Origin of the sequence: Vibrio tetraodonis, assembly GCF_003350295.1 — a bacterium.
GTDB lineage: Bacteria > Pseudomonadota > Gammaproteobacteria > Enterobacterales > Vibrionaceae > Vibrio > Vibrio tetraodonis.
Genome location: NZ_QLYY01000008.1, coordinates 57672 through 173014 on the forward strand (window position 1 = coordinate 57672; position 115343 = coordinate 173014).

Here is a 115343-nt window from a genome sequence, read left to right on the forward strand (position 1 = left end):
TATGAAGCTTACTTTTCTGTCGATGGTACTACTGGTGGTGCTCAATATGGTGTACTTGCCATACAGTCAGTTATGGTAGAGGCGCTGAGTGAACGCAGTTTGTAGTCTGCTTTGGTTTTTATAAACCTTCTATTATCGTTCTTTACCGGTTTTATGTTTTGAGACAGTTAACGTTTTTATAACAAAAAAACTCTTTTCCTCACTTTATATGGGATCATTTGGTGTGTCGCCTTAGCCTGATGAGGAAATATTATAAATGAATCGAAACGATAACGTCCCTTTGCCTACCAATACCAGTGAGTGGCTGTTTAATCGTAACAGCCTTATTGTTCTTGCTAATGTTGCCTTATTTATCACTTTATACTTCACTTTACCTTTTGAGCCTCAAGTCGTATTAGGCCTGAGTATGCTCACGTTTATTGGTATTCTTTGGCTAACTGAAGCGCTACATGTCACTGTTACCGCAATTCTTGTTCCTATTTTGGCTGTCTTATTTGGTATTTTTGATACCCAGACCGCACTCAATAACTTCTCAAATTCGATAATCTTTCTGTTTCTAGGAGGCTTTGCACTTGCAGCGGCAATGCATCGTCAGGGATTAGATAAGGTCATTGCAGATAAAGTGTTAGTTATCGCTAGAGGTAAGATGAGCACAGCTGTTTTTATGCTTTTTGGGGTTACGGCAGGGCTGTCTATGTGGATCAGTAACACAGCGACAACGGCCATGATGCTGCCGCTAGTTTTAGGCGTGCTGAGTAAGGTGAATTCTCAAAGTGGTCATAAAACCTATGTGTTTGTTTTGTTGGGTACGGCGTATAGCGCGAGTATTGGCGGAATTGCGACTGTTGTGGGTAGCCCACCAAATGCCATAGCAGCGGCAGAAGTCGGTCTGAGTTTTACCGATTGGATGAGTTTTGGTTTACCAACTTCGTTGTTACTTTTACCGATTGCTATCGCAGTGCTGTTTTATGTATTAAAACCTAATTTGTCAGGTGAGTTTGAATTGGACCATGCGCCCATTGAGTGGGATAAAGGAAAAGTGGTCACCTTGGCAATTTTCGCATTGACAGTGTGTCTATGGATTTTTAGTAAGCCTATTAATGCCGTGATCGGAGGTTATGCTAAGTTCGACACTATTGTTGCTTTATGTGCGGTTATTGCGGTTAACTTTGCTCGTGTTGTTCATTGGAAAGATATCGAGAAAACAGCGGATTGGGGGGTATTACTACTGTTTGGTGGTGGTATTTGCTTGAGTAACGTGCTCAAAGCTACCGGAACCAGTGTTTTTCTTGCCAATGAACTGAGCGAGCTGATTTCACACATGGGTATTGTTGTCGTTGTCGCTATCATTGCAGCTTTCGTCGTGTTTCTTACTGAATTTGCGAGTAATACTGCCAGTGCCGCTTTGCTTATCCCAATTTTTGCCAGTGTCGCTGAAGCGTTCGGATTATCACCGATTGTGCTATCCGTATTGATAGCGGTTGCGGCTTCTTGTGCCTTTATGCTTCCAGTGGCGACACCACCTAATGCAATTGTGTTTGGCTCTGGTCATATCAAACAGAGTGAGATGATGCGGGTTGGTTTCATTCTTAACCTGGTTTGTGTACTTCTACTTACACTGATAGCAACCATTTTATGGATCTGATCCACCGAATCACTTTTCCATCCTGATCGGATTTCTTAGTGTCATAGTATGAAGTTTATCTGCTTTTGATTTGAATCAAGGTTTGAGATGGCGAAAGCAGCAGATGCTATGCATACTAAACTGGTGAGATAAGGAGATGTCAGGATGAAAAATGAACTGGATCTAACAAAAGTTCTGCACGCTTATGAAACGGTCGTAGCAAAAGGAACACCGACTGAACACGGTAAAATGTATGAGGGGATAGAAGCCTTCTCAGACTACGATGGCTATAGCATTTATTTGCGTGGTAATGGAGTAGAGCTTAAAGTGGGTTTTCATAACACATACCATCTTGATTACGATCAAGAGCATCTGCGCGACAGCTTTCTTAAGAAAGTCTCCATGTTGGCCAAGTAGTCGAAAGCCCCTTATGTAAAGGGGCTTTTAATATCCACTTAATCTTCTTCTACTAAGGTCCCGTCATTTGAGTAATCTTCCACAGTTTCAGGTTTGCTCCGGCCATTCAATGTGTGGAAACGTTTCCTACCTCGAGCAAGCTGAACGTATTTTAGCCATACACGTTCTAGTTTAGACTTGGCTTTTGAGGGGGTTTCTAACACTTTGATAAAGTGCTTCTCCTCTAGATTATCAGGCTCTATTGTTCCTGTTTCTAGCCCCTGCATGGTATCGCCGTACAGGGTTAGGATTTCTTCTTCAGCCAGTGTAAAGTCACCAGATTTGGCAAAGCCGCGGGGAAACTTTTCATTGTCAAAAAAACGTTTTTTGCCATGACGAAAGAGAGTGTCAGACATATCAGGTCGCCTCTGTTACCATATTTAGTTGAACTAAAACGAAAAGTAGGCCTAAATTTCATAAAAGAAAAACAAAACCTTTTTATCGTATCCATTAAACACTTTTATTAAAGGTGTGAATCGGTTTATCTTGTAGAAATTATGTTGAACCCGTAAAGATGGTTGATTCCAATCGAGGTCTTTCATGGATGTTAAAGTTTTTAAGACATTTTTAGAATTGGCTAATGTGCGTCACTTTGGGCGTGCTGCAGAGAATTTGTACATTACTCAGGCAGCTGTTAGTGCACGTATCAAGCAACTTGAAAATTACTTTGATACACAGCTTTTCATTCGAAACAGAAACAATATCAAGTTAACGTCCTCTGGTGAACGTTTGGTAAGTTATGCTGAGGTTATGGTTGCGACGCTTCAGCAGGCTAAATTGGAGCTGTCTCTTGAAAGCGGCAAAGCGCTTCAGTTAACTATGGGCGGGACGCCCAATGTGTGGGATGCATACTTGCAAAACTGTTTGAGTGTAGTGACTGATTCATTCGGTGGTTATGGATTTATGGCTGAAGTGATGGGGCGAGAGTCTCTTAATCGTAGTTTGCAAGAGCGAACCTTGGACATGGCCTTTGCATTCGATCAAATTAAGGCCGATGAACTTTACTGTAAGCGAGTGGCAGACATAGTTTTGGTGCTGGTGTCTACCGATGAGCATCACATTGGTAGTGTTTTTGAAGACAAATACGTGTACGTCGATTGGGGAACCAAATTTGCCTCAGAACATGCGGGAAGACACCCTAAGATCCCAGCGCCGTACCTAAGAACATCAACGGCTCGTATTGCGCTTGATTTTATATTGGAAAAAGGGGGGAGTGCTTACTTACCCACTTCCCTCGTCGAGCCTTTTATTACCAGCGGACAGCTTTTTAAAGTTACTGGCGTTGATGATTGGAACCGACCCATTTATCTGAGTTATCGCAAAGCGAGCTCGTCGATTGAAGCTATTGAGCAGGTCGAAGAACTGGTGAGAGATATAGACCCCACGACGGCTTATTCACTGCAACAAATGGCAGATTTGCCTATGGATGAGTAAGCTTGCTCATATAACTTATTTTTAGGGAGAGTTTGCTTTAAAACAGACTCTCCCTACTTCATTGAGATAGACTTTTAAAAACTCAATAGCCCATTAGCTGCAATAAGCTTTCGGCAGTAGTAATGGCTTCTTTACGGTTAGCAATGGCAAGCTTTTGATAAAGGTTACGGATATGAGTTTTGATCGTTGTTCCTGCAACATCGAGCTCTTGAGCGATTTGCTCATTGCTAAATCCCGAATAGATTAACCCAAGCACCTGCCATTCGCGCTGAGTCAGTGGGCTGGTGCGTACTAGTTCAGGTACACTAGGATGATGGATTAATTTATCAACAAAATCTTCATCGAAATGCACAGAACGACTTCGCTGACTACTTGCTATCTCCTTGAGTAACTGTTTAGCACGGTGACGCTCAAGATCGCTGAGCTCATTATTATTGACCAAATCATCTAAAACCGATCCAACTTGGGTCCCTTCAATAAGGAAGTTACCAAGAATTCCTGTCTGGTTAGTCAGCTCCAAGGCTTGTTTTAGCAATAATTTTGCCCTTGTCTCATCGTTTTGAGCGGTTGCAAGGACAGTTTCAATAATTAAGTTACGATTGTTATCTGTCACCAAATGATAGGCATTTGCTTCATGTTGCAAAAAGTTTAGGGTTTCTGAAGCTTGATCGAGCATACCTAAGTTTATTTGGGCTCGGGCAATGTTTCTCCATTGAAGCTGAGTGAAATGATTGCAAGCCTGTCCAGGCTGTGAGGTAGTATCCAGCCAGTGCTGCATAGATGGCATATCATCTCTCGCTTGCCAAAATAGAATCAGTGATAACGAGGCGTTAGCCATCCAGTCGACATGATAAGTAGATTGTTGGAGTAAATGTAGGATGTTATCGATGAACTTGTTGGCTTTATCGAGCTCGCCTCTAGCTATTGAGATGCGGGCAAGCATTGAATAGCAATGCAGATGCTTACTTGGACTTGCATCGCCAAGAACCTTAAGACCTTTGTAGGAGCACTCTTCGGCTTCATCGAGTCGATTCCAGCACCAGAATACTTGTGCTCGAAGGCGTAGGAGAAATTCGTGCATTGGTACCTGTTGTAATTGGTGTTCTTCTACCAATCTAAAAGCACTCTCTTGTACTTCGAATGCGGCTTGCACATACCCCTGAGCAATGAGTATTTCGCTTTGTTGAAGCATTGCCCAAAGTGCTTGATGGTAAACTTGATACTGCCGAGCCAGTTTCTCTGTTTGTTGCATCATAGGCAGTGCTCTGCTTAGATGTCCTAAAACATGGTTAACTTCACCTATTACAGAAGTAGCGACAATTCGGCTGCGATATTCATTGTTATCGAGTTGTCCAAGAGACAGCTCAGCGAGTTTTAACGCTTTCTCAGGTTCATTTTGATTAATGGCTACTTGGGCACGTAAGGCATTCAACTCTCCCATTTGTTGAGTATTCAGAGATACATTAAGCGCTTTCATTTGTTCATCAGCTAGGGATAACAAATGACCGACATCATTATATCTGTGTTGGCTTTGGGCGAGCCAAGCTTGAAGCATACATAACTTAGGTTGGCTGTATAGCTGTGTTTGGGACAGAGTATTCATTGCTTCTTCTAGTGTTTGAAGCTCTCCAGAATTAAACATTTCCCAGCCATATTTGCACAGGATCTCTGCAGTGAGGTCTAGATTACCTGCCTTTTGAATGTGGTAGAGCGCTTGATGAGGTGATGACAGTTTTAACCATGCCTGTGCTGCGGTTTGATGCAGATCTTCAACTTGGTGAGGTATACGTGCTGCGCGCTCATGGGCAAGAAATTCAGCGAATAAATTGTGAAAGCGAAACCAGTTTTGCTCCCCTTCTAGTGGATGTATAAACAAACCATAGCGATTGAGAGACTCGATAATATGTAAGGCATCTTTTCTTTGCGTAAGCTCGCTTGCTAAGACATCATTAAAATGATCAAGAACCGAGCATTGCAACAAAAATTGGCGTGTGTCTGTATCAAGTTGCTCGAAGACTTCCTCAACCAAATAATCCCACAGATGGCTATGATTAAATTGTGAGTAGGATTCAAGTGACTGAGCTAGACTCTTGTGTTGACTCTGTGTTTGAAGAGCGATGAGTTGTATAGCTGATGGCCAACCTTCTACGTAGTCACGTATGTTACTCACGACAACATTATCGACATTCCCTGATATTCGAGCACTGAAAAAGCGGTTGGTTTCCTCATAGTCAAAAGCGAGAAACTCATGACCAATTTCTATCATTAAATCACGAACCCTCAGATTTGCCGTGCCAATAGGTGGCGTCGATCGGCTGGTAACAACCAAAGTAAGGTTGTCGGGCATGTGTTTGAGCAAAAATCGCAATGCTGCGTGGATTTCAGTGTTAGAAATGAGATGAAAATCATCAAGAACGAGATAACACTCTTGGTTACAATGCACAAGTTCAGAACAGACTTGGCTAAATAGCGAATCAAGAGAAGAGAACTGCCTCTTCTCGGCGAGTTTTTGTGAAACAGAGCAAGTGTTATGAGTTGCTTTATTTAACGCTTTTAGTAAATAGTTGACGAAGCGAAAGGCGTCGTTGTCGCTTTCATCAATGTTATACCAGCCGACATGTGACTTATCGATTAACCACTGCGAGGCCATTGTCGTCTTTCCGTATCCTGCGGGAGAGCGGAAAAGTATCAACTTGTAGCAGTGTGCGTTATGCAGCAAATCGAGAACTCGCGGTCGAGTTATCGCATGGTGTAAACGACCTGGGCGAGTTAGCTTAGAAGGAATCCACATCTTTTTTCCCCTGTGCTCTGATAATCATAACAAGGATGTATCTTTGGAGCTCGTCTGATAATGACATCGATGTTACTTGAGAACTTCGGAAGCCGTTATTGATCACCAACCATACTTTTGCACATTTCACATTTTGAATTCATCTACGCCCTAAAAGTGGGAGATGAGTCACTTATAAGAGGCCTTATAGTTGTACCCAATACCATAGATTGCACCTATCTTGATGAAAGTTGCGCGGTCAAAGGAGATGTTTTGTGATCAGATATGCATATTAATTAATTTATTAAAATTTTGTCTCTTGCCTGCATCAAACAAAGATTATGGTTAAACACGTTGTGCGATGTGATCTTTATCACCGCCAGTGACTGTGGGCCTAATGTATTTGGGAGTTAGATCACTGAGGTTAAGCGTAGTAAGACTCTACGCCCTACCTCCTCCTCCTAAAAGGCTTTGAAGTTAGGAGGATGTTGCCGTTATTGCGTCATTGCACGATATCGCTGAAATGGATTAACCCCGATAGATGAGAACTCTCCAATGAAACCTACTCAACAGAAAAGTTTTGATACGGCAGCATTTAAGCAAAGCGTTAAGAAACATTTAACGTCAACTTATGCTACGACAGAAGAAAGGGCCAGTAGCCGTTCTTGGTATTTAGCTATGGGAAGTGCGCTGGCTGAACTGACAACGTTTGATATGCTTCAAACCGAGCAAGATAACAAGATTAACAACGCGAAAAGTGTTAATTATTTATCGCTTGAGTTTCTAATTGGCCGTTTGACGGGTAATAACTTAATTAGCCTTGGACTGTATGAGCAGGTTAGTCAGGCAATGACAGATCTGGGACAAAGCTTGACCGATCTTCTGGAAGAAGAGCGAGATCCATCATTGGGAAATGGAGGATTGGGCCGGTTGGCAGCTTGCTTTATGGATTCTTTGGCAGCGCAAGAATTTCCAACTGTTGGGTATGGCCTCCATTATGAATATGGCTTATTTAAGCAATCTTTTGTTGAGGGGCATCAGCAGGAATCGCCTGATGCTTGGCGATGTGTTGAAGGTTACCCATGGGAGATTGCTCGTCCTGATCTTGCCCAAGAAATCGGTTTTTACGGTCACGTTGAGGTTTATCAAGAAGAGGGCAAAGAAAAGCGGCGCTGGGTGCCTGGCATGTCTGTAAAAGCTATGCCCTGGGACTTGCCAATTGTCGGTTACCAATCGGATACCGTTTATCCTTTGCGATTGTGGGAATGTCGAGCAATTGCGCCTTTCTCACTGGCGAGCTTTAACAATGGTGATTATTTTGAAGCTCAGCATGCCCTGATTGATGCTGGGAATATTACCAAAGTCTTATACCCAAATGATAACCACGAGAAGGGAAAGACCTTACGCTTAATGCAGCAGTACTTCCACTCTGCGGCATCTGTGAGAGATATTTTACGTCGTCATGAAGAGGCAGGGCATACGCTAGCTTCTTTGCCCAAGTACGAAACCATTCAATTAAACGATACACACCCAACTATTGCTATTCCAGAGTTGATGCGTATTCTCATTGACGAGAAAGGCCTAGGCTGGGATGAGGCTTGGGCTATTAGCTCTGAGACATTTGCTTATACTAACCATACCTTGCTGCCAGAAGCTTTGGAAACTTGGAGTGAGTCATTAATTGAGCGACTGCTTCCACGCCATATGGAAATTATTTACCACATTAACCATCTATTTTTACAAGAGGTACGCCGAAAATGGCCTGGTGATGTAGCGAAGCAACAAAAGCTATCCATCATTGAAGAAGGCTTTCATCGTATGGTGAGAATGGCTAACTTAAGTGTTATTGGTTCTTATGCCGTAAATGGAGTAGCTGCCCTTCATTCTCAGTTGGTTAAGCGCGATTTGTTTCCTGAATTTGATGACTTGTACCCATCTAAGCTACAGAATGTGACTAATGGTATTACTCCACGTCGCTGGTTGAAGTTTTGTAACCCAGACTTGTCTGAACTTATCTCAAGTAGAATTGGCAATGAATGGCCAGCACACTTAGAGCAGCTTGAGCAAATCGCTCAGTATGCCGATGATGCTGAGTTCCAGCAGCAATTTATGGCGGTTAAGAAGCGCAATAAGCAGCGTCTTGCTGATTGGGTTAAAGAGCACCTAGATGTTGAACTCGACACTAAGGCTATTTTTGATGTGCAGATAAAGCGTTTACATGAGTACAAGCGTCAGCATTTAAACATGCTGCATATTTTGTCGCTATATCATAGATTACTCAATGATCCTGAGTTTGATATGGTCCCTCGTGTTGTCTTCTTTGCGGCCAAAGCGGCGCCTGGATATCATCTGGCCAAGGACATCATATTCGCTATTAATAAGATTGCCGCTAAGATAAATCATGATCCGAGAATTGGTAACAAGCTAAAGGTTGTATTTATTCCTGACTATCGAGTAAGTATTGCTGAGATCATCATCCCAGCAGCTGACGTATCGGAACAAATATCAACAGCAGGCAAGGAAGCGTCCGGTACTGGTAATATGAAGATGGCGCTTAACGGTGCATTGACTATTGGCACTATGGATGGCGCGAACGTCGAGATTCGTGAAGAAGTAGGCGATGGCAATATCTATATTTTTGGTCTCGATGTGAATGAAGTCGCCTCATTGAGAAGCGATGGATATAACCCATTCGATTATTACCATGCTGACCCCTTACTCAAAGCATCGTTGGATCTTCTACTAGGAGACGAGTTTACACCAGGTGAGCCGGACAGATTGCGCGCGACTTACGATAGTTTACTGGATGGCGGTGATCCGTACTTGTGTCTTGCTGATTTTGCGTCTTATGTGCAGGCGCATCAGGATATGGATAGGCAGTACAGAGACCAAAGCAGTTGGGCGAAAAAAGCGATACTCAATACTGCATTAGTCGGTAAGTTCAGCTCAGATCGCTCAATTCGAGATTACGTTAATAATATCTGGAAATTGGAAGCTATTAAGCGCTAGTAATACTCATCAAGCCAAGTCATTTATGGACTTGGCTTTTACTTATCAACACTCGATACATGGAAGGTAGAGAGTTTTTCGGAGTTAGCGATGACACAAAAAAACACATTAGAACAAGTCGCTGAAATGGCTAATATTGCCACTAGCTACGTCAGTGCATGGGGTCAAGAGACACAAGTTGAAGATCAGACTATTCGCGATTTATTGACCTCTTTAGGTTACGACATAACCTCAGAGGAAAAGTTAATTAATTCGGCGGATAAAAAGCACAAACAAGAGGTTTTAAATCCAGTATTAGTTGTTCGTGATGGCGATCCTGTATATGTAAGCATGAATTTGGGAACGAGTGCTCGTGAAAGTGAGTTTAGCTGGCGCCTTGAGACCGAGCAAGGCGCTGTATTAGAGGGGTATCTACAATCACAGATTGTGCGTGATGAGCGAAGTTCAGGAGGCCCTCTGGTCTTTGCATTACCCGGTGACCTTGAGTGGGGCTATCACAAACTCACTATGACTCGCAAACGCCGTAAATCACCTTATACCATGACCTTGATTATTGCGCCTAGATCTTGTTACAAGCAAGAAGCTCTCAACAGCGGCAAAAAAATGTGGGGGCCAAGCGTACAGCTTTACACGCTTCGCTCTCAGCATAACTGGGGTATAGGTGACTTCGGGGACTTAAAACAGTTGGTATCTGATATCGGATCAAGGGGAGGAGATTTTGTTGGCTTGAACCCTATTCATGCTTTGTTTCCAGCCAACCCAGAAGCCGCGAGTCCGTACAGTCCATCTTCACGCCGCTGGCTAAACATTATGTATATAGACGTCAGTTCAGTGGCTGAGTTTTCGCTCTGTGTTGAGGCTCAGCAAAAAGTCGGTAGCGCAGACTTTCAACAGCGTTTGCATAAAGTACGAGATACGCATTGGGTAAACTACACAGAAGTTGCGAATCTAAAACTGAGTGTGCTTCCTTTACTATATCGAGAGTTTAAAAAACGCCATCTAAATAAATGTACCAATAGAGCGGAGGCCTTTTTAGCATTTGTAGAGCAGGGTGGGGAAAGCTTGTTACACCAAGCTGCTTTTGATGCATTACATGCTGCTCTGCAAAATGAAAATCAACAAATTTGGGGCTGGCCAGCCTTTTCGCAAGATCTTCAACATTTTGATAGCAAAGTGGTTGAAAATTTTATTGCTGAAAATATCGACCAAGTACATATGTATATGTATTTACAGTGGGTTGCTGACATCCAAATTCAAGAAGCTCAGGCATTAGCCGAAGAAAAAGGGATGTCGATTGGTTTATATCGAGACTTGGCTGTTGGTATTGCGGGGGCGGGGGCTGAAACTTGGGCTGACAATGGCAACTTGGTTATGGATGTCAGTATCGGTGCTCCGCCAGATGTATTAGGGCCTTTGGGACAAAACTGGGGGTTGCCTCCCCTTAACCCACAGACTCTCCAAGCCACTGGCTATGATGCTTACATTAAGCTTTTACAAGCTAACATGAAGCATTGCGGCGCATTACGTATTGACCATGTGCTTGGGTTGCTGCGTTTGTGGTGGATCCCAACTGGGAAAAATGCCACCCAAGGTGCCTATATGTATTATCCCGTTGAGGATATGTTATCTATTCTAGCTCTGGAATCGCACCGTCATCAATGTAGTGTTATTGGTGAGGACTTAGGAACCGTTCCGGATGAGATTGTTGAACTCTTAAGTGAAGCTGGTGTTCATTCTTACAAAGTCTTTTTCTTTGAAACATCAAAGGAAGATGGTGGATATGTTTCACCCAAACACTATACGCAGCAGTCAATGGCTACATTGTGTACCCATGATATGCCAACCCTGCGGGGCTTCTGGCATTGTGATGATCTTAAAATGGGTCAAGAGCTGGGTTTATATCCCGATAAAAATCAGTTGGATGATTTATTTACTAATCGCCTTAAAAGCAAGCAAGGAATTCTTGATTCAGTGGCATGGCATGGTTATTTACCAGATGGGGTGGGCCGTGATGCTCAATATGTTCCTATGGATTCTTATCTCGCTGAAGGGCTTCAGCAACATGTTGCGGCGGGGTCTTCAGCACTGCTTAGCATCCAACTTGAAGACTGGTTAGAGATGGATAAGCCAGTCAATATTCCAGGGACTACTGATGAGTACCCTAACTGGCGGCGCAAGCTCTCTATGAATCTTGATGAAATATTTGCCAAAGAAGCGGTGAATCGTATAGCCAGTAAGTTAACTAAAGAGCGCGGTAAAGTAGGTTAGTTAATCTAGGATCAAGTTTTATATAACAAGCTATTGGTGATAAAAGAGCCCGCATTTTAGAGCGGGCTTACGTGCATCTAATAAGGTATACAGCCGGTTAAGCGCGTATTGTTAATCGATATGTTTAACGGGTCAATTGCTGACTAATTTAGGCTAGGGAGAGAATCGTTTGAAAACGATAATACAAGACAAAAACAGTGTAATGCATGATCAGCTATCGAGTGCATCTTGCGCCGATCCATTTTCATTTTTGGGACCCTATCAAGCATCAAAACGTTGTGCGCTGAGAGTTTGGATGCCAGGTGCAGATAAAGTTGATTTAATCATTGAGGGCAAAAAACGTTTGGCCCTAGAACGTGAAGGTGACTCAGGATTTGTGCTGTGTGAGCGCTGCGATTTAAGTCAAACTCATTATAAACTTGCTGTGACCTGGCAAGATGATGAACACATCCTTGATGACCCTTACCAATATAATGAAATATACGCTGACTATGAGGACTTACATACGCCCAAACTTATGTATCATCACATGGGGGCTCAATTCGTTACTTTACAACGTGCTGGCAGGCGTATCCAAGGTGTACGGTTTCTTGTTTATGCACCTCATGCATCAGCGTGTAGTTTAGTCGGAGAGTTTAATCAATGGGATGGTCGCCGCACTCCAATGCAAAGGTTAGACTATGGTATGTGGGGCATTTTTATTCCTGGCTTAGAAGAAAACGAAAAATACAAATTTGAACTTAAAGGTCCAGATGGTAGAGGTTTACCGCACAAAGCTGACCCTTGGGGGGCTTATGCGGAGCAATACCCATCCTTTGCCTCATTAACCTACGATCACAGCCGATATAATTGGCAAGATTCACAGTGGCAGAGCCGCCCCGTTACTGAAAAAACCAAACAAGCTCTTTCTTTTTATGAGCTTCATTTGGGATCTTGGCGTCGAAAAGAAAACGGTGATTTTCTTACCTATCGTGAACTCGCCGAGCAGCTTGTTCCCTACGTAAAAGATATGGGGTATAGCCATGTAGAGTTAATGCCAGTATCTGAGCATCCATTTTATGGTTCTTGGGGATACCAACCTGTGGGTTTGTTTGCTCCCACTAGCCGATTTGGTTCGCCAGATGACTTTAAGTATTTTGTCGATCAGTGTCACCTAGCGGGAATTGGTGTTGTGATTGATTGGGTTCCCGCGCATTTCCCCTCTGATGACCATGGTTTGGCGAACTTTGATGGCACTCCTCTTTTTCATGATCCAGATCCTCGACGTGGTTGGCACCAAGACTGGAATTCTTACATTTATGATTTAGGTCGTGAACATGTGCGACGTTTTCTTGTTTCTAATGCTTTGTATTGGTTTGAGCAATTTCATATTGATGGAGTTAGAGTCGATGCCGTAGCATCAATGTTGTATTTGGATTACTCCCGCAGCCACGATGAGTGGATTCCGAACGTTGATGGAGGAAATGAAAACTATGACGCTATTGCAACGTTAAAGTGGATGAATGAAGAAGTTTATCTTCATTTCCCTAATGCAATGACGATCGCTGAAGAGTCAACCGCGTTCCCTGGTGTATCGGCCCCAACGTTTCTTGGTGGTCTGGGTTTTGGATTTAAGTGGAATATGGGTTGGATGCATGATTCACTATCCTATATCAAAGAGGACCCTGTCCATCGTAAATATCACCATGACACTATTACTTTTCCTATGGTGTATGCACACAGTGAGAACTATGTACTGTCTTTATCTCATGATGAAGTTGTGTACGGTAAAGGGGCAATTCATAGCAAAATGCCGGGAGATGAATGGCAGCAGACGGCAAATATGAGAGCTTATTTAGGTTATATGTACGCGCAGCCGGGTAAAAAGCTTAATTTTATGGGGACAGAAATTGGCCAGACAGCGGAGTGGAACCATGAAGATCAATTGCAGTGGTTTTTACTTAAGTTTGAGCGTCATCAAGGTGCGCAATCCTTAGTCCGCGACTTAAATAAACTCTACTCCTCTCAGCCCGCTCTGTATGAGCTTGATTGTGAACCTAGTGGCTTTGAATGGCGTTTACAAGATGCAGCACAAGCTTCTATTTTGGCGCATGAAAGGTTGAGCTCTCATGGAGAGCGTATTTTAGTGGTCACCAACTTTACGCCAGTGCCACATGATAACTTCCGGCTTGGTGTCCCATTAGGTGGTGAATATCAGTTGTTACTCAGTACAGACGACACTCGTTATGCGGGGAGTGGCTACTCAGTCCCTCACTCTATATCGACAGAGCCAGTTGAAAGCGAGGGCCATTCTCAGTCACTAAGAATGAAAATTCCGCCACTGGCAAGTGTGTTTTATAAGCTAACCTAGATGGTTTTGTCTAAGAAAAGTAAACGCCCACTAACTTCTGAGTCGTTGGGCGTTTTAGATTGGGTTTAATCAAGCTTTAGTTTGTCACTTGGCTGTGTTTGGGAGTTTCTGCTGAATGCTTTTGACTCCAGCGATCAACGACCATAGAGCCGATTAAATCACCTTGTACGTTAACGGCAGTTCTAAAGGTATCAAGCGGTCTTTCAATGATAAGGAGAATCGCGATTGCCTCAAGAGGAATTCCTGCGGCCAATAGGACTAACTGCATGCCAGACATCGACCCAGAGGGCATTCCCGGTGCCCCAACTGATGAAACCATCGCCATAAGGAAAATCATAACGATAGCACTTGTTGAAAGATCAATACCAAAGAGCTGTGCTAGGAAAACGGCAGCAACACCTTCAAATAGGGCGGTGCCATCCATATTCATTACTGCTCCCATAGGCAAGACTAGGCTGCTTGTGGAGTCAGATACTCCAAGCTTTTCTTTTGCGGTTTGTAAGCTAAGAGGTAAAGTTGCTGAACTTGAAGAGGTAGCGAGAGCCATGGACATGGGCGCTGAAATCGCTTTGAACAGTGGAATTGGCGATGTGCCTGTGGCCAGTTTTGCAATCACAGGTAGTACGATCAAACTGTGAATCATGGTCAGTCCAAAGACGAGCAAGCCAAACTCGAATAATTGGCTAAACAAGGTACTGTTAGACTCAATTGTTAGCTCGAAAACGATAGCAAAGACTGCAAATGGCGCTAGGCGAATAATACCTCTAACTAAGGTAGAAATGCTCTGATTGACACCTTTGACAACCTCAAAAACAGGATGAGAATTATCTAAAGTTGCCAACAGTGCTATCGCAATAAGAATGGAAAAAGTGACGATGGCAAGTAGGTTACCACCTGACAAGGCGGCAATTGGGTTCATGAGTGCCATAGAAAGCAGCTTGTTTAAAATACTTACCCCTTGAGCAGACGAATCATCAATCAGGGTTAAACTATCAGCGGCAGGAGGCGCAGAAGTCAGGGGAGTCCATTCAGGCATCATCAGCGCAGCGCCTAGGCCTATACATATTGCAATGGTTGTCGTGATCAAGTAGTAGACAACAGCAACGGAGCCAACTTGTTTCAGCCTCACAAGGCTTCCGATATTGCTAATACCTTCGATTAAGCTGAACATCACCATGATGCCGACAATGGCCTTTAGAAGACCCAAATAAACTAGCTTGATGAGGGATAGAGGTTCACTTAGTGCCAGCAAAGTTTGTTTTTCAAAGGGTAGTAACTGAGTTGTAGCCCATGCAACGAGTGCAGCAATAACAATTTGGGTAGTTAATGATTGTTTTAAAAAGGCTCCCATGCCTTGTTCCTTGTATCTATTTTAAAGAACGCCTTATGAAGAGACGAAGTCGAATAAGAGACGAAGGGTAAAATAAAATCCCTAGATTGGATAGTATACTTTGGTTACATAACCAAAGATAAAGTTATAAGAAGTCGATAGATATTGTTTTGAAAAGACTCTTTAAGAGAATTGCTTTTCATCTCGACATTTTTCCTTATGGTTCACCATGAATTTTCTCAATTTCCCATCCTTATCCCTAATGCTAATTTCACATAGTAGGCTTAAAAGAAGAGGTGGCTTTACCCTTGTAACCTAGGGTTTTTTTAAGCACTTATCATTGTGTTCAAACTTATAGATTTTAACAAAAACAACATTATTAACGATAAAAATAAAGCTGATTTATTAATTGTGAATTGTTGTTGATTGGTTGATATTTTGCCGATTAACAATGTTTTTATAAAATTTCATTATGCCTATGGCCCATGTCTTGTTAGTTTTATGGATGTTATTTTGCTATGTGAAATAACTTATTTTTATATGTGATTGTATGGACATAAAACATAGATAGGTTATATATGAAATTCAATAAATTGAGTGTATTAGTCGGGGTCGCTTTGCTTCCATCATGGAACGTACTAGCGGATACAATAGAACAAACATTAACTTTTGCTCCTGATAACTGTGTACCAGGCTGGTATTGCCAGTATAAGGCCAGCCCTAGTGATCAAGGTGGTTTAGATACAAGTCAACTCAGCAGTTATGCAATGGAATTTAAGTCTCTTCCACAAGTACCAGGCGTTAACGTCGGTGAATCTATATGGAGTAATGGGACTTTCGTTGTATCTGGTGGGAATGCTGCTAGCCAAGAAATGCAGCAATGGCCAGAGTTTTCCGCCGATGTGGTTTTTGATGGAACGCCCAGCGGTGGAAGCGGCGGTGGAACTGAGGGTGGCACTGGTGCATTGCCCACTGAAAATGCCATTATCCATCACGTCACTTTCCCTTATGATGATGCACAGACGACAATTGATGTTTTCCACTTAAATACACCTTATGCGACAGATGTGGTCATTTCTAACTTGATTGCCGGTACTTTGTATTCTTACCTTGTTGAGAAAAAATATCCTGAAGTTAATTTCAATAAGGAATACCTAGTCGGTTCAATTTTGTCACAATTATTACAAGAAGCGGGTCTATCGGATTCTAGAATCAATCCTGATTATTCTGCGGAGGCTAAAAAACAACCTATTCATGAGCCAAACTATGCGAGCTCTCTATTGGCCGTAGGTCAAGGCGGTCCATACCAAATTAATGACTACAATAAGCGTCTACCAGATACGACAACCGCGGGCTCTTTAGGGCTAATAAACTATGATGCGCTGTATCAAGGTTTGGGCTATACCATTGATGATCAGGACAGTGGTGTGCAAGGTGAGAGAGTTGGCCCTGATTCCCTAGAAGATATTTACTTTGGCCCAATTGCAGCGACGTATTTCCAATTTAACGATATTAACCGCTTAGAAGTTTTGGCTGGCCAAAGTTGGTACCAGAACCAAGAAGCATGGAACACTTGTTTTAATACAGCACTTAAGGATGAGAGATTTACTAGCGATCCTAATGCCCTTCGTTTGACCGATTTCTTAATAAATGTCATTTACAATGCTGGCAGCTATAGTGTTGCATTTGGTGATTACCTTGATGTTTGTGTCGAAGCTTACGGAGACGGCACTAATTTCGATTTTACTTCAGAGCTACCGTATTTAAACAGCTATGATTTAGGCCCAGAAGAGTACAAACAAAAGATTTCTGCTTCCGGAGAAGAATGGTGGTACCGTTATCCTCGTCAAGTATCCTTCTATGCAGATCAGTTGTTTGGAGAGGACTTAGTTGCATCTGGTCTCAATATGACGAATAACCAGCAGCTGACAGTGGCTGATATCGAGCCTGTGTTTGTCAAAGTGTTTGCTCAACTATCCTATAAAACCCAGCAAGATCAGTTACCAACTCTAATTGATGAAGGTACCGCACAGCAAGCATTTGCTCAAGCGGTAGCAACTGCTGGTGTAACACTTGAAACTAGATACTCTTTGTCGGAAGAACCTCAGCGCAGTGCTTTATTTGATTTCCTCTATCAAGCATTTGGACAGCTAGAGTCTCGTACAGCAGATCTCGGTGCGGTTAGTGGAGAGATCACAGGTGACGATAATGGCGGTGACAATGGTAATGGTGGAATCACACCTCCTCCTGTTGATGGCGCAGAATGGAATGCATCAACAGAATACGGTGTTGAATGTACCACGATTACATACCAAGGTCAGGAATATCAGAACCAATGGTGGACGCAAGGAGATACACCGGATCCTGCTGAAGGTAATACGTATAATAAAGTGTGGCGTTTTCCTGGCGCGGCCAGCAACATGTGTCCGTAAATGATACTTTTGCATCGCTTCTAAGCGAATCAAGATCGAACAAAAACGCCATGATTTCCTATTCATGGCGTTTTTTTTCAACTAATTTGTATTTAGGTGAAATTTTATTAGATGTATTTCTATCTAGTTAACTAAGACGCTCACTGAAGGCTTGGCTTTAGTCAGGATGTAGCGTAGTGGTTTTTGTAAGAAAGTCGAGGTTGAAATGGAGCTAGCAAATCAGGTACAGGCGTGGTTATACGCTGGAAACTCGTCTATTCTCGCACTATTTATTGGCATCATTATACTTTCTTATCTCCTTGAAGATTTGGCTATTGTTACGGCGGCGACACTTGCAGTGCAGGATGTAATGCCAATGGGCACAGCATTGTTTGCGATTTTTGTCGGGATCGCGACCGGCGACCTAGGTCTGTACTTCATGGGCAAAAGCGCTCAGCGAGTTCGGTGGCTGCGATATCGTATGTTTCAGTATCAGCGAGTTCGGCTGATCAATAGGAAGTTGCACCAGAATGCATTCTTAACTTTGTTTATCGTTCGATTTATTCCAGGGCTTCGCACCGTCGCCTTTACCTTGAGCGGTTTTATCGATATTCCTATTTTGCGCTTTTTAATTGCGGTTATCAGTGCAACCTCACTTTGGACGATTTTGATTTTTGGCTCATTTTATCAGCTGGGGAATGTGGCTTGGCTCAAAGATAGCCACATTATCTGGGCTCTGATACCAGTGGGGCTATGCTTAATGTGGATGCTAAACAAAATTATTACAACGACCTTATTAAGAGGCATGTATGACAACGTTCGATAATATTCAAATAATTCCACACGGCAAAGTGAATGGTGGTATGCCAATACTTCCTGCCCCTAAACGGACTATTTCGCCGTTTGAGTTTCTGCCAGCGTGGTTTGTCTACGCACCCGTTGTGGCACAAAGTGCCATCTTAAGTCTGTATTACAGAGACTGGGCGCTCCCTCTGATTGCCAATCCAGCCATCAAACTGAGTGGTATGGTTGGAGAGTCGAAACATGACATTTTTGGTGCCGCTGGAGAACGAACACGCCAATGGATTTTGCCCTTTATTACGATAGAGAAAACACAAGCTGATCCTGCGAAACAATTTATTACTATCAAAGATAATATGCAGCAGCATGCATTGTGCTATCCACTGGTTGCTAAGCCCGATCTTGGTTGTCGAGGGGTAGGAGTGAAGTTAGTTAAAAATGACCAACAGCTGCGAGACTACATTGATCTTTTCCCCCAACAAGGGCGCTTTTTACTCCAAGAAAAATCTGGCTATCGGGCGGAAGCGGGTATTTTCTACGTACGTCAGCCTGAAGAAAAGTGCGGAAAAGTTATTTCGATTACTTTGAAATATTCTCCTTCTGTTGTGGGAGATGGTCAATCGACGCTCAAACAGTTGATTGAAAGCTGTCCAAGGGCAGGACAATTAAAGCATTTGTACCTCCCACGTCATGAGGAACATCTGGGGCTTGTTATACCAAAAGGAGACGAATTTCAGTTGGCATTTGCTGGTAGTCACTCAAGAGGATGTATTTTCCGTAATGGCAATCAATTTATTACGCCAGAGCTTGAGCAGAAATTGGATCAGGTATTGGGAGATTTCACTGGCTTCAACTATGGTCGATTGGATGTGAAATTTAGAGATATTCATAAGCTAATGTCTGGAGAAGATTTCGATATCTTAGAAATTAACGGAGCCAGTAGTGAAGCAGCCCACATTTGGGATAGCGACACCTCCTTATCACATATTTTTGGCACTTTGCTTCAGCAGTATCGTTTGTTGTACCAAATTGGTTCGAAGCACAAAAAACAAGGTCATAAGACCCCTACCCTAGGCGCATTGTTACAGGCCTGGCGAGAGGAAAAACTGCTAACCCAGCTCTACCCAATGACAGATTAATTGCACTGCTTGTAGGACATATTATGAAAAATATACCGACTGGCTCAGAAGAATTGAGTCAATCTATGCCTTCTCAAACCGTTATTGGGTGCCTTGAAACTCTCAATCAAGGGCTAGAGTTTTTAGAGAGACTTTCTCCAGAAGACTACACGTTTGTCGTTGCCCCACATGTGACCAGCTCTATTGGAGAGCATTATCGCCATTGGCTCGACCTTTTCCATGCGATCCGACTTGACTGCGATAAGATTGATTACAACGTCAGGCGACGTGGTCATCACGTTGAAAGAGAAATCAATACAGCTAAGCAGGAAATAAAACAGCTAATCGAATGGTTATTTGAGTTGCCTGCCAATCGCCTAAAACAAATCGTTATTGTCGAGACTGAAGTACTGTTATCTCAAACTTGTGCGCAAGAAGTTCAGTCTTCTCTGGCCCGCGAATTGACCTTTGCTGCGCTCCATGCGACTCATCATTTTGCGATGATTAAAGTCATGGCCTCTTTAAAAGGCATCGCATCCGAGACTGATTTTGGGCTTGCCCCAGCGACAGTAACCTATCAGAGGGCACAGTAGATTATGTGTACACTATCTTGGACCTATCACAACCGTGATCATTATGAAGTGTATTTTAATCGCGATGAGCAGCGGACTCGTCTTGCCGCAATTGAACCTCAGGGTTTAATTATTGATGATACTAATTGTTTGATGCCCATTGATTCTGTTGGCGGTGGAAGCTGGATATCCACCAATCAATATGGAGTGACTATTTGTTTACTCAATTACTATCAAGGGCAGTCACCGCAGGGGATCCTTACAAGTAGAGGCTTGGTCGTCAGAGCTCTGGCAGGCAGTGACTCCAGTTTAGCAGTTAATGCACGACTATCAGAGATGGACTTATCTTCTTGTGCTCCTTTTACATTAGTTTCGTTTGACCTCAGCGGATCTAAGCAAGCGAATGCGTGGACATGGGACGGTAAAGAGTTGCAACAATCTGTTGTGAATACTCCAGTGATATCTGCGTCTAAGCATTTCCAGGCTGCTCACCGTTACAGAATCGAGTTATATGAAAGATTACGCCAGTCCAATGATAAACAACATCACGGGGTTCTTTTTCACCTTAATCGCGATAAAGATTGCCCGCATCTCTCACCTTTGATGTCGCGAGATGATGCCAGAACGGTCAGTTTTACTTCAGTATTGGTTTGTGCTGACAAACAGGAAATGCACTACCAATCGATTGATGATACTGGCTGTATAGATTTTGAAATAGTAAAGAAATGTTTAATGATTAATATGACAGAGCAAGGAGTTTTTAAATGAAGAAGTTATTGGCCGTTTTAATGTTATTGATCAGTTGGCCTTCTTGGTCTGCGGACAAAATATCCACCGGTATCTTTAGTAATAAAGCGGTAAGTGGATACGACACCGTAGCCTATTTTACGGAAGGAAAACCGGTTGAAGGAGACAGTAAATGGAAATTCGAATATCAAGGTGCTGATTGGTACTTTTCTTCTCAGGAGAATTTAGACAAATTCAAAGCAGACCCTGAAGCTTACGCACCACAATATGGTGGTTACTGCGCTTGGGCGGTTTCGGCTAAGAATGATTTTGCTTCTTCAGACCCTGAGCAATGGGCGATCGTTGATGGCAAACTGTATCTTAATTACAACGAAGATGTAAAAAAACTTTGGGATAATGATCGCGCTGGTCATATTAAAAAAGCTGATGTTAATTGGCCAAATCTGATCAAATAAAAAAAGGACTTTGATGATGAAAATTTCTCCGGTAAAACATATTCCTTCTGCCTTTATCGCGTTTGTATTTATTCAATCGCTGTTCTTTAAATTCTCAGGCTCTTATGAGACTGATCATATCTTTGGTACTTTAGGTGAATGGTCAGGTATTGAGTGGTTTGGCGTCTATGGGGGGTATCTAATTGGTTTTGCTGAATTGATTGCTTCAGTGCTACTTTTTACCCGATTTCATGGTGTGGGAGCCGCAATGAGTGCAGGAATTATGACCGGAGCAATTTTCTTCCATCTCTTTACCCCTCTTGGGGTGGTAATGCCTGAATTTAATGCCATGGGTGAGATTGTCGGAGACGATGGTGGTTTGCTGTTTGGTATGGCCTGTATTGTATGGGCATGTGGTGTTTTCTTGTTTATCCGAGATGTTAAGACGGAAGGTTCGTTCACTCGAAGTCTTCTAGTTAAAGGAGAGTAGTATGCAGAAAAGTCCTTTTCGATTGCCTCGTAAAACGCCTTTTGGCATTGGAGAAAGCGTGGTGGAGTGGGCGACTGGTTTGTCGACTTTAGATGCTTTGTATATGCAAGATGAGCTGCCTGAAGATAGTTTTGATTTCATGCATGAAGCACTCAATCGTATTGGAACGCAATATCGAGTGGATTACGGTAGCTTGGACAGCATCCCTGAAGAGGGGCCGTTGCTGATTGTTGCTAATCATCCATTTGGGGGAATTGAAGGGATTATTCTTGCGTCACTGATTTCAAAAGTACGTAAGGACGTTAAAGTACTGGCCAACGAGCTTCTAAAGCGAATTCCAGAATTGGATGACCTATTTATTGGCGTGGATGTGTTTGGTGGTAAACAAGCACGGCTCACGAATAGCAAAGCGATTAAATCTGCGCATAAGCATTTGCAGAAAGGTGGAGTGCTCATTCTATTCCCCGCTGGTGAAGTGTCAGCTTGGCAGGCTCATGATAATAAGGTGACAGATAAAGCTTGGAACAAATCGGTGGCCAAGTTTGTTAAGCATGCTCAAGCCACCACAGTTCCTATTTTTATTAACGGGAGAAACAGTAAGCTATTTTATCAAGCGGGACGGATTCATCCACTATTGAGAACGGCTTTGCTAGGGCGTGAGCTGCTAAATAAAGCGGGTCAAACCATTTCTGTGTCAGTGGGTAATCCTATTCCATTTTCAGAAATAAAGGGATTTGAAAAAGAGAGTGATATTACCCAATATCTGCGCCTCAATACCTACTTAATGGGTAGCATGGGCGGTAAATCAAACGCTATTGATTCGACATTGGAGAGTGGTTTACCCATTGTTGACCCAGTTGAATCGGATGACTTACAAACTGAATTGAGTCAGATTGAGGAATACAAGCTTTTAGAGCAAGGTGACTTTGAAGTTTATTGCGCCCCGACACCTTCTATTCCACATATGATGAAAGAGATAGGACGAGTGAGAGAGCTGAGCTTTCGTGAAGTAGGCGAGGGTAGTGGCTTGGCGTGTGATATCGACAATTACGATCCTAATTATCACCAGCTGTTTGTTTGGCATAGAAAAAATAAGGATTTGGTGGGGGCTTATCGACTTGGGTTCGTTGATGAGTTAATGGAAAATGGTGGATTAGAACAGCTCTACTCAACGAGCTTATTTAACTATGATCTCGCTTTTTTACAAACATTGGGTCAATCGATTGAAGTTGGTCGCTCTGTTGTGGCGAAGCAATATCAGCGCAATATACATTCTCTACTGTTATTGTGGAAAGGCATTGCGAAGTTTGTTCAGCGTCACCCTAAATATACCCACTTGTTCGGCCCTGTGAGTATTAGTAATGATTATAGCCCGGTGGCTCGTCAGCTTATTGCTTCTGTGATGTCAGTGCATTATTACGATGAAGAAAAAGCCAAGTTAGTTTCTCCCACCACACCGCTTAGAGAAAGCGGGCAAGAATTCTGGCGTCCAGATATGTTGACTTCGTTAGCAGATTTACCTTTGCTCTCCAAAGTATTAGAGCGCTTGGATCAAGGAATGGGAGTCCCCGTATTACTGAGACAATATCTTGGTTTACACGGTAAGTTAGTGTGCTTTAATGTTGATCCAGCCTTTAACTATGCGTTAGATGGCTTGATTGTTGTAGATCTCACTGCGGTACCTACCAACACATTAGGAAAATATATGGGGAGAGAAGAGGCAAAAGCCTATCATGCTCAGCATCTCGATACTGCATAGTGAGCTATTGCCATTCTCTCTATATCAACTGTTTGAGCACCTTGATAACGCCATCTTCATGGTTACTGGGTGCTCTGAATTTGGCGGTCTTTTTGATGGTTTCATGCGCATTATCCATCGCATAAGAGTAATAGCTTTCTTCCAGCATTTCTAAATCATTTAAATAGTCACCGAAACTCATCGTTTGTTGATGATTGAAACCTAATGTCTTTTGAAGGTGCTTGATGGCTGCGCCTTTTGATGCATCAATATTCATCACATCAAGCCATATCTTGGCGCTAACGACCACCTGATGAGAGTGTCCGAATTGTGTGTTCATTTTCGGGAAAACGTGTTCCTGCGTTCCGTTGAAATGACATATCGCGACTTTAATAAACTCATCTTCGACACTCAGTAGGTCATTAACGGTTTGGCAGCGGTGATAATAATGAGAAATTTCCTCAAGTGCTTGTGGATCTTGAGTTTCAATATAGGCTGAGCGCTTACCACATAACACAATGTGTGCGTCTGCGATTTCTCGTGTCTGCGATATAATCGCTTTAATGGATTCGTTAGCAATAGTGCAGCAGTATAATTCCTTATCTTGATGCATCACCAGAGTGCCATTTTCTGCGATAAATATCATGCGATCTTTAATCGGTTCAAATGTATCTCTTAAGCTGTAGTATTGACGGCCGGAAGCAGCGGCAAATCTAATGTTTTTCTGCTCCAGTTGCTCAAAAACAGCAAAAAATTCTGGGTTAAGCTGACCGTTTTCGTCTAAGAGAGTCCCATCCATGTCGGAGGCAATAAATTTAATATCCGTGAGCGACATACAGTATTTACCTAAAGTTTAAAAATGACCAAGCCTAAAGGGGAATCGGCTAAAGGTAGCAAACAAACTACAGTAACCAGAGATAATCGCAAGTCTATTAATAAAAGCGGGGCGTTTTTAGAGATATTTAAATACGAAAGCGGATAAAATGCATTTCTAGATCAACATCAATCGCAAATTCTGACAGGTAATCTGTTTTCACAATACTTTCAATTGTGGCTAACCAGAATCTCATTGCCACTTTATTTTCTTTTAGTATTCTAACTTGCCATTGTCCTGGGTACTTTTCAGTCAGTTGCTGAAAAGCGCGTTTCCCTACTCCCTGACCTTTGAACTTCTTCAGTACAAAATACTGTTCAATGTCCCAGATACTTTTACATTCAGGGTATCTTCTTAAAAGCACAAATCCGGCAATTTCATTCTCTACATAAATAAAATATGGCTTGTGATCATTCTGGTGCCAATATGGAGTAAGGCTGTTTTTATCAAAGGTAAACAGGCCATTATCAGTGATGTTTAACCCAAGAAATTCAGACATATCATAAACATAATAAGAAAAGATATTTTCCAATACACCTTTTTGGTTATAGATAATCTGTCTGAGGTTTATATTTCTCATACAATAGCCTCTGCTACTAGGGGATGAAACTTTCCGGCTATGCCTGATTGATCAAGAGAGCATAATAAGGCACCGGAACGCTTGTTGTTAGATCCTGCCACTTGCTCACCATTTGAGGACCAGACACTGTTGTTGCCACATGTTTCCCACCCTCCAGTACGAGAAATATGGTTACATAATAAGGTGGGTAATTGGTGGTGATACGCTATCTTGGATAAGATTTCTGCATCATGTCGATAACCTGACGTATAGGTTAGCTTTATTTTCTATCGCACTTTGGGCGTGTTCAGGGTTGGAAAAATCAGCACACACAGCCAGTGCGATGTTATGCTCTCCAATGGTAAATTGGTAATTTTTTCCCCTGCTGAGCAATATTGTTCTTCACCATGGTGTAAGTATTGTTTCGAATAAAAATCAACCTTACCGCAGGGTGAGCAAATCACTGACCCTATGTGAGGCTTAGTGCCTTTAGAAGCTAAAAAGCATCCTGCAATAACCATTATATTATTGTTTTTGCTGATTTTTGACAGTTCATCAAATAGGCGAACAGATGATTCTAGCGCTAGCTCATTAGCTAGATCGAGCTCATAGCCAGTTAATGATAGCTCCGGAAAAACGACCAATTGTGCGCCTAACGAAGCGGCGTGCTTTATATGAATAAGATGTTGATTCAGATTAGTGTTAAGGTCACCCCGTATAACGGGACATTGAGCTAGGGCGATAGTGAGATTAGACTGCATGTTTTTCTCGAGTATGTTGTTGGTGAAACATGATTATTTACAGCCACTCTAAGCCTTCATAAGGCTCAAGCTGTAAACTGCTTAAGCGTGTGTTTAGATTTCCACAATGGATCTCCAACTTATGATCATCGGGGTCTAGTAAGTAGACTGACTGTCCTTCGCTGTGATTGGTTTTCCATTCCCTGACATTGTGTTGTTCAAGTTTGTGACAAAGTGTTGAAAAATTCTCCTCCTCGACGCTAAATGCGATGTGGCTGTAATCTTGGCTTGGGCAGGGTGTATCACAAGACAAGCATAACCATAAGTCGCCAGCACAAAGGTACGCACCCTTTGTCCACTTTACCCGACCTTGTAAACCAAGGACTTCAATATAAAACGCGAGAGATGTTTCTAAGTTGCTCACAGCGAGCGTGATATGATTAAGGCCTGAAATCATAGCCCTTTCCTTAATATTAAGTTTGCTTTAGCTTTTCACAGCGAAAGAAAATAAAGTTTGGATGGCTAGTTAACCGTCGATAAGTGGACTCACATTTGGTTTGGATTTTCTCGTCAGCACACCCCTCTGTGATTCTTGAAATGATCAATCCAGAGCGACTAATCGCTTCAGTTATTTCCATTAACGGGCGACGATAAAACTTCACTTTTACTGGCGTACCTATGGTGTCCCAAGTCTCTTCAATCAATTCGCGCCTAAAGTAATTAGAAGAAGGGCTGGCCGAAAAGTCATTGAAAGGATGATGAGTAGAGAACACCATATAGCCACCAGGCTTTAACACTCGGTACACTTCTGAAAAAAGAGGTACTAGGTCCTCAACATAGTGAAGCACGAGAGGGCTTATGATGACATCAGCACTGCTGGAGACTTCATTGGGCAAGCCTTGATTCAGATTTTGTACATAGGCGTTAACTTGAGGTCCAAATTTGCTCTCAACCAAATTGATCATATCTGAAGATGCATCAACACAGGTTAATGTTTTAATTGACTGGCTGAGTATCCAGTTTGCATAAACACCTGAGCCGCAGCCCATGTCTAAAACGTCGGCTCCTTGTAAGTTGCTCAGTAATTCAATGGTGGAGGGACGCTCAAACATTGCATTGTAAATATTGTTTTGAATTGCTGCGTCGTACTGGTGAACATGTTTGGTGTACATGTCGGACATGAACAAACTCCTAATCCATCAAGAAGGGATTGATAATAAATGAAAAATAGGAGTTTCACTAGAGGCGCAGATTATGAAATGTAACCCTGCGCCCAATTGATAGTTATATTATTTATTGAGCGAGCTAGCCTTTCTCAACAATACCTTCACCAGTGCGCCCGATAACGGCAGAGCCGATACCCATGATAGCGTTAACGCCTTGGACTGTTGCCGCCTGCATAGTAATCTGTCCTTGCTGCTGAGCTGTGGTAGCGTTATGTGCTGCATTAGATAAAGCGTGTGAGGTAGACATCAGCAAGTTACCCATGGCCATTGCTGGGGTTTCTCCAACAACTTTTGTATTCACTTGGGTAACTGAATCAGTGATCTGTGGGTTTACGATTGTTGCTGTTTCTGACATCGGTTAGTTCCTCTTAAATTAATAAATGACAGTTTGGATTTGGGTCAACTTTAGTAGAGTGTTGACCCTATGCTTTGACATGTTAGTGATTAGCCTTTTTCAATGATCTCTTCGCTCGTGCGGCCTATAACTGCAGAGCCGACACTCATAAGAGAGTTTATGCCTTGAACCGTTGCCGCTTGCATGGTTATTTGGCCCTGCTGCTGGGCTGTGGTTGCGTTGTGAGCTGAATTAGACAGAGCGTGTGACGTAGACATCAGCAAGTTACCCATAGCCATTGCCGGGGTTTCCCCAACCACTTTAGTGTTTACTTGCGTGACGGAATCTGTGATTTGTGCGTTTACTGTTGTTGCTGCTTCTGACATAAGATGTTTCCTTTATACAAATTTTGGGTTGTTGTGTTTGAAAGATTAAATGTACTGAATAGGCAATTAGCTTTGTTGTACTGACAACTAACCCTTTTCAATAATGCCTTCGCTGGTGCGGCCAACAACTGCTGAGCCTACACTGATCATTGAATTTACGGCCTTGACCGTGGCAGCTTGCATCGTAACTTGTCCTTGCTGAAGTGCCGCTGTTGAGTTATACCCTGCATTACCGAGTGAATGAGATGAAGACATGAGAAGATTTCCCATCGCCATTGCTGGAGTATCTCCGACCACTTTAGTATTCACTTGAGTAACTGAATCGGTAATTTGTGCATTCACTTTGGTTGCTTCAGTTTCTGACATGATTTTGCTCCATTAACAAAATAAACAAGTTGAGATAAATGTGAGATCTAGTTGATATTTTCTTTTGCTCTCGTACCTAACTCTGAGAAGTTGCTAATCGCTTGGGTCACTACTTCTCCAGCTTTATCAATACCTTCTAGATATTTTGGGTCTCCTGTCTCTATAAACTGTCCTAGTGCAACACCTATAGCTGTTGTGCCAATAGATGATAAATTTCTTAGGTTGTCAGTTGCATCAGATAGAGCCATTGCAGATGACTGTGCGATTGATTGTGTCGCTGTATTCTTTGCGCTTTCAATAGGCTTCGGTGGTTCATTCATGGTTACGGACCTTTAAAGTTAGGAAGTTACTTTTCTAAAATGGCTTCTGCTGCTTTTGAAATCGACGCTGACCCAATCGCATTAATGGCGTTAATGCCCTGTGTTGTGGCTGCTTGCATTAGCATTTGGCCTTGTTGTTGGGCTGCTGTGGCATTTTGATTGCTGTTACTCACTGCAGTGTTGGTTGCCATGATGAAGTTGCTCATGGCCATTGCCGGTGTCTCAGCAACTGTTTTTGTATTCGTTTGGGTAACAGAGTCGGTAATTTGTTCACATACTGAATCTGGCATAATCTTGCTCCACTTATTGATGAAAAATTAAAATATTTGAGTTAATTCTTTTTTGAGTAGATAGAAATCTTTCCACTCGTTATTTACAATCGCATAGTCTTCAAATAAGCCTATTCTTTGAAAGTTAAGTGAATTCAAAAGCTTCAATGACTTATTATTATTGGTCATACAATATGCAGTAACATATTTAATCTTTTGATACTTAGCCATCCATTGTAAAATAATATTTATCGATGACTTTATTATTCCTCTACCTTGGTATACCAAATCACTGGAATAGCTTATGTTGCAAGAATAATGTGGTTTTTTCTTTACATCACTGATATTAATTATTCCAACTATTTTACTGTCGACTTTTATTACGAATGAAAAGAACCTTGCTAAGTTATACTCTCTTATGATAGACGAAATATACTTTTGCCAGTTTGATTGCATTTCAAGGTTATCATTACTCCTTGGTTCCCATTGAGTAAGGTACTTATTGTTTCTTTTGTAATAATCAGTGATGGGCTTGCTATCCGATACCGATAGTAGCGATATCGAATAGCTTTCGTCGTCAATGTTAAAAAAATCTTTAAACATAGTCCTAGCCTAACTTTGCTTTCGGATGGAATCTCTGAAATCACCTATGTTTGAACCTTCATACTTACGGTATATTTTCCCAAAATGACTTAAATCATAAAACCCAACTTGAATAGCAACATTTGTTAGTGTAACCCTTGGGTTGTGAGTAATGATCTCTCTTGCCTTGTTGAGTCTAAGAATAAATAAAACTTTCTTAAACTTAGTGTTTAACTTAGTCCTAAATAGATAAGACAAATGAGAAGGGCTAACATATGCGGATTTTGCAACTTCTTCTAACGTAATATCATTTGATAAATTCTTGTATATATATGAGACTGCTAAATACAATGAAGTATGATATTTTTTAAGATGTTCAATATCTTCCTCGCTACTCAATATATTTTTAAGCTGTTGTTCATCATCACAAGTCTCATCATACCCAATTGAATGATTACTTTGTTCGATAGGAATATAAATATTGAAGAAGTCATCACTTAAGAATATATCAACTAAACCTTTCTTCACAGAGGTGTCATTGAAAGGAAAAATAAACTTTATCGACTTATCTTCTTTAATATTTCTAATAAATTTTAGTAGCTTGCCATAGTCCTCTTCTTCAAAGAGATCCAGACCATTGATGAATACAGTAATGTTTTCTTTTGTCTTTAGAAGCAGTCTAATTTTATCAATAGTAGTCTTAACATTAGGATCTCCATCTATTACGGAAAACTTACCATAATCGTTATCACTATTAAGATGGAAATTTTTAACATGAAGCTTGATCAGATGCGCATTTCTACAATAGATACTTATCAACTTGTTTTTAGATTGTTGAGCCATATGAATATGTTTATTCAATATAGAGTTAGGGCAATTTTTCATTTCATTTATGATTCCGTTGTTTATCATGATCAACTCCGATGAAGTAACTTTGATAAAATTTTCACATTAATATTCACTAACTTATTGTCATTTTAGACTAACTTTAGGTAAATATTAGCTAATTATCCGTTTATTTGTTTTTTACTTATTAAAATAGATTGAAATAAATCCTTGGTCCTGGCCCACAAAACGTTGCATTTAATAAATGCCTATATCAAGGAAATAAATGAAGTCGTAGTTACTTAATTTTTGGGTTAAGACCACATTATTTGATAACTATTTGGCTAATGAATAATAAGGTTTTGATTTATATATATTTTTAAAGCTTGTTTGATGGATGTAAAATAGGATCTAATAATAGGTTTAATGGGGATTTAACGTACTTTATGTGGTAATTATCTATAAATATTTACCTTGTTTTAATAGTCAAAGTCATCATGATAGACACATCCACTATCATCGAATAGAGTATCAATGTTTTCGTAGATATTTAGGTAGTCATTGTCTATCGTCCAGTCTAGATCCTCTTTATCGTTAAATATTTTATTTTCCTCATTATTGAAATTATCATTATCATATTTATTTACTTCACACTGAGTATTTTCAGTATTTTCAGTATTTTTATCTAAAAAATCATTCATTATAAATTACTCCAAATAGTTCTTATTTTATTCTACATTGAATTTTTTTTATTTATAGTAAAAATAATTCAACTTTATATTAAATATCAATAATATCGTAATTACAAATCAGTAGTTAATTACAAGATTGATTTTTCTAGCTGTGATTTAATTATCAAAACATCTATAAAGGAGTTTACTTCGTGAATAATAATATAAAGTTAACACAAATCGAGCTGTTGGGAGTTCCAGACCAAACGCAAGGAGTGGATGAAGGCTTAACTTTATCCATCCTTACTCAATGTGAGAGGTTTGAAGCGGAAACATTATGTAGAAACCTGCGAACAAATGGATACCCTAAAGCTGAAGTTATTTATGACATCAAGAGAACAGGTTTTGAGTCAATGAATGCAGAGAGTTATGATAGTGATTACAAACCCCATAAGATAAAAACTTGTATTGATAACTTAACTCGTGGCGTTGAGATTTTTGTTGTTGATCGAAATCTCGGTTTTGATCAGGACCTACCTGTTTTCGATAGTGAAGATGATAGTAAGCTAAACTTTACCAAACTCGGTAAAGAAACTAGCTGGATTTTATCGTCCGACGAGCTTGTAATTGGAGAGGGCTACAGAACTTGTCCTGAAACTATTACGTATAAAAAAATGTGTCCAAATGATCATCGTGTAAGGACATTGAGTTACTGTAAGAATGACAACAACGCTATCATTACTTCTATTCTAACAGCTGCATATATTACTAGGTTCAATCCTCCAGCCTTAAGAGATGCAATGTATGAGGAACCTCTTCCTGAAGAACACGCGAAAACAGAGCTCGCAAACCTAGTTCTTCATTTCAAAGCTAAATCTCAAAGTTCGATCAATCGTGATATACAAGATTTTGACTTTCGCTGATAGCTTCCTTGAAGCCTGAATGGCTATACACCATGAGTCAGACAGGCTTCTCTCAACAAACTAATCTCATCTCCTAAACCTAGGTTTCCACGAGTTTATGCTCTATGAACATTTGATGGGTACCTTGGTTATAAACCACATCTGTTTATATATTAGAACTTAAGCATATTATTTTAGTTCCATAAACAACTAATACTATCGCTATCATATGTAATAAATGTATTTAAACTTGCTAATATTTTTACCTAATGATTATAAAAAATACATCTTTAAACTTAGGACTTTAATTTTATTGTTTTGTATATGTTTTTAATTGATTTTGACTATCGGGACTGAACTAAAAAGAATTAATATTACTGCAACAAGGAGAGAGGAAGAATATAGTTTGATTCACGATGGAAAATGATAAAGGTATTTATATAGGAAAAAATATACTACTTTTAATTTCTTTATCTTTGAACTTTTTTATCATGGCTATGATTTATCTAATCGATGATGAAAAAAATATGAATAACTTAGATTGGTTTAATTTTTCAATTTTAGATAGAGATGAAAGTATTTCTAATGTTGAAGATATGAGCAGAGGGATAAGAAATAATAATCCTTTAAATATAAGATACTCACCAAGCAACAAATGGTTGGGTGAAGTTGAAAAGAAGCATGACTATGATTTTGAGGAGTTTGTTAGTGTTGAATATGGCTTTAGAGCAGCCTATAAAACACTTATGACTTATAGGTATAAACATAATATAAAAACTATAGAAAAAATAATATTTAGGTTCTCACCGCCTAACGAAAATGATACCGAGAATATAATTAAAAAAATATCAATCATGAGTGGGATACCTAGGGATAAAATTATTGAAAACGATGAATATCCAATAATTATTAAGAACATGGCAATTATAGAGTCTGGGAATTCTTTTCCCATGAAGATAATTAAAAAAGGTATTTCAATTGAATAATTTTAATTTCTACCAAGATTAATTGTTAATTAAATAATCTCCACTACGGTGGTAGCCAAATGAGGGTATGACAATGTCAGGCAATGTTTCAGCTGTAAATGCTCAAACTACAGACTCTGTTACACAAGTAAATACGAAAGTAGTTGGTGAGACACCAGCTATGGCCATGAGTAACTTACTAATGTCAACGTCCCACGCGTTGAGTAATACGGCGCATAACGCGACTTCTTCTCAGCATCAAGGTCGAATAGTGATGCAAGGTACGACAGTCCAAGGGGTAAATACCTTGGCAAACGTTGGATCACTACTTTTAGGTCGAGTTAGAGAGGCGAGTATTAGAAAGAGATAAAGCATTGAGCAAGCGAATAATCATCTTAATCAAAGGAGGTAGCACATTATGTCTGAGGCAATAGCAGCCGTTAATGCTCAGATGACGGACTCTGTCACACAGGTAAATACACAAGTGATTGGAGATGCGCCAGCTATGGCTATGGGAAACCTTTTAGTATCAACGTCACATGCGTTAAGTACTGGATCTCATAACGTCACCGCGTCGCAACAGCAGGGTCAAATAACAATGCATGCGGCAACAGTTCAGGGAGTGAATGCTCTGATAAGTGTTGGCTCTTCTGTAATCGGAAGAACTGGCGAAGAAATTATCGAAAAGTAATTAATAACCTTATCGAAATAACACAACACCATTAAATTAAATAGGAAACAGACTATGTCAGAAGTAGCAACTACTGTAAATCCACAAATCACTGATTCAGTTACTCAGGTAAATACTAAAGTCGTTGGCGAAACACCAGCGATGGCAATGGGCAACTTGCTCATTTCTACTTCTCACGCTCTAAGCACAGGGGCGCATAATGCGACTTCTGCTCAGCAGCAAGGTCAAATCACTATGCATGCAGCGACAGTACAAGGCATTAACTCTCTAATGAGCGTTGGTTCTGCTGTCATTGGTCGCACTAGTGAAGAGATCATCGAGAAGAAGTAATAGTCAATTTACAACAGATAACTATCTAATTAATTAAGTTAAAAAAGGAAATAAATCATGTCAGAAGCAGCAACCACTGTAAACCCACAAATCACTGATTCAGTTACTCAAGTTAACACAAAAGTAGTTGGTGAAACTCCAGCAATGGCTATGGGTAACCTTCTTGTCTCAACTTCTCACGCTCTAAGCACTGGCGCACACAATGCGACATCAGCACAGCAGCAAGGTCAAATCACTATGCATGCAGCAACCGTGCAAGGTGTTAACTCTCTAATGAGCGTAGGTTCTGCGGTTATCGGCCGTACAAGTGAAGAAATCATCGAGAAGAAATAATCGTTATTTTTCTTAGTGAAAACAACTTAACTAATTAAGGAGACTACTTATGTCAGAAGCAGCAGCTGCGGTAAACGCACAAATTACAGACTCTGTAACTCAAGTAAACACTAAAGTTGTCGGTGAGACTCCAGCAATGGCTATGGGTAACTTGCTGATGTCTACTTCGCACGCACTGTCTAATGCAGCACACAATGCGACGTCAGCACAGCAGCAAGGTCAAATCACTATGCAGGCAGCAACAGTACAAGGTGTTAATTCACTGATGAGTGTCGGTTCTGCAGTTATTGGTCGCTCGAGCGAAGAAGTTATCGAAAGAGGCTAAATTCTACAGAATAGCCGCATTTGGTTGACGTTTTAGCAACGTCAACCAAATCCAAATTGTCATTCATTAATTTAACAGGAACTAACCGATGTCAGAGACAGCAACAATCGTAAATCCACAAATCACTGATTCAGTCACTCAAGTGAATACCAAAGTAGTTGGTGAAACACCAGCAATGGCAATGGGTAACCTATTGGTTTCTACTTCCCATGCTTTGAGCACTGGCGCTCACAATGCGACTTCTGCTCAGCAGCAAGGCCAAGTCACTATGCAGGCAGCGACGGTCCAAGGCATTAACTCACTAATGAGTGTTTGCTCTGCTGCGATTGGTCGTACAGGCGAAGAAATCATCGAGAAAGGCTAATAATTAGCATACCAAAAAATTAAATACTTAATAAAAGAGGAAAAATATTATGTCAGAAACAGCAACCCAAGTGAATGGACAAGTAACAGACTCAGTAACTCAGGTGAACACTAAGGTGGTTGGTGAAACACCAGCAATGGCGATGGGTAACTTACTAATCTCGACTTCTCATGCTCTAAGTACTGGTGCACATAATGTAACGTCAGCTCAGCAGCAAGGCCAAATCACTATGCATGCTGCGACTATACAAGGGTTCAATGCACTAATGTCTGTAGGTGGTTCAATTGTAGGTCGTACTGCTGAAGGAATCATTGAGAAAGGTTAATTAAGCAGAGTAAATAAACAGAGTATCTGTTTATTAAGTAAAGATATAGCCATTATACATAGTGGCTATATTATTATGATGAAATAAGGTAGTAACATGTATATTAGATGGTTGGACTTAATAATTTTGTGTTGGCTTTTACTTTTAACCGTCCCTCATATATCTAGAATGGTAGGGTAACTTTATGTAAGTGAGGAATATGGATATAAGAGAATTAATAGTATCTGATATAAGAAAGCTACTCTGGTTTGTATTTGATAGCGAAATTCTTACTCTAGAAAAAAAAGAAGATCTAAATATTGATCTTGCAGAAATAGAGAATATCGATAACTTAGAAGTGGATGACCTTTTTTCCTTAAGAGATAAGCTACTAGCGCTTACAAAAGATCATTCAATGGAGCAAATATCTGATAAGTATTATATGGCTTCCGTAGAGTCTCATAAGTTATTGAGTTTGTTCTTGAGAGTGTTCCTTATATTGTTAATGTCATTCATATTAACATTGATTTATTTACATCATAAAGATATTATTTCCGTTACAATTGATGAAGAAAATCTTATTAGCTTTACCTATACGAGAGGTTATTACTTATTTAAAGAATATATAAATCCTTATATATTTGCATTAATGTCAGTACTGTTGCGTATAGTCTTTCTTTTAAACGGATGTATCATGACTTATAACAGTGCAAAAATAAAGAGAAATAAATATATAATTTACTCTGTTGTATGGCCACCTATTGTTGTTCTAATGTCTAAATCTATAAGTCTAGAAAGTATTCCAGTTCAATTCTTGTGTATAATATTAGGCTGGGGAGTAGAAACATTTATTAAAACAATAGAAAAGTCAGCAGTAATTTTTGAAAAACAGGTATCAAAAAAAATACTGAGCATATTAAATATAATTAATGGGTTTTCTGGGAAATGATGCAGAATTGTAGCTCAAGGAAGTGAGCTACTATATTGTACTAAAAAGGGCTTTGTCCTAATGCAATTCTACAATGCAGTGCGATAAGACTATAGTTGTATTCGTGTAGTTTTACACTATCCAACTAGAGTCATTGGCAGTTGAGTACTCTAGTCGGATTGACATTTAGGGGAAAAATGCGAACATCTATATTAGCGAGTCTGTGGTTTTATCCAATTTGGATTCAATAAAGAGACTAGTTCATGATCTTCCCACTGTTTATTGATGAGTAAGTAGTCTTTGGCAAAGCCTTCAAATTTAAACCCTAATCGTTCGAGTACAGCTTTACTTTTGTTATTCTTTGGCATGAAATAAGCTGATATCCGATGTAAGTTCTGAACTTTAAACATATAGTTAATAGCAGCAGTTAATGCCTTGGTCATGATCCCTTTTCCTTGAGCTTTCTCACTTAGTGAGTAACCTAATCTGCAAGAGTGGAAAGGAAAACGAAAAATATTACTGAAAGATATACTACCAATCATCTCAGAGGATTGGGGATCTATAATTATGAAATAGACTAATGATCCATTTCGGTTCAGCTCATCAAACTTACAAAGGATTTGATACCAACCTTGTACAGTGAAAAAATTATCATCACGCTCTGGCTCCCACTTTTCTAAATGATCTTTATTATTTTTATAATAATTAGTTATAGTTTCAACATCTGAAATCTGTGCAGTTCTTATTAGAATATCATCTTCAGTCAAGCTTACATTATGAAGAAAGTTAAGTTGTGTCATTGTTACCTACCTTAAAAATAGTAAATTAGAATGCTTATCTATATTTAATATCCATGGTGAATGTTTAATGCTATATGACTAGCCGTATAATTTCTTTATACCACCTATCTATAGCTATATTCGGTAACCATCATATTAATTAGCAACATTGCTCTATAATAGAGACAAATAACTTAACTTTAGGTAAATAATGACTATTAAATTTATTAAGAATATAGTCACATAATAAAACAAATTTATATTACAACTACCTATAAATTCTATTTATATTTTTATGGAAGGATTTGTGTGGTGACTTAAGGTATGAATAAAAATGAAAAAAGTATGACTCTCTAGTCTATTTAGATTTATTAATTTTTGTATCAGCCTTTATGATACAAGGGGAGAAGCGTATTTATCTCTTTGAAAAACACTGTTTCTTGTTGCACATAGCAAATGATTTAATGCGGAAAATCTTTGTAAAACATTTTTATATATTTTTGAAATTTTATAAGCCTTCTATTCTTTTTACCTAAAAAATAAATTAGGTTAATTATAATTATTATAAGAAAATCAGTGAGTAAGGATAATGAGTAGAAAGCTAAAGGCTTGTTTCAGGGCATATCGTTGCTTTCATAAAGCAATAGAAAAAACGGGGTATCTATCACTATCGTCTATTGTAGAAAGTCAATACTATTACCCAAGAGATTACCCACTGCAACCCAAAAGGAATGATGTGTTGTTGGAGACGGATATGAACAATTATGTACCCATGGGAAAAAGGGAGAAAGGTATTTTGGTCTCACGGTTCAAGAAAACTTAGCTAGATATTTTTAGCAGTACCTTAGTCGAATTGAGCCATATCTGATAGATTAACTAGAGCCTAGAAAGTCCTTTCTAGCTTTTGTTAATGGAGTTTGAGGCGTGTTATCTAGCATTTCTAGTCTGGATAGCATCCGTGACAAGGACTCTAGCTGTCGAGGTTTACTCATCTTTTTATAGGTATCTATGGCTTTCTCGAGTAGAAGGAAAACGTCCTTTTCCAACTGTATGTCTGTTTTAGGAGCCGATTTATACTTGTATATTATCTTTTTTGTTCTTCCGTTGGGGTATCTATACTTACGGCTATGAACTCTATATGTACCACTTTTACTCTCTTCCATTTTTAACCTTTATTGATTAATTAAAAAATAAGGAATCGCTTCTTTGGCTTATTTACTCTTGATGTTTCAGCGTTTTTCTGACGACATTCGATAGATAAAGACACGATTTTTTCATAATTTTTAATCGCATTTGCTATCAATTGATTCGATTCTGCGATAGTCGTTAAGCATGTTACTTTGTCGCCTCCCTCCAGCAGTTTTGCCATAGCGACGCCAGAAGCAGTGTTACATATATCGGTGACATTACGAATATTGTCGACAGCATCTTGAATAGCTATCGATGTTGCTTGATCGATGTAGTTATTCTGTTCATCGGCCATCAGGCTTATGCGCTATTCAAGATGTCCAATAGTGCTATGAACGTGAGAAGAAACCAGCTAATCCGCTTTTTTTCTTTTTCTCTCTTTCACGTTGTGCGCTAATACCGAATTCTTCACTAGAACCAGCCTTTTGAGAAGAAGCTTGAGGGATAGCAAGTAATCGTGCACATGCATTGGTTACCGATGCAGAAGTCGTTACTTGAGATTGCTGCTGGTTTGCCACTAAGTTATGCATAGTCAAGCCAATAGTTTCAGATAAGGTTGTTTCTGCTATCGATGTAGGTTGGTCAGAGAACTTCTGTAATGTAGTGTAATCTTGATCAGACATATGCCTTCCTTTACTGATACAAATGTGTATGAATAGGGAAATATATTAACCAATATGATGATGTTAGTTTATTATAAAATTGCCATCATTAGGTAATATCTGATTAACATTTTATCTTTAGTTTATTTATACTAAATATTTAATTTATATATTTACAGCATTTTTTATTCACTACTAGAATATGGCATTAAATTTCACAGTCAAATCACATAAATTTATGTATGTTTTCTTACTTAATGATATTGTAACTAGGCTATGGAGTGTTATTCTGATTATGAATGGTGTCATAGCACCTATGGCCAACTTTATTCACCAAGGCAGTAGACTGGGCAAAGCCTTTAGGTTAACACTTGTTTTTATTGGAAAGATAGCAACAGAGTTTTATGACTAAGTATAAGTATTTGCAAAGAGTATATGAGCGAAGAATTATCAATGCTAGCTCAATATCTGAACTTATTGTAAGAAGAAGGTATTATGGCGGATTTAATAGTAATTCTCTATCCATTCGGGTAGATAATGGTTATTTAACTTTGCGAAGATACAATATCCCTGATGGAGATAAAAAAAATAGAGAATTTTAAAATATTTATTAATCATCATTTTTACCATAATTTTTAAGAATGCCTATTTTGTATTTATAGTTGGCACTTTTAAACTATCCATTATTTCATGGCTTTTGATATTGTTATATAAATCCTAAGTTAATAATACATCTTATACATGTGGATGAAAATATAGTATAAAAGTAGTATGAAATAGTCCCCTTAGTGTGAAATATAATAATAAATTATATCAAAAACTATATTTTTATCTTCATTTATATGAGGAGCCTAAATGTCTGTTTTTGATTTTTTTCTATTTTATCTTTATTCCCTTAAATACATAGCTATATTTTTGCTTATATTTCTTTTTTTATTTGGACTTGATGACCTATTAATCGATGTAATTTATTGGAAGGAGATATTATTAGGAGGTAATTCAAAGAAAAACAGAGAAATAAATGTAAAGGCCAACATAGAACAAAGTTATATGGCAATAATGATACCTGCTTGGCAGGAGGATGGTGTGGTTGAGAAAATGGTATCTCTTCTAGCATCTTCCTGTAATTACGATAATTTTCATATCTTTGTTGGTACTTATCCAAATGATTTAGCTACTATGAGTTGCATAGAGGAAGTATGCACTGAATATAAAAATGTGCACAATGTTATCTGTGAAAAACCAGGACCTACAAGTAAAGCAGATTGCTTGAATAATATATTCAACTACATCTTGTTCGAAGAAAATAGAAAAGGGATAAAATTTTCAGGTTTTATTTTGCATGATTCCGAAGACGTTACCCACTCGTATGAGCTTTCCCTATTCAATGCTTATCTTCCAGAGTATGACTTAATACAAATTCCTGTCTACCCATACGTAAGAAAGTGGTATCAATTTACGTCTTCACATTATATTGATGAATTCTCTGAATTACACGAAAAAGATCTCTTAGTTCGAATGTCTATGACGGGTCATGTTCCTAGCGCTGGAGTAGGAACTTGCTTAAGTCGTGGAGCATTGTTGAGGCTGGCTCGCTCAGGCGGAGGAAAACCTTTTGATTGTCGATCGTTAACAGAAGATTACGATATCAGTGTTAGGCTAAAACAGTGGGGAATGAGCGAAATATTTGTCCGCTCTGTGGCTAAAAATATCAGCCTTAAAGGCTCTGATGATAGTGATAACCCGAGTCTTGTTTGTGTTAGAGAGTTCTTCCCTAGCTCTTTTAACGCCGCAGTTAGACAGAAAAGTCGCTGGATAATCGGCATTGTATTTCAAGGTTGGAAAAATATCGGGTGGTCAAAAAATTGGAAAATGAATTACTTTCTTTGGCGAGATAGACGTTGTGTTTTATCAAATACTGTTTCATTTCTGTCTATGGCAGTATTTCTTCAGATAGCATGTATATCCATTTATCAAATTATTTTTAAAGATAGTTACTTCTTTTTGTCAATGTTTGATGATTATTTTTTATTTATATATATTAGTTATGCAAATATTTTGTTTTTTATAAGCAGGCTTATACATCGTTTTATATTCGTGCGAAGGTTTTATGGATTGTTAAGTGCGTTTTTTTCTATTCCTAGGACAATTTGGGGTAATGTTATTAATTTCTTATCAAATATTAGAGCCTTATATCTTGTTGTTTCCAAAGATAACATAATGAAAATATCATGGGACAAAACTAAACATGACTTTCCTGATATTAATAATTCATAAATAAATAAGGAAAATAATCATGAGGAAAATACGCCTAATAAAAATAATTATAATAGTTATCTCATTGTTTACTACTCCAGTTTTGGATGCAGTAAAGGACAGCACCACGTTTATAGCTTCGTCTTTAAGTGAATCTACTCACTTTCGTACTTTTCCTTATTTGAACAGGGCTTTTTCTTTTGAGCGCAGCCAGAGATTTGTGGAAGCCATTGCTGAAGTGAAAAGAGCTTTGAATATAGCGCCTAACTACCAACCTTTTTTACATTATCTCTTTAAGTTGCAGCTTAGGGCAAAAGCGTACACAGAAGCCGAGGAAACATTAGAGGCATTGCCGGAGCAAGAAAGAGTAAAGTTGCTTACGAGTTTAAGAAGTGAAATGTCAGTTCAGCAGTTGCACCTAACTAACTTTGAATTTGTTGCCTTACTGGGTGATTTGCCGCCTGAAGCTAAGCGGCAGGTATACTTATATCGTCTTTACTGGTTAGCAGACAATTCTGAGTCATTGGCACTGGATTGGAGTATCTCCCAAGCTTCTGATATTAAGCCAGATCAAGCCATTATTTATGAGTCTGAAGTATGGCTAAAGCGTGAAAACTACTTGAAAGTTATCGATACCATGTCTCAGATCAGACGCAGGAGAGCGCTGTCTGACAGAGAGCAATATATCGTTGGCCTTGCGTTAATCAAGAGTAAAAAAATAAAAGAGACTAGGGCGTTACTGACGGGAGCAGACCATGGGGAGACAAAGCTTCTGCTTACCAGGCAATTGATTCTCGATTTGATTGATGATCAAGAGTATGACCAAGCTCTATACTGGTATAAATGGTTGGAACAAGGTTATGGCTTATCTTCAAACGACTATGATCGCGCCCTTCAACTTGCCATAAGTCTCGGCAACTGGCCGCTCGCCCGTGCGTATCAAACAAAGAGGTCTAATGCTTCTTGCACTGAAAGCGCATTGATCAGTGCAAGACTTGGTAACCGTGAGTTAGCCAAGCAGCAATTGTCATCTTGTTCTTCATTCGAATCACCCAAGCTATGGCTGAGTTTAGCTGAAGAGTTAAACCTATCCTTCATGATTGAAGCCGCATCTTTTAATGATTCAGGGCTTCTTCACAGGCAAAAGATAGTGGTTGCATGGAATAGATACCATCAGGGAGAATATCAAAAGGTAATAGATATCTTATCGTCTACCGCTTACCTTTCTTTGAGCAGCAGGCGGCTTCTGGCATTGGCATATGAAAAAAATGCTCAACTCAATCATTCAATGCTTGAGTGGGAAGCGGTTTATCGTCGTTCTAACAGGCAGTTTGACCTTCAAAGCTTATTAGAATCAATGAAAAAGGCACTTACCGAGGTTGAGTTAATCAGACAATACGAGAAGTTGTTATCCGTCAGTTCTCTGCCTTCTAAGGTTAGGCTAGAAATTGCTGAGCAACTACTCACTCTCTATTCAAAGCACCCCGGAGATTGCTCTGCAATTGAAGAACCTAGATATCGCTTCATTTGATAACGCATTGCTTTGGCAGCAATATGATGGATGTGACCTTGCCAAAGCCGCGTTCTCAAACCCTCAAACCTCATTTGCTTGGCAAGTCCTTGGGTTTTGCAGCTACCCTGCTAATGTTGATAGAGCGTTAGAGTATACCGACAATGCCTTGTTAATGCAGAAGTCATTTTCAGCCCGCTTGGATATTATAGGGACGAAAGCTCAGATGCTTTATCAGCAGCAGCGTTACCAAGAGGTACTTAACGCATTACTACCCGAATGGCCACACATACAATCACCTTATGTTCGGCTTTTAGTTGCAAGCTCTTATTACCAACTTAAACAGTATGAAAAAGCCAAATTTAGGTGGGCTGCAAGTCATGACCAAGATATCTTGGACTGGTGGTTGCTCGGTACTGATATCTATTTAGCTATAAAGGATTTCACTTCGGCCGAAGGTATTCTCGACATGGTAGAAAAGAAATTTGAATCGGATCGTCAGATTATTTCTCGATATATTGCGCTGTATAAATTACAAGGAAGCAAGCAAAAGCTGACTGATTACCTTTCCTACCAACATAAACTTCACCCGCAGGATGTTTATATCGCTACTGAACTGGCTTATGCCTACTTCTTAAATCGTCCTAAAGACTCAGTTCGATTGTTTGAATCTGTTATCCCACAGTTAAATGGTCAAGATAAAATATCAGCGCGTCACCAATTAGCTCAAGCCTACAAAAATATTGGCTGTGGTGACAAAGCGCAATATGAATATAAAGTGCTTATTGACCAGCTCACTACCATGCCTGAAAAAGATACTCGACTTCTTGACCAGCTGCGTGCTGAGAATCGTGCCGTGACTTCAGCTTGGCAATTTTCTTTCAGTGGAGAGTCCGGAAGCAGTAGCCCGTTTCAGGGGCTATTTGATGACCCTGATAGTGAGGGGTTTTATCAAGTGAGTGCGAGCTATGGTTTTGAAAGCCTTCCTTCGCTAGCCGGGCAAGTGAGTGTATTGAGCTCTGGATCTTGGGATTCTACTGGAGTTGATTTGGGACTGAAATTGAGGCCTCTGCAACGGTTTGACATGACATTTTCTTCCGGTGTTCGCCATTATTTAGGCGAAGATTCCTATTCTAGCACTTACATAAGAGTGAATGGGGATGTATTTTCGGGCTTAGGTTGGGGCAAAACTTGGCGAGGGGTTCCACAAGTAAGCTGGTCAAACAGTTTGTACTTTGATGCGTTTTATCAGTTTTACGATCAAAGATCATTGTTGTACATCAGAGGTGAATCTGGGCCTGTATGGGGAGTAAGTCAGAATTACCACCAACGTTTACGTTTGTATGGATTACTACAAGCGAGCGCTGACATTGTCGATGAACAAAGCGATAACCAAGTGAAAACCGGTGCCGGTGTGGGTTGGTTAGCTTCTTTTAATAAAGATAAATATACGGGGTATTCTAATGAGACAGAAATTTCATTGGAGTGGCAAAAATACCTCAGCGATAGTGAAAAAAATGCAGTTATTTTACGATTTAACCTCTCATACTAAGGGTATCGTTCATCATTTTTTCCTATCGATTTATTTAAATGAAAGTTTCGGTGTTCATTATCTGTTCTAATTGTAAGATATAAGCCATTGTAGGGTTCACATTTTTAATATACAAAAATAATAATTAAGTCTAATATATTTGTGATGGTTATTAAATTTTCTGGTTTAATTCACTAATATTAACTGCATGTCAAAGTAAACCTAAGAATTATTTTTCTTACCTGAATTTATAAAAACTTTAAAAGTATGATTTTAAAAGGCTTTTTAATTTTAATTTTGGGTGGAAAAAGTCTTACAAAAATAACAGTGTTATGCGGGTTGTTTGACAGTTTAAGAATGATATACATTTCAAGTGTGTTAACTTCATGTAAACATTTTGTTTAATTAAAGATTTGATTACCTAATCATTTTCATTCTAATAAAGTGTTTAGGTAGTTGTACTAAATCTTAATTCTAAACTCATTCTTAAGTTTTGTTTGTATAGCGCTACTTATTTTTTACAAGATGCGGATATCACATTTGGTGCTCATTTAACAACCGATAGGTTGTCTCGTTAATACCACTCATGCGAGCAAATGATTTGCCGACTCTTGTAGTGCTTTGTCATTAGAACAATGTACTACGTCCAATATATTAAGTGTGGGTTGTCTATTTGACTTTCACTTTTCACTAGAACAAAAAATATGAAAAAAATATTATTATCTTCTATTCTCGCTGCTTCTTTTTCTACGGGAGCAACAGACGCAACATTTACTCAATACGATCATCATCAGACTATGCGTGACAAAGTGAGCCTGTGGGTTGATTGGGACGCACAAGAGCATGCATTAAGCGCGGTTGAAGCACTTAATGTTGCAAAAAGAAAGCATGGCACCGAATATATGTCTAGCTTGTTTATGACTCGTTTAAGAGAGGTCGCCAATCAATCGTTTAATACCGATGGACTTTCGAGTCTAGAAGTTGGGATCATCAGTGAAGCAGCAACCCTGTTTGTTATGTCCCAAGCTCCGGATATGCCGCACCACGAGCTATTTCCGTCTGAATATATGTTGCAAATGTTCTTAGCAAACTTGGCGACTGAACTTGAAGTACTCTACCCAATGGCTGAAGACGAAGCCATGTATCTGCAAAGATATTATGAACATGATCCACTTGGGTTGTCACTGTTCTCAATCGCTTTAAACATAAGTTTAGAGCGTTATGGAGAAGCCGATCTCGTCAGAAGGTTAGCCGATAAAACCAATAGTCGATACTCTGACTCTCTTCGTCAATTTTTGATCGCTAACTTTTCAGCAGGAGGTCAATTTAGAGAGAGATTAGAGTTGGTGTTACTCGAAGAATTAAAGCAGTTTTCGGCAAATTGGAAGCCATCATACGATGAGTTTTCTCAGCCACTAAACGGGTTTCACCCATATGCACGAGTTGGTGCTATGATGCAAAGCACGCTTTTGAGCCGATGGTCATCCTTACGACAAGATGAACGTCAAACATTAACAGATTGGCATGCGCAGGTCTCTAAATTGCCTAGCCATAAATATGGCTACTCCATGGTTGGAGAGGCAGTGGTGAACCACTTCCGTCAGCATAAGCAGCAAGAGCATCATAGTCGCTGGAACTTTCCGACCTTCGCTGCTATCACTTTAGTCACACTCGTTGCTCCCGAATTATTGGGTGAACTTGCACTCGGTGAAGCTGCCCAAGCCTTACTTTTCTCCCGAACTATGTTTACCGGCGCAAGAGTAGCTGACGCTGTTTACACTGACGAGTTTGTTGAACTCGCGGCGCAACAAACAGTAAGACCTGGTGCTGTATTGCCGCAAAGCCAAGCCTTGTCTATCAGTAAAGTAAGTAGCCCAGCGTCAATAGGCTCGGAAGTGGAGCCAGGTCTTCATCACTACCTTGGAACAGATGCCATCGAGGGCACTGACTATGTGGCAAATGTTCAAGGTAGTTGGCAAAGGGTCAGGCGTTTTCCTTTCACTGATGATTATGCTTTATTCGGTGGAATGGGTTCGCTAGGTATACATAAAGTGGCTCGTACAGGCGCTGCAGCTTGGTTGTTACACCAAACTGCTAATAGTCTTAACAACTGGGTATCGTCCGGAGATTTTAGGCACGTACTGCTTCTTGGTAAAGGACAACCAGAATCACTATTTCGACATTATGGTGAGAATGTGAAGAGTCGTTATGGTATCCCTTCAAGAAACATGGCCAGTGATGGTGATCTTGTATCCCATCTGCTAAATGGCATGTTTCCTCAGGCTAGCTCAAGTCAACTATCCTCATTGACGTTTAATCATCGTTTGGATGTGGTTGCTCATGGTAATCCTTACGGTCCCATTTGCAGTAATCAAAGTGGATTGGAGGCATCACTTTCACCAACTGAGCTTGCAAAGAAATTGTTTGATCTCGGTTTACGAGAAGTTGGGGTTTTAAAGGTTCAGTCTTGCAATGTGGGAGGGGGGTTCTATTTAACTAAGCTTGAACAAGCGTTGAAAAAAACAGGTATAAATGTTGGCTTTCTCGCTGCGCCTAAAGGCTATTTGGTTCAGTTACCAAGATTACCCAGAGCGGTATTTTCACCTTTCCCAAATTTCAGGTCAGATCGTTATGAGGTAATTTCAACTGGCCTGCACCAAGGCTTTCCTGGTACTCGCTACCACTAAATAACGTTGCAATCGATACAGGAATATCAAAGTGTTTTACTCACAACATGGGTAGAACACTTTCTCTATATTCCTAAGTGGCTGGTTTATGTTATCCAAGAACTCTTAATTTTTAGAATATTATTAGCATGCCGAAATTGTGATTAAGATGTGGTTTATTGCCTTGTCTTTCTGTATATATAACAGCACAATCGGCAAAAAATGTTTCGGGAGATAAGATGGAACTTGAAGATATCCGTCGTGAGTACAGTAAGGGCGGTTTGCGAAGAAAAGATTTAAAGCAAAACCCTATCGATCAGTTTAATTTTTGGTTACAGCAAGCCATTGATGCGGGTTTAATGGATCCCACAGCCATGACGGTAGCGACGGTTGATGAGCAGGGTCAACCATTTCAGCGTATTGTCTTACTAAAACATGTCGATGACGAGGGATTTGTTTTTTACACTAATTTAGGCAGTCGTAAGGCTCAGCAAATAGAAGGTAATTCTAGGGTAAGCTTACATTTCCCATGGCATACGCTAGAGCGTCAAGTGCATGTCACTGGCTGTGCGGAGAAACTGAGTGTGAAAGAAAATATTAAATACTTTTCTTCAAGACCGAAGGAAAGTCAGCTAGCGGCCATTGCCAGTAAACAAAGTAGCCGCATATCAACCCGAGGAGTGCTCGAAGGCAAGTTCCTTGAGCTCAAGCAGAAGTTTGCCAATGGCGAAATACCAGTACCGAGTTTTTGGGGTGGTTTTAGGGTAAAGGTCGAATCTATTGAGTTTTGGCAAGGAGGCGATCACCGTCTTCACGACAGGTTTTTATTCTCTAAACAAGAAAAAGCTTGGCAGATAGATAGACTTGCTCCTTAGTATTTTATTAAAAAACGCCGCTAAATGCGGCGTTTTTTAATTCTAGATAAGTCCGTAGGTTAGTTTATTTCACGTAATACCCGAAAGCCTACATAATTTGCCGCAGATGAGTCAGATAGAGAAAGCTGCTCATGAGCGGCGGCCATTTCTGGAGAGAAGTTCCAAGCCCCACCTTTAAGAATACCGCGAGCGTCATTGGTCCATTGCCAAACGTTTCCGACGGTGTCGTATATACCCAGCTTATTGGGCTTGAAAGCCATGACTGGAGAAGTACTTTTGTTTGACCATGGTGTGCCTCCCCAACCTGTATTAGCCTGACTTGGAGCAAAATGATCGCCCCACCAATAATTGGATTCAGATCCTGCTCTCGCCGCTACTTCCCATTCATCTTCACTTGGCAGCCTGTAGCTATGATTGGTTTTCCTACTTAGCCATTGCGCGTAAGCTTGTGCGTCGTTCTTACTTACGCAAACCACTGGAGAGTTAGCCGCTTGTTTGAAACCTGGGTTGCGCCAATATCCTTTTGAAATTGGCGTGACTTCGCCTTTTACGATAGCGGTACAGGTATTTTTCAGCTCAGCATCGGTTTGATAATTCGTTGAGTTAACAAAGGTTTCAAATTGCTTCACAGTGATAGGAGTGGTACCAAACCCGAAAGGTTGTTTGATTTTCAACTGCTTGGAGCCATGTTCACCAAGCATATACTGACCAGGCAGAATGGTAGAGACTTCTGGACCTTGATGACCCGAACCAAGAGAATCGGCAAACTTATCTCCTTCACGCAGCGGGTTTTCCGTTTCAACTAACACGGCGCGAAGGTTGTGATCTCTTTTAATGGACAATTCTTTGTTGAAGTTTTGGTAACCCTCTTTCCTAATTGAAATAGAGTGTTGTCCTACAGGTAACATAATTTCTACAGGGGTGCTGCCATAGTTAACCCCATCGATTGTGACTTTATCATCGTATAAGTTTGAGCGAACGTTCAAGGTCACCCAAGCGATTTCTTGGTTGGTGACAGAGCTACCCTTGTCATCAGCACTATCGGGTTCGAAACAGTATTTTTTATTGATGCCAAGTAGTGTACATGCGGCGCTCTGTGTTGGCCTAGCTTGCATTTCGACATCCATTAGGCTTCGATAGCGTATACCGTCATAAAAACCCGACTCTTTAGCTTTAGAGCGCAATACGTGAATATTAAAAGGGATTTTGTGAGCGTTGGGTTCAATTTCTTTTGACTCGCTAGTGTTAGCGATGAGCTCAGATTGAAACTGTTTTACTGCTTTTTGTAAAGCAAGATCTCGAGTTTGGCGGTCACATTCTGCAATGGTCATATTCGCCTGACAGCGATTAGTGAAACTTACAGATAGAGAATGGGCTTCTGTCAGCTCACTTTGCAGGCGTTCAGCTCGGGCGTGCAATTTGTTTTGTTCCAAAGAGTCAATACCCTGGGAAATCGCCTCTAATTCATTGCTGGTTAAACTGAGTTGATGTTCAAGTTCTTGCAGTATCTGTTCTTCAAACAAACGCTGTTGCTGATTTTGTTTAACGGTCGACCAAGCGTCCTGATAGGCTTTCTGACTTGCAGCAAGGTCCACGGTTGGGTCGTCAATCATACGGGCATAATTCGCCTCAAGCTGTGCTTTGGCTTGCTTAAATTTGTCATCCAGAGCTTTAGTCGATTTGGTCAGCTGATCGACAGACTGTTTCTGGCTGTCAAATTGCGCTTGTTTGTCATCACGGCGCTCTGTTGCCGATTTTAGTTCTTCATGTTTGTCGAATAGCTTCTGATCGATTTTTACGATAGGGTCGCGCGCTTCCTCAGCTGCAATACCAGCAGAGACAAAGTAAGGTGACAAAGCAAGAAGGAAGGTTGGTAAACCAGTTCGCATTATTATTTCTACAATTGTTTTTAATCTTATGGAGTTATTCTAAACGAAAACGCCACTTTTTCGTAAGTTATTCCCTTATAACTTACGACAAAATGGCGTTTTTGGTCAATGTTGTACTGCTTCCTTCTACTCAAAAAGAGAAGCGCGTTAAATATCTGAATTTGGGCGTAACTTGACCCAGACAGTATCATTGCCATCAATAGCAATCATACGGTTATATGTCTGGTAACCATCTTTAGAGACAGTAAACTGATGTTTTCCTTTAGGTAAAACCACTTCTATTGGGGTACTACCGTAATTGACGCCATTGATTGTTACTCGGTCTTCGTACTGATCCGAGCGAATCGTAATGTTTGCCCAGCTTTGTTGTGTGGTTGTTTTTTCTTTTTTGGCAACACTGGCACTATTGAGACAATAACGTGAGGATACATTGAGTAGCTTACAGGCAGCTGAGGCTTCTGGCCGAGCCTGAAGCTGGGCTTGCATTTCAGTGTAATAACTATTGCTGCCTTCAAAGCCTGAACGGATAATTTGGCTCTCTTGAACAAAGACATTCAGCTGGACGCCTTTAATGTTCTGCTTAGCGATATTGGCTTCGGTCAAGCTGTCGAGAAGTTTTGTCTTAAACGTATTAACTGCACGTTGTTTAGTGAGGTATTTACCTTGATTAGTACATTCACCTAGAGTCATGGTAGCCGAGCAGGTTGTTTTGAATGCGGTGTTCAAAACATCACTTTCTCGCAGCTCTGCATCAAGACGTTTGACGCGCGCCTCAACTTTCTGTTCTTTGAGATAAGACAATTCAGAGTTAATCCTAGAACGCTTTTGCTTGATCTGGGATAAGCGCATCTCTTGCTCAGTAATACTTTGTTCTTGTTCAAGTATCTGTGTTTGATTCTTCTTTACCGAAGCCCAAGCCTCTTGGTACTCTTGTTGAAAAGAAAGTAAGTCAACGTCTGGATCATCTAAAAGGCGGCTATACTGTTTGTCCAGCGCTGATTTGGCGCGATTCCGTTTAGCGTTCAGCTCATTCTCTTCACGTTGAAACTTACTTAGCTCTGCCCTAAGGGTTTGCAACCGTGATGATTCAGCCTCGAATTCAGAACCAAGCTCCTGTAACTCACTTTGTTTGTTTTCCAATTTACTATCGATAGTTGCGACAGGATCGGCAGAGTCCACCATTTCCGCAAAAATCGAAGTTGATGCCCATAGTGGGCTTAGCGCAATTAAAAGCGCTGGGATGCGACGTATTATCATATTTCCCTGCAACAATTAACGTTTATTGACCAACGTAAAAATCCAAAAAAAGACAAACTCATGACAGTCCTTGTGTTCCTGCCTCTTCCAAGTTTACTTCAACCCTGCATCTTTCTCTTGTAAAAAGATTAACCAGCTTCATGCAGATTACCCTAATTTAACGTATATAAAACTTGGATGCTATCTATCATTTTGAGTTGATTGGGGAAATATGCAAGTGAAGAATGGGTATCTGCAAAAAGAAAGTTGCTAGAAGTGACATAAACCGTAATTTATGTGCACTTGATCATTCTTCCGAAGCTAGTTACGCATCGCTTTGCGGCGGTCTTTTCTGATTGTAGTTGGTCCCAAATGGATCGATAAATTTCGAATTAAGTCGATTTTGTTATAACATGCCATGCTAATGCAATCTGAGGTCAAAACTGTCTCATGAGCTGTTTCAAATCTCGGCCTATTGTTGGCGAACTAAATAAACCTGTGTCTCCCAAACCAGCGGAGCTTGTTACCTTACCCTCACACATGGACTGCCATGATCATAGCTATACCCAAATTGTGATTGGGTTAAAAGGGCAAGCTGAGTTTGAGGTTAGCGGCTTTGGGAACATGGTTGGTCCAGGACAAGGCTGTGTGGTGACCTCTGGTTCAGGTCATGCTTTTGGTGGGGTTGTCGAGCAGTCGGATATTTTAGTGCTTAATATGCCATTTCCAAGCGCTGAAGACCCACTGATGTTGCAAAAACTCAATGAGCTTAATCGAGGTGAAACCTACTTTCAGCTCGATAGCCAAATTCAAAAGCTCATCTATATGTTGGTGAATGAAATGCAATCAAGGCCAGAGGATCTTCTCCTTAGCCGAGCTTGTAGTGACACTCTGATCGCCTTATTGCAAAGGCATATGTCAAAATTCTCAACACCTTACAAAGAGTCTCGTTTCGACCTTGACGCCATTGATCGTTATATCGAACAGCACTTAAGCCAGAAAATCTCAGTGGCTCAACTAGCAGGTAGTGTTTTTTTAGGTGAGAGTCAGTTTCATAGCTTGTTCAAGGCGCAAATTGGCATAACACCTCATCAGTACGTGTTAGGTAAACGAGTTGACATGGCAAAGTCTTTGATTAAAAGAGGCAACTTGACCTTAGGTCAGGTGGCCGACTTAACGGGTTTTTCTAGTCAAAGCACATTCAGCCATACCTTTTTTCGTTTGCAAGGCGTATCTCCATCCCAATACAAGAAACAATTTAGTTAAAATAAACAACAACAGACGTATATTATTTTGTCTATTTAGATGTGATTCTGTTTTCGTTTTGTTAATAGGCGGAGTTTTCAGCAAAAAACTCGGAGTTTTTGACAAGTAATCCTCTCCCGCTCAAAATACACTGCAAACCATTGTAATAACTCTGATGAATTTATCAGGCTTGAGATTGAGGAAAACGCATGTTTACTGCAACTGATGTGTTGAATGCCGAGTTTGTTGAGCAGCCGCTAAATAAACTTTGGTCGCTGATCTCGCCACTTTACATGGTGGACGAATCCCTATGGCTTGAACAACTGTTGCCGCTCGCGACTCCGACAGCGGACGAAAAAGCACAGATGTCGACCAAAACGACAGAGCTCATTGAAGCTATCCGTGCAGATAAAAAATCGATTCAAATGATCGATGCTTTGCTGCTGGAATACAGTTTGGATACCCAAGAAGGCATATTACTTATGTGTCTTGCCGAAGCTTTAATGCGCATTCCTGATGCAGCGACAGCGGATGCTTTAATCCGTGACAAACTTAGTGTCGCAGATTGGAAGTCTCATTTAAAAAGTTCAGATTCCGTTTTTGTCAATGCGTCGACATGGGGCCTTATGTTGACAGGCAAAGTTGTTGGTTTGTCTGAATCTGAAGCGCGCAGTCCAGTGTCGGCAGTGAATCGTCTTGTTAATAAAATGTCTGAGCCTGTTATTCGTAAAGCCATGCACCAAGCGATGAAGGTGATGGGGCATCAGTTTGTTCTTGGTCGCTCTATCGCTGAAGCGCAAAAAAATGGCCGTAGCATGCGTGATAAAGGGTTCACCTACTCTTATGACATGTTAGGTGAGGCAGCACTGACCACAGCGGATGCGGATAAATATTTTAATGATTACTTGATGGCAATCGAAGCGGTAGGTCGTGATAGATACGGCATAGAGACAAGCCCAGCTCCGTCCGTTTCGATTAAACTGTCTGCTTTACATCCCCGCTATGAAGTGGCCAATGAAGAGCGAGTGCTGACTGAACTTGCCGATACACTCATGCAATTGCTGCGTAAGGCTGTTGAATTGGATGTGGCCATTACGATTGATGCTGAAGAAGCAGATCGCTTGGAACTCTCGCTAAAGCTGTTTGAAAAAGTATATAGAAGTGATGTTGTGAAAGGCTGGGGTAAGTTTGGTCTTGTGATTCAAGCCTATTCTAAACGTGCTCTTCCTGTACTGGTCTGGATCAACGGTTTAGCCCGAGAGCAGGGCGATCTTATTCCACTGCGTCTTGTTAAGGGAGCATATTGGGATAGTGAGATCAAATGGTCGCAACAAGCGGGTTACGATAACTATCCGGTCTATACGCGCAAAGAAGCCACAGATGTTGCCTATTTAGCTTGTGCTCGTTTTTTATTGTCTGACAATGTACGAGGCAATATCTTCCCGCAGTTTGCCAGCCATAACGCTCAAACAGTTACTTCTATCGCTGTGATGGCAGAGCATAAAAACTACGAGTTCCAGCGTTTGCATGGGATGGGTGACTCTCTTTATCACCATGTTATGGAAACACACCAACAGCCAGTGCGCATATACGCACCTGTGGGTAGCCATAAGGATTTATTGCCCTACTTGGTTCGTCGTCTGCTTGAGAATGGGGCGAACAGCTCATTTGTCCATCGTCTAGTAGATGCGCGTTGTCCTGTTGAAACTCTTATTCAGCATCCTGTCGATATGTTGGGGGCATTTGAGACACTGAATAATATCAATATACCATTGCCGCTAAAGATATTCTCAGAGCGTTCAAACTCTTACGGTGTAAATATTGATATTGAATCCGAGGCCAAGCCTTTTGAACAGCAAGTAGAGAGCTTTCTAGACAAACAATGGTTAGCTGGCCCGATAATTAACGGTCACGTATTCACTGAAAGCATGATCAAGGATGATGTCACCGTTGAGAAAGTGACAGCACCTTATGACAGGCGCATTGAAGTTGGTCAGGTGGCTTTCTCTAACCTTGATCATGTTTCTGCGGCAATCGAAGGCGCACAAGATGCCTTTGACGATTGGCAAGTGACGGCGACAGCTCAAAGAGCACAAACGTTAGAAAAGTTAGCAGATTTGCTTGAAACACACCTTGCTGAGTTGGTCGCTTTGTGTCATCAAGAAGCTGGTAAAACAATACATGACAGTATTGATGAAGTGCGTGAAGCGGTTGATTTCTGTCGTTACTACGCCAAACAAATAGATAACTTGGGCCAAGTTGAGATTCAAGGCTTCGATGCCAAGACGCGTAAAGTCGTGCGTGACGGACGCGGTGTCTTTGTGTGTATTAGCCCTTGGAACTTCCCGCTGGCGATATTCTTGGGTCAAATTACAGCAGCACTGGTTGCAGGCAATACGGTAGTAGCAAAACCTGCTGAGCAAACCAGCTTGATTGCAGCTCGTGCTGTCGAACTTATGATTGAAGCAGGCTTTCCTAACGGCACTATCCAGCTGTTACCGGGGCGCGGAGCTGATATTGGGGCAGCATTGACTTCTCACCTTGCGATTGCTGGTGTTGCCTTTACAGGCTCAACCTTAACGGCTCAGCGCATCAATCGCACACTTGCAGAGCGTGATACTGCGCCAGTACCATTTATTGCTGAAACGGGTGGCCAAAACGCCATGATCGTTGACAGTACAGCGCTTCCTGAGCAAGTGGTGCGTGATGTGATTCGTTCAGCGTTTGCTTCTGCTGGACAGCGTTGTAGTGCACTTAGGGTGTTGTATGTTCAGGAAGACATTGCAGATAGAATCATTGCATTGATTCAAGGGGCGATGCAAGAGTTAAAAGTAGGCTTACCTTTCGAACATTCAACCGATGTTGGACCTGTGATTGACGCCAACGCCAAGAATAAACTGCTCAAGCACATCGAGCGTATGACGGCGACTCAGCAAAAAGTCGCTGGACTGGAGCTTAATGAATTGCACCAACATGGTGATTTCGTTGCACCGTGCGCGTTTGAAATTGATGATATTGCTTGTCTTGATGAAGAGCAGTTCGGACCAATTTTGCATATTGTCCGTTTTAAAGCGAGTCAACTACACCAAGTGGTTGAGCGAATTAATGGCACTGGTTTTGGCCTCACGATGGGAATTCACAGCCGCAATGAGACCACGTATCGCTGGATTGAAAAGCATGCTCGAGTGGGGAACTGTTACATCAACCGTGATCAGGTTGGTGCCGTCGTTGGCGTTCAACCGTTTGGTGGTCAAGGTCTGTCAGGTACAGGTCCTAAAGCCGGAGGACCACACTATTTATTCCGATTCACTCAGACATCATTTTCTTAATCGGTAAGCAAGGAGAAAAATTATGGTTCATCAAGTTACTCGTTTTTCCGATGCTTATGCAGCATGGGAAAATTGGAATCTCACCAGCTTTGAGATAAGAAGTGAGTATGTACTTGGGTTTAAGCAAGCATTGCAGAGTGTTGAGCCTGCTTTGGCTGCCGTTATTGACTACCATTACCAACATTCAGCGCAGTTGTTGTCCAAAACCCGTGAAATGCCTGGTCCAACGGGTGAGACGAATGAGTTATATACCGCTGGCCGAGGTGTTGCTCTGATCATTCAGGATCATGTATCTCAATCAGCGCAGCAGGCAGCGATTGCTCAACTTACTTGTGCGCTTCTTGCTGGTAATAGTGTTATTGTGTGCAGTGATGATATTGATTTGATCAAAGCCCTAGAAACGACAGCAAAAAGTGCGTCTTTACTAATAAATCTATTACAATTCGCCTCTCTTGACGCTTACCATCAGTTACTTGAATCTGATGTGAGAAGCGTTGGGTACATAGGCAATCAAGAAGTTGAGCGAAATATCAACCGCCAATTAGCGAAACGCACAGGTGCTATTGTAGGCCTAGTTTCAGAAACGGATGTTGAGTTGATTCCAGTCGCTCACGATCCACATTTATCGCTGCGCTTTATCACAGAGCGTACGAGAACAATAAATATAACTGCTGTGGGTGGTAACGCAACCTTGTTGGAACTTGGGAGCGAAACCCACTAACCCTTTCTCCGAGAGCCCTCACTCAGTGTGCGTGAGGGCGTTCATGGAAGGCGATTTTTTTATGAGGACAAACACATGGAAAATAGCTTTGCTATTACGACCACGTTTATTGCGTATCTAATTTTGATGATGGCAATAGGCGTCATTGCATACCTACGAACGAAAAACTCAACGGATTACTTTTTAGGCGGTCGCTCTCTTGGCCCTTGGCCAGCAGCACTTTCTGCGGGTGCGTCGGATATGAGTGGTTGGCTTTTGCTCGGTCTACCAGGTTACGCGTATGCCGCTGGTATTGAAGCATTATGGCTCGCTGGTGGTCTGCTTGCGGGTACTTGGCTAAACTGGCTTATCAGTGCTAAAAGACTGCGTACTTACAGCATCACGACAGATGCTTTAACCTTGCCAGAATTCCTTTCTCGTCGTTTTAACGATACATCTAAACTTATTCAAGTTATCTCTGCATTCTTTATCTTGCTATTTTTCCTTTTCTACACCAGCTCAGGCTTAGTGGCTGGCGGAAAACTGTTTGAAACCGTATTCGGGTTGAACTATAGCATCGCCGTTATTATTGGTACTGTATGTGTTGTGTCATATACACTGTTCGGTGGATTTTTGGCGGTATCTTGGACTGACTTAGTCCAAGGTCTTCTGATGTCTGCGGCACTGTTGATTGTGCCTATTGCGGCGATGGAAGGTGGTCTTGGCCAGCTAAGTAGCGATTTGTCGAATATCAACCCTGAGCTGCTTACGCTGTGGAATGATACCAAGGGTGAGCCACTATCAGCTATTGCGATCATCTCTTTGGTTGCATGGGGCTTAGGCTACTTTGGTCAGCCACACATTCTTGCGCGTTTTAAAGCAGCGCGTAGTAATAAGGACCTAACGACAGCACGTCGCATTGCGGTTGTGTGGACAGCACTTTCTATGGTTGGTGCTATGTTAGTCGGTCTAGTTGGTCTAATCTATGTGACTAATTCTGGGGTATCGATAGATGATGGAGAGAAAATTTTCATGTTGTTGGTTAACTCCATCTTCCATCCTGTCGTCGCTGGTGTGCTGTTAGCGGCAATACTTGCAGCAATTATGAGTACAGCTGATTCGCAATTATTGGTGTCTTCTTCAGCATTAGCAGAGGACTTCTATAAGCAACTCATTAAGAAAGATGCAAGTTCAGAAGAGATTGTAATGGTAGGCCGTATTGCGGTAGTAGCAATCTCAATTGTTGCTCTTATTTTAGCTCTAACGCCAGACAGCTCAGTACTAGGTTTAGTGTCTTACGCTTGGGCTGGTTTTGGTGCTGCTTTTGGTCCTGCGCTTATTCTGAGCCTTTACTGGCCGCGCATGAACCGCAATGGTGCACTGGCTGGTATCGTTATTGGCGGCGTGACTATTGTAGTGTGGAAACAATTGTCAGGCGGCTGGTTTGATGTTTACGAAATTGTTCCCGGGATCATCTTATCAACGATTGCTATTGTTGTAGTCAGCTTAATGACCGCAGAGCCAGAAGAATCAGTGAAAGCTCAGCATGAGAAGTTCAAGCAACAACTGGTTGAGTTGGACTAATTAACTATATAAGCCCCGAAACTTCGGGGCTTTTTTCTATCTGGCTATTGATATGAGCACCCTCGCTCCATATTCATTATTGGGTTTGCTCTTGGGCTAGTTTTTTGCTTCCACGTTCTTCTAATACATCCAAAAAGGCTTGGAAGCCTTGTGGGTCGACAAAGGGGTTGTTTTGCTATGATCCTTTTGTACGGCGTGACCCTATTCAATACCATATTGCGTAAAAATAAGCTGACTTATATCTGCGACAACTTGATTAATTTCTGGCAAGGTGGAGAGCGACGAGTTAGCAATAAAAATTCCGATAAATAACGGCTTTCGGTCTGACTTCCATATCATCGCGGTAAGAGCTCTTGAACCGTTAACCCCGCCACCTGATCTGTCAGCTATCAACCACCCTTGAGGTAAAACAGCGCGAGCCAGTGAGTCAGAGAACATATTGTTAGTCATCCAAAACTGTAATTGTGTTTTACTGCTAGTGCTAAGGACATCACCTGTCAGTAATCGTTTGACGGTTTGAGTGATGTCGGTGGGAGTGGTGGTATCGTTTTCTGCTCCTTTTTCAACATAGTTTAATTCTGGTTCATAGCGATCCAAACGCGTTTTCTGATCGCCGATTTCCCTTAAAAACGCCGTTAAGCCACTCGGCCCACCAATTTGCTCAAGGGCTAAGTTAGCGGCGTAGTTATCACTCATCAACATGGCAGCCGCGCAAACGCTTTGCAAAGACATTTTACTACCAACAAAGTTTTCGGTAATCGGATTCCAGTTGACTAACCCAGACTCTGGCACATCAACTTTTTGGTTGAGCGAGAGCTTTTTTTGCTCCACATCATAGAGCACCTTTGCACAAGCTAATGTTTTAAACGAACTCATCATAGGAAATCTTTGGTTTCCGTTATAGCTCCATTGGTTAAGCGATTGAGTGTCGATGACGGCGACACCAACTTGCCCTTTGATTTCTTGCTCTATTTTCGAGAGTGATTGTTCAAGACTGGCTGATACGGAATGGACTGATACTAAGGCTAGTAAGGAGCATAGAATATATTTTTTCATTATTGTCTTTTCACTGTAATAGGAAGGAAGAATACTAAGCTTGTCACTCGAGAGCGACAACACACGAATTCTGAGCTTAGACCCAAGAAATTCTTGGCCTAAAAATGGCGTTTGCCCTTGAGCTGACAAAGCTAAACCCGTTAGAATCTTTGGCCTTTCCATTACCTTAAGACCGTTATGAACTTGAGTCAGCTACCGCTAAACTCGTTACGCGCCTTTTACGTATCAGCCAAGCATCAAAGCTTTACCAGAGCAGCCGATGAGCTGTGTGTGACACAAACGGCAGTGAGTCAGCAAGTTAAAGGACTGGAAAGTCGATTGGGAACCACACTGTTCAATCGAATGCCAAGGGGAATAGCTCTCACAGTCGAGGGCCTGCGACTTTTTCCCGTGGTGGAGAAAGTATTTTCAGAGCTTACGGTTAGCCTAGAAAACCTATGTCTTGGCGTCAGTCGAGAGCCGCTAAATTTGGGGGTTGTAGGGACGTTTGCTCTTCATTGGTTACTGCCAAAGCTTGATAGCTTTTATCGTCAGCACCCTGACATTGAGTTAAGAATTTCAACCAATAACAATGTTGCGAATGCGTTTTCTGAAGGTTTGGACTACATCATACGATTTGGCCGAGGTCATTGGCATGGTAGTGTTGCCAAGCTTTTATTTGATACTCCCTTTACCGTTTTGTGTCATCCATCCATCGCGAGTCAGCTGAGAAAGCCCCAAGATATTCTTAAGTATACCTTGCTTAGGTCATACGATATTCAAGAATGGGATCAATGGCTAGTTAAGGCTGGCGTAAAGACTAAGGTCCATTATTCCAATAGTATTACCTTTGATTCTACCGCCCTTATGGTGGACGCCGCGGCGCAAGGTTTTGGTGTTGCGTTAGCTTCTCCTTTGATGTTTGCAAGCAAACTAAAAGAGAAGACAATTATGCAGCCATTTGATGTATTTCTTCACAAGGGAGGGTATTGGCTCACCCGTTTAGACTCTAAGCCAGAAACATACTCTCAGCTGATGTTTAAATCTTGGCTTGAAGCGCAGATCGAGTACTGTTCGGACATAGTTTCTAGCTGAATCTGTAACTCATTGGGTGAGAAGGGTTTAACTCTAAAAGATCCCATAAATTGCCATATAAATCTTTAAAGACGGCAACTGTACCATAGTCCTGTTGCTGAGGTTGCCTAATAAATTCAATACCTATAGACGTCATTCTTTCATAATCACGCCAAAAGTCATCGGTGTTTAGAAACAAAAATACCCGTCCGCCTGCCTGATTACCAATAAAGCCTCTTTGTTCAGGTTTAGAAGCTTTTGCGAGCAGTAATGTTGTACCGTGTGAGTTCGGCGGAGCGACTACTACCCAGCGTTTGTCCTGCTCGGGCTGATAGGTATCCTCTATCAGTTCAAAATTCAGTTTATTCACGTAAAAGTCGATGGCCTCATCGTAGTCATCAACCACCAATGCAATATGGATAATATTTTGTTTCACTTTCTGCTCTCCATCAAAGCTCTATTGGGTAGTTAGAGTATCAGACAGGTGAATTGTCACCTAGCGAGCTGTGGATTTAAATAATAATTTATCATCATAATTAAAATTGATAATTTTAAATTATCATGGCAGGTTCTTATACTGCTCCTACTGAAACAAAATATTCACTTTATGAGCGATTAGGAGCTTGTTATGAAAATGAATCACCTTGGTATTATGGTTGGCGATATGACGAAAGCGGTGGAGTTTTATACTCAGGCGCTGGGTCTTCGAGTTGTGATGAACAACACCAAAGTTATCGAAGAGCGAGAGTCTGCTATCGGGCGTATGTGCATTGCTGTGTTTGGTGAAGGGTTTGCAGACTTTAATATTGCGCATCTCGTTACAACCGATGGTATTGGTGTGGAGTTATTTGAAATGAAGCAGCGTCAAGAGCGGCATCATGTTGATTTTTCTCGCCTAGGTATTTTTCACTTTTGTTTGCAAACCGATGATTTTGAAGGAGTGATGGCAAAGGTAGAATCTCTTGGTGGTAAAGTTCGTATGGATGTGATGCGATATCATCCTGAAGATGATACTAAGCCAGCAAAAATGGTTTACCTAGAAGACCCTTTTGGTAACTTATTTGAGCTTTATTCTCACTCTTATGAAGAAACTTATGCGTCGGATTATGAGTAACTCAATCAATAGATTGAGAGGTTTGCTCGGCGCAAAAATAAATTAATTGACGACAACAAAGCTGGCCATGGCATGTTATTTACTGGTATTTAATGTTTTCTCGATGACTGAGATGACTTGGTGATAGCGTTTGCCAAGCGAAGTATTGAGTTTGCTAACCAGATAAACGGGCTCCAAAACGTCTTTTTTTGTTTCGAGCACTTTGAGTTTATCTTTGCCGTAGAATAGGTCTACGCACCAGCTAGGTACGACAGTAAAGCCAATGCCTCTTGTGATAGGCTCTAAAATCTGGTGTATTTGATTGATATAGCTTTGGATTTTTATGTCTTCGAGATCGAGTTGACTGAGTTGGCTATGCTCGCACTGTGCAATAAAGGTTTGGAAATAATGCGCGAAATCAGGGTGTCGAATAACACCTAAATCCTTGAGTAGACAGTTCAACGATGAATCTATCTTTGTACATGCGGGCATGACCAGCGCAAGATGCTCTGCGCCGATCTTTTGGCTAGAAAAATACTTAGGCTCAGGCTTTTTTGTCACTAGGCCAATGTCGATAGTGCCTTGCTTTACTTGCTCAAAAATGCGCTCGTTTGGCGTGGCTTCTAGTTCAATCGATAAACCTAGATGGCGCGCTTGCAAGTCCAGTAAAGGAGAATAGAGCAGCCAAGCCAATGTGCCTGAGCAGCCGATACTGCACCGTCCTTTAAAAGCTTCATCTTGACCCAAGTTTTGTAAAAGTTTCGCTTCATTGGCGAAGTAATCAAGTGCGTAGTGGTAAACTTTTTTCCCATACAGAGTTAGCTCAAACTGCTTATTAAAGCGCTTTATTAGCGGATATCCGCAGGCGTTTTCCAGTTTGTTGATATGCTGAGTGACACCGGGCTGAGTCATATGAAGCGTTTCAGCCGTTCTGGTAAAATGACCCACTTCAATCAGGGTTTTAAAGGTGTTTAGCCAAACGGGGTTAAGCATAGATAGAAACCAAAAATTATCAACAAATTCGATTTTGATAAGCTCTCATTATACAGACTAATTTGTACCTCATACGAGCAAAATGTCAAACCCAAAGCCAAAACACTTCTTAGTTTGTACTCTAAATAAAACTTCCGCGTTGTTTTATTGAAAAACCATGCAACATTACAGGTTTCACTGAAAAATTTCTTATATTGAGACCTAAATATCATTTTCTTCTCTGTCACAATATTGAAACAAAGTTTGACATCTAATGTTTAGCGTATAAATGGTTAATCTAAATAGGTATATATCATTGCAGATGCATATCTAGCCATTTCGATACATGCTATGTTGGATGTGTCAATAATCTATATGTAAAATCATTAGCTAAATTTGTGTTTTTATATTTAAAATCAATGATTTGCTTTCTTGGTCTTTTTGTTTTTACGGAATGTAAACATGATGGCCTTGTATTTTTATTAACGATTATAACTACTTGAGATTTGAAAATACGTATTTATTTGTTTAGAGTACAAAGTGTTTGTGCGCTTGTGCACCTAGCAAAGGATAAATCATATGACTCCCATACTGGAAGTTAAGGGACTCTACAAAGTATTTGGAGATAATACTGAACGCGCATTCACCATGTTGAATGACGGTTTGGATAAGGAGCAAGTCTTTGAAAGAACGGGGCTCACGATTGGAGTAAATGATGTATCTCTGTCAATTAATCAAGGTGAGATCTTTGTAATTATGGGGCTTTCTGGCTCTGGCAAGTCTACCTTGGTCCGTTTACTAAACCGTCTGATTGAGCCGACGAAAGGAAGTGTGTATTTCAAAGGTAATGACATTTCACATATCTCTGAACAAGCGCTCAGAGCCGTGCGCCGAAAAAATATCTCCATGGTTTTTCAAAGCTTTGCGCTTATGCCTCATATGACAACCCTTGAAAACGCGGCATTTGGTTTAGAGCTTGCTGGTGTCGGACTTGATGCGAGAAAGAAACTCGCATTCGAGGCATTAGAAAGGGTTGGCTTGGAAGCCTATTGTGAGTCATTTCCTGATGAACTGTCCGGAGGTATGAAACAGCGTGTGGGATTAGCACGTGCATTAGCCTGTGACCCGGATATTTTGCTGATGGATGAAGCCTTTTCTGCCCTTGATCCATTAATAAGATCTGAAATGCAAGATGAGCTGATACGTCTGCAAAATGATGATAAACGCACCGTCGTCTTCATTTCTCATGATCTTGATGAAGCGATGCGGATTGGCGATCGTATCGCTATTATGCAGGATGGAGGGGTTGTTCAGGTTGGAACACCAGATGAAATTCTGCAAAAACCCGCGAATGATTATGTAGCCGCGTTTTTTAGAGGTGTTAATTTAGCCTCTGCGCTAACCGCCAGAGATATTGCTAAAAAAGCACCCGCAGCGGTGTTTAAAAAATCAGAACATGATGGCCCAGCCTCAGCCTTGCAATTACTCGTTGATAGTGACAGAGAGTTTGGAATTATTGTTGATAAGGGAAATCACTATTCTGGTATTGTTTCACTAGATTCACTTCAATTGGCAAACAAGGAAAATCGCTCTCTGGCGAGTGCCGAACTTGATGATTCAGTCACCCTTAAACCAGAACAACCCATAAATAGTATTCTGGGATCCGTTGCTGGCGTTCCTTACGCAGTCCCTGTTGTTGACGATAGCGGTAATTACTATGGCGTGATCAGTAAGTCTCGATTACTGCAAGTTTTAGACAAGGAGTAGAACTATGTCATCCACACAGAACACCACGGATCCATGGGGTGCAAGTCAACCTGAAAATTCTAATGAATGGTTAAATACCGACGTTGTTGAAGCGAAAAGTTTTGATCTATTGAATCCTTTCGAAGATTCTTTTTTACCCCTTGATAGTTGGGTTGAGTCAGGTTTGGACTGGCTCGTAGCCCATGGCAGACCAATATTTCAAGCTATTCGTCTGCCCATCGACTTTATTTTAACTTCATTCGAAGCTGCACTTGTTTCTACACCTGCGCCGATAATGTTATTAATTTTGTCATTGCTTGCTTGGCAGTTTTCTAATCTTCGGTTCGGGGTTATGACTTTCTTGTCACTGGTGTTTATCGGTTTGATCGGTGTTTGGTCTCAGTCGATGACAACGTTAGCCCTAGTTATGACCTCTGTGTTTTTCTGTTTATTGATAGGTTTGCCTATTGGTATCTGGCTTGCAAGGAGTGATACTGCAGCTAAATGCGTAAGGCCGATATTGGATGCTATGCAAACGACACCAGCGTTTGTTTACCTTGTTCCTATTGTCATGCTATTCGGCATTGGCAATGTCCCCGGAGTTGTTGTGACGATCATTTTTGCCCTTCCTCCTGTGATTAGATTAACCATTTTGGGCATACAACAAGTGCCAGAAGAGCTCATTGAAGCAGGGCATTCATTTGGTGCGAGCAAGAAGCAGATGTTATATCGCATCCAATTACCTCTCGCTCTGCCGACCATTATGGCTGGAGTAAACCAGACGTTAATGCTCTCACTCTCCATGGTAGTGATTGCTTCAATGATTGCTGTTGGTGGTTTGGGGCAAATGGTATTGAGAGGGATTGGACGATTAGATATGGGAATTGCGGCTGTTGGTGGTTTAGGTATTGTAATACTTGCGATTTTATTAGACCGAATAACGCAAGAGTTAGGAAACAATGCGGGAGATACAAAAACCCGCTGGTACCAATCTGGCCCAATTTCTATTGTCTTACGCTTTGTTAAACAAACGAAAACTACCAGAGCATCTCTAGAGGAGAACTACAAATGAATCTTTCATGGAAGAAGTTACTGAAAGTAAGTGCTTTATTTACATTGTTACTTCCTGTTTATGTATCGGCGGATAGCCTTCCTGGTGAGGGAGTGACAGTCCAGCCCTTGCAATCTACGGTGGCCGAAGAAACCTTCCAGACTTTAATTGTGAATCGTGCTCTTGAAGAGCTTGGGTACCAAGTCAAAGAAACTAAGGAAGTGGATTATAACGTTGGTTATACTTCTATCGCTAAGGGCGATGCTACGTTTCTTGCTGTTGGTTGGTTTCCACTTCATGCGGATAAATACACAATGGCAGGTGGCGACGAAAAGTTTTATCGACAAGGTAACTACATCAGTGGTGCCGCACAGGGGTATTTGATCGATAAAAATACGGCAGAAAAATACGGCATTACTAATATTGGCCAATTAAAGGATCCTAAATTAGCGAGCCTTTTTGATGCTAACGGTGATGGTAAAGCTGATCTAACTGGTTGTAATCCTGGTTGGGGTTGTGAAATGGTTATTGAAAAGCAGATCACTGCATTCGGGCTGAAAGATACGGTTACTCACAACCAAGGTAACTATGCGGCGATTATTGCCGACACTATATCCCGCTATAAAAAAGGCGATCCTGTTTTGTATTACACCTGGACTCCATACTGGGTGAGTGGCGTTCTTGTACCAAGAAAAGATGTTGTTTGGCTTGAAGTCCCGTTTTCTGCGTTGCCCGGTGAGCGTGAAAATGTTGATACCACGTTGCCGAATGGTAAAAACTATGGGTTTGAAATGAACTCGATGCGTATTGTGGCCAATAAGGCCTTCACAGATAAGAATCCTGCAGCCGCTAAGCTTTTTGAAATCATTAAGTTAGATATTAATGATGTCAGTGCTCAAAACATGATGATGAGTCAAGGGAAAAATAGTTCAGCCGATATTGAATCGCATGTTAATGGTTGGATAAAGGCCAATCGCTCACAATTTGATGCATGGATTTCAGAGGCCAAAAAAGCAGCGTTGTAATTCATAATAGAGTTGACTGCTTGGTGTGGACCATTTAGCTGGGGGCTCCAAGTAGTCTAGCTTTGGGTAGCCCATAACTCTGTTTATGGAACGCGATGTGAATAGCTTATTTCATCAAAACATTTAGTGCCGCGTGTAACAATAATCGTCAATTTTCATAGGCTAGGTATAGTTATATAGATTATTATCTTTGCCATGATCTTTTACCTAAAGGCAGTAAATGAGCTTAGATAGAATCGATCGAGAGATCTTGCGTATCTTAAACCTCAAGGGGCGACTTCCTGTAGTGGAGCTGGCTAAGTCAGTCAATTTGACGACCTCTCCTTGCTCAGACCGTGTAAAACGCCTAGAAAAAGAAGGCTATATAAAAGGCTATCACGCAGAGCTGAATCCAGAGAAACTCGGGTTAGACGTTCAGGTATTTATTCATATTCGTCTTGATCAAACGAGCTTTTCGATTTTTGATAAATTTGCCAAAGCGGTTGAGGACATGCCAGAAATAGAGGAATGTTACTCTCTGTCTGGTGATTTCGATACCATGATTAAAGTTCGTGTCAAAGATATGAAAGCGTATCAGGATTTTATGTCGAGCAAGCTTGGCTCTCTACCTGGCGTGATTCAAACTCGTAGCGAAGTGGTAATTGAAGAGCATAAAACCAGCTTCGGCATCAACGCCGATTTGATCATGACGTTATAACAAGGGAAGTCTCGCTTCCCTTTTTAATGCTTGATATTAGGCAATAAACGAAGACGCGATGCCAATCAGGCCGCCAAACACACCGCCCCAAATCACAAGCCACCCAAGGTGCTGCTTAATCATTTTCTGCACGATTTCTTTAACCAATTTTGGCGTTAATTCATTAAGTCTTTGATCAATGATATTTTCAATGTTGGCTTGAATTTCTTCCATCATTGCGGGCGATTCTAATTGATCTTTGAGCGCTTCTTTTACGGCATCACTTTGGCTGATCTCAACCACTGCTTGCTGCATTTTTTCGACAAATGGTGCTTTTAGTGGCTGAAGTGCTTCAGTGCCGCCGAACATGGCCAAGGCACCGCCAAACGAAGAGTTGGCAATTACGCTAACTAAAGAATCAAAGGTTGGGTTAAAGTCGACTTTCTCCAGAATCGGCTCTAACTTTAGGCTTTTACCTCCCGACATTTCTTTATTAAGAAAACGGTCGATGTTTTGCTCGGTAAAAAACTGCTCCATCATAAGGGTTTTGATTGCGGCTTTAAATACCTCGAATCTTGCTGGAATAACGCCTGAGCCATAAAGACCTGGGACTTTCTCAAATAACATGTGGATGGCTAGCCAGTTGGTAATAGCGCCGGAGAAAGCGAATAATCCTGCATAGTAAGCAATCGAATTGCCTGTTTGGTAGCCGCCCGCTAACAAAGCCAGTGCGAGTAGATTAGTCAGTAAGCTTTTGTTCATCTTCTATAAAACAATGATTGAGTGTCAATGCTGCGAGTATATACCGAGTCGCTGCTTAGATTGAATATGGATATGGCGTAAAGTTTTACATCTTTTATCAGCGGAGGTACTTATTCGTAAAGGCTGTGGCTTTTGTTTCAAATATCAGAATTAACTTTATGTTGTAAAAGTCTCAGTTTAGGTCTTTAGGGTGAGTGTGTTAGTGTATTACCAATACAAAAGTGAATAGATGATTATTCGATAGCAGAAGAGTCATTGGAGTAATAAACAGCACGCATGAAAATCACGACCCTTGTGGATAATTCACGTTTGGACAGCAGGAAAGATCTGGCTGTTGAACGAGGTTTATCGCTTCATATCGAAACGGCCAGTACTCAACTCTTATTTGATGCGGGCAATGGCCGAACATTTTGTGACAATGCTCTTTTACTGGATATTAATATTGCCGAGGTAGACTTGGCGGTGTTATCTCATCGACATCATGACCACTGCAACGGTATTGCTCATTTCATGAATATCAATCACAAAGCCAAAGTGTATATGAGAGAGTGCGAGGATAAAGACTACTACTTTCAGGCATATGGCTTTAAGACTAACGTCGGCCTGAATAAAACGATATTGGAGCGCAATGCCCATAGGATGGAGTTGATTAAAAATACTACCGAGATAGCTCCCAATGTTCATCTCATTACACAAATTGAGAGAAAATATCCCCAACCTGCCGGAAATCAGTATCTTTATACGCATTCAAAGCAAGGCATTGAGCGCGATACCTTTGATCACGAACTGATCCTTGTTATTGAGCAAGTGGATGGACTGGTTGTCTTCACGGGGTGCGCCCATAGTGGTGTGCTCAATATGATTGAAACAGTAGTGAATTTATTTCCGAAGCAGAAAATTAAAGCGGTTGTGGGTGGCTTTCATCTCGTAGGCTTACCGGTATTCAATAGTATCGGGGGCACTAAACATGATATCGAAGCGGTAGCAAAAGCTCTAGCTGAATATCCTATTGTTCGGTTTTATACAGGCCACTGCACTGGTATGAAAGCTTATACAATTTTGAAACGCGTGTTAGGTGATCGTTTAGAGGATATTCCAACTGGTCGCTGTGTGCATCTTTAGCGAGTAATTCATTATTTAAATGGGAAACTTATACTTAAATTAGTCACAGTTTTAAACACAGCGTAAAGCATTTCATTGATACCTAGACCCACAAGTATATTATTCAACTCGCTCTATAACGCGGGGTAGTAAAATCATATTACTTAAATATAATCAACCGCTTATAAGTTTTTTAGTAATTTTTGTCGTCAATTTGTGAGGTTGAAAATGAATGAATTAGCTGTAGAAAAACACGATCACTTAACGAAAAGAAAGCGCTATAGAACAGAAATTTCTCGTGTATACCCTCTTGATATGAGAGGAAGTTTTCATGAGTTAGAGAGTTGTTTTCTTGGCATTAGCCTAAGCAATCATCACTTCACCCCATTAAAGCTCGAAGCTGTCTTAAAGTGGGTATCTAAGAGATTTGACTCTTGCAGCTTGTTGGTCGGGGATAGTGTTCATCGCTTAAATCTTGCTCGTCACTCCTCTGGCTCAGAACAAGAGTGTTTAGAGCGAGCTTTGGTTATGGGTAGAGAATATATTGAACAGGCAGAGGAAATCATTAGCAGGCTGAATTTGCCAACCAGCTTTCAGTTTGTTCGATGTTCAGAAGTCCAACAAGCGGATTTATATAAAGACTATTACCAGTGCTTAAAAGAACTCTACAATACAGATTTGGACTATAGAAACTCGGTCATTTCATCGGCGATTCAATTTCAGAAAATTGCACCTAAATCGCTTGAACAAGCAGAAGAATGCCCGCAGATACAAAGTTCTATTCAGTACTTTTTAGAGGAGTTTGCGATATTTGCATGCTTATATGATCAGAATTTACCCGTTATGCTATACCCTGGTGCATTTACTATTCTTGATGAAGTTGTGCGTGGGCTACACCCAGAAGCCCCTTCAGCTCTGCGTGACTTAGTAATAGTGTCTTTAAGATTCAAAGGCATTAGCTCAATGGTATCGTTAGAAGCTCGGGTCTAGCATTTAAACGCTTTAGTCAAATTATTCATTCATTTGCTTATTTGCTTTGAATGTTTGTTTTATACGCTCCATCGTAGGTTTGATTGGTTATCTTGTGTGTATCTAAATAATGATACTCATAAGGATAACTATAGTGCCCAACGAACCCCAAATACTCTCGCCCCATCTAATTTTGGGGGCGTCTTATTCTTCTGATTCAACTCCACTGGTATTTTCAGGTATAGGTCTTTCTTCTGTTGAGGAAGGCCGTGATGATAATGAGGTGGCGCAAGATCTCGAATCACTGTCTTTATCTATCTGTTCAAACGGCGAAAGTAAAAATGATGTTCTACAAGCTACTCAACGAGCACGCCGAGATACCAGCGAATTATCAGGCCGTATCATGGGGCTTTCTGAGCAAGAGTTTTCGGCAGCAATTCATGCGCCTGAGCTGAAGTTTGCAACCTCTCTTCATATCGAAAAATACGGAATGCAAGAGGGAGAGTTTAGGGACAATTTTTATCGAAATGAGCTGGCCCTAAATCGATATTATCAAAGAGTTGAGCAGGTTATTGGTTTTGAAGTTTCTCGAATGGAAAATGAAAAGACATTTTCAAGTAGTGGCGAGTATTTGTGTCAACTCTATGCCATATTAGCTGCGCTTTGTTCCAGCGATCAAGAGTGCGAGGGTGATGAGCTCTGGCAACTGAAAAAAGTAAGTACAGTTGTTGCGGATAAGCTGATTGAACTCACTGACTCTCAGGATTTAATTGCGAGTATCCAACTGTCTCGCCCTAGCTTGACAAGTGATCTGATTCTACCCGCTAAAGATGCCTTTACATCGATCAACCAAACTGTCTTCAAATCAGCAATAGAGACGGATAGAGCAACACTGCGCAAGCAGTATGGGGATCAAGTGAGAGAATTGAAACGTAGACTTTCTCGCCAATTAAAGAAAATTAACAAGCTGAAAGCCAAACGCAGTGAAAAAGGCAGCCTGTCGACACAGGAACGAGCACGGCTAGAGAGATTGAGAGAAATGAAACGGTCGGTAAGCCGGCAGCTAAGAGAGAAACAAAAACACAAGACTCTCGCTTCCGTGTACATCAAGGCAACGCTTCGAATCCAAAGAGTCGTAAAGGAAAATGGATTTAGAAATACTTTTCGACGCCTTGCGGTTGAAGAGAGAAAAGTGGAACGCGGAGTGTCACCTAATATAGGAATGAATACACTTCGTGTTCGCCAATATGCGTTGTATGAGTACTTTAAATGGATAGAGTCTAACCTCACACCACCTGTGGGAGTGTCTCAACGAGAGTTTGAGCAATTAACTAAGATTCGTCTTTTACCATTTAGCCGTGGTCTTGATGAAAGCCAGCTTGAATCACAAGTGTTGGCTTGGCTAAAGTCGGATGAAGGGGCTAAACGCATCTCAACTTCTATTGGCAAGGTTACAAGGGAGTATGCAGGTCGCCTCTACATTACAGACAATAAGGTATATCAAGACTACCTTCTATATGATGTTATCCAGGTAGATGATTTGCCTAATAAAGTGGAGCGCTTGATTCAAGTCGAGGTAAAGCGTCTAGGTAACAATCAAACGTTTCCCGGAGTTGCTGACTTTTTATGCCAAGTTAACATCATGCTATCAGCTTTGTGTAATAACAATACGGGTATTAATGCTGAACTTTATGAGGGATTAATTCAGGCCAAAACACGGGTAATGATTAGAATTTTTGAGTTGTCAGTATCCGGAATTAGTGATTTTCCAATACCTCTATCAGTGGATGGAATGGCAAACATCCAGAAAAAGTTAGATGAGTTAACAGTAGAGTGTCCTCCTTCTCTGTGGCCGAATGAAACAGAGCTTATTGGCTATGTGGAGCAAGATTATCACGATCTAGTTTCTTGCCTAAGACTGTTAAACTCATCAGAAACCATAGATCAGATAAAAGAGTACAAAACCACTAATAATTATAAAGATATTGTCTTTACTAGTGAGCTTGCTGAGACTCTATCTAGCCAAGATGAAGAGATTCGCATTCTTGAACTACTTATCTATCACCTATTGATAAATGAAGGCTTAACGCATTTTAGTTTAGAAAAAATGTTTGATGGGTTTTATACAGATAGAGAAAGTCATAATCCTTTTAGAGATCTGGTAAATCAGCCGAAACCAGAAGCACATAGAACATTTTCAGACTTTATAAAATATAGCCAGTCGACCAGCAGAGAAGAGTACAATAATCAGTTCTATGACTACCAAGAAAATGGCAGTAGTGAATTTGATGCGAGCCAAATATCAGCATTAGTATTAGCAAATAACGGTTTGAGCATTGAAGAAATAGTAGAACCGCCAAAGACGGTGAAGTCATTCGTTATTATGGGACGATCATTAGGTGAATATGGTGATGGTCGAGGGGGGACAATTCGACCAGAGTCCAATCCTTGTCAATACATCCCGGGAAGATGCCTTGTGATGCAGTTGTCTTCCGGAAGATATCTTTTATTCTCGAATTTTTTTGGTGAGCCTAAATCGAAAGTGGTAGAAGAAGAGGAGTTATCTCGATTTATGGGTTCGATAGAAAAATCGGGATTATCATCGTTTGAAAAGGCATGGTTAATGCCAGAAGAGGCACCAAGGCACTTCAAAAGATACACGGGGCTGTTTTGTGATTGGGCGGCAAAAAACTTCATTTCTCTGCTTTATGATGGCGATACCAATCCATTTAAGCATGCAGTACCTCCTTTTTATACACTGGTAAAAGATACACATGCTAAGCCAATAGAAATAGGTTTGAGCGCGCCAGATACATTGCCATGCGGTATAAAAGAAGCGCTCGATACATTAGCGATTGATTTTCAGGCAGCCTTTGATGATACCCACGGATTTCACAAATTTATCAAGGCGATAGTGCCTTTTTATGAAACCATTTATAACAGAACGACAGACAGAAGATACACGGCTGACAGCGGAACGATTTTACTCGATCTATTGTCCATCATGCCGTTGTTTGGTGCCGCAGGTAAAGTTGGCCAATTGACCGCCACACTTAGTAAGCAAGGTATGCGAGCACTTGTATCTGGAATGGCAAAAGGCTTAACCGGTGCACGCTTACTTAGATATGTGGCTCGAGGAATGAGCGCTAAAGTATTGGCGAGCTCTCAGAAAAGTGCGGTTATTATGGCCGCTGCTTTGTATGAAGCTTTGGTCCCTCTTCCTTTACCGACAAGGCCAGCAATTGCAAAAGTGTCAGCATTCTTTAAATTTAAGACTGGTGGAAAAACGGGCTGGGTTAACGGCAAGTTTGGTTACTTTTTAGGTAATCCCAATCCGCCGAGGCTGCCTGATGAGATTATGCCTCCAGTAGGAGGTGCGCCTGTACCGCCTCCTCCACCTGTTGGGGGGTTACCTGTGCCGCCACCAGTACCTCGGCCACCTTCAATACCGAACCGACTGCCTCCATTATCGAGTCAAGGATTACCGACAAAAACAAGATTTAGCTTAGCAAAAACCTTTAATAAACCTGATGAAAATGACGCATGGTTTGCAGAAATGTATGCAAAAGGTGATAGAAACTGGACACGATTGACAGATAGTATTCTACAAAAGAGGTCCGCAAAAAGCACAACGGGTACCTTCGAAACCAACTACAAAAACTTCGTTAAAGTAGGCCAGAAATCAGAACCGCCGGTGAATGTGAAAGAATTTATTGATGGAGAGACCGAACACTTCAAAATAGGCGCTAAGCAGACACCCGAAGGAGAATTACCAAAAGCTGCTTATGATTTGTATGTATCAAAAGATGGGAAATCAATCACAACGTCATCATCTTATAAAAGTGATGATTATAGTAAGACACTTACTTATGCTGACATTATGTATAACGCGTACTTAGCAGCCAAAGTTGATCCTAAGAACTTAACAATGTCGATTCAAGCGAGCATCGAAAATAGTGGTACACAGCAGGTGATTGACGCTATCGGAGGTAGGGTCGCGCGTGCGAACGGAATAAGAGTAACGCTTGAAAGTAATCCAGAGGCATTTAAAACGCTTTTAGCGACAGATAATGTAAAAGCAACCGTGTTTATGTTGACTGACTATGGGGAAAGCTTTGGGTATAAAACAATAAAAAGTATTGATTTTAAAGGCTCAGCTTATTTGGTCATTAATATTGAATAGCCAAATAGGCTACGTTTAGGTAAAGTTCAACAAGTATCATCGGCCGCAAAATAGCGGCCTTTACACTGTAAACTTAGGGGTTATTTCAGACGGAGCGCGAGCGCTGTGGCTATATTTCGTGCTGTTATTTCAATGTTTGATTTTGCTTCTTTTAACGCGCTGGAAAGGTCAGTCGCACCAAGCACTACACTATAAACCGCATCGATACCGTGCTTATGCACCACATGACAGTCCTTAGACACGCTTCCCGCAATACCAATAACGGGTAGGTGAAACTGTTTAGCAATCCTAGCTACGCCAATTGGTGTTTTACCATAAATGGTTTGGCTGTCGATACGCCCTTCACCTGTGATCACCAGAGTGGCGTCTTTGACTTCTTGTTCAAGCTTTACAAAGTCCGTCACAATATTGATTCCAGCACGCAACTTTGCATTCAATAGACCAAGCAGCGCCGCACCTAGCCCGCCTGCTGCGCCAGCTCCCGCTTGGTTGATCACTTCTCTGCCAGTCGTTTGACTGATCACATCAGCGAAGTGGGCAAGGTTTGTATCAAGTTGCTCCACCATTTCAGGTGTGGCGCCCTTTTGTGGGCCAAAAACATGGGATGCGCCTTTGGGGCCGCATAGGGGATTGTCAACATCACAGGCAACCTCCAGTGTTACATCTGCTAAACGCTTGTCCAAGCCAGATAGATCGATTCTTGCTAGCTCAGATAGAGCACCACCCCCATATCCTAAGTCTGCGCCTGATTTATCATAGAAACGAGCGCCGAGTGCTTGTGCCATGCCCATGCCACCATCATTGGTTGCACTGCCACCAATACCAAGAATGATGTGTGTGACACCTAAATCTAACGCTTGCCTAATCAGATCGCCAGTGCCAAATGTAGTGGTAAGCATAGGGTTACGTTCGGCCGGAGCCACGAGGTGAAGGCCAGATGCTGCAGCCATTTCAATCACAGCGGTAGAGCCATCACCTAATAATCCATAGAAACCTTTAACAGTCTCGCCCAATGGACCTGTAACCTTAGCGGTTAAAATACTTCCATTCGTTGCATCTACTAGTGATTGAACTGTGCCTTCACCTCCATCAGCCATCGGTAGCTTAATATACTCCGCATTGGGCATTACCTTTTTAAAGCCCTGTTCAATTGCTGTAGCAACTTCCATTGCGGTTAAGCTTTCTTTGTAAGAATCAGGTGCGATGACAATTTTCATTTTCTATCCTCAAACTAAGGTTAATTTGCATCTAAGCAGTACTGGGGTTTTAAACAAACCAACCAAACACACCAAACATCATTGTTGAAACAAAGGCAATCATCAGGCCGACGACAGACTCGTAGGGAATGAGCTTTAGGCGTTCTTTAATATCCATATGAAGTGCGCCGCCAGTGGCATGGAAAAAACTGCCGTGAGGCATATGATCAAGTACAGTGGCACCTGAATGAATCATAGCCGCCCCAGCCAAAGCGGGTACACCTAGATGTAAAATGGTGTCACTAAATACAGAGGAAGCTACAGCTGTGCCAGCCGTGGTGGAGGCGGTTGCTAATGACATCATCGCACCTGAAATTGGAGCAAGTAGAAACGAAGGTAAACCTGAAGCCGTGAGCACTTCAATCAAACCATCTTTTAACCCTGAGTGAGCGATAACGCCAGCTAAGGTGCCTGTGCCAAGCAGCATTACCGCGACAGGTGCCATTCGGCTAAGCCCTGAAACGGCGAAATGGTTGGTATCGGCAAAGCGTCCCATGACAAGCGCGCCAAGCAGTCCGCCTAGAGGCAAGGCAATGAGTGGATCAATATTAATATTCGCAATAGGGCGTAGTGATAAAAGGACGATAGCGACCAAAGGGGCTACAATGGCAAGCTTGAAACTGGGGATGCGAGAGTGGTCGATATCGATGACTTCTGTGGCTTCGACTTTTGAGCCTTTATGGATTAATTTTTTTGCCATCAGATAGGCTAATATCAGGCCAAACAGGCCAGGAATAATACCTGCTGCCATTACTGATGTAAGGGGTACGTCAAAGGCATCTGCTGCTGCAATGGCATTGGGATTAGGAGACATGATATTACCTGCTTTTCCACCACCCACCATGGCCAATAGGATAGCGGTTTTTGATAGAGCGGCGCGGCGAGCGATGGCAAGTGCAATAGGCGATACAGTAATAACCGCTACATCGACAAACACACCCACAGCAGTGAGAATCATGGTCGCTATGGCCAAAGCCAGTAAAGCGCGTGTTTCACCGACTTTTTTGACTATGGTCTCTGCAATTGAGGTTGCTGCGCCTGATTCTATCAGTACGCCTGCAAGTACCCCAGCTGCTAGTATGCGCAGTACTGCCGTAACAATGCCCTGCGCGCCGCCAATCATCAAGCCGACAGTCTCTGTGAGAGAGACCCCACCGACAACACCGCCGATCAGGGCGCCGATGATCATTCCATACGCGGGCGGGACTTTCTTCAGTATAAGGGTAATAGCGACAACCAAAGCGGTTAATGCGCCAAGAGTGGTGACTTCTATCATTTTATTTTTATTCTCGCTTATTGATGAAACTGAACGCAGACTAAGCGATGAGTGGTAAGAAATCTTTAGGCAAAATGACAATATCGGTACTTGTAAACAAGATATTTTTGTAATTCTGCACAATAAATATGGTTAGCTTATATGCACCTTAAAGCTAAATAAAGTTGAATTTTCTCATCTATATTATTGATTTTAAGTCTAGTTATGTGTTCTATCTTATCTAGTCTGTATCTTAATGTGTTGCGGTGGATATGGAGTTCTGCACAAGTTTGAGTAAGATCGCAATTTTGTGCAAAAAATACGGTCAAAGTTTTTATCAAGGTGCCTCTAGCATCTTCTTGTTTTAATAGATGGATAGGTTGGCTGACTTGTGCTTTACGCCATTCATCTTGCATCAAACCATCAATAAGCACCGATAGTTTATGATCTTGATAAAAAAGGATCGCTTGTTTGCTACTACTACAAGATAAGGTAGCCTTCGCTGTTTCGTAAGAGCGAGACAGACCAACCAAACCGGGAAAATAGTCCCCTATGGCAATTTGAATTGAAAAGTCGGTCTCTTGACTGATTCGTTTGAGCAGGCGTTTGACTCGCTTGTTCTCTTCTATTTTGCTCCATGATTGGTTGACGACAGTGATGGGTTTAAGTACCACAACTTCATTTTGCGAAACTGACACAATACCGACTATGTTATCTCGTTCAGGGTATTCCAGTAGATGGACCAGCTTTTGTAGCTGCTCTAGTGTTAGAGGTTGCCCTTGTTTTGGTATCACCTTGATAGCTGCAGCTACCCTTGGTTGAGACAGATCTAGGTCTAATCGTTCAGCTATGGATAGCAATTGTGTTTCATTTAATGTCGAGCCTTGAATAAGCTGCAATAGAAGTTCTTCTCGATGACGCTTGTTCCACTGAATCTGAGCCATTAAATCTGCTTGCTCGACAATCAACTCAGCGGTCATTTTGACCATTTCTCCTAAGCGGCGCACCTCGTCAGGGTTGCCTGAAATACCGACCACACCAATGACCTTGTCTTGATGTAAAATGGGTAAATTAATGCCTTGTTTTACCCCCATTAAGGTCTTAGCAGTCCCATCACTGATTTCGACAATACGATTATCATGGATTGCCAATAGAGCACCGTCATGGAGTTTGTTCAATCGGCTTGGATCGCTCGACCCAATGATGTGTCCATGTTCATCCATGACGTTAACGGGGTACTGAATGATTTTGGTCGCACGCTCAACAATTTGTTTTGCGATTAAAGAATTTAACTGCATGTTAAAAGAGTCTTTGGCTCTGGTTGATTAATAGAGCTAACATAGCATAACGACCATTAGGATTAATACGACTATGGGTATGGTAAGAAGAGGCAGTGATCCATAATATTTAAAGCTCGTTAATCTAGCCCATACTTTCCCTTCAATTTTTCAACAAATGAAGCATTCTTTTTCAAGAATTCATCAAACTCTTTGACGATTTCTGTATGTTTCACCGTCGATAGAAAGTAATCACCATTGATGTGTGGGAGAGAGGGGTCAAAAGCTATCATTTCATCATCGATCCCAAGTGATCTCATGGTATAGCTGGCGACTGCAACATTAAAATATACACCTTCAACATCGTCCCTATTGAGGAAAATACTGATGAGAGTTTTAATGTTATTGAACTCTTTGACCTTGATTGCTCCTTGGTTCACCTCATTAATGACCGCATAAGGAGTAAAGCCTCTTACTATGCCTAAAGTTTTGAGTTTGGTTTGACCAAGTTTGCCGGCGGAAACCATGATGCCATCGATATAGCTCAATGCAGATTGACTGTATGTTATATCGGTGCCTTGTTTAAAATCGCTTGCCCAGTTTGGGTTGTCAGGAAATTTTAAATCTATTTCATCTTCAACAAGTTCATGAAAAAGACGAACAATGGGTAGCGGCCGATATGTGATGGTGTGATTATATTTTGCTGCAAAATGGTCAAGCAGCTCCCTTGCATAGCCAGCATACTCACCAGACTTAATCGAGGAGATAGGGTGATAATCAATATTTTCCACACCTATTATTAGATTCTTTCCATACGATACTTGACTGAATATCAAAATGAATACGCTGATTATTGATGCCTTCATTGCATAGCCTGTATTATTGCCATCGACAAAATTATCTTCTAGTTAACAGTTTAGGTGATATAGCACCCGTGTGTTTTAAGCTTAGCTCGGCAATGGACTGTGCATCGCTATGACTTTCTCTATGGTTTTTAGCACTTCACTGATCTTGTCATTGTCGAGAGCATCTCTATGCGGAGACGTAAATGCTTCTATATCATTGTCGAAATACTCACCATATGCTTGGGCGAATTCGTCAGAGATAGCCGCTTTGACTAAGATATCCGCACCTTGGCTAATGTCACCACCTGCTACACCATAAGCATCTTTGACCATTTTGCTGCCAAGAAACGATTTTGGATTCACCGCGACGATTAATGGCCCTGAAGTCCTACAGTCTGTACCAACTTTTCTTGACCACATGGTCAGGGCGAGCTTGCTTTGTGCGTAAGCTTCACCATCACTAAGCGGCAGTTTTCCCTCTAGAGCAAGCAAGTTTACAGGTGTTTGTGCGGCAGACGAGAGGTTTATAACGCGACTAGATGGGGTCATTACAGGCTGAAGCCGATGAGTTATGAGGTAAGGAGCGATAGTATTGACCATAAATCGCACATCCAAGCCTTTGTCGGTTATCGTCTGTGAAGTGGAGAAAATACCAGCGTTATTAATGATAACATCCAACTTATCGTAGGTTTGATTTATGGTATTTATCATCTTATAAATGGCCTCAAAGGAGGATAAGTCAGCAACCAATGAATCTATTTTACCTTTACCGATGCTTTTTAACGTGCTTTGCACCGCTGTAACCTTCGATGGATTACGTCCATGGATTATTACATGATGGCCCTGTGTAACCAACTTTTTGGCTGTTTCTAAACCTATCCCATCCGTAGCGCCGGTAACCAATATAATATTTTGCATAACTATTTTATTACGTATTAACCTAGATTTAGCCAATTATAGATCTTGGTGAAAATAGATCATTCGTGTCGTTGAGTTTTTGAGAACGATAGGGCTCATTATAAATGTGAATTAACGAAACATGTACAACTGGGCTTTTTATGCCTATAGAGATTAGAGGGATGATTGATAAGGCTTGGTATGAAACCCATTTTATTCACGCTTTTTATTGCTTTGTTTGCTACTTCTGTAAATGGCAAGCTGATCATTAACACTGAAGAGTACGCACCTCTCAGTTATACAGAGAATGGAGTTTTGAAGGGGATTGCTACTGAGCAGGTTGAAGCAATATTCAGTCTTGCAGACATAGATTATGAAATCCGAGTCTTTCCTTGGGCTAGGTCGTACAACAAAGCGTTAACTGAAGCCAACACCTGTGTATTCACAACATCACACACGCCTGAAAGAAGTAACCTTTTTAAGTGGGTTGAACCTCTGTCTTTAAATATGTCAGTTCTGGTGAAATCGAAACAAAGCAGCGTGAGCGTTCGCACTATTGATGAGGCAATGAAATATCGAATTGGGATTCAAAATGAGGATGTGGCAGGTGCTTATCTGAAAGATAAAGGTTTTATTAGTCTAGATAGTGCGGCCAACGTAGATCAATCGATTCTTAAGCTGCTTGCCGGAAGAGTTGATATGGTGGCTTTAGCTGAGTCCCGTTATCTGGCAATGGTTGATCAGGGTCAACCGATAGAGAAAGTGATTGATATTTTTGCACTTAAGATGGGTCTTGCCTGTAATCGACAAGTGGAGGACGCAACGATAGAGAAACTCCAAAAGGCTTTGGATAAACTTATCCAAGAAGGGATGCAGGACAAAATAAACACCAAATACAAAAATTCCTGACATCTATTGGCATCTAATGTTTTAATCTGCATTTAAAGCCACAATCAAGGAAACGATAGATGTCAGGTATTACGGATCTAGACCAACTGCTTTCTTCAATGCAACCTAAGCTGAGCTATGGTGAGTTTGTCTTTTGCACTGTAGAAGGTGATCTTCAAAACTATACTGAGCTTAAACCCCTCGCAAGTTTTATCGAAGCTGAAGGCTTAACGCTAGTGCTTGAAAAAGACATAGCCGAAAAGTCGGGTATAGACTTTGAAGGTGTTTATCGCCAAATAACATTAACAGTGCATTCGAGCTTAGAAGCGGTTGGCCTGACCGCGGCAGTTTCGACCAAGTTAGCCTCAAAAGGCATCAGCGCAAATGTTATCGCTGCCTATTATCACGACCACATTTTTGTTCCAGCAAGTAAAGCAAATGCTGCCCTTGCGGCATTGATGGAATTTAGTCAGTAGCTGGCTTTAAGCTTTACCGCAGTTCCAAACACCATAAGTTCTGATGCTCCGTCAGTAATCGCACTGGTTGTAAATCGAATCCCGACCACAGCATCTGCATTGAGCTTAGCGGCGTCTTGAACGAGACGCTCAATAGCGATTTCACGCGCTTCAGTTAACATTTCGGTGTAGCCTTTCAGCTCACCACCGACAATGCCTTTAAGTCCGGCCATAATGTCTCGTCCAACGTGTTTGGATTGGACAATATTGCCATTTACAATGCCTAGCACGGTTTCAATCTTTCTGCCCGGAATCGTTTCTGTAGTTGTGTAGATCATCATCCATCTCCTAGAATACCCAAACAAGATACTTTGGTCGCACAAGTTAACAACTTCAATTATTTTTGAAGTTATTTTTCGAAAATGCCTGTTTATATCACTCAATGTTTGATCATTTGGATATAGATCATGCCGCAAGTGATGCCCTAATTTTTTCCTCGTAGAGGTCGAGCATTTCATAGCGTTTGCGATACATTTTTCGCTTTGTCCGGTTTAGATCGTCTAAATCTCGGCGAATACTCTCTATCGGCAGTTTAAATTGATAGGGGCTTTGTTTGATGCCACTCATTTCGCGACAGAATGCGTCATAGTCAAACACCATTTTTTTGCGTTGTCTTCTACTTCTGTAATCAGACGCATTATAGACATGACCTTTGTTGGTGACACAATAGGCGTTCGACAAACCAAAGTGGCGAGCAAACATTATGGTCAGTTCAACAATAAGAGCTTTAGGGCGCATTCCGTGTTGAGCTTTTGTTAACGATTTAATAATATCAGAGCGATCTTCAATGGAGCCTCTGGCACCTTGAATACAGCCGATAAATAAGTCGCCACTCTCAGTGACACAAAACGTGGTGAAATAAATGCTTTGCAGCGCTTTATCGGTAATGGATAAACCCAGAGAGCCTTCTCGCCATTCGCCTGAGCAAAGTCGCACATCATACTCTTCGCCATTGTTTCCTTGAATCGAAAAAAGCTTATACCCCTGCTCGGAATAAGCGTGCTTGCTTTTTTCTCCCAACTGCTTAGACATAAAATTGAGGTGGGCAGAAAGGTTTTTTAAACGAGTTGCCTTATTCCAGTTGAGACACACATAAGGATGCGTGGGTTGATCGTACATCTTGGGCCTGAGGTCAAAAAGGTCTCGAATATGTTGATCTTCCTGCATAGATTGAACGGCTCTCGCTGCGCTTGGCGCAATCATATAGCGAAAGCAGAATCTGCAGTGGTTCCGATACACAGTGAACTTATTTTGTGTACCATTTATTTTTTTGGAAATCTTGTATAACGTTTTAAGCTTCACGGTAACCTCAAAGTGAAAACGAAGTTTTCCCGAGGAATATAATGATAGAAATAACAATTTCTGTATGGGTTTGTCAGAGGCTTACGACAAAGTTATACATAGGCGATAAGTTTGCTTTGTGTCACTAATATGCCCGCGAATGCATTTTGATAATCTATTTGAATGTTATGAACTATAAAACTTGTTTCAAATTATAATGTTATGATATAACATTTCAATCGATGGTAATTTTTGAACAGTATTAAAAATGAAAAAGGCAATATATCAGTGCATTCTGCTCATTACTCTCTTGTTAGGCCTTAACCTACCAGCCTTGGCCAAAATCGAGGTTGAAGATGTGCTGGGTCGGCATATCACTTTGGAAGCGCCTGCTGAGCGCATATTCTTAGGCTTTTACTTCGAAGACTATCTGGCTATTGCAGGTCCAGATGCATACAAGAAAGTGGCTATTTTTCCTCGTCATTCTTGGAAAGACTATCGTCAGTCACAGTGGCAAACGTATCGTGACATCATTCCTGAAATTGAAACCATTACTGATTCTGGATCCATTTACACTGGAACCTTTGATTTCGAGTCGCTCCTCACTACGAAACCAGATGTCGCCTTGCTGGCAGCATGGCAATACGATGCCTTGGGTGACAAGGTCGCTTTGCTTGAAAAAAGCGGAATTAAAGTCGTTGTCGTTGATTTTAATGCACAAACTTTAGAGCGACATTTAAAAAGTGCGAGAGTGATAGGCAAAGTCATGGGAACTGAAGGGCGGGCAGAAGCCATTGCTCAAGACTATGAACAAACCGTTAATGATGTGCAAAGACGAGTGGCTAAGTATCTGAGTCAACATCCACAAAGACGAGTTTATGTGGAAATTGGTACAGGTGGAGCTGCGGAGTATGGTAAGTCTTATGCGAATGCGATGTGGGGAAACTTGCTTAATGTAGCAGGGGCCAACAACATTGCTAATGGTAAAATTGATGGTTCTGCACACCTGACCCCCGAATATGTGCTCAGCCAAGACCCTGAAGTTATCTTCATTTCCGGTGCGCACTGGGCCAAACATAATGGCAGTGCTTTGCTAGGTTTTGGCACCAAAGCAGAAGATGCGCAAGCCACCTATCATCCGTATCTTGAGAGAGCTGGCTGGGAGCACATCACCGCCGTCAAGCAAGGTCATGTATATGGTATGTATCACTCTGGTACTCGGACTATTTATGACCATATATTTCTTGAATTTCTCGCTAAATCTATCTATCCAGAGGCGTTTAAGGACGTGGATCCTATGGCACATCACCGAGCTTTTTTTGAGCAATACATGCCGCAAAAACTCTCTGGAACATTCATGATCAAGGTGGATAGTTAAGTCATGCTAGGAAATGTGCAATCCAGTGCTCATTCTCATGAGATGAATTTAAATCAGGGCGGGGTTTACAGAAAAATCCAGCAAAGGCGATACCGCGCTTTGTTGATTACTTTTATCGCGCTTTGTATTTCTATTTTTTTGGATATTTGTACGGGAGCCTCATGGATAAGCTTAGACAGTGTGGCTGATGCCTTACTTGGCGGCCCACAAGGGAATACGCTGTCGACAACTATAGTGTGGCATTTGCGGCTTCCCGTCACGCTTACCTGTTTAGTGGTAGGTGCTTCGCTGGGGCTGGCGGGAGGTTTAATGCAAACCTTGCTCGCCAATCCGCTGGCAAGCCCCTACACCTTGGGGATTTCTGCTGCTGCTGGCTTTGGTGCCGCTACGGCCTTGCTCACTGGATTTTCTCTCTTTGGTCTTGCTTGGCTTGGAGTGCCTATCGCTGCTTTTATTGCATCAGCAATCGCAAGCCTAGCGATTTATTTTATCGGCCGCTCCCAGAATATGGACGCTAAAATCCTCATTCTAGCTGGGATTGTGGTGCTGTTTTTCTTTCAGGCTTTGCAGTCTTTAGTCCAATACCTAGCATCACCAGAAGTTCTTCAACAAATCGTGTTCTGGCTATTTGGGAGTTTGTTGAAAGCCTCTTGGTTATCGTTTGCAGTGGCTGGTGTGATCCTCATTATTGGTCTGCTGTTTTCTCTTCCCAGAGTATGGGCGTTGACGGCCTTATCTTCAGGAGAGGAACGCGCACAGGCGCTTGGTGTTAATACCCGAAAGCTCAGACTAGAAATGTTTTTACTCTGCTCGCTACTCACTGCTGGCGCTGTGTCTTTTGTTGGTACGATTGGTTTTGTTGGTTTGGTTGCTCCGCATCTTGCTCGCCTTTTAGTCGGTGAAGACCAGCGCCTTTATTTGCCTTTGTCGACATTAATGGGTGCCTTATTGCTTTGTGTATCTTCCTTGGTCGGTAAAGTGATTATTCCTGGCACAATTATTCCAATAGGTATTATCACCTCTTTAGTTGGAGTGCCGTTTCTTCTTTATTTGTTACTTAACCGTCGGGGTGGGCTATGAAGCATCTGTCACTCAAAGATGTTGCGGTTGACATAGGTGGAAAATCAATATTGACACCGATAAACGCGACATTCAAATCTGGTGAGTTCTCAGCCATTATTGGCCCCAATGGCGCAGGGAAAACCACGTTATTAAAGACGATGATGGGATTAATGCCCAGTCAAGGGAGTTTGGGTGCATTTTTAGACGATGGTCAAAGCATTCCACGCAATCGATATGCTTATTTGTGCCAGCTCAATAAGTCTTCGAGCCAACTTACTGTGATTGAAGTGGTGTTGCTGGGCTTGGTTCATTCGTTAACTTGGCGCATTACTCCAGAGCAGGAACAGACCGCTGAATCTATTTTGAGAGAGCTTGGGTTGCTTCATCTTGCCACTCGTACCTTTTCTCATTTAAGCGGTGGTCAGCAGCAATTAGTCTCAATGGCTCAGGCATTAGTTGGTCGTCCATCCGTTTTACTTTTAGACGAGCCGACCAGTGCGTTGGACCTAAAACATCAGGTGCAAGTGCTGGCGCTGGCAAAAGATTACACGCTTGAACATCAATGCATCACCATAGCGGTATTACATGATCTTTCTATGGCTGCACGCTATTGCGACCATTTACTGTTGCTTGATCAAGGTAAAATTCAAAAAGCAGGCTCACCAAGCGATGTACTTGATGAACAGCTGCTTAGCCGAGTGTATCAAGTTGATGTGAATGTTGGTCAGTGTAATAAAGGGCATCTCCACGTAACGCCATATTGCCTTTAGTTCAACAATATAAGAAGAAAATACACAAGGACTACTTATGCCGATGACGCATCGCCATTATGAATTGTTAGTGGCTATCTCGACATTTGAATCTCAGATAGAAAAACTGACCCAATACAGCGTAGAGAGCTGTGACTGCTTTGCATTACTACAAAAAAAGCTTGATGAGCTTTGCGCTTGGATCATGACAGAATCCATACAAGACTTAAGTGATGAGCTTAAACATCATCCTGAACACGATAGACAACTGAAACGCTTGCGTGAAACCTCGATTCGGGCCCTATGTGTGCTAGAAAAGCACCAGTCTAAGTGCGCTAAGTCTCATCAGTTGGATATCACCGATTACTTAAACCAGCTGTCCAACACTGTACACATCGAGCTCGATAGCGCCAGTGTAGCACCTGACTCTAGAGTTTTGTTTATCGGTTCAGGGTCATACCCTTTGTCTGCCTTTACCATAGCAAAGCTGACTGGCGCCGCTGTACACGGCGTTGATATTGATGAGCATGCAGTGAGTATGGCTAACGATCTTGATCATGATGCACTGCCAACCAGCTTTGGCTGTCAGGACCTGCTCACTGAGTTTAATGACTTTAAGCCGACTCATATATTGGTGGCTTCGTTAGTCGAGCATAAATGGGAGATATTGAACCGCCTGAAGCCCTTTCTAACTCCTTCTCATCGTGTGTTGGTACGCTTTGGTAATGGAATTAAGTCTGCATTTAACTATCCCTTTAACCCAGAACTGATGGAAGGTTGGGAAACGCGTCGTCTCGAGAACTTAACGGCCATTTACGATACTGTCATAATGGAGAGAGCCTAATATGACTCATCAAATAGGGCGACTATTAATTGTTGGAGCAGGCCCTGCGGCTATCCAAACCGCGACATTACTTCGACCACACTGCTCACATCTTGGTATGGTCAGCCGTCGATCCACCCATTGGCAGGCTCGTGCTGACAGGTTAACCCATGGGGACTCTGTTCAAGTTGATGCAGCGAAAGAAAACTTGTCTTACTTGGCAAAGTCAGCCTGTATTGACTCTGTATACCAAGATCTGGATCTTGTTGACGGTGATTGGGAGTGCATCGTTATTGCGACTCCCGCGTATGCTTTAGTTTCGGTGTTAAATGGGTTACCCATAGAAAGTCTGACACGAGTGAAGGAAGTCGTCCTGCTTTCATCCTGGTTTGGTGGTCATCAAATCACCCAAGGTTTCTTTGCGCAGCAAGGGATAGCACCCAACGTAGTGGTCTTTTCTAATTACTTTGCAGCAACGAAATTTGAACCCAAAGAACACACGCTGCGAGTGATCACAAAAGCAGTCAAAAAACGTGTTTATGCCCACGTTAGCCATGACGAGCATGGTATATTCTCACTGTTTAAAGAGACGTTATGTTTAGTTGATACTCAAATTCAGATACTGAAATGTGGATTCAGTGTTGAGGGGCGTAATATTACGCTTTACGTTCATTCTGCATTGTTTATTAACCCCTTCTCACTTGATCATATTTTTGCTGAGACGGGGGATAAGAAGTATATGTACAAATTATTCCCTGAAGGGCCGATCACGCCATTTGCAATGCAAACCATGGTGTCCTTATGGCGAGATGTGTCTGTTCTGATTGAAAAACTCGGTGGCGAATCATTTAACTTATTACAGTTTTTAAACGATGATAACTATCCCGTTCATGAACAAAGTTTATCTCGCCATCAAATTGATACCTTTACGGATTGCACGCCAATTGAACAAGAATACCGCCTTTATGTTCGTTATAGCGCGATCTTAATTGATCCTTTCTCTACGCCAGATAAGGATGGACGGTATTTTGATTTCTCGGCGGTACCTTTTGCCAAAGGTGATCTTGAAAAAGCCTACTGGCCCAGAATTCCAAGTGAAGACTTACAAGCATTGTATTGGCTGCAATCCCTGTCGAGTTATTGCGGCATTGATTGTACTTCGATTAATCAAGTGCTGGGTGTTTTTGAGCAATGGTTACTTGAGCGAGGGCTAGAAAACCCATTTAACCAATCCAATCAAGACCAAGCGAGTCATGGTCTCGCATGGCTGCCTTCTGATCTAGGAGTGAATCATGAATAAAGGTGTGGCGCTTGCCATTTTCTCAGCTTTCGTTTTTAGCGTGATGAACGCGTTAATCAAGGCGGCTAGTTTAACAATCCCCAGTGCAGAAATTGTTTTTTTCCGCAGTGCTATTGGCAGTGTATTAGTGCTCGGTTTAATGTGGCAGGCTAAGGTGACTTTCTCGAGCACAGGTGTACCACTTTTGGTGCTAAGAGGTTTATTTGGGGCTTTCTATCTTCTGGCTTTTGTCTATACGATCGCCCATATTCCATTGGCTGATGCAGCCATTTTGGCGTACCTGTCGCCCTTTTTTGTGATTGTCTTATCGCATCTTGTATTAGGGGAGCGTTTACCCGCTAAAGCGAAATTCTTGCTTCCCGTAGTGCTTGCAGGGGTTGGGTTAGTTACTAACCCATTTGATTATCAGTCGTTTAATATTTATGCCCTTGCTGGCGTCGCCAGTGCTTTGTTTGCCGCAGGTGCGTCGATCACAATTCGTCACCTAAGCAAGCGACACCACACCTATGAGATTGTATTTTATTTCTTGATGACCGCTATGTTGGTGTCTGGTTATCTGATGAAAGATGATTTTGTCATGCCTCAGGGAGTGACTTGGCTCTACCTTATCGCTATTGGAGTTGTATCGCTTATCGGACAAATCTTTTTGACCAAGGCGTTTACTCATGAGAATGCTGCGGTAGTTGCTGGTACACGTTACATAGGGTTGGTATTTAATGTGTTGTGGGGCGTTATCTTTTGGCAGGAAATCCCAAGTTGGATGACAGTCTTGGGGGGATGCATGATCGTCGTCGCCTGTATTGCTTTGTCTTGGAAAAAGACTAAGGAGCCGAGTAACACGCCCGCAGATGCGGCTGATAAACCACTTCGTACCAGCTAATGAACATAGAGTAATACCTTGTCAAACAGGGTAAGAATGGGTTGTAGAAAAAGGAGTTGATATGTATATGAGTTTCACCGCTAGGATGAAAAAGTGGACCAAGGTTTTTGGATGGTTATCCATGCATTCAAGGCGAAGGTTCTACAAGCGTTTTATGCTAGGGAGCTTAGCGAGCTTATCGGTATTGAGTACCTCTCTGCCTCTTCAGGCTCATCCTCATTCTTGGGTTAATATGAAAACTCATATCGAAGGTGAAAATGGTGTGGTCAGCGGCCTTAAAATGGAGTGGACGTTTGATTCAATGACGTCAGCCTATTTGCTTGATGGCGAAGATATGTCGCCTGAGAATGTGCAAAGCACTTTAGATAAGCTGGCCAAAACCGTGGTAAAGAATATGCTAAGCCAACACTACTTTACCTACTTTTATGATGGCGAAGAGCCAATCAAATATCACCCGGCCACGGATCAAAAATTTGAGCGCGATAAATCTAAGTTAAAACTCAGTTTCGCGCTACCACTGGCTAAGCCTCAACCGATAACCAGAGATACGCTGCGCTTGCTGGTCTTTGATTCCAGTTATTATGTTGATATGGCTTGGCGTTCTAAATCCGATGTTGTTCTTTCTAAAGGGCTGGCGCAGCAATGCCAATTTGATCTGGTTGAACCTCATCCTACTTCTCAGCAAATGATGTATGCCATGTCGTTACCTGAAGATGCTGACCCAGATAATACCCTTGGTCAGCTATTTACCCAGATGGTCAAAATGCAATGTGCGGTTGTGGCTAGCTAATAGATCTATTGTCTCTTTTCATTTCTCAAGGCGTGACTATTTACGTTAAAAATAATAAGGTTTAGTACGATGAAACTAAGTCGAATCATAAAAACAAGTTGGTTAATTGCGGTTATTTCTTTAATGGTGCTCATTATCGGCGCTTATCAGGTGTGGCTTATTTGGCCTTCTTTAGTCTTGTCGGCCATTGAATGGCAAAGAGAAGTTAATGCTGAGCTGGCAGATTTACTTTATAGCGCGCAAAGCGAGCCATTGGTGTCAGGTGGGTATTTGGTCGGGTTCAGTTTTCTTTATGGAATGCTTCATTCGCTTGGGCCTGGTCATGGTAAGGTGATCGTTTCTACCTATTTAGCCACGCATCCTGCGAAAGTAAGAGCGAGTCTGATGCTGACCATTATTTCAGCCATATGCCAAGCCTTGGTGGCTATCTTATTGGTGAGCGTCTTAATTTGGGGCTTTAATGCGTCAATGCGAGTGGTGAATGAAAAGGCCGCTACCTTTGTCGCGCTTAGCTTTGTTTTGGTTGTGGTGCTTGGCCTTCTGATTTGTTGGAAAGCGAGCAAGCAGATTTACCGAGCTATTCGAGTGCCTAAGCTGAAGGTGAAAACCTTGACGCCAATCACCGCCTCACCAATGATGTCGATGAATGCTTCTAGTTCGTTATTGATGCCCCAGAGTGCTGTGCATACAGCAGAGCACTCACACGATGAATGTGGCTGCGGACATCAGCACGTGGCAGGCGCTGCTGAAATTAATCAGGCATCGACCTTAAGAGAATACGTTGGGATTGTTGCAAGCATAGGGATTAGACCATGTACCGGTGCTATCATGGCGCTGTTGTTTGCCAATATGGTAGGCACCTATTGGTTGGGTGTGATGAGTGCACTTGCCATGGCTGGTGGAACTGCCCTGACAACCTCAATTATTGCCATCTTAACCTTGACCAGTAAGAAAATAGTTAAACGTTACCTTGCTGCAACCAGCAGTGACAAGACGGCGCCATGGCAGCTTGCTGGTTATTATGTGCAGCTTTTTGGAGGCTTACTGCTAATCGCCATCGGCTTATTATTAGTCAGCAGCCAAGATACAGGTATGTCACAGGTGTTCTAAAAAGCGAAGCATTAAAGCATTAAAGCAATAAAGAACCAAATCTACCTTGAATTATCGCCCCCAATTGGGGGCGATTGTCGTTAAGGGTCAAATAACCTGCTCTATCAGAAAGTAATGACACCTTGGTATGTTTTTATGTGATGATAGAATGAATAACATGACATATTTACTTGAATTTTTAGCGGTCAATGGTAGGTTTTTCCAAAGTCTGGCATGACGAAAAGTCAGGCTGACTGTTATTAAGAATGTTAATTTTCAAGGAGAGAAATTGGACGAGTTACTAAAGTATGTTTCCCTTATTACTCTGTGTGGAGCGTCAATTTCGTTTGTAATCGGTTTGGTTAAGTGGATCGATCAGCGTAATCGAGAGCAGCAGCAAAAGCACTATGAAGCATTTCATCAAATGGTACTATTAGCCTCTGGAGTTGATGGAAGTGGTCAGGAAATAAAAATGGTCCAGCAAGTTGCAGCTATATATCAACTTCAAAGCTATAAAGATTTTTCTTTTGCGTCTGTACCCGTTTTAGAACTTATGTTGTTTGAATATGGAAATCAAAGCGACCCACGCTCAGACCATATGATAAAAGCAATTAAGTCCACCATTCATGCGTTGAAACAACACAAATAAGGTGTTCAAGTGGGAGCATGTGTTTGATGCTACGGGTAGCTCTTATGAAAAATCATGTGATGTAGCAAATAAAAGAGCCTCTAAGACGCTCTGATAACCGAACATAACAGCCTGCTTACGAACTATTTCCAACGTAATAAGATGTACCTTGCCATACATCTTGCACTTCTTTTTTCATCGCCTTCACATTAGTTGTGCAGCGAATTGCTCTAAAGCAATGGTAATTTCACCTTCTGTCAGTGCACCAAAGCCAAATCGTATGTGTGCTGGTGATATTGCTTCTGCATTGGTAAACAGTTTGCTGCCTGATAAAACGGGTAAGTTTGATAAAAGATCCTCAGTCTTATTATCACCAAAGGCTGTCAGTAGCCTTGAAATATCAACCCAAAGTGCCAACCCACCTTGCGGTAGGTGAAACGACACCTTATCGCTGAAAATGCGCTGCAATTCACTTGCGGCATGATCTCGACGAGCTTGGTATATTTTACGAACTTTACGAATGTGTTTTTTGACATCGCCTGATTGCATCAGGTCCGCGACTGCGAGCTCAGTTACTGTATTGCCCTGTCTATCAATCAGAGTCACCTCCTCAGCAACACGATTAATAAATGTTGGACTCGACACCAAGTATCCAAGCCTTAACCCAGGGGCGAACACTTTAGATAAAGAGCCGATATGAATAACGTTTTCACTATTTGGAAGAGAGGCTAGCGGTGAAATAGGGCGACTATCATAGTGAAACTCGTGATCATAATCGTCTTCCAATACCGTAAACCCATGGCGTTTGGATAGCTGCAAGAGTTTAAGGCGCCTATCCATGGATAAACTGACGGTTGTTGGATATTGGTGATGTGGCGTTGTATAAACGCCTACCACTTGATAAGACGATAAAATCTTTTCCAAGTCTTCAATGTCCAGACCTTGCTCATCTTGCCGACAGCGAATGATGTTAAATCCATTTGATTCAAATGCAGCCACTGCCGGTGAGTAAGAAAGACATTCAACCACCATGACACCTTTTTCAGGGTCCATAACCTTTGATGAGAGATAAATTGCCATTTGGCTGCCACGGACAACGCAAATCTGGTCTGTGGTGACATTCATAAACCTGTCCATATTGAGCATACGTTGGAGAGACTGACGCAAAGCATCCGTGCCCCTAGGATCACCATAACCCAAATAAGACTGTCTGCTCGTTTGTACTATTGCTCGGCGAAAAGCACGTGACAGTAGTTCATATGGAATCAATCTGGTATCAGGTACTCCGTCATTGATAGAGCGGGTCTCTATCACATTATGGGGTAAACGCAGCTTCGACTCGAACGAGTTTTCAGTGGAACAAGTTTTTTGTGCATGACTTACTAACTCTTGGTTTTCACACGACAAAGACAGCTCGGGCAGTATATCTGCCACATAGGTTCCACGACGTGGTTTGGAAACCAGCCATCCTTGAGACTCCAGCTCCTCATAGACTTGCTGAACCGTTTTACGGTTGATTTGCAACTGAAGCGCTAAGGTTCTAGATCCTGGCATCATGTGACCAGAAGCCAAACGCCCAGAGCAAATGTCTTCTGCGATCTGATTGCTCAAGCTTGTGTGAATGGACTCCCCGCTTTTGCGTGAAAGCCGAAATTTAGTTTGCCAAGGACGTAACAAATACACCTCCACCTGGACCAGTAAGGAAATGAAATCTGGCTGTTATTTGGGGTCCAGAAAGCCAATATTATGAGAGTCAAGTTTAGGAGACGCAATAGCCTTGGGAGGTAAGATAATGAAAACTGAAACATTCAGTAAAGAGACTCTAATGGAAATGGCCAAGAGCAGCATGAATGCCACTATTCCTGATCTCAATTTAACCGATCGGCAGAAGCTTGCATTAACTTGCCGGATTTTATTTACTAAGGGGCATGATTCAGGGTTAGCCGGGCAAATCACCTGTCGTTCAGATAAACCAGACACCTTCATTACCCAGAGGTTTGGTTTAGGATTTGATGAAATCACCGCCGATAATCTTCTTGAAGTAGACCAAGATCTGGAACCTCTAGATCAGCAAGGTATGGCCAATCCAGCTAATCGCTTTCATACATGGGTATACAAAGAACACCCCGAAGTGAATTGCATCATTCATACTCACCCGACCTATGTTGCTGCTCTCTCCATGCTTAGAGTTCCGTTAACCATATCTCATATGGATACCTGTGGCTTGTACAATGATTGTGCCTTCCTTGGTGATTGGCCTGGTGTTCCTGTCGGTAATGAAGAAGGTGTCCTTATTTCGAACGCGCTGGGAAACAACCGAGCCATTTTGCTCTCTCATCATGGCCAGTTGGTGACCGGAAAAACCATTGAAGAAGCGTGTAACCTCGCCATTTTGATTGAACGAGCAGCAAAGCTGCAATTGCTCGCGATGGCAGCTGGACAGATCCAACCAATTCCCCCAGCACTCGCCAATGAAGCTCATGATTGGGTATCGACGGATAAACGAAACAAAGTGAATTTTGCTTACTACGTAAGGCAAGTACTGAAAACCCATCCCGACTGCATATAAGGACAATAACGTGAAACTATCTGGTATTATTTCTTATCCAATTACCCCATTCAGCGCCGATGAACGTAGCATCAATTTTGATGTACTTGGTGAAACGCTGGAGCTTCTTCTTCAAAATGGCAGCGACGCTATCGCGCCACTGGGTAGCACTGGAGAAAGTGCTTATTTAAGCTTAGAAGAATGGCGACAAGTTGCTGACTTTACGGTGAAATCTGTCGCAGGCCGAGTGCCAGTAATTGTAGGTATTTCTGAATTAACCACCCTACAGGCGATCAGCAAAGCAAGATATGCGCAGTCTATCGGCGCTGATGCTGTGATGATCATTCCTGTTTCATACTGGAAGTTGACGGAAAAAGAAATTTTCAATTATTACAAAGAGATATCTGACTCTATCAGTCTTCCTATTATGGTATACAATAATCCGGCAACCAGCGGCATTGATATATCCCCTGAATTGCTGGTTCAGATGTTTAATGAAATAGACAATGTCACCATGGTGAAAGAGAGCAGCGGAGATATTCAGCGGATGCACAAGTTGTATGCCCTGAGCTATGGCAAGCTACCTTTCTTTAATGGTAGTAACCCTCTGGCCCTTGAAGCCCTTTGTGCAGGTGCATCTGGCTGGTGTACCGCAGCCCCCAACCTGATTGGTAAAAAGCCCAAAGCACTTTACCAAAGTGTTGCTGCAGGTCAGCTTGATGAGGCAAGAGAGATATTTTATCAGCAGCTTCCCATGTTGAACTTTATTGTCTCCGGTGGAATACCTAAAGCCATAAAAGCAGGATTGGTGCTAAGAGGCATTGCTGCTGGCTTGCCCCGCCGCCCTTTGAGAGGAGCTACGGTCGAAGAAATCACCTTGTTGCAATCTCTTCTGGATAGCCAAAGTCAGGGTGTTGAAGAGGCTTTAATCTCATCTAATCAGACGATTTAGGGCAGGGTACCCACTGTAAACCTCCAAAGTTAAGCTCATCTAGTCTTACTAGACTGGACCAAATGAGCTTAATTTGTAATCAATAGATAGGGTTAAGTGTTGACCTTATAGTTGAGGTCTTGTACTTCGTCGACCTTACCTAAACCAACATTAAAAATTCCGCCAATCTACTTAAATTCACCTGAAAATCAATGGCGACGACTGGTGTCCAGTTTGTCGCCATTATTTTACTTGATTAATAGAATTTACAGCCCATGATTAAGCGATTTTTGCGTCTGCTGCCTCTTCGCCGATAAAACCACCGGTTTGATGCGCCCAGAGCTGAGCGTAAATGCCTTCATTTTGGATTAGCTCACTGTGTGTGCCTTGTTCGACGACTTGTCCTTGATCGAGAACGATTAGGCGATCCATGGCAGCAATGGTGGATAACCTATGCGCGATCGCGATAACGGTTTTACCTTGCATCAACTCATTTAGGCTTTCTTGAATCGCTGCTTCTACTTCTGAATCGAGCGCTGATGTGGCCTCATCGAGGATAAGAATAGGAGCATCTTTGAGTAATACTCGGGAAATCGCAATACGTTGCCTTTGTCCGCCCGACAGTTTGACTCCGCGCTCTCCAACCTGAGCGTCGTAACCATTGTTGCTAAATGGGTCGTTAAGCGTTTCTATAAACTCATGGGCGTGAGCTTGCTTGGTGGCTTTGAGCAGATCCTCTTCCGTCGCATCTGGATTACCATACAGAATGTTGTCACGAATTGAGCGATGAAGCAGAGAGGTGTCTTGAGTCACCATACCTATGTTACTGCGCAGTGAATCTTGGGTAACATCAGAGATTATTTGATCGTCGATTTTAATACAGCCACTCTCTACATCGTGAAAGCGCAGCAGCAAGTTAACTAAGGTCGACTTACCGGCACCTGAGCGGCCAACTAGCCCAACTTTTTCGCCCGGTTTTATCTTGAGGTTGAGATCGCTGATCACGCCTTTGTTTTCATCTCCATAATGAAAACTAACGTTATCGAATTCAATCGATCCTTGATTGACCTCTAGTGGCTTAGCTTGCTCTTTATCTTTGATATCAATGGGTTTAGAGAGTGTTTTCATCCCGTCAACTACAGTACCCATGTTTTCAAACAAAGCACCGACTTCCCACATGATCCACATCGACATGCCGTTAATACGTAGCGCCAGCGCAATAGCAATCGCGATGGCTCCAATGCTGATTGAGCTATCCATCCAAAGTACAATTGAAAGGGAGGCAACAGAAAAGACCAACAAATAGTTAGATATTTCTACCGCGACATCAAATCCTGTTACTAATCTCATTTGACGATACACAGTATCGAGGAATCCTTGCATGCCTTTTTCTGCGTATTCGGTTTCGCGTTTACTGTGAGAGAAGAGTTTAACGGTTGCAATATTGGTGTAGCTGTCAACAATGCGACCTGTCATGGTTGAGCGCGCATCGGCTTGCTCTGAGGCTACGCCTTTGAGTTTAGGTACAAAATGGATTTGGATACCGATATAACATGCCAGCCAGACCAACATTGGGATCATCAAACGCCAATCGGCCTGAGCTAACAAGACAACGATCGCGGTAAAGTAAACCGAGACATAAACGAACACATTCATTGACTTCATGACGGTCTCACGAACGGCAAGCGATGTTTGCATTACTTTGGTTGCAACGCGTCCGGCAAAATCATCCTGATAGAAGTTGAGACTTTGCTTGAGCAGGTAACGGTGAGCAAGCCAGCGAATCGACATTGGGTAATTGCCGAGCAGAGTTTGATGAATAACAAGAGAATAAGCGGTCACTAAAATAGGCATGATAATGAGTATGAGGCCGCCATATAGCATGAGCTCAGTTTTATTGTCTTGCCAAAACGTATCAGGGCTGCTGTGCGTTAACCAATCAACCAAGCTACCCATGGCGCCAAAAAGGGAGACTTCTGCAATGGCGATGATCATAGCCATTAGAGACATGATGATCAGCGGGCGCTCAAAGCCTCGGGTATAATAGCGGCAAAATGCCCAAATCCCATAGGGTGGCTGCGTAGGTTCTTCGTTAGGAAAGGGTTTTGTGAAGCCTTCGAATTTTTTAAACATAACTAGCCTTCAAATACACGACGTTGAAAAGCCATCGATACCAATAGCGTATTGTATCAATGGTATACTGTTACTATTTGAAATGTAACCACCGAACAACTTTTTGTTATCGGAATGTTTGCATAATATCCATCAGAAAATCTTTAGCTCCGCACTTTTCAGTAAACTTTATGGTATTTGATGAAATTTTCAGGAATATTTCTGGTTCTATAACATAAAGTGGAGTAATTTCAGTGATTGTTATTTTAACAATATGTCTACAATTCTCCCAAGTGAGTGAGAAACAATGAGTCTATTGCAATGTTAAAACAACAACCAAAACAACAAAAAGCCGTTTCTACAGTGCAAAACGCCAATTGTGTGGTAATGGTTCCGCCTAAAGAGTTTGCATTCAATGCCGAAACTGCACTTGATAATGAGTTCCAGCATCAAGTCAGTCAAACAACAGAACAAGTACGTGAACTGGCTATGCAAGAGTTTCGCGTAATGGCCGATCAGCTTCGCGGTGCTGGCGTCCAGGTGATTGAATTTGACTATCCGTTAGGACAAATAGAAACGCCTGACGCGGTATTCCCAAACAACTGGTTTAGCACGACCTCTGACGGCGCTATGTACACTTTTCCTATGGCGTGTAAAAACCGCCAGCAAGAAGTGAGACCGGACGCTTTATGTACCGCTCTAGAAAATTCTGGTCGTAAAGTGAAGTCTCAGGACTCTTTAGTGGGCTATCTAGCTCAGGATGCCCATTTAGAGAGCACGGGCGTAATGGTTATTGATCATCTCAACAAAACCATTTATGCGGCGCTCTCACAGCGCTGCGATCGTGAAGTGTTAGAAGATTACGCTGAGCGTATTGGCTATGAGCGAGTCGTCTCTTTCCAAACTGCACTTCCATCAGGAAAGCCGATTTATCACACCAATGTAATGATGGCTATTGGTGAGCACTTCTGCGTGATTTGCGATGAAGTGATTCCTGAGTTTGAACGTCGATTTGTGATCAAATCACTGGCCAAAGATAAGCAAGTCATTTCAATCAGCCTTGAGCAGATGAATCAATTTTGCGGCAATATTTTAGAATTGGAAACCGATTCTGGCGATAAAGTCATTGCCATGTCTCAGTCCGCTTATGATGCTTTTTCGCCTGCGCAGTGTGCTCAATTGTCTAGCCACGCTAAATTGATGCCATTTAATGTGCAGACAATAGAATCTATTGGTGGTGGTAGTGTGCGTTGCATGTTGGGTGAGGTTTTTCTTCCCAAGTGCTGATCCACTCTAATACATAATATCTCATGGCTTGGAGAGGCATTGCGCCTCTCTAGTGTTTTGTTTCTTTACATGGTTTGGCTTGGCTTTTATTCTCTTGATATAAATTCGATCAGAAACCGTATTTTCCATGCTTAAAAGCAGTGAAATCCCTACGATTAAATCCCTTCGCTCTTTTGTCTCTGTTGCTCATCATCAGAGCTTTTCTAAAGCGGCTAAAGAGCTTTATGTCACTCAAGGTGCGGTCAGCAAACAAATTACCTTGTTGGAAAATATGTTGGGTCAAGCGCTATTTGAAAGGCAGATTAACGGTATTGTGTTGACGCCTGCTGGAAAACAATACCTACCAAAAATAATGCAAGCGTTAGAGATTATCCAACATGCGTCGGCGAGCTTGATTCAAAGCGATACCACTCAAGAACAATTAACCATTGATGTGCCTCCATCGTTTGCCAGCTTATGGTTAATTGATAAGGTTGAAGAATTTCGTCAAATCGCACCTGAGCTACAAGTGAAGATCCGAACGCGAGAAGATACTGAGCTCAAACTCGCTGGTGAAGCGGATATTGTGCTGCGTTGTTTGCCGTTATCTAAGCACTATGAGCACAGCGAACTGATAAGGCACGAAACCTTGCTGTTGGTTGGTGATGTAAAGACCACTTGTACTGACGTCGAGTCTGTATTGTCCGAGCATTCTCTGATCCCTCAAACCACTCGCCCACAGCTTTGGGAACTATTCAAAAGCCAATATCAATGCTTGGATGTGTCCAATTATTGTCAGGTAGGTTTTGAACACTTCTATTTATCACTTGAAGCAGTTAAAAGAGGTCGGGGGCTGGCGTTAATTCCAGATTTTATGCTGACTAAAGAGTTGGAAAAGGGAGAGTTGGTGAACCCGCTTGGTCTATCGATGAAAAGTGGCTATGGGTACTATATGAGTGTGCCTAGCTACCGACTGGCATCGAGAAAAGTTCAATTATTTCATCAATGGCTAGTCGAGCAGCTGGCTTAAAAATCCTAAGATAGGTTTATTGAATAAGTCCCGCTTCTTTATAGTATTTAAGAGCGCCAGGGTGAAGCGGGGCGGTTAAGCCGCTTTTTACCATTTCTTCTTTTTTAAGGTGAGCAAAGGCTGGGTGCAGTTTTTTGAAGTTATTAAAATTTTCAAACACTGACTTCACGATGTGATAAATCACCTCTTCTGATACAGCAGTCGATGAGACAAACGTGGCACCTACGCCGAAAGTGTTTACATCATCCGGGTTACCTTTGTAGGTATTTCCTTTCACAACTGCTGAGCGGTAATAACTTGCTTCGGAAAGCAATTGCTTCACTACAGGACCTTCAACGCCAATGATCCTGCTTTCGCATCCTGTGGTCGCTTCTTGAATAGCGGCACTAGGGTGACCTACTACGTAGATCATCGCATCGATTTTGTCATCGCATAAAGCTTTGGATAATTCGGACGCTTTAAGTTCAGCAGCAAGCTTAAAATCATCTCTAACCCAGCCGTACCTCTCCATTAGCACATCCATAGTGCCACGTTGACCTGAACCAGGGCTACCAATGTTGACTCGCTTTCCTTTTAAGTCTTCAAAGGTTTTAATTCCTGAGTCTTTGCGTGCCACCACGGTAAAGGGTTCGGGATGGACAGAAAAAACCGAGCGAAGTTCTTTAAATGGCCCAGCATCTGCAAACTTACTAGTACCGTTATAGCTATGATATTGCCAGTCAGACTGGACAACGCCCAAATCAAGTTCTCCCGCACGTATGGTATTGACATTATAGATAGAGCCTCCGGTAGAGATTACTGAACATCGAATACCATGGATCGCTTTGGTTTTATTGACGAGTCTGCAAATGGCACCACCAGTAGGATAATACACACCCGTTACACCACCTGTACCAATAGTGACATAGTTATCTTTTGCTAATACAGAAAAAGGGCTGGTGAAAAGAATGAGGGTAACAAGTGCTGAGAAGATGCCTTTAAGTGATGCCATAGTCATTCCTTTTGTCGCATGGTCGGCTACTAATCTAAAGTCTAGCCATTTGTTAGCGCTCGTCGAAAACTATATGCATCATGATAGTTAATATTCAATAAATTGTCCGATTCTTTGAGGTGTCTCACTTGCTGAGCATTATTCGCTGCTGGTTTACCGTCTGGAGCAAGGTGATTATTTTCAAAGCCTACCCGAACGTCTAGACCTTGTTTTAATGCATGGGTTAAACACTGATGTTCATGTTTGCCAAAGGCGCAAACTGCAACACGAATGTCACATTGATGAAGGGCAGAAATGTGCAAATCGTCCAACTCTTTAGGGCTTGGGTTTCCCTGAGTTTGATATCGTCCCAGTACAATTAAGGCGTGTTGGTTTTGGCTTGGTAAAACATCGTCATTGAGCAGTTGTAGGTACCTTGATATATCGGGTTGATCATAGAGGATAATTTGGCTGATAATGCCTTGCTCTGCTACCCAGTGGAAAAAAGCTCGACAGTCATTTAGGCCTGCATTCTCAGAAACTAACTCACGCAATGCGAATGAAGCGGCCTCTGGCTTAACCGCTTTTATTAGGTATTTTTGTTGCTCAGGCGAGTATAGGCCAATCGCTTCAGTGGTTAGCTGGATTATTATAGAGTCGCCCACGGCGTGTTTGACATGCTCATAGAGGCGTTTATTGAGTGTGACATCAAGGCTATGGTGCCCGTTGTCGTCACGACAATGGAGATGAACCATAGCAGCTCCAGCGTCTCGGCACGCGATCACTTCTCTAATGATTTCTGTTTCTGTCAGTGGAATATTCGGGTGATCCTGTTTTGTTTTGCGAGCGCCATTGGGCGCGACAATAATGGCGCGATGAGTGTGTTTATCATTATTTAAAGACATTAGGCCCACCCTTTTGACACTTCATCGATTGTCGTTTTTAACTTGCTTACTAATTCTTCGATATGCCCATCTTGAAGGATAAATGGAGGCGCGAGTAAAATGTGGTGTCCATTTTTGCCATCAATCGTGCCAGACATCGGATAGCACATTAAACCATTTTGCATCGCATGCGCTTTTATCTGGTTATGAGCTTGGGTGCTATTGGGAAGAGGAACTTTGGTTGTTTTGTCTTTGACCAACTCAATACCCAGAAACAATCCTTTACCACGTATGTCTCCTATGTTGGGCAAAGGACCTAGTTGTTCCACAAGTGCTCGCTTTAGTTTACCTCCGAAGTGATTGACGGCATCGATCAATTGTTCGTCTATGATGGTGTCAATGGTTGCCAGTGCGCATGCACAGGCGGTTGGGTGCGCCATGTAAGTATGGCCGTGTTGGAAAAAACCGCTGCCACTAGCCATTGAGTGATAGACCTTATCATTGGCTATTGTTGCACCAATAGGTTGGTAACCTGCGCCTAATCCTTTTGCGATACAGACTAAATCTGGCTCAATGCCCTCAAGTTCAAAGGCGAATAGACTTCCGCTTCGACCAATGCCGCACATGACTTCATCCAAAATGAGCAAAACATCATGAGTGTCACAAATCTCGCGTATACGTTTAAAATATCCTTTCGTTGCGGGTACAGCTCCTGATGTCGCGCCAACGACAGGCTCGGCAATAAATGCCATCACGTTTTCGGCTCCGAGTTCAAGGATCTTTTCTTCGAGCTGATTGGCTGCGCGTATCGAGTAATCATCTTCTGTTTCATCATTATTTTGGTATCGATATGCGTAGCATGGGTCAATGTGATGAGCGCTAGAGAGCAGAGGTTTAAATGGCTCACGTCGCCACTGATTGCCCCCAACGCTCAGTGCCCCTAGCGTATTTCCATGATAGCTTTGTCTGCGGGCAATAAACTCGGTTTTGTTCGGTTTTCCTTGTTCAACGAAATGCTGCCGAGCCATCTTTAAAGCGGCTTCTACGGCTTCGGAGCCTCCGCTGACAAAATAGGCTCGATTAAATTGCTTGGGCATTAGTGAGCAAAGTCTGGTGGCCAGTTTCTCACTTGGCTCATTAGTGAAAAAGCCAGTGTGAGCATAGGCAATCTGATTGACTTGTTTGATAATCGCCTGCTTAATCGCAGCGTGATTGTGGCCAAGGTTTGATACTGCTGCGCCGCCACAAGCATCAAGGTAAGATTTCCCATTCTTGTCGAAAAGATACATACCTTCGCCGTGACTTATCGTCGGCAAAATCTGATGGCAATGTCGATGAAATACGTTGGACATGTCAGGACTCCGAAAGATTCGATACTTTAATCCTGTCCAACAATGAGCCGTTACGCAACTGACAAAAAGTTGAGCATTATGAGTTCTTGGAATAGTTGCAGATAAAATTGAAGCAGCCAAACGGCTGCCTCTGGAATACTCACGAGTGGTTTAAAAGTGATTATTCGCTTTCTGAATGAGTAGCAAACTTCTCTAACGCTAGAACTAATACTATGGCGCTGAGCATGAGTATTACTGCAATGGTTAGTTGCGCAGGCTGCGATGTAATCGCTTCAAAGTCAAAAGGAGAAAGATTACGTTCAAGTAATGGTACTTGTTCTCCGCTAGAGTTTGTTCTCCAACTGAGCGTTTCTTTCCAAGGCCATATCTTAGGCAATGTCCCCAACATTAAACCCGTTAAGAAAGTCAGAGTAAGATCACGCACATGCTTGAGTAACCAAGTTAGAACATGTGACAGACTCAGTAGGCCGATAACACAGCCACAGGCGAAGAGTGCTAAAGGTGTTATATCTATGGATTTGACGGCGCCCAATATAGGAGCGTACATCCCAATAAGAAGGAGGATAAAGCTTCCAGATATTCCCGGTAGTATCATGGCGCTGATCGCAATAGCCCCTGCGAGCACGATGTTTGCGCTGGTTGGGTCAAGCTGTAGTGGCTGAAGTATGGTGATGCTGTAGGCGAAAATGACACCGAGTAAAAGTGCGATCATACGGCTCAGACTTCTTTTTTCTATCTGTTTGAGCATATGAAATACAGAAACCAGAATCAGGCCGAAAAAGAATGACCATAAGGGGATCGGATGTGTCTCCAGCAGCCAAGAAATCAGTTTAGCAAGTGTTGCGATGCTAGTGAGGATACCAGAAAAGAGTGCGATTAGAAAAAGACCGTTAATGTGTTCGAAAGCGGCTTTTATCCCGTCTTGTTTTATTACGCTGATGAGTTGTGGGTTAATACGTCTAATGCTTTCCAATAATGTGTCGTATATCCCTGTTATGAAAGCTATGGTTCCACCAGAGACTCCTGGGACCACATCAGCAGCCCCCATTGCTAATCCTTTTAAAAACGTTGATAGGTATTTCATTGTTTAGAGCAAGTTAGTTTTGATTTCAAGATTATAACGACAATGGGAATTAAACAGTACCAAATTATACCTAAAGCATAAATTGATAAGACACTGGTTTACTATCAATTTGCACCGAATTTGCAATATGCAATTCGCAACTTGCAATTAAGAGACGTTTAATTGCTTAAATTCTGAACCAATATATCGTTTTTAGGACTTTAAATGTTGGCATATAAAATGCATAATACTTATTGACCCTTATTAAGCCGAGGGTCACCTAGCCAACTGACGTTGTTAGTGAATAATATTGTTCACAAAATATAGATGCCAATCGCGATTGTTGCGGTTGGCTTTTTTTTACTTTTTCTTTTCTGTCAGTTTACACCGCGAAAAGAGACAAATTTATAACCACTCCTCGACAAGTATCTCCAGTTACATCCATAATGGCGGTTTTGTTTTTAGATTAAATCGTCAATCATACGGTTTCTGAATATCACTACTTACATGGATAGATTTCAGGCTTGGCTTTCTAAACTACGACTTTGTGGTTTAATCTGAATATTAACCGCCAAATGAAGAGAAACGCCATTACGTTGCCTAGTTAGGGAAGAGGGGTAACAGACAATAAAGAGGTTTTATGAATCAAGTCATTTCTGTTGGGCCACTAGAATCCTTTCTAATCGCTATATGTGTCTTATTTCTGGGTCATTTTATCAACTCAAAGCTTCCTATCTTGACCAGGTTTAATATTCCTGAACCTATTGTCGGTGGACTTGTGGTGGCATTTGTCATCACAATGATGCACTTTGAGGGTATAGACCTAGAGTTTTCATTGCCATTACAAAACACTTTTATGCTGATGTTCTTCAGTACTGTAGGGCTTGCGGCAAACTATACGCAGCTGATAAAAGGCGGCGCTAAGGTGTTTATTTTCCTCACGGTCGCGTCAGTCTACATTATCATTCAAAATGCTGTTGGTGTCTCTTTGGCAACGGTGCTTGGTCTTGATCCTCTGATGGGCCTAATCGCAGGTTCAATCACCTTATCTGGTGGTCACGGTACTGGTGCTGCATGGTCACAAACGTTTACAGAGACATATGGGTTAAGTAATACACTGGAAATCGCCATGGCATCGGCAACCTTTGGTTTGATCGTTGGAGGTATTATAGGTAGCCCAGTTGCGCAAAAGTTGATTAACAAGAATGGGTTTGAATCCGATTATGGCAAAGGGGGCAATACCCATGAAAAGTTTCCAGAGCTTGTGACTTATAACGAGTATGAAGAGGATAAAGTCACTTCAAAAAAGGTGATTGAGATCCTGTTTGTTTTGCTGATTTGTGTGACTGGTGCTAAGTATCTTGAGCAGTGGGTGACGAGCTTGGAAGTCAGTTGGCTTATGATCCCTGATTTTGTTTATGCCTTGTTTATCGGTGTGTTTATTACTAATGTAATGGAAATCACCAAAGTACATCGAGTGGATGCGGAAACAGTTGATATTCTCGGTACTGTATCGCTTTCATTATTCCTTGCGATGGCTCTCATGAGTTTGAAGCTGTGGAACATATTCGATCTCGCGATTCCATTTCTTGTCATATTATCTGTTCAGTCAGTAGTCCTAGGCCTTTTTGCCTACTTTGTGACCTTTAAGGTCATGGGCTCTAATTACGATGCGGCCGTTATGTCAGGTGGTCATTGTGGATTTGGCTTAGGTGCGACTCCTACGGCTGTGATGAATATGGGATCGCTGGTCAATAAATACGGTCCTTCACCTCAAGCCTTTATGGTTGTCCCTATCGTCGGCGCTTTCTTTATTGATATTGTTAATCTGATCATTCTTCAGGGCTATATCTCTTTTATACGCTAATTTAAGCGATAATAGGCCCTAGCTACTGAGCACTCAGTAGCTAGGGCTTATTATATAGGGTTAGTGGTCTAAGTAGAGATAGTTTTGCCAGCTTTTCATTCTTATTAGAACTTTGCGCATAATGGATACATGAGTGAACTGATTTGAATACACTGCAACTTCGACAGCGGTTCCCATAGGGAGATGATAACTGGATAAATCATCGGTAATCTCAAGCGTAACAAAAACACGTCCATTGGTACGCAGCGCTTCAGTACCCAATAGAGAGCCACGAGCTTGAAATTGGCTTTCGCCGATAGCGGGCAATACATCAACAACTCGTCCCTTAAAAACCTTGCCGGGAATTGCCCTAAAGAGAAACTCTGCTTCATAGCCCGGTTGTAGACGCTGAAGCGAGTTTTGCCTGAATGCCGCCGCATACAGAGTTTCTTCTGTGTGTACAAATGTCATTACAGGAGCAAGAGGTAAAGGTACCGCCATCACACCAGGACGAAGAGCGAGTTGAGTGGCGAAGCCATCGGTGGGTGCTTTCACGACGGTTTGTTCTAAATCGAACTCCGCTTGGCGCAATTCTGCTAGTGACTGAGCGACTCTAGTGTTCTCACCGCCTATTTCAGAATTGAGAGCAATTTTTGCTTGGCTCACTCGTGCTTGAGATACGTCGACCGCGGCCTCCGAGGCCTTATAGGCTTGACGACGGCTGTCCAGGTCTTGCTCAGTAAACGCGCCTTTGTCATAGCCACGTTGGTAACGAGAAAATTCTCGCTGTGCTTTATCTCTATCTGCGATGGACTGAGTCAATGCCGCTTGAGCTTCGAGTAAATCAGATTGAAGGCTAAGTGCGCTTTGGCTGGCTTCTTTTATTTTTGCCTTTAATCTATCAACTTCTGCTTCGAAAGGGGTGGGATCGATAACAAACAGTACATCCCCTTTTTTTAAAGGCTCATTGGCTTCTACAGGAACATCAATAACTCTCCCTCGCACCCCAGATACAATTGGCGTTGTAGAAAATACCTGATTTCCTATTTGGGTAAATGGATGGTTGTAGTTCATTAGTAAGATTAAAGTTCCAACCAGAGTGACACCGCCAAGGACAGCGGTTGGGACAGTCCATTTATTTAGCGGGATATTAAAAATTTTAAAAATAGCAATACATAAAGCGGCATAGGTCAGAATAAGGAGTAAATCCATTATTGTTTCTCCTCGTTGTTGTCTGTGCTCGCAACGGATGATTGCTCAACTGGGGAGGTCATAGTATCAATTTGTTGCTGTAAGCGATTGAGCTGTTCATTGAGGAGATCCATCCTGTGATGTATATCGTGTTGTTCTTCTTCCAGCTTTTGGAAACCCCAACCTCGTTCTTTGCGCCATAAGGTTGCCCAAATCCAAAGAAATGGCCAAATAGCATGCAGGGTAAATAAGCTCACCCAGCCTGCGTAATGTATGGCGTCTTGATGAGGATGTTGCCTTTCCTTAGCGATTTCGTAGGGTATATCGTGAATGACTATGATGCCGTAGAATATCACTAGCGCGACAAAGATCAGTAGACCTAGTGCGAAGTAATCCAAAAACATAAACGTGCTCCCTTTTTAATGACGTGCTGCCACTATTAATTATGATTTAAACGGATATTTTTGTATGAATAATGAATGTGTGATTTTTAGGTTTACTTTCCCTTTTTTGAAAATTGAGAGGCTTGCTATTCCACGAAGACGGCATAATGGCCATCCACAAAGGACATTTGTAGCCATAAGCGTTTAGTCTAAAACGTTAAGAATAGTTAAGGGTAGTAAATAAGTACTAGGTTGGATTAGCAAGGGTATTTTTCTGATTTTCTATGGCTTGTTTGAACAACTTGTCGCAGTTTGTAACACGTATCGTTTTAGAAGTTGAGATTTGATACTAAAGACTGCTCGCCACGCAGTCTCCGCTTAGATTTGAGAAAAGGATGCCAGTTCATCTTGAGGAGTGAGTTCTATGACAGTAGTTCTCTTAGTGTTAATGGCGATTGAGTCAGATTAAGGTTTTGTGCTGCCGTCATTCCATCTTTACCTTGGTAACATAAGTTATGCCACGCTCTGAATATATCCAGCAAGGGTAGCAGCCCGCCAGGTCTTAGCTTACGCCTAGGCTCGTCAATGAAATCCTCAAATAAGGTTTGAAACCTGTTTTGATAGAAAACAGTTTGGCGGATACTGGCTTTTTTTAGCCAGTCTTGTGGAGCACTATTGTCTCCAGCGAGATAACAGATACCTTTGGACGTCCCATTGTCATTTGCAATCGCCCAGCGGTCACGCCACCACCCCATATGTAAAATATCAATCTTATCTACGTCGTTATTATTGTCCCAGTTACTGTCCTCTTCGACGTAGAGGAGGTCAATACTTTGATTTTGAATTCTAGGTAAACCTATGCTCAAAGCTGCGGACCTCAAAACAGGGTCTTGAGGTAAATAAAGTGTGACTCGTCGCTCATTATTACATTGTGAAAAGACATGTAGGAAATGTGCGTATGATGTGTAGGGCGGCCTTATGAGAGCACCTTTAGTCGGGTAATGAAAATGGCTGAGATTGCCCAAAGGGTCTTCGACATTACTACGCGCGAGTATCGCTTGATATTTATGATCAATTCTCTCTTTTAATACTGAAGCGTTCGAGAACGACGGGGTATATTCCTCCAATGAATAGTCTCGGAAAATAAGACGAGAATTGGGTTGGTAGGGATCATGATCAGCTTTGCCTTGTGGGTCTTCATCGCTCGAGTAATTCACATGTTGGCAGAGGATATAACCCGTTTTCGCATCCCCAGTGACAAACCAAAGTACCCCATTATTACTTTTGGGCTGTAATGGTCGGTAGGAAGAAGCCAGTTCGTATTGCGTAGCGTGATTGACCCATCGCGCATCGAACATTGCCAATTTACGTCGACATCGACTGGCAATATGATCTAGGTGATCGTAGAAAGTCTTAGGGTTAATCTCCAACTTACGGCATATTTCGCGTACGGAGTATCCGGTAAATAGCAGCCCCAATAGAGTCTCTTGGAAAACCAGCTTATTATTTGTGCCAGACCATTTGTCCACAAAGGTTGATTGGCATAATTTGCAGCGATAACGTTGGCGGTCGCCACTGTAGCCAAACGCATGATACACGTGTTTGTTGGTGTGTACGGAAAGGCCAAAGTTTTCGCAACGGCTATTCCGGCAAGCAGGTAAGCCGTCACTGTGAAGAAGTCTTAAACGTTGAAGTTCGTTTAAGACTTCTTGATTGTTAAGTAAGGGGGGGAAAGCGCCACATTCCCGACAAACCATCGTAGGTCGTTTCGGGTTTGCATGTTGCACCATGTACCTATGCGCATCACTTTGACCAAAATTTTTACACGCCAATGTTTTACAAAAGTTGAGTTGTAACCCTTCCGCTTCCTTCGGCAGTTTACCAGATTTCACTATCTCCCCCTCGGGATTATCAGGGCTACCAAAGCAGCCCTTGGTAGCAAAATATGGTTAATTAAATATTGATGGCGGTTTCCAGAGCGACTTTCATCATGTCGTTGAAAGAGTCTTGGCGCTCTTCTGAACTGAGCTTTTCACCACGAGTAATATGGTCAGAGACGGTCAAAATGGTGAGTGCTTTTGCTCCGTGGTCGGCAGCTACACCATAAATGCCAGCCGCTTCCATATCAACTCCCAAGATGCCAAGTTTTTCCATTTTTTCAAAAATATCAGACTCTGGAGTATAAAAAAGGTCAGAAGAGAAAACGTTACCAACTTTGACAGACACATTCTGTGCTCTAGCTTGTTTAACCGCCTCTTCTAACAGACCAAAATCGGCAATCGCAGCAAAATCATGATCATTGAATCGTATACGGTTTACCTTGGAGTCGGTTGATGCGCCCATACCAATTACGATATCCATCAGATTGACATCATCTCTTACGGCGCCACAGCTACCAATACGGATAATGTTCTTCACACCATACTCAGCAATAAGTTCATGTACATAGATGCTGCATGATGGGATCCCCATACCGTGGCCCATAACCGAAATACGATGTCCTTTATAGGAACCTGTATAACCAAACATGTTGCGTACATCACAAACTTGTTTGGCATCCTCAAGGAAATTATCTGCAATATATTTTGCACGCAATGGATCGCCTGGCATCAAAACGGTTTCTGCGAAATCATCTGGTTGGGCATTAATATGTGGGGTTGCCATAGTTGTTACTCCGAATGATTAATGATTCTAACTACTGATCACTAATTGTGTTGATTTAGAAAAATCGGTAGCCAGATACTAGCCAGATGTGAGGCTTATCCATGAGATGTAAATCACAAAAGTTAGTCTTGTTGTTATTGTTAATTGCATTGATAACTTTTTGTGTTGAAAGAGTTAAAGCAATCGTTTTGCAAGAAAAGACAGCATTTTATCTGAACCAAACCCTCCGCATTTACGTATTAAAAACTACTTATACAAAATTAAATCTTGTACAAATAAATAAATTTATGCTACTTCTTATACAAGATATTTTTTTGTATACCCTTGGTGAGGAATCAGAAGATGATAAACACAATCAAAGTAGGTATCAGTTCATGTGTATTAGGAGAAAATGTTCGTTTCGACTCCGGACATAAGATCAGTAAGTTTGTGACTAAAGAACTAGCGCCGTATTTCGAATTCGTCTCTGTTTGCCCTGAGGTAGGTATGGGTATGCCTGTTCCGCGACCTACTATTCGCTTGGTTTCAAACGACGAACGTATTGCACTCGTAGAGACAAAAAATCCTGAGAATGAACACACAACCAAAATGCTCGATTACTCTGAACAAAAAGTGGCTGAGCTCAAGACTCAGGACCTGTGCGGCTATATTGTATGTGCGAAATCGCCTACTTGCGGTATGGAGCGAGTCAAGATTTATCGTAAAGGCGGGGCTGAAAATATCGGTGTGGGGTTGTTTACTCAGGAATTAATGAAGCAAATGCCTTGGTTGCCTGTAGAAGAAGATGGACGCTTAAATGATCCCGTTCTCAAAGAGAACTTCATTGCACGCATCTTCGTGCTAAGAGATTTTTATGATTCAATGGGAGATGAGCCTACTGCTGGTAAATTGGTTGCTTTTCATTCTCGTTACAAGCTGACTCTGATGGCACATCATCCTCAATCATACAAAGAACTCGGCCGTCTCGTTGCCAACACCAAAGACCATGATCCACAGACTTTTTACCAGTTGTACCGAGAAGGTCTAATGAAAGCGATCGCTAACAGAGCGAGCCGTAAAAACAACACCAACGTACTAATGCATTTACAGGGTTACTTCAAGCGTTCGTTAAATAAACAGCAAAAAGCTGAGTTATGTGGAGTGATTGAGGAATATCGTCAGGGCACTTTGCCTCTCTTAGCACCGATAACCTTGATTAAGCATTATTTAACGACTTACCCAGATGAATACTTACTTGAGCAAAAATTTTTCCAACCTCATCCCCAAGAGATGAGGCTGAGATACGGATTGTAGAATGAAGAAATACGCGATAAGAGAAATTTCTGAAATGACAGGTGTAAAACCTGTCACCTTAAGGGCTTGGCAAAGAAGGTATAGCTTGATTGAGCCAGAGAGAACGCCTAAAGGTCACAGGCTTTACACCCAAGAACACATTGACTTAATTGATAAAATTCAGAGCTGGCTCAATAAAGGCGTGTCAATTGGTAAGGTCAAAGCCTTGTTAGAAGCGGGGAACAATGACTCTTATGATGCTGATGACAATGTGAGTCAATTGGATGATGTAGAGTTTGTACTGGAAGCTTTGGCAAGTTTAAACAAGGGTAAAGCTGAAACACTGATTAATTCGGTTGTTAAAGAGTACCCGCTAAATGTTGTCGACCAGCAATTTATTCAACCAGTTCAACAAGCCTTTGCCTCGATTCGTCCATCGTTGCGAGCCCTGCAATATGGTCTGTTTTACTCAATAATGGTTAACAAATTAAATGCGATTATTGATTCGGAAAACAAAGCAAGTCGCTCCGGACGCGCATTGCTCGTAAGCACTACCGGCAATACAGACATAGGCTCACGCCTGATGGCACTAACACTGGTTGAGCAGGGGTACAATGTTACTTTGTTAGATGAAGTTGAAGATTTGTCGGGGCTTGCGATTCATCCCGCCATAGAAAGTTTTGCTGTTATCGGTATCTACAGTGCGAAAGCCATCAATGAGCCTCAGCTCACGGCCATAAACCATCTGGAAGAACAATTTTCAGGCAAAGTAGTGGTCTCTGAACTGATACAACAATTGCGGTGCGAAAAATGAAACTAGTTTGGTTAAGGCGAGATTTACGAGTTGATGATAACACCGCATTGTGCGAAGCGCTCAGTCATGGCGAACCAGTGGCTTGCGTTTATCTTGCTACGCCAGAGACATGGGAAAACCATGGCCTAGCGCCCATGCAAGCAGATTTAATCTTTCGCAGGCTCGAGAAGCTTTATGAAGAACTGGCAGAGCTCAATATTCAACTTTTGTATGATGAGGTCGCGCAGTATTCTGACTGCGCCGAGCGAGTAACTGAAGTGGCTACTGGCCTTGGCGCAAATACTGTCTTTGCAAATCGACAATACGAAGTAGATGAGTGTCAACGAGACGACCTTCTTGCGAGTCAGCTGTCGGCAAACGGCATTGGCTTTCGCTTGTGTGACGACAAATGCATTTTCGCTCCCGGCAGTGTCGTCAATAAGCAAGGAAGTTACTTCAAAGTCTTTACTCCGTTCAAGAAAGCTTATCTTACTAAACTCGAAGCACATTCTTTTGAGGTCAAAAAAGCCCATAAAGCGGTCAAGGCTGTTTTACCAGAGGCAAGCCGACATTTATGCTTTCACCCAGCGGTTACCTTCAGTTATCCAAGGCAAGAGAGTAGTGTTTGGGTTGCTGATAGTCAGTCAATTATCGCTCAGCTAAGAGATTTTACCGCTACTCGAAGCGATCTTTATGACCGTCAGCGAGACTTTCCCTCTTTACAAGGGACGAGTAAATTATCGCCCTATCTAGCTATTGGTGCTTTATCAGTTCGCCAATGTATGGCGAGGCTGATATACGGTCAAACTCCACCGCTCAGTTCTGGGCGTGAAGTGTGGCAAAGTGAATTGATCTGGCGAGAGTTCTACCTGCATCTGATTTATTTTGAAGCTAAACTCAGTAAAGGACGCAGCTTTCTTGATTGGGGTGACGGCTTAAAATGGGCCAACAACAGTCAATGGATTGAAGCGTGGAAAACAGGACAAACAGGCTACCCGATAGTAGATGCAGCGATGCGACAATTGAACCAAACAGGATGGATGCATAATCGTCTGAGGATGATAGTAGCAAGTTTCTTGATCAAAGATCTGCACATTGATTGGCGTATTGGTGAGCGCTACTTTATGAAGCGCCTTATTGATGGCGATTACGCGGCCAACAATGGAGGTTGGCAATGGTGTGCGTCGACAGGCTGTGATGGCCAGCCTTACTTCAGAATCTTTAATCCCGTAACGCAGAGCGAACGTTTTGACCCATCAGGCGCTTTTATACGCCAGTGGATACCTGAACTTGTTGGGGTGCCAGACAAGTATATTCACAAGCCTTGGGCGTGGTCAGATGTAAGAAACCTGTCATATCCTGATCCAATAGTTGATCATAAGGTAGAGAGAGAAGTAACCTTAGGCCTCTATAAGGAAGCTAAGGACGTTTAACATGCTGCGCATACTTCTCCCCATTTTATGTTGTTTCAGCTTATCAGTACTTGCCGCCACGTATCAATTGCCGCAAGAGGGAAGCAACATTGTTGGGCGTACGCAGTACCATCAAGTGTCACAGGGCGAAAGCTTGGCCGATATTGCCAAGCGCTATGATGTCGGTTTTTTATCACTCATGGCTGCGAATAAGGGGGTGGACCCGTTCCTTCCCGCTGAAAACTATGTGTTAACCATCCCAACTCGTATCATACTGCCCGATGTGCCAAGAAAAGGCATTGTGATTAATCTCGCAGAACTCCGTTTGTACTACTTTCAACCTGATAAAAATTTGGTCCATATTTTCCCTGTCGGTATCGGCCGTGTTGGCAGGGATACGCCAGAAATGGAAACCAGTATTAGTCAGAAAAAGCGCAACCCTACTTGGAAACCACCAAAATCGATTCGAAAAGAATACCGCGAGAAAGGCATCGAACTACCAACAATTGTACCTGCAGGCCCCGATAATCCACTTGGAGACTACGCAATGCGTTTGGCCTATGGTATCGGAGAGTACCTAATACACGGCACAAATAAAGATTTTGGTATAGGGCTTAGGGTGAGCTCGGGTTGTATTCGTATGGATCCAAAGGACATTGATTGGTTGTTTCCCAAGGTTAACTTAGGCGAAAAGGTAAGAGTAATTAATGAACCGATTAAAGTGGCATTGGAACCAGATAGAAGTGTGTTTGTTGAAGCGCATGAACCACTAACACGCAGTGATGGCAGTAAAAAAGCTCTAGTCTTGCCGGAAGAGCTGCGCTGGTGGTTGGATGAATTTGACCTATCAGATGCGAAGGCTAAAGCCGTGATCCTTGCCCAAAATGGTGTGCCTGTTGAAGTGGTATCGCCTGATTTTATGGATTGAGTATTCGTGAAGTTATAGCATTTTCAGCTTAGAAAACAGAAAGGGCCTGTATTAGCAGGCCCTTTGTAATCGAGTAGCTCACTTTTGGACAACTTCGAGTTACGATTTCTGGTGAATGTCGGGCGTTCGGATAAATTTGGTTAGGGCAAAATGAAAGACCTGACCTCGAGCACCCACTTACTTAGTCCGTCTTAGTTAAAATCACTATAAATTCAGTTACTTTGTTGTCTTTTCAATAACCTTGTGGGACGTTAGAATAGGTGTAAGTAGTTGGATATAGGACTAAAAAATGGCTAAACGCGAATACTGCAAAATACAAGGCTTAAAACCGTCACCTCGCACGATCGATTATATCGAACAAATGAACCACATTACCGATATGTCAACGGTCTTGGAGCGTATCATCAAAGTTCTGCCATTTTTCCAAATCTTTGCAGGACGGGACTCATACAGGGGTGTTGCCATCGCCTCTGCTTCCTATAACGCAACGACATATGATTGGAATTTATACCATGAGTCTGTAATGGCGATTGCGCCTGTTAAACGCGAGCGCTTAGAACAAATAGCGTTGAAGGCATCACTAGATACATCAGGTGAGGAACGCAAATTTTGGGAGTGTGTATATAATGCGCTTTAGACCTCTGCTAATAGTGCTGGCTCTTTGCAGCCTGTCAGTTCAATCTGAAAATCTCGACGCTTGGGCCAATCAGCTTAAACATGAAATGGACTCCAACTACTCCCTTCTCAATCAGCGTGTATCTGAATGCAAGTCAATAAGGAAAGATTTTGATTATTCAAAAGCACTTGATACAGAGTGGTTTACAAAACTAGATAAGTCTGAAAAGCAAACGGTTATCCAATATGGTTTTGCTTATGCGTCACAGCAGTGTTCTTTAAAAGAGCGTCAAACGTATACCAGCTCTTTGGTTAATTACGTTGCCTATTCTGGTGATAAAAAACCATTAAATGAATGGCTAAGTCTTGTTGAGGGAGATAAAGATTTACAGCAGAAAGTCAACGAAATTGGTATTGAAGATACCCAAAAGTTTATCGCCTCCTATTTATCGACTCCATTTGATGCGCTTCAGTTGCTAAAAGCACAGGGATTATTTTAAGACACGTCCAATTCTTATTGGTAGGTCGATAGGAATTGGACAGTATCTTGTTAGACCTGATGCTCTAAAAGGGGTCTGTCATATTAGGAGAAGTATGTTGATTCCTTGCTCGTTTATTATGTATTCCTTAGAGCGGAAACTGCGACAATAATAAATTTCACTAGTGGCAGGCAGGTGCATTACACCCTAACAACAAAAGAATATATGGGTAATTTTGTATGGAAAGCATCGATAAACGCCCAAAAGAATCAAGCAACCTACAACAATAATTATCTCTAGTCCGAGTTGAACTTTTGAATTTTGAGTATGATTTCTTCACCGTACTTTTGACACATGCGACGAACAAAAATGGGTTCAATATGTTTAGCAAAGCCTAACATTCCCTTTAGTTCATTGACCTCCTCATCGCACCTCAATTGCTGCAAGCTAAAACGATGTATCAACGAACTTATTTTTCTTTTACGCTTTCGTCCAAGCGATAATCGCCCATCATTCGTGATCGTGACTCCAGTGATATGCCTATTCACTTTCTTTGAAGCGAACACAGTTTTATCAGTGTTAAACCGTAAGAAAGACATACTCGGCTGCTGCACTAACTCATTCAAGAACTTAGGGAGTTCAAACAAAATATCTGCGGTATTAGTACTAAAAGCTAAGTCATCTGCATAGCGCGTGTAAGTTATACCTTTACGTTCACAATACTCCGTAACTGCAACATCAAAGAAGTACATAACCGCATTTGATATAAATGGAGAGCTTGGCGCACCTATACTCAACTCTAAGGTTGACTCGCTTCTACTTGGCTTCCAAAACAACAATGAACTGAGTACAAATTTGTCCACCTCAGTCAATGCTACATTGTGTTGTTCAAAGGTACTCAATAAAACATCAGGCTTAATTGATGGAAAAAAGTTAGTAAAATCCATCTTCAACAAGTACCTGTTGTAGCGATGCTTATTTGCATTTCTTTTAATACCAGTACCTGCTTCATAAGCCAACGCAGATCCATGTATAGGCAATACGCCTCTAAGCTCGCTTATGCATACTCTTTGTAGAGGCTTAACACTTTTTGACGGTTGAGCTATGAGTCTAGTGCCTCCACCGTTTCTTTTTGGTATTTCATACCGTTTGTAGCGAACAGGAGCTGATACGACAAATCTAGCGCACATATCTTGAGGTATACCTGATAACTCTGAAATCTTATCCAAGATATTCATATCTATGATTGCCCCTTCAGAATTTCGTTAATTTTACCTTGTACAAGTCTACGTTTCTTGGTCGATTGACTCTCACCTTCTTGGTGAAGCATGAACGTCTGCTTTATCTCGACGAACTTAGATGACCTATCAAAAGTTGACGTGTCTTTACATTTGCCAAATGTAAGTTTAGTGAGTGAAGGTTGGGTAGAAAAAAAGTAATCAACGTGGCTATACGTTTTTTGTCCAACCAAGCCAATTTTCATCAATAAATACAACAACGTAGACAATCTACGCTCAGTAACCCCCTCTATCCCTAAATCAGTCATACACTTCATAATTTCCAGCTTTTTGATTGGGGTACATAAAGAAACAATATCATGAATTAGAAAAGCGAGATGACCTGAGTTTCCCTCATCAAACTGACCTGTTTTAGGGCTGCTGTCTAACTTTTCTACAAGATCTCCGACAACTAGGTCGATGTCTTCATATGCTTGTTTACTTGAGTCTGGAAAGGGATAAGCTAGTACAGATTTACTCGAATTTGCTTT

109 protein-coding genes (2 of these 109 cut by a window edge) are annotated in these 115343 nt (G+C 41.8%); 65 read left to right on the top strand and 44 right to left on the bottom strand.

Annotation, left to right across the window (positions count from 1 at the left end; genetic code table 11):
• From DPF90_RS05425 to DPF90_RS05435, 3 genes are all read left to right on the top strand, one after another.
• A protein-coding gene (locus DPF90_RS05425; RefSeq protein WP_114785312.1) for an MAPEG family protein crosses the window boundary here: on the top strand, positions 1–79 show its final stretch. The gene continues 308 nt to the left of window position 1, outside the view; the window shows 79 of its 387 coding nt (coding positions 309–387); its start codon lies off the left edge, out of view; the stop codon is at positions 77–79.
• 177 nt (positions 80–256) lie between these two features.
• Positions 257–1645 carry an SLC13 family permease gene (locus DPF90_RS05430; protein WP_114785313.1) on the top strand — a complete coding sequence of 463 codons (1389 nt, stop codon included), beginning with the start codon at positions 257–259 and terminating at the stop codon, positions 1643–1645.
• Positions 1646–1789: 144 nt separating this feature from the next.
• Complete coding sequence (locus tag DPF90_RS05435; protein WP_114785314.1) at positions 1790–2041, top strand: DUF3081 domain-containing protein; 252 nt, start codon at positions 1790–1792, stop codon at positions 2039–2041.
• 38 nt (positions 2042–2079) lie between these two features.
• Here DPF90_RS05435 and DPF90_RS05440 read toward each other — a convergent pair whose 3' ends face one another.
• Complete coding sequence (locus DPF90_RS05440; protein ID WP_114785315.1) at positions 2080–2436, bottom strand: MaoP family protein; 357 nt, start codon at positions 2434–2436, stop codon at positions 2080–2082.
• A gap of 184 nt (positions 2437–2620) precedes the next feature.
• Between DPF90_RS05440 and DPF90_RS05445 the strand changes: the two genes are divergently transcribed.
• Complete coding sequence (locus tag DPF90_RS05445) at positions 2621–3514, top strand: LysR family transcriptional regulator (protein WP_114785316.1); 894 nt, start codon at positions 2621–2623, stop codon at positions 3512–3514.
• An 82-nt stretch (positions 3515–3596) separates the two neighbouring features.
• On the opposite strand, the gene malT is transcribed toward DPF90_RS05445, so the two are convergent.
• On the bottom strand, positions 3597–6305 hold the full coding sequence (gene malT / locus DPF90_RS05450) for an HTH-type transcriptional regulator MalT (RefSeq protein WP_114785317.1): 2709 nt from the start codon (positions 6303–6305) through the stop codon (positions 3597–3599).
• A gap of 534 nt (positions 6306–6839) precedes the next feature.
• Between malT and DPF90_RS05455 the strand changes: the two genes are divergently transcribed.
• The 3 genes from DPF90_RS05455 (at position 6840) to glgB (ending at position 13911) form a co-directional block, all read left to right on the top strand.
• Positions 6840–9293 (top strand): glycogen/starch/alpha-glucan phosphorylase, encoded by a 2454-nt coding sequence (locus tag DPF90_RS05455; RefSeq protein WP_114785318.1) that lies wholly within the window; start codon positions 6840–6842, stop codon positions 9291–9293.
• Positions 9294–9383: 90 nt separating this feature from the next.
• Positions 9384–11561, top strand: a complete 2178-nt coding sequence (gene malQ, locus DPF90_RS05460) for a 4-alpha-glucanotransferase (RefSeq protein ID WP_114785319.1) — start codon at positions 9384–9386, stop codon at positions 11559–11561.
• Between the two features lie 202 nt (positions 11562–11763).
• Entirely contained in the window at positions 11764–13911 is a 2148-nt protein-coding gene (gene glgB, locus DPF90_RS05465; RefSeq protein WP_114785447.1) for a 1,4-alpha-glucan branching protein GlgB, read from the top strand.
• A 76-nt stretch (positions 13912–13987) separates the two neighbouring features.
• Here the strand turns inward: glgB and DPF90_RS05470 are convergent, their stop codons facing one another.
• Complete coding sequence (locus DPF90_RS05470) at positions 13988–15262, bottom strand: dicarboxylate/amino acid:cation symporter (RefSeq protein WP_114785320.1); 1275 nt, start codon at positions 15260–15262, stop codon at positions 13988–13990.
• Between the two features lie 557 nt (positions 15263–15819).
• On the opposite strand from DPF90_RS05470, the gene DPF90_RS05475 reads away from it, so the two are divergent.
• The 8 genes from DPF90_RS05475 to DPF90_RS05510 all read left to right on the top strand — a co-directional run bounded on the left by DPF90_RS05475 (position 15820) and on the right by DPF90_RS05510 (position 23573).
• Entirely contained in the window at positions 15820–17673 is a 1854-nt protein-coding gene (locus DPF90_RS05475) for a hypothetical protein (protein WP_114785321.1), read from the top strand.
• A 205-nt stretch (positions 17674–17878) separates the two neighbouring features.
• The gene (locus tag DPF90_RS05480; protein WP_114785322.1) at positions 17879–18478 is read left to right on the top strand and encodes a DedA family protein; all 600 of its coding nucleotides are present in this window, start codon (positions 17879–17881) and stop codon (positions 18476–18478) included.
• Positions 18462–19592 (top strand): D-alanine--D-alanine ligase, encoded by a 1131-nt coding sequence (locus DPF90_RS05485; RefSeq protein ID WP_114785323.1) that lies wholly within the window; start codon positions 18462–18464, stop codon positions 19590–19592. The genes DPF90_RS05480 and DPF90_RS05485 overlap by 17 nt, the downstream gene beginning before the upstream one ends.
• A 23-nt stretch (positions 19593–19615) precedes the next feature.
• Positions 19616–20164 (top strand): DinB family protein, encoded by a 549-nt coding sequence (locus tag DPF90_RS05490; RefSeq protein ID WP_114785324.1) that lies wholly within the window; start codon positions 19616–19618, stop codon positions 20162–20164.
• Positions 20165–20167: 3 nt separating this feature from the next.
• A complete protein-coding gene (locus tag DPF90_RS05495; RefSeq protein ID WP_114785325.1) occupies positions 20168–20911 on the top strand; it encodes an NRDE family protein in 744 nt (247 codons plus the stop codon).
• Positions 20908–21345 (top strand): YHS domain-containing (seleno)protein, encoded by a 438-nt coding sequence (locus DPF90_RS05500; protein WP_114785326.1) that lies wholly within the window; start codon positions 20908–20910, stop codon positions 21343–21345. The genes DPF90_RS05495 and DPF90_RS05500 overlap by 4 nt, the downstream gene beginning before the upstream one ends.
• Before the next feature lie 16 nt (positions 21346–21361).
• A complete protein-coding gene (locus DPF90_RS05505; RefSeq protein ID WP_114785327.1) occupies positions 21362–21814 on the top strand; it encodes a hypothetical protein in 453 nt (150 codons plus the stop codon).
• A gap of 1 nt (position 21815) precedes the next feature.
• Complete coding sequence (locus tag DPF90_RS05510; RefSeq protein ID WP_114785328.1) at positions 21816–23573, top strand: lysophospholipid acyltransferase family protein; 1758 nt, start codon at positions 21816–21818, stop codon at positions 23571–23573.
• Between the two features lie 19 nt (positions 23574–23592).
• Here DPF90_RS05510 and DPF90_RS05515 read toward each other — a convergent pair whose 3' ends face one another.
• From DPF90_RS05515 to DPF90_RS05575, 13 genes are all read right to left on the bottom strand, one after another.
• A complete protein-coding gene (locus DPF90_RS05515) occupies positions 23593–24387 on the bottom strand; it encodes a Cof-type HAD-IIB family hydrolase (protein WP_114785329.1) in 795 nt (264 codons plus the stop codon).
• Positions 24388–24514: 127 nt separating this feature from the next.
• Complete coding sequence (locus DPF90_RS05520; RefSeq protein WP_240314469.1) at positions 24515–25006, bottom strand: GNAT family N-acetyltransferase; 492 nt, start codon at positions 25004–25006, stop codon at positions 24515–24517.
• 266 nt (positions 25007–25272) lie between these two features.
• The gene (locus tag DPF90_RS20540) at positions 25273–25746 is read right to left on the bottom strand and encodes a carbon-nitrogen hydrolase family protein (RefSeq protein WP_338062859.1); all 474 of its coding nucleotides are present in this window, start codon (positions 25744–25746) and stop codon (positions 25273–25275) included.
• Between the two features lie 37 nt (positions 25747–25783).
• The gene (fos, locus tag DPF90_RS05530) at positions 25784–26182 is read right to left on the bottom strand and encodes a fosfomycin resistance glutathione transferase (protein WP_114785330.1); all 399 of its coding nucleotides are present in this window, start codon (positions 26180–26182) and stop codon (positions 25784–25786) included.
• 16 nt (positions 26183–26198) lie between these two features.
• Positions 26199–26906, bottom strand: a complete 708-nt coding sequence (locus DPF90_RS05535) for a class I SAM-dependent DNA methyltransferase (protein ID WP_114785331.1) — start codon at positions 26904–26906, stop codon at positions 26199–26201.
• A 124-nt stretch (positions 26907–27030) separates the two neighbouring features.
• Positions 27031–27306, bottom strand: a complete 276-nt coding sequence (locus tag DPF90_RS05540; RefSeq protein WP_114785332.1) for a RebB family R body protein — start codon at positions 27304–27306, stop codon at positions 27031–27033.
• 89 nt (positions 27307–27395) lie between these two features.
• Positions 27396–27671, bottom strand: a complete 276-nt coding sequence (locus DPF90_RS05545; protein WP_114785333.1) for a RebB family R body protein — start codon at positions 27669–27671, stop codon at positions 27396–27398.
• 87 nt (positions 27672–27758) lie between these two features.
• Positions 27759–28037: a RebB family R body protein gene (locus DPF90_RS05550; RefSeq protein WP_114785334.1), complete on the bottom strand. Its 279-nt coding sequence runs from the start codon at positions 28035–28037 to the stop codon at positions 27759–27761.
• A gap of 47 nt (positions 28038–28084) precedes the next feature.
• Entirely contained in the window at positions 28085–28357 is a 273-nt protein-coding gene (locus DPF90_RS05555) for a hypothetical protein (RefSeq protein WP_114785335.1), read from the bottom strand.
• A 26-nt stretch (positions 28358–28383) separates the two neighbouring features.
• Entirely contained in the window at positions 28384–28647 is a 264-nt protein-coding gene (locus DPF90_RS05560) for a RebB family R body protein (RefSeq protein ID WP_114785336.1), read from the bottom strand.
• A 27-nt stretch (positions 28648–28674) separates the two neighbouring features.
• A complete protein-coding gene (locus tag DPF90_RS20590) occupies positions 28675–29229 on the bottom strand; it encodes a GNAT family N-acetyltransferase (RefSeq protein ID WP_114785337.1) in 555 nt (184 codons plus the stop codon).
• A 9-nt stretch (positions 29230–29238) separates the two neighbouring features.
• Positions 29239–30051 carry a helix-turn-helix domain-containing protein gene (locus tag DPF90_RS05570; protein ID WP_240314470.1) on the bottom strand — a complete coding sequence of 271 codons (813 nt, stop codon included), beginning with the start codon at positions 30049–30051 and terminating at the stop codon, positions 29239–29241.
• A gap of 461 nt (positions 30052–30512) precedes the next feature.
• Entirely contained in the window at positions 30513–30734 is a 222-nt protein-coding gene (locus tag DPF90_RS05575; protein WP_114785339.1) for a hypothetical protein, read from the bottom strand.
• Positions 30735–30916: 182 nt separating this feature from the next.
• Here DPF90_RS05575 and DPF90_RS05580 point away from each other — a divergent pair, with 182 nt between their 5' ends.
• The 10 genes from DPF90_RS05580 to DPF90_RS05625 all read left to right on the top strand — a co-directional run bounded on the left by DPF90_RS05580 (position 30917) and on the right by DPF90_RS05625 (position 35867).
• A complete protein-coding gene (locus tag DPF90_RS05580; RefSeq protein ID WP_114785340.1) occupies positions 30917–31627 on the top strand; it encodes a hypothetical protein in 711 nt (236 codons plus the stop codon).
• Between the two features lie 395 nt (positions 31628–32022).
• On the top strand, positions 32023–32592 hold the full coding sequence (locus DPF90_RS05585) for a structural protein P5 (protein ID WP_114785341.1): 570 nt from the start codon (positions 32023–32025) through the stop codon (positions 32590–32592).
• Positions 32593–32665: 73 nt separating this feature from the next.
• On the top strand, positions 32666–32941 hold the full coding sequence (locus DPF90_RS05590; protein WP_114785342.1) for a RebB family R body protein: 276 nt from the start codon (positions 32666–32668) through the stop codon (positions 32939–32941).
• Between the two features lie 48 nt (positions 32942–32989).
• On the top strand, positions 32990–33262 hold the full coding sequence (locus DPF90_RS05595; RefSeq protein ID WP_114785343.1) for a RebB family R body protein: 273 nt from the start codon (positions 32990–32992) through the stop codon (positions 33260–33262).
• Positions 33263–33316: 54 nt separating this feature from the next.
• Positions 33317–33592, top strand: coding sequence for a RebB family R body protein (locus tag DPF90_RS05600; protein ID WP_114785344.1), 276 nt, complete (start codon positions 33317–33319; stop codon positions 33590–33592).
• Positions 33593–33649: 57 nt separating this feature from the next.
• Positions 33650–33925, top strand: coding sequence for a RebB family R body protein (locus DPF90_RS05605; RefSeq protein ID WP_114785345.1), 276 nt, complete (start codon positions 33650–33652; stop codon positions 33923–33925).
• A gap of 49 nt (positions 33926–33974) precedes the next feature.
• Complete coding sequence (locus DPF90_RS05610; RefSeq protein WP_114785346.1) at positions 33975–34250, top strand: RebB family R body protein; 276 nt, start codon at positions 33975–33977, stop codon at positions 34248–34250.
• 88 nt (positions 34251–34338) lie between these two features.
• Complete coding sequence (locus DPF90_RS05615) at positions 34339–34614, top strand: RebB family R body protein (protein WP_114785347.1); 276 nt, start codon at positions 34339–34341, stop codon at positions 34612–34614.
• A gap of 49 nt (positions 34615–34663) precedes the next feature.
• The gene (locus tag DPF90_RS05620) at positions 34664–34939 is read left to right on the top strand and encodes a RebB family R body protein (RefSeq protein ID WP_114785348.1); all 276 of its coding nucleotides are present in this window, start codon (positions 34664–34666) and stop codon (positions 34937–34939) included.
• Between the two features lie 199 nt (positions 34940–35138).
• Positions 35139–35867, top strand: coding sequence for a hypothetical protein (locus DPF90_RS05625; RefSeq protein ID WP_162813992.1), 729 nt, complete (start codon positions 35139–35141; stop codon positions 35865–35867).
• Between the two features lie 191 nt (positions 35868–36058).
• Here DPF90_RS05625 and rimJ read toward each other — a convergent pair whose 3' ends face one another.
• The 3 genes from rimJ to DPF90_RS05645 form a co-directional block, all read right to left on the bottom strand.
• The gene (rimJ, locus tag DPF90_RS05630; protein ID WP_114785350.1) at positions 36059–36646 is read right to left on the bottom strand and encodes a ribosomal protein S5-alanine N-acetyltransferase; all 588 of its coding nucleotides are present in this window, start codon (positions 36644–36646) and stop codon (positions 36059–36061) included.
• A gap of 1162 nt (positions 36647–37808) precedes the next feature.
• Positions 37809–38108, bottom strand: a complete 300-nt coding sequence (locus DPF90_RS05640) for a hypothetical protein (protein ID WP_114785352.1) — start codon at positions 38106–38108, stop codon at positions 37809–37811.
• 34 nt (positions 38109–38142) lie between these two features.
• Positions 38143–38436 carry a RebB family R body protein gene (locus tag DPF90_RS05645; RefSeq protein ID WP_114785353.1) on the bottom strand — a complete coding sequence of 98 codons (294 nt, stop codon included), beginning with the start codon at positions 38434–38436 and terminating at the stop codon, positions 38143–38145.
• A gap of 834 nt (positions 38437–39270) precedes the next feature.
• Between DPF90_RS05645 and DPF90_RS05650 the strand changes: the two genes are divergently transcribed.
• The 5 genes from DPF90_RS05650 (at position 39271) to pdxH (ending at position 47253) form a co-directional block, all read left to right on the top strand.
• Positions 39271–40692, top strand: coding sequence for a glycosyl transferase family protein (locus tag DPF90_RS05650; RefSeq protein WP_114785354.1), 1422 nt, complete (start codon positions 39271–39273; stop codon positions 40690–40692).
• Between the two features lie 19 nt (positions 40693–40711).
• Positions 40712–42202, top strand: coding sequence for a tetratricopeptide repeat protein (locus DPF90_RS05655; RefSeq protein WP_114785355.1), 1491 nt, complete (start codon positions 40712–40714; stop codon positions 42200–42202).
• Positions 42120–43733, top strand: coding sequence for an NfrA family protein (locus tag DPF90_RS05660; RefSeq protein ID WP_205395167.1), 1614 nt, complete (start codon positions 42120–42122; stop codon positions 43731–43733). The genes DPF90_RS05655 and DPF90_RS05660 overlap by 83 nt, the downstream gene beginning before the upstream one ends.
• 683 nt (positions 43734–44416) lie before the next feature.
• The gene (locus tag DPF90_RS05665; protein ID WP_240314471.1) at positions 44417–46399 is read left to right on the top strand and encodes a hypothetical protein; all 1983 of its coding nucleotides are present in this window, start codon (positions 44417–44419) and stop codon (positions 46397–46399) included.
• A gap of 218 nt (positions 46400–46617) precedes the next feature.
• The gene (gene pdxH / locus DPF90_RS05670) at positions 46618–47253 is read left to right on the top strand and encodes a pyridoxamine 5'-phosphate oxidase (protein WP_114785357.1); all 636 of its coding nucleotides are present in this window, start codon (positions 46618–46620) and stop codon (positions 47251–47253) included.
• A 59-nt stretch (positions 47254–47312) separates the two neighbouring features.
• On the opposite strand, the gene DPF90_RS05675 is transcribed toward pdxH, so the two are convergent.
• Both DPF90_RS05675 and DPF90_RS05680 read right to left on the bottom strand, forming a co-directional pair.
• Positions 47313–49142: an SUMF1/EgtB/PvdO family nonheme iron enzyme gene (locus tag DPF90_RS05675; protein ID WP_114785358.1), complete on the bottom strand. Its 1830-nt coding sequence runs from the start codon at positions 49140–49142 to the stop codon at positions 47313–47315.
• Between the two features lie 147 nt (positions 49143–49289).
• Positions 49290–50399: a PEGA domain-containing protein gene (locus DPF90_RS05680; RefSeq protein WP_114785359.1), complete on the bottom strand. Its 1110-nt coding sequence runs from the start codon at positions 50397–50399 to the stop codon at positions 49290–49292.
• A 429-nt stretch (positions 50400–50828) separates the two neighbouring features.
• On the opposite strand from DPF90_RS05680, the gene DPF90_RS05685 reads away from it, so the two are divergent.
• The 4 genes from DPF90_RS05685 (at position 50829) to putP (ending at position 57236) form a co-directional block, all read left to right on the top strand.
• Entirely contained in the window at positions 50829–51644 is an 816-nt protein-coding gene (locus DPF90_RS05685) for an AraC family transcriptional regulator (protein ID WP_114785360.1), read from the top strand.
• A 188-nt stretch (positions 51645–51832) separates the two neighbouring features.
• Positions 51833–54952: a bifunctional proline dehydrogenase/L-glutamate gamma-semialdehyde dehydrogenase PutA gene (gene putA, locus DPF90_RS05690; RefSeq protein ID WP_114785361.1), complete on the top strand. Its 3120-nt coding sequence runs from the start codon at positions 51833–51835 to the stop codon at positions 54950–54952.
• A gap of 22 nt (positions 54953–54974) precedes the next feature.
• Positions 54975–55673, top strand: a complete 699-nt coding sequence (locus DPF90_RS05695; protein WP_114785362.1) for a 1-pyrroline-5-carboxylate dehydrogenase — start codon at positions 54975–54977, stop codon at positions 55671–55673.
• A 75-nt stretch (positions 55674–55748) separates the two neighbouring features.
• Positions 55749–57236 carry a sodium/proline symporter PutP gene (putP, locus tag DPF90_RS05700; protein WP_114785363.1) on the top strand — a complete coding sequence of 496 codons (1488 nt, stop codon included), beginning with the start codon at positions 55749–55751 and terminating at the stop codon, positions 57234–57236.
• 201 nt (positions 57237–57437) lie between these two features.
• Here the strand turns inward: putP and bla are convergent, their stop codons facing one another.
• Positions 57438–58454 carry a class A beta-lactamase gene (gene bla, locus DPF90_RS05705; RefSeq protein WP_240314472.1) on the bottom strand — a complete coding sequence of 339 codons (1017 nt, stop codon included), beginning with the start codon at positions 58452–58454 and terminating at the stop codon, positions 57438–57440.
• A gap of 15 nt (positions 58455–58469) precedes the next feature.
• Here bla and DPF90_RS05710 point away from each other — a divergent pair, with 15 nt between their 5' ends.
• Positions 58470–59366, top strand: a complete 897-nt coding sequence (locus DPF90_RS05710) for a LysR family transcriptional regulator (RefSeq protein ID WP_114785364.1) — start codon at positions 58470–58472, stop codon at positions 59364–59366.
• Here DPF90_RS05710 and DPF90_RS05715 read toward each other — a convergent pair.
• The gene (locus DPF90_RS05715; RefSeq protein WP_114785365.1) at positions 59359–59781 is read right to left on the bottom strand and encodes a VOC family protein; all 423 of its coding nucleotides are present in this window, start codon (positions 59779–59781) and stop codon (positions 59359–59361) included. The two genes, DPF90_RS05710 and DPF90_RS05715, sit on opposite strands and share 8 nt — an antisense overlap.
• 192 nt (positions 59782–59973) lie before the next feature.
• On the opposite strand from DPF90_RS05715, the gene DPF90_RS05720 reads away from it, so the two are divergent.
• A complete protein-coding gene (locus DPF90_RS05720; RefSeq protein ID WP_114785366.1) occupies positions 59974–60459 on the top strand; it encodes a VOC family protein in 486 nt (161 codons plus the stop codon).
• Positions 60460–60534: 75 nt separating this feature from the next.
• Here the strand turns inward: DPF90_RS05720 and DPF90_RS05725 are convergent, their stop codons facing one another.
• Positions 60535–61431 (bottom strand): LysR family transcriptional regulator, encoded by an 897-nt coding sequence (locus tag DPF90_RS05725; RefSeq protein WP_114785367.1) that lies wholly within the window; start codon positions 61429–61431, stop codon positions 60535–60537.
• Positions 61432–61989: 558 nt separating this feature from the next.
• On the opposite strand from DPF90_RS05725, the gene proV reads away from it, so the two are divergent.
• The 4 genes from proV to DPF90_RS05745 all read left to right on the top strand — a co-directional run bounded on the left by proV (position 61990) and on the right by DPF90_RS05745 (position 65929).
• Positions 61990–63177, top strand: a complete 1188-nt coding sequence (gene proV, locus DPF90_RS05730) for a glycine betaine/L-proline ABC transporter ATP-binding protein ProV (RefSeq protein ID WP_114785368.1) — start codon at positions 61990–61992, stop codon at positions 63175–63177.
• 4 nt (positions 63178–63181) lie between these two features.
• Complete coding sequence (proW, locus tag DPF90_RS05735) at positions 63182–64228, top strand: glycine betaine/L-proline ABC transporter permease ProW (RefSeq protein ID WP_114785369.1); 1047 nt, start codon at positions 63182–63184, stop codon at positions 64226–64228.
• Positions 64225–65232 carry a glycine betaine/L-proline ABC transporter substrate-binding protein ProX gene (gene proX, locus DPF90_RS05740; RefSeq protein ID WP_114785370.1) on the top strand — a complete coding sequence of 336 codons (1008 nt, stop codon included), beginning with the start codon at positions 64225–64227 and terminating at the stop codon, positions 65230–65232. The genes proW and proX overlap by 4 nt, the downstream gene beginning before the upstream one ends.
• A gap of 220 nt (positions 65233–65452) precedes the next feature.
• Positions 65453–65929: an Lrp/AsnC family transcriptional regulator gene (locus DPF90_RS05745; protein ID WP_114785371.1), complete on the top strand. Its 477-nt coding sequence runs from the start codon at positions 65453–65455 to the stop codon at positions 65927–65929.
• 36 nt (positions 65930–65965) lie between these two features.
• Here DPF90_RS05745 and DPF90_RS05750 read toward each other — a convergent pair whose 3' ends face one another.
• The gene (locus tag DPF90_RS05750; RefSeq protein ID WP_114785372.1) at positions 65966–66670 is read right to left on the bottom strand and encodes a DUF445 family protein; all 705 of its coding nucleotides are present in this window, start codon (positions 66668–66670) and stop codon (positions 65966–65968) included.
• Positions 66671–66946: 276 nt separating this feature from the next.
• Between DPF90_RS05750 and DPF90_RS05755 the strand changes: the two genes are divergently transcribed.
• From DPF90_RS05755 to DPF90_RS05765, 3 genes are all read left to right on the top strand, one after another.
• The gene (locus DPF90_RS05755; protein ID WP_114785373.1) at positions 66947–67792 is read left to right on the top strand and encodes an MBL fold metallo-hydrolase; all 846 of its coding nucleotides are present in this window, start codon (positions 66947–66949) and stop codon (positions 67790–67792) included.
• A 207-nt stretch (positions 67793–67999) separates the two neighbouring features.
• Positions 68000–68761 carry a tRNA-dependent cyclodipeptide synthase gene (locus DPF90_RS05760; protein ID WP_114785374.1) on the top strand — a complete coding sequence of 254 codons (762 nt, stop codon included), beginning with the start codon at positions 68000–68002 and terminating at the stop codon, positions 68759–68761.
• Positions 68762–68894: 133 nt separating this feature from the next.
• Entirely contained in the window at positions 68895–72923 is a 4029-nt protein-coding gene (locus tag DPF90_RS05765; RefSeq protein WP_114785375.1) for a hypothetical protein, read from the top strand.
• 80 nt (positions 72924–73003) lie between these two features.
• On the opposite strand, the gene DPF90_RS05770 is transcribed toward DPF90_RS05765, so the two are convergent.
• The 5 genes from DPF90_RS05770 to DPF90_RS05790 all read right to left on the bottom strand — a co-directional run bounded on the left by DPF90_RS05770 (position 73004) and on the right by DPF90_RS05790 (position 78474).
• A complete protein-coding gene (locus DPF90_RS05770) occupies positions 73004–74140 on the bottom strand; it encodes a glycerate kinase (RefSeq protein WP_114785376.1) in 1137 nt (378 codons plus the stop codon).
• 49 nt (positions 74141–74189) lie between these two features.
• Complete coding sequence (locus tag DPF90_RS05775; protein ID WP_114785377.1) at positions 74190–75455, bottom strand: GntP family permease; 1266 nt, start codon at positions 75453–75455, stop codon at positions 74190–74192.
• A 137-nt stretch (positions 75456–75592) separates the two neighbouring features.
• Positions 75593–76732 carry a sugar diacid recognition domain-containing protein gene (locus DPF90_RS05780; protein WP_114785378.1) on the bottom strand — a complete coding sequence of 380 codons (1140 nt, stop codon included), beginning with the start codon at positions 76730–76732 and terminating at the stop codon, positions 75593–75595.
• Between the two features lie 119 nt (positions 76733–76851).
• Positions 76852–77577, bottom strand: a complete 726-nt coding sequence (locus DPF90_RS05785) for a type 2 periplasmic-binding domain-containing protein (protein WP_114785379.1) — start codon at positions 77575–77577, stop codon at positions 76852–76854.
• Positions 77578–77658: 81 nt separating this feature from the next.
• Positions 77659–78474, bottom strand: coding sequence for an SDR family NAD(P)-dependent oxidoreductase (locus DPF90_RS05790; RefSeq protein WP_114785380.1), 816 nt, complete (start codon positions 78472–78474; stop codon positions 77659–77661).
• A gap of 180 nt (positions 78475–78654) precedes the next feature.
• On the opposite strand from DPF90_RS05790, the gene DPF90_RS05795 reads away from it, so the two are divergent.
• Complete coding sequence (locus tag DPF90_RS05795) at positions 78655–79362, top strand: substrate-binding periplasmic protein (protein WP_114785381.1); 708 nt, start codon at positions 78655–78657, stop codon at positions 79360–79362.
• 59 nt (positions 79363–79421) lie between these two features.
• A complete protein-coding gene (locus tag DPF90_RS05800) occupies positions 79422–79817 on the top strand; it encodes an ACT domain-containing protein (protein WP_114785382.1) in 396 nt (131 codons plus the stop codon).
• On the opposite strand, the gene DPF90_RS05805 is transcribed toward DPF90_RS05800, so the two are convergent.
• Both DPF90_RS05805 and DPF90_RS05810 read right to left on the bottom strand, forming a co-directional pair.
• Entirely contained in the window at positions 79811–80134 is a 324-nt protein-coding gene (locus DPF90_RS05805) for a heavy metal-binding domain-containing protein (RefSeq protein ID WP_114785383.1), read from the bottom strand. The genes DPF90_RS05800 and DPF90_RS05805 overlap by 7 nt on opposite strands.
• Before the next feature lie 127 nt (positions 80135–80261).
• Positions 80262–81158, bottom strand: a complete 897-nt coding sequence (locus DPF90_RS05810; RefSeq protein WP_338062860.1) for a DUF535 family protein — start codon at positions 81156–81158, stop codon at positions 80262–80264.
• 247 nt (positions 81159–81405) lie between these two features.
• Between DPF90_RS05810 and DPF90_RS05815 the strand changes: the two genes are divergently transcribed.
• The 9 genes from DPF90_RS05815 to DPF90_RS05855 all read left to right on the top strand — a co-directional run bounded on the left by DPF90_RS05815 (position 81406) and on the right by DPF90_RS05855 (position 89857).
• Positions 81406–82515, top strand: a complete 1110-nt coding sequence (locus DPF90_RS05815) for an ABC transporter substrate-binding protein (protein WP_114785385.1) — start codon at positions 81406–81408, stop codon at positions 82513–82515.
• 3 nt (positions 82516–82518) lie between these two features.
• On the top strand, positions 82519–83595 hold the full coding sequence (locus DPF90_RS05820; protein WP_205395168.1) for a FecCD family ABC transporter permease: 1077 nt from the start codon (positions 82519–82521) through the stop codon (positions 83593–83595).
• Entirely contained in the window at positions 83592–84347 is a 756-nt protein-coding gene (locus DPF90_RS05825; RefSeq protein WP_114785386.1) for an ABC transporter ATP-binding protein, read from the top strand. The genes DPF90_RS05820 and DPF90_RS05825 overlap by 4 nt, the downstream gene beginning before the upstream one ends.
• Positions 84348–84384: 37 nt before the next feature.
• On the top strand, positions 84385–85170 hold the full coding sequence (locus DPF90_RS05830; protein ID WP_114785387.1) for a nicotianamine synthase family protein: 786 nt from the start codon (positions 84385–84387) through the stop codon (positions 85168–85170).
• 1 nt (position 85171) lies between these two features.
• On the top strand, positions 85172–86449 hold the full coding sequence (locus DPF90_RS05835) for an opine metallophore biosynthesis dehydrogenase (RefSeq protein WP_114785388.1): 1278 nt from the start codon (positions 85172–85174) through the stop codon (positions 86447–86449).
• Positions 86442–87329, top strand: coding sequence for a DMT family transporter (locus DPF90_RS05840; protein WP_114785389.1), 888 nt, complete (start codon positions 86442–86444; stop codon positions 87327–87329). Before DPF90_RS05835 ends, DPF90_RS05840 begins: the two co-directional genes overlap by 8 nt.
• Before the next feature lie 67 nt (positions 87330–87396).
• Positions 87397–88119, top strand: coding sequence for a DUF1007 family protein (locus tag DPF90_RS05845; RefSeq protein WP_420855719.1), 723 nt, complete (start codon positions 87397–87399; stop codon positions 88117–88119).
• A gap of 69 nt (positions 88120–88188) precedes the next feature.
• Complete coding sequence (locus DPF90_RS05850; protein ID WP_114785390.1) at positions 88189–89229, top strand: nickel/cobalt transporter; 1041 nt, start codon at positions 88189–88191, stop codon at positions 89227–89229.
• Between the two features lie 268 nt (positions 89230–89497).
• On the top strand, positions 89498–89857 hold the full coding sequence (locus DPF90_RS05855) for a hypothetical protein (protein WP_114785391.1): 360 nt from the start codon (positions 89498–89500) through the stop codon (positions 89855–89857).
• 183 nt (positions 89858–90040) lie between these two features.
• Here the strand turns inward: DPF90_RS05855 and pdxR are convergent, their stop codons facing one another.
• Positions 90041–91513: a MocR-like pyridoxine biosynthesis transcription factor PdxR gene (gene pdxR, locus DPF90_RS05860; RefSeq protein WP_114785392.1), complete on the bottom strand. Its 1473-nt coding sequence runs from the start codon at positions 91511–91513 to the stop codon at positions 90041–90043.
• A 115-nt stretch (positions 91514–91628) separates the two neighbouring features.
• Here pdxR and DPF90_RS05865 point away from each other — a divergent pair, with 115 nt between their 5' ends.
• Positions 91629–92405: an aldolase gene (locus DPF90_RS05865; protein WP_114785393.1), complete on the top strand. Its 777-nt coding sequence runs from the start codon at positions 91629–91631 to the stop codon at positions 92403–92405.
• Between the two features lie 10 nt (positions 92406–92415).
• Positions 92416–93336: a dihydrodipicolinate synthase family protein gene (locus DPF90_RS05870; RefSeq protein ID WP_114785394.1), complete on the top strand. Its 921-nt coding sequence runs from the start codon at positions 92416–92418 to the stop codon at positions 93334–93336.
• 258 nt (positions 93337–93594) lie between these two features.
• Here DPF90_RS05870 and DPF90_RS05875 read toward each other — a convergent pair whose 3' ends face one another.
• Positions 93595–95448 carry an ABC transporter ATP-binding protein gene (locus DPF90_RS05875; RefSeq protein ID WP_114785395.1) on the bottom strand — a complete coding sequence of 618 codons (1854 nt, stop codon included), beginning with the start codon at positions 95446–95448 and terminating at the stop codon, positions 93595–93597.
• Positions 95449–95748: 300 nt separating this feature from the next.
• Here DPF90_RS05875 and DPF90_RS05880 point away from each other — a divergent pair, with 300 nt between their 5' ends.
• Positions 95749–96714 (top strand): arginine deiminase-related protein, encoded by a 966-nt coding sequence (locus DPF90_RS05880; protein ID WP_114785396.1) that lies wholly within the window; start codon positions 95749–95751, stop codon positions 96712–96714.
• Between the two features lie 127 nt (positions 96715–96841).
• Positions 96842–97723 (top strand): LysR substrate-binding domain-containing protein, encoded by an 882-nt coding sequence (locus DPF90_RS05885; protein WP_114785397.1) that lies wholly within the window; start codon positions 96842–96844, stop codon positions 97721–97723.
• 16 nt (positions 97724–97739) lie between these two features.
• Here DPF90_RS05885 and DPF90_RS05890 read toward each other — a convergent pair whose 3' ends face one another.
• From DPF90_RS05890 to DPF90_RS05905, 4 genes are all read right to left on the bottom strand, one after another.
• On the bottom strand, positions 97740–98714 hold the full coding sequence (locus DPF90_RS05890; RefSeq protein WP_114785398.1) for a TAXI family TRAP transporter solute-binding subunit: 975 nt from the start codon (positions 98712–98714) through the stop codon (positions 97740–97742).
• Between the two features lie 41 nt (positions 98715–98755).
• The gene (locus DPF90_RS05895; RefSeq protein ID WP_114785399.1) at positions 98756–99598 is read right to left on the bottom strand and encodes a beta-keto acid cleavage family enzyme; all 843 of its coding nucleotides are present in this window, start codon (positions 99596–99598) and stop codon (positions 98756–98758) included.
• Positions 99598–100929, bottom strand: coding sequence for an aspartate aminotransferase family protein (locus DPF90_RS05900; RefSeq protein WP_114785400.1), 1332 nt, complete (start codon positions 100927–100929; stop codon positions 99598–99600). The genes DPF90_RS05895 and DPF90_RS05900 overlap by 1 nt, the downstream gene beginning before the upstream one ends.
• A gap of 160 nt (positions 100930–101089) precedes the next feature.
• Complete coding sequence (locus tag DPF90_RS05905; RefSeq protein WP_114785401.1) at positions 101090–102013, bottom strand: polyprenyl-phosphate transporter; 924 nt, start codon at positions 102011–102013, stop codon at positions 101090–101092.
• Positions 102014–102632: 619 nt separating this feature from the next.
• Between DPF90_RS05905 and gltS the strand changes: the two genes are divergently transcribed.
• The gene (gltS, locus tag DPF90_RS05910) at positions 102633–103859 is read left to right on the top strand and encodes a sodium/glutamate symporter (RefSeq protein ID WP_114785402.1); all 1227 of its coding nucleotides are present in this window, start codon (positions 102633–102635) and stop codon (positions 103857–103859) included.
• Positions 103860–103919: 60 nt separating this feature from the next.
• Here gltS and DPF90_RS05915 read toward each other — a convergent pair whose 3' ends face one another.
• The 4 genes from DPF90_RS05915 to deoD form a co-directional block, all read right to left on the bottom strand.
• Positions 103920–105050 carry an HlyD family secretion protein gene (locus DPF90_RS05915; RefSeq protein ID WP_114785403.1) on the bottom strand — a complete coding sequence of 377 codons (1131 nt, stop codon included), beginning with the start codon at positions 105048–105050 and terminating at the stop codon, positions 103920–103922.
• Positions 105050–105433: a DUF3302 domain-containing protein gene (locus DPF90_RS05920; protein WP_114785404.1), complete on the bottom strand. Its 384-nt coding sequence runs from the start codon at positions 105431–105433 to the stop codon at positions 105050–105052. Before DPF90_RS05920 ends, DPF90_RS05915 begins: the two co-directional genes overlap by 1 nt.
• A gap of 401 nt (positions 105434–105834) precedes the next feature.
• Complete coding sequence (locus DPF90_RS05925; RefSeq protein ID WP_114785405.1) at positions 105835–107304, bottom strand: IS1 family transposase; 1470 nt, start codon at positions 107302–107304, stop codon at positions 105835–105837.
• 61 nt (positions 107305–107365) lie between these two features.
• The gene (gene deoD, locus DPF90_RS05930; RefSeq protein WP_114785406.1) at positions 107366–108076 is read right to left on the bottom strand and encodes a purine-nucleoside phosphorylase; all 711 of its coding nucleotides are present in this window, start codon (positions 108074–108076) and stop codon (positions 107366–107368) included.
• 342 nt (positions 108077–108418) lie between these two features.
• Between deoD and DPF90_RS05935 the strand changes: the two genes are divergently transcribed.
• From DPF90_RS05935 to DPF90_RS05960, 6 genes are all read left to right on the top strand, one after another.
• Entirely contained in the window at positions 108419–109369 is a 951-nt protein-coding gene (locus DPF90_RS05935) for a YbgA family protein (protein WP_114785407.1), read from the top strand.
• Position 109370: 1 nt separating this feature from the next.
• Positions 109371–110162, top strand: a complete 792-nt coding sequence (locus tag DPF90_RS05940; protein ID WP_114785408.1) for a MerR family transcriptional regulator — start codon at positions 109371–109373, stop codon at positions 110160–110162.
• Positions 110159–111574 (top strand): deoxyribodipyrimidine photo-lyase, encoded by a 1416-nt coding sequence (gene phrB / locus DPF90_RS05945; RefSeq protein WP_114785409.1) that lies wholly within the window; start codon positions 110159–110161, stop codon positions 111572–111574. The genes DPF90_RS05940 and phrB overlap by 4 nt, the downstream gene beginning before the upstream one ends.
• A 1-nt stretch (position 111575) precedes the next feature.
• Complete coding sequence (locus DPF90_RS05950; RefSeq protein ID WP_114785410.1) at positions 111576–112481, top strand: L,D-transpeptidase family protein; 906 nt, start codon at positions 111576–111578, stop codon at positions 112479–112481.
• Positions 112482–112770: 289 nt separating this feature from the next.
• The gene (locus DPF90_RS05955) at positions 112771–113118 is read left to right on the top strand and encodes a hypothetical protein (protein WP_114785411.1); all 348 of its coding nucleotides are present in this window, start codon (positions 112771–112773) and stop codon (positions 113116–113118) included.
• Positions 113108–113596 carry a hypothetical protein gene (locus tag DPF90_RS05960; RefSeq protein WP_114785412.1) on the top strand — a complete coding sequence of 163 codons (489 nt, stop codon included), beginning with the start codon at positions 113108–113110 and terminating at the stop codon, positions 113594–113596. The genes DPF90_RS05955 and DPF90_RS05960 overlap by 11 nt, the downstream gene beginning before the upstream one ends.
• Positions 113597–113871: 275 nt before the next feature.
• Here the strand turns inward: DPF90_RS05960 and DPF90_RS05965 are convergent, their stop codons facing one another.
• The gene (locus DPF90_RS05965) at positions 113872–114813 is read right to left on the bottom strand and encodes a retron St85 family RNA-directed DNA polymerase (protein WP_114785413.1); all 942 of its coding nucleotides are present in this window, start codon (positions 114811–114813) and stop codon (positions 113872–113874) included.
• A 2-nt stretch (positions 114814–114815) separates the two neighbouring features.
• Positions 114816–115343, bottom strand: the 3' portion of a protein-coding gene (locus DPF90_RS05970) for a retron St85 family effector protein (protein WP_114785414.1). It continues 465 nt past the right edge of the window; the window shows 528 of its 993 coding nt (coding positions 466–993); its start codon lies beyond the right edge, outside the window; the stop codon is at positions 114816–114818.

Excerpts from the sequence above, each read along its gene's own strand:
- DPF90_RS05430 (WP_114785313.1), top strand. The coding sequence starts at position 257 with ATGAATCGAAACGATAACGTCCCTTTGCCTACCAATACCAGTGAGTGG.
- DPF90_RS05435 (WP_114785314.1), top strand. The coding sequence starts at position 1,790 with ATGAAAAATGAACTGGATCTAACAAAAGTTCTGCACGCTTATGAAACG.
- DPF90_RS05440 (WP_114785315.1), bottom strand. The coding sequence starts at position 2,436 with ATGTCTGACACTCTCTTTCGTCATGGCAAAAAACGTTTTTTTGACAAT.
- DPF90_RS05445 (WP_114785316.1), top strand. The coding sequence starts at position 2,621 with ATGGATGTTAAAGTTTTTAAGACATTTTTAGAATTGGCTAATGTGCGT.
- malT (WP_114785317.1), bottom strand. The coding sequence starts at position 6,305 with ATGTGGATTCCTTCTAAGCTAACTCGCCCAGGTCGTTTACACCATGCG.
- DPF90_RS05455 (WP_114785318.1), top strand. The coding sequence starts at position 6,840 with ATGAAACCTACTCAACAGAAAAGTTTTGATACGGCAGCATTTAAGCAA.
- malQ (WP_114785319.1), top strand. The coding sequence starts at position 9,384 with ATGACACAAAAAAACACATTAGAACAAGTCGCTGAAATGGCTAATATT.
- glgB (WP_114785447.1), top strand. The coding sequence starts at position 11,764 with ATGCATGATCAGCTATCGAGTGCATCTTGCGCCGATCCATTTTCATTT.
- DPF90_RS05470 (WP_114785320.1), bottom strand. The coding sequence starts at position 15,262 with ATGGGAGCCTTTTTAAAACAATCATTAACTACCCAAATTGTTATTGCT.
- DPF90_RS05475 (WP_114785321.1), top strand. The coding sequence starts at position 15,820 with ATGAAATTCAATAAATTGAGTGTATTAGTCGGGGTCGCTTTGCTTCCA.
- DPF90_RS05480 (WP_114785322.1), top strand. The coding sequence starts at position 17,879 with ATGGAGCTAGCAAATCAGGTACAGGCGTGGTTATACGCTGGAAACTCG.
- DPF90_RS05485 (WP_114785323.1), top strand. The coding sequence starts at position 18,462 with ATGACAACGTTCGATAATATTCAAATAATTCCACACGGCAAAGTGAAT.
- DPF90_RS05490 (WP_114785324.1), top strand. The coding sequence starts at position 19,616 with ATGAAAAATATACCGACTGGCTCAGAAGAATTGAGTCAATCTATGCCT.
- DPF90_RS05495 (WP_114785325.1), top strand. The coding sequence starts at position 20,168 with ATGTGTACACTATCTTGGACCTATCACAACCGTGATCATTATGAAGTG.
- DPF90_RS05500 (WP_114785326.1), top strand. The coding sequence starts at position 20,908 with ATGAAGAAGTTATTGGCCGTTTTAATGTTATTGATCAGTTGGCCTTCT.
- DPF90_RS05505 (WP_114785327.1), top strand. The coding sequence starts at position 21,362 with ATGAAAATTTCTCCGGTAAAACATATTCCTTCTGCCTTTATCGCGTTT.
- DPF90_RS05510 (WP_114785328.1), top strand. The coding sequence starts at position 21,816 with ATGCAGAAAAGTCCTTTTCGATTGCCTCGTAAAACGCCTTTTGGCATT.
- DPF90_RS05515 (WP_114785329.1), bottom strand. The coding sequence starts at position 24,387 with ATGTCGCTCACGGATATTAAATTTATTGCCTCCGACATGGATGGGACT.
- DPF90_RS05520 (WP_240314469.1), bottom strand. The coding sequence starts at position 25,006 with ATGAGAAATATAAACCTCAGACAGATTATCTATAACCAAAAAGGTGTA.
- DPF90_RS20540 (WP_338062859.1), bottom strand. The coding sequence starts at position 25,746 with ATGCAGTCTAATCTCACTATCGCCCTAGCTCAATGTCCCGTTATACGG.
- fos (WP_114785330.1), bottom strand. The coding sequence starts at position 26,182 with ATGATTTCAGGCCTTAATCATATCACGCTCGCTGTGAGCAACTTAGAA.
- DPF90_RS05535 (WP_114785331.1), bottom strand. The coding sequence starts at position 26,906 with ATGTCCGACATGTACACCAAACATGTTCACCAGTACGACGCAGCAATT.
- DPF90_RS05540 (WP_114785332.1), bottom strand. The coding sequence starts at position 27,306 with ATGTCAGAAACAGCAACAATCGTAAACCCACAGATCACTGATTCAGTT.
- DPF90_RS05545 (WP_114785333.1), bottom strand. The coding sequence starts at position 27,671 with ATGTCAGAAGCAGCAACAACAGTAAACGCACAAATCACAGATTCCGTC.
- DPF90_RS05550 (WP_114785334.1), bottom strand. The coding sequence starts at position 28,037 with ATGTCAGAAACTGAAGCAACCAAAGTGAATGCACAAATTACCGATTCA.
- DPF90_RS05555 (WP_114785335.1), bottom strand. The coding sequence starts at position 28,357 with ATGAATGAACCACCGAAGCCTATTGAAAGCGCAAAGAATACAGCGACA.
- DPF90_RS05560 (WP_114785336.1), bottom strand. The coding sequence starts at position 28,647 with ATGCCAGATTCAGTATGTGAACAAATTACCGACTCTGTTACCCAAACG.
- DPF90_RS20590 (WP_114785337.1), bottom strand. The coding sequence starts at position 29,229 with ATGTTTAAAGATTTTTTTAACATTGACGACGAAAGCTATTCGATATCG.
- DPF90_RS05570 (WP_240314470.1), bottom strand. The coding sequence starts at position 30,051 with ATGGCTCAACAATCTAAAAACAAGTTGATAAGTATCTATTGTAGAAAT.
- DPF90_RS05575 (WP_114785339.1), bottom strand. The coding sequence starts at position 30,734 with ATGAATGATTTTTTAGATAAAAATACTGAAAATACTGAAAATACTCAG.
- DPF90_RS05585 (WP_114785341.1), top strand. The coding sequence starts at position 32,023 with ATGGAAAATGATAAAGGTATTTATATAGGAAAAAATATACTACTTTTA.
- DPF90_RS05590 (WP_114785342.1), top strand. The coding sequence starts at position 32,666 with ATGTCAGGCAATGTTTCAGCTGTAAATGCTCAAACTACAGACTCTGTT.
- DPF90_RS05595 (WP_114785343.1), top strand. The coding sequence starts at position 32,990 with ATGTCTGAGGCAATAGCAGCCGTTAATGCTCAGATGACGGACTCTGTC.
- DPF90_RS05600 (WP_114785344.1), top strand. The coding sequence starts at position 33,317 with ATGTCAGAAGTAGCAACTACTGTAAATCCACAAATCACTGATTCAGTT.
- DPF90_RS05605 (WP_114785345.1), top strand. The coding sequence starts at position 33,650 with ATGTCAGAAGCAGCAACCACTGTAAACCCACAAATCACTGATTCAGTT.
- DPF90_RS05610 (WP_114785346.1), top strand. The coding sequence starts at position 33,975 with ATGTCAGAAGCAGCAGCTGCGGTAAACGCACAAATTACAGACTCTGTA.
- DPF90_RS05615 (WP_114785347.1), top strand. The coding sequence starts at position 34,339 with ATGTCAGAGACAGCAACAATCGTAAATCCACAAATCACTGATTCAGTC.
- DPF90_RS05620 (WP_114785348.1), top strand. The coding sequence starts at position 34,664 with ATGTCAGAAACAGCAACCCAAGTGAATGGACAAGTAACAGACTCAGTA.
- DPF90_RS05625 (WP_162813992.1), top strand. The coding sequence starts at position 35,139 with ATGGATATAAGAGAATTAATAGTATCTGATATAAGAAAGCTACTCTGG.
- rimJ (WP_114785350.1), bottom strand. The coding sequence starts at position 36,646 with ATGACACAACTTAACTTTCTTCATAATGTAAGCTTGACTGAAGATGAT.
- DPF90_RS05640 (WP_114785352.1), bottom strand. The coding sequence starts at position 38,108 with ATGGCCGATGAACAGAATAACTACATCGATCAAGCAACATCGATAGCT.
- DPF90_RS05645 (WP_114785353.1), bottom strand. The coding sequence starts at position 38,436 with ATGTCTGATCAAGATTACACTACATTACAGAAGTTCTCTGACCAACCT.
- DPF90_RS05650 (WP_114785354.1), top strand. The coding sequence starts at position 39,271 with ATGTCTGTTTTTGATTTTTTTCTATTTTATCTTTATTCCCTTAAATAC.
- DPF90_RS05655 (WP_114785355.1), top strand. The coding sequence starts at position 40,712 with ATGAGGAAAATACGCCTAATAAAAATAATTATAATAGTTATCTCATTG.
- DPF90_RS05665 (WP_240314471.1), top strand. The coding sequence starts at position 44,417 with ATGAAAAAAATATTATTATCTTCTATTCTCGCTGCTTCTTTTTCTACG.
- pdxH (WP_114785357.1), top strand. The coding sequence starts at position 46,618 with ATGGAACTTGAAGATATCCGTCGTGAGTACAGTAAGGGCGGTTTGCGA.
- DPF90_RS05675 (WP_114785358.1), bottom strand. The coding sequence starts at position 49,142 with ATGCGAACTGGTTTACCAACCTTCCTTCTTGCTTTGTCACCTTACTTT.
- DPF90_RS05680 (WP_114785359.1), bottom strand. The coding sequence starts at position 50,399 with ATGATAATACGTCGCATCCCAGCGCTTTTAATTGCGCTAAGCCCACTA.
- DPF90_RS05685 (WP_114785360.1), top strand. The coding sequence starts at position 50,829 with ATGAGCTGTTTCAAATCTCGGCCTATTGTTGGCGAACTAAATAAACCT.
- putA (WP_114785361.1), top strand. The coding sequence starts at position 51,833 with ATGTTTACTGCAACTGATGTGTTGAATGCCGAGTTTGTTGAGCAGCCG.
- DPF90_RS05695 (WP_114785362.1), top strand. The coding sequence starts at position 54,975 with ATGGTTCATCAAGTTACTCGTTTTTCCGATGCTTATGCAGCATGGGAA.
- putP (WP_114785363.1), top strand. The coding sequence starts at position 55,749 with ATGGAAAATAGCTTTGCTATTACGACCACGTTTATTGCGTATCTAATT.
- bla (WP_240314472.1), bottom strand. The coding sequence starts at position 58,454 with ATGGAAAGGCCAAAGATTCTAACGGGTTTAGCTTTGTCAGCTCAAGGG.
- DPF90_RS05710 (WP_114785364.1), top strand. The coding sequence starts at position 58,470 with ATGAACTTGAGTCAGCTACCGCTAAACTCGTTACGCGCCTTTTACGTA.
- DPF90_RS05720 (WP_114785366.1), top strand. The coding sequence starts at position 59,974 with ATGAAAATGAATCACCTTGGTATTATGGTTGGCGATATGACGAAAGCG.
- DPF90_RS05725 (WP_114785367.1), bottom strand. The coding sequence starts at position 61,431 with ATGCTTAACCCCGTTTGGCTAAACACCTTTAAAACCCTGATTGAAGTG.
- proV (WP_114785368.1), top strand. The coding sequence starts at position 61,990 with ATGACTCCCATACTGGAAGTTAAGGGACTCTACAAAGTATTTGGAGAT.
- proW (WP_114785369.1), top strand. The coding sequence starts at position 63,182 with ATGTCATCCACACAGAACACCACGGATCCATGGGGTGCAAGTCAACCT.
- proX (WP_114785370.1), top strand. The coding sequence starts at position 64,225 with ATGAATCTTTCATGGAAGAAGTTACTGAAAGTAAGTGCTTTATTTACA.
- DPF90_RS05745 (WP_114785371.1), top strand. The coding sequence starts at position 65,453 with ATGAGCTTAGATAGAATCGATCGAGAGATCTTGCGTATCTTAAACCTC.
- DPF90_RS05750 (WP_114785372.1), bottom strand. The coding sequence starts at position 66,670 with ATGAACAAAAGCTTACTGACTAATCTACTCGCACTGGCTTTGTTAGCG.
- DPF90_RS05755 (WP_114785373.1), top strand. The coding sequence starts at position 66,947 with ATGAAAATCACGACCCTTGTGGATAATTCACGTTTGGACAGCAGGAAA.
- DPF90_RS05760 (WP_114785374.1), top strand. The coding sequence starts at position 68,000 with ATGAATGAATTAGCTGTAGAAAAACACGATCACTTAACGAAAAGAAAG.
- DPF90_RS05770 (WP_114785376.1), bottom strand. The coding sequence starts at position 74,140 with ATGAAAATTGTCATCGCACCTGATTCTTACAAAGAAAGCTTAACCGCA.
- DPF90_RS05775 (WP_114785377.1), bottom strand. The coding sequence starts at position 75,455 with ATGATAGAAGTCACCACTCTTGGCGCATTAACCGCTTTGGTTGTCGCT.
- DPF90_RS05780 (WP_114785378.1), bottom strand. The coding sequence starts at position 76,732 with ATGCAGTTAAATTCTTTAATCGCAAAACAAATTGTTGAGCGTGCGACC.
- DPF90_RS05785 (WP_114785379.1), bottom strand. The coding sequence starts at position 77,577 with ATGAAGGCATCAATAATCAGCGTATTCATTTTGATATTCAGTCAAGTA.
- DPF90_RS05790 (WP_114785380.1), bottom strand. The coding sequence starts at position 78,474 with ATGCAAAATATTATATTGGTTACCGGCGCTACGGATGGGATAGGTTTA.
- DPF90_RS05795 (WP_114785381.1), top strand. The coding sequence starts at position 78,655 with ATGAAACCCATTTTATTCACGCTTTTTATTGCTTTGTTTGCTACTTCT.
- DPF90_RS05800 (WP_114785382.1), top strand. The coding sequence starts at position 79,422 with ATGTCAGGTATTACGGATCTAGACCAACTGCTTTCTTCAATGCAACCT.
- DPF90_RS05805 (WP_114785383.1), bottom strand. The coding sequence starts at position 80,134 with ATGATCTACACAACTACAGAAACGATTCCGGGCAGAAAGATTGAAACC.
- DPF90_RS05815 (WP_114785385.1), top strand. The coding sequence starts at position 81,406 with ATGAAAAAGGCAATATATCAGTGCATTCTGCTCATTACTCTCTTGTTA.
- DPF90_RS05820 (WP_205395168.1), top strand. The coding sequence starts at position 82,519 with ATGCTAGGAAATGTGCAATCCAGTGCTCATTCTCATGAGATGAATTTA.
- DPF90_RS05825 (WP_114785386.1), top strand. The coding sequence starts at position 83,592 with ATGAAGCATCTGTCACTCAAAGATGTTGCGGTTGACATAGGTGGAAAA.
- DPF90_RS05830 (WP_114785387.1), top strand. The coding sequence starts at position 84,385 with ATGCCGATGACGCATCGCCATTATGAATTGTTAGTGGCTATCTCGACA.
- DPF90_RS05835 (WP_114785388.1), top strand. The coding sequence starts at position 85,172 with ATGACTCATCAAATAGGGCGACTATTAATTGTTGGAGCAGGCCCTGCG.
- DPF90_RS05840 (WP_114785389.1), top strand. The coding sequence starts at position 86,442 with ATGAATAAAGGTGTGGCGCTTGCCATTTTCTCAGCTTTCGTTTTTAGC.
- DPF90_RS05845 (WP_420855719.1), top strand. The coding sequence starts at position 87,397 with ATGAGTTTCACCGCTAGGATGAAAAAGTGGACCAAGGTTTTTGGATGG.
- DPF90_RS05850 (WP_114785390.1), top strand. The coding sequence starts at position 88,189 with ATGAAACTAAGTCGAATCATAAAAACAAGTTGGTTAATTGCGGTTATT.
- DPF90_RS05865 (WP_114785393.1), top strand. The coding sequence starts at position 91,629 with ATGAAAACTGAAACATTCAGTAAAGAGACTCTAATGGAAATGGCCAAG.
- DPF90_RS05875 (WP_114785395.1), bottom strand. The coding sequence starts at position 95,448 with ATGTTTAAAAAATTCGAAGGCTTCACAAAACCCTTTCCTAACGAAGAA.
- DPF90_RS05880 (WP_114785396.1), top strand. The coding sequence starts at position 95,749 with ATGTTAAAACAACAACCAAAACAACAAAAAGCCGTTTCTACAGTGCAA.
- DPF90_RS05885 (WP_114785397.1), top strand. The coding sequence starts at position 96,842 with ATGCTTAAAAGCAGTGAAATCCCTACGATTAAATCCCTTCGCTCTTTT.
- DPF90_RS05890 (WP_114785398.1), bottom strand. The coding sequence starts at position 98,714 with ATGGCATCACTTAAAGGCATCTTCTCAGCACTTGTTACCCTCATTCTT.
- DPF90_RS05895 (WP_114785399.1), bottom strand. The coding sequence starts at position 99,598 with ATGTCTTTAAATAATGATAAACACACTCATCGCGCCATTATTGTCGCG.
- DPF90_RS05900 (WP_114785400.1), bottom strand. The coding sequence starts at position 100,929 with ATGTCCAACGTATTTCATCGACATTGCCATCAGATTTTGCCGACGATA.
- DPF90_RS05905 (WP_114785401.1), bottom strand. The coding sequence starts at position 102,013 with ATGAAATACCTATCAACGTTTTTAAAAGGATTAGCAATGGGGGCTGCT.
- gltS (WP_114785402.1), top strand. The coding sequence starts at position 102,633 with ATGAATCAAGTCATTTCTGTTGGGCCACTAGAATCCTTTCTAATCGCT.
- DPF90_RS05915 (WP_114785403.1), bottom strand. The coding sequence starts at position 105,050 with ATGGATTTACTCCTTATTCTGACCTATGCCGCTTTATGTATTGCTATT.
- DPF90_RS05920 (WP_114785404.1), bottom strand. The coding sequence starts at position 105,433 with ATGTTTTTGGATTACTTCGCACTAGGTCTACTGATCTTTGTCGCGCTA.
- deoD (WP_114785406.1), bottom strand. The coding sequence starts at position 108,076 with ATGGCAACCCCACATATTAATGCCCAACCAGATGATTTCGCAGAAACC.
- DPF90_RS05935 (WP_114785407.1), top strand. The coding sequence starts at position 108,419 with ATGATAAACACAATCAAAGTAGGTATCAGTTCATGTGTATTAGGAGAA.
- DPF90_RS05940 (WP_114785408.1), top strand. The coding sequence starts at position 109,371 with ATGAAGAAATACGCGATAAGAGAAATTTCTGAAATGACAGGTGTAAAA.
- phrB (WP_114785409.1), top strand. The coding sequence starts at position 110,159 with ATGAAACTAGTTTGGTTAAGGCGAGATTTACGAGTTGATGATAACACC.
- DPF90_RS05950 (WP_114785410.1), top strand. The coding sequence starts at position 111,576 with ATGCTGCGCATACTTCTCCCCATTTTATGTTGTTTCAGCTTATCAGTA.
- DPF90_RS05955 (WP_114785411.1), top strand. The coding sequence starts at position 112,771 with ATGGCTAAACGCGAATACTGCAAAATACAAGGCTTAAAACCGTCACCT.
- DPF90_RS05960 (WP_114785412.1), top strand. The coding sequence starts at position 113,108 with ATGCGCTTTAGACCTCTGCTAATAGTGCTGGCTCTTTGCAGCCTGTCA.
- DPF90_RS05965 (WP_114785413.1), bottom strand. The coding sequence starts at position 114,813 with ATGAATATCTTGGATAAGATTTCAGAGTTATCAGGTATACCTCAAGAT.